The sequence below is a fragment of the Pseudomonas sp. PONIH3 genome (assembly GCF_002934345.1).
Classification (GTDB): Bacteria; Pseudomonadota; Gammaproteobacteria; order Pseudomonadales; family Pseudomonadaceae; genus Aquipseudomonas; species Aquipseudomonas soli.
Window position 1 is genome coordinate 4,741,640 of sequence record NZ_CP026386.1, and the last position, 111,675, is coordinate 4,853,314.

General features: G+C 64.4%; 113 protein-coding genes, 1 tRNA gene and 2 pseudogenes (2 of these 116 only partly in view). 74 read left to right on the top strand and 42 right to left on the bottom strand.

The genetic code is table 11. From position 1 onward, the window contains the following. From C3F42_RS22000 to C3F42_RS22015, 3 genes and pseudogenes are all read left to right on the top strand, one after another. Positions 1-1,543 (top strand): annotated as a pseudogene (locus tag C3F42_RS22000) (ParB N-terminal domain-containing protein) (it extends 542 nt beyond the left edge of the window). 60 nt (positions 1,544-1,603) lie between these two features. Then, on the top strand, positions 1,604-1,813 hold the full coding sequence (locus tag C3F42_RS22005; protein ID WP_003462985.1) for a hypothetical protein: 210 nt from the start codon (positions 1,604-1,606) through the stop codon (positions 1,811-1,813). Between the two features lie 775 nt (positions 1,814-2,588). Then, positions 2,589-2,903 (top strand): DUF736 domain-containing protein, encoded by a 315-nt coding sequence (locus C3F42_RS22015; protein WP_003462980.1) that lies wholly within the window; start codon positions 2,589-2,591, stop codon positions 2,901-2,903. A gap of 33 nt (positions 2,904-2,936) precedes the next feature. Here the strand turns inward: C3F42_RS22015 and C3F42_RS22020 are convergent, their stop codons facing one another. Beyond that, the gene (locus C3F42_RS22020) at positions 2,937-3,227 is read right to left on the bottom strand and encodes a helix-turn-helix domain-containing protein (RefSeq protein WP_003462979.1); all 291 of its coding nucleotides are present in this window, start codon (positions 3,225-3,227) and stop codon (positions 2,937-2,939) included. A 265-nt stretch (positions 3,228-3,492) separates the two neighbouring features. Between C3F42_RS22020 and C3F42_RS22025 the strand changes: the two genes are divergently transcribed. The 4 genes and pseudogenes from C3F42_RS22025 (at position 3,493) to C3F42_RS22040 (ending at position 6,214) form a co-directional block, all read left to right on the top strand. After that, complete coding sequence (locus C3F42_RS22025) at positions 3,493-3,840, top strand: DUF2958 domain-containing protein (RefSeq protein WP_104444906.1); 348 nt, start codon at positions 3,493-3,495, stop codon at positions 3,838-3,840. Positions 3,841-4,162: 322 nt separating this feature from the next. Further along, positions 4,163-4,928: pseudogene (locus C3F42_RS22030) on the top strand (DUF2285 domain-containing protein). Positions 4,929-5,042: 114 nt separating this feature from the next. Further along, positions 5,043-5,327, top strand: a complete 285-nt coding sequence (locus tag C3F42_RS22035; RefSeq protein WP_014859391.1) for an AlpA family transcriptional regulator — start codon at positions 5,043-5,045, stop codon at positions 5,325-5,327. 26 nt (positions 5,328-5,353) lie between these two features. Continuing rightward, positions 5,354-6,214: a replication initiator protein A gene (locus C3F42_RS22040; protein ID WP_104445329.1), complete on the top strand. Its 861-nt coding sequence runs from the start codon at positions 5,354-5,356 to the stop codon at positions 6,212-6,214. A 159-nt stretch (positions 6,215-6,373) separates the two neighbouring features. Here the strand turns inward: C3F42_RS22040 and C3F42_RS29995 are convergent, their stop codons facing one another. Next, positions 6,374-6,505, bottom strand: coding sequence for a hypothetical protein (locus C3F42_RS29995; RefSeq protein ID WP_256586222.1), 132 nt, complete (start codon positions 6,503-6,505; stop codon positions 6,374-6,376). Here C3F42_RS29995 and parA point away from each other — a divergent pair. From parA to C3F42_RS22075, 5 genes are all read left to right on the top strand, one after another. Further along, a complete protein-coding gene (gene parA / locus C3F42_RS22050; RefSeq protein WP_033946851.1) occupies positions 6,504-7,142 on the top strand; it encodes a ParA family partition ATPase in 639 nt (212 codons plus the stop codon). The two genes, C3F42_RS29995 and parA, sit on opposite strands and share 2 nt — an antisense overlap. Further along, on the top strand, positions 7,139-7,426 hold the full coding sequence (locus C3F42_RS22055; RefSeq protein ID WP_028968586.1) for a hypothetical protein: 288 nt from the start codon (positions 7,139-7,141) through the stop codon (positions 7,424-7,426). Before parA ends, C3F42_RS22055 begins: the two co-directional genes overlap by 4 nt. Further along, complete coding sequence (locus tag C3F42_RS22060; protein WP_104444907.1) at positions 7,423-7,968, top strand: DUF2840 domain-containing protein; 546 nt, start codon at positions 7,423-7,425, stop codon at positions 7,966-7,968. The genes C3F42_RS22055 and C3F42_RS22060 overlap by 4 nt, the downstream gene beginning before the upstream one ends. Beyond that, on the top strand, positions 7,965-8,564 hold the full coding sequence (locus C3F42_RS22065; protein ID WP_019439191.1) for a S26 family signal peptidase: 600 nt from the start codon (positions 7,965-7,967) through the stop codon (positions 8,562-8,564). The genes C3F42_RS22060 and C3F42_RS22065 overlap by 4 nt, the downstream gene beginning before the upstream one ends. A gap of 448 nt (positions 8,565-9,012) precedes the next feature. Then, positions 9,013-11,019 (top strand): relaxase/mobilization nuclease and DUF3363 domain-containing protein, encoded by a 2,007-nt coding sequence (locus tag C3F42_RS22075; protein WP_104444909.1) that lies wholly within the window; start codon positions 9,013-9,015, stop codon positions 11,017-11,019. A 13-nt stretch (positions 11,020-11,032) separates the two neighbouring features. Here the strand turns inward: C3F42_RS22075 and C3F42_RS22080 are convergent, their stop codons facing one another. Further along, positions 11,033-11,833, bottom strand: coding sequence for a helix-turn-helix transcriptional regulator (locus C3F42_RS22080; RefSeq protein ID WP_019439189.1), 801 nt, complete (start codon positions 11,831-11,833; stop codon positions 11,033-11,035). A gap of 98 nt (positions 11,834-11,931) precedes the next feature. Between C3F42_RS22080 and C3F42_RS22085 the strand changes: the two genes are divergently transcribed. From C3F42_RS22085 to C3F42_RS22155, 15 genes are all read left to right on the top strand, one after another. Then, positions 11,932-13,386 carry an MFS transporter gene (locus tag C3F42_RS22085; protein WP_104444910.1) on the top strand — a complete coding sequence of 485 codons (1,455 nt, stop codon included), beginning with the start codon at positions 11,932-11,934 and terminating at the stop codon, positions 13,384-13,386. 14 nt (positions 13,387-13,400) lie between these two features. Continuing rightward, positions 13,401-14,345, top strand: coding sequence for a LysR family transcriptional regulator (locus C3F42_RS22090; RefSeq protein ID WP_003462948.1), 945 nt, complete (start codon positions 13,401-13,403; stop codon positions 14,343-14,345). A gap of 2 nt (positions 14,346-14,347) precedes the next feature. Further along, complete coding sequence (locus C3F42_RS22095; protein ID WP_026031985.1) at positions 14,348-14,614, top strand: EexN family lipoprotein; 267 nt, start codon at positions 14,348-14,350, stop codon at positions 14,612-14,614. 235 nt (positions 14,615-14,849) lie between these two features. After that, on the top strand, positions 14,850-16,856 hold the full coding sequence (locus tag C3F42_RS22100; protein WP_003462945.1) for a conjugal transfer protein TraG: 2,007 nt from the start codon (positions 14,850-14,852) through the stop codon (positions 16,854-16,856). After that, positions 16,853-17,341, top strand: a complete 489-nt coding sequence (locus C3F42_RS22105; protein WP_104444911.1) for a CopG family transcriptional regulator — start codon at positions 16,853-16,855, stop codon at positions 17,339-17,341. Before C3F42_RS22100 ends, C3F42_RS22105 begins: the two co-directional genes overlap by 4 nt. Next, the gene (trbB, locus tag C3F42_RS22110; RefSeq protein ID WP_003462920.1) at positions 17,338-18,408 is read left to right on the top strand and encodes a P-type conjugative transfer ATPase TrbB; all 1,071 of its coding nucleotides are present in this window, start codon (positions 17,338-17,340) and stop codon (positions 18,406-18,408) included. The genes C3F42_RS22105 and trbB overlap by 4 nt, the downstream gene beginning before the upstream one ends. Continuing rightward, entirely contained in the window at positions 18,405-18,791 is a 387-nt protein-coding gene (locus C3F42_RS22115) for a TrbC/VirB2 family protein (protein ID WP_003462919.1), read from the top strand. Before trbB ends, C3F42_RS22115 begins: the two co-directional genes overlap by 4 nt. Further along, a complete protein-coding gene (locus C3F42_RS22120; protein WP_003462917.1) occupies positions 18,788-19,057 on the top strand; it encodes a VirB3 family type IV secretion system protein in 270 nt (89 codons plus the stop codon). Before C3F42_RS22115 ends, C3F42_RS22120 begins: the two co-directional genes overlap by 4 nt. 12 nt (positions 19,058-19,069) lie before the next feature. Then, positions 19,070-21,520, top strand: coding sequence for a conjugal transfer protein TrbE (gene trbE / locus C3F42_RS22125; protein WP_003462910.1), 2,451 nt, complete (start codon positions 19,070-19,072; stop codon positions 21,518-21,520). After that, a complete protein-coding gene (gene trbJ, locus C3F42_RS22130; RefSeq protein ID WP_003462908.1) occupies positions 21,517-22,260 on the top strand; it encodes a P-type conjugative transfer protein TrbJ in 744 nt (247 codons plus the stop codon). The genes trbE and trbJ overlap by 4 nt, the downstream gene beginning before the upstream one ends. A gap of 11 nt (positions 22,261-22,271) precedes the next feature. Then, a complete protein-coding gene (gene trbL / locus C3F42_RS22135; protein WP_003462906.1) occupies positions 22,272-23,648 on the top strand; it encodes a P-type conjugative transfer protein TrbL in 1,377 nt (458 codons plus the stop codon). Between the two features lie 29 nt (positions 23,649-23,677). Further along, positions 23,678-24,382 (top strand): conjugal transfer protein TrbF, encoded by a 705-nt coding sequence (gene trbF, locus C3F42_RS22140; RefSeq protein WP_003462903.1) that lies wholly within the window; start codon positions 23,678-23,680, stop codon positions 24,380-24,382. Then, positions 24,379-25,383 (top strand): P-type conjugative transfer protein TrbG, encoded by a 1,005-nt coding sequence (gene trbG / locus C3F42_RS22145; protein ID WP_003462900.1) that lies wholly within the window; start codon positions 24,379-24,381, stop codon positions 25,381-25,383. Before trbF ends, trbG begins: the two co-directional genes overlap by 4 nt. A 2-nt stretch (positions 25,384-25,385) precedes the next feature. Next, positions 25,386-26,663: a TrbI/VirB10 family protein gene (locus C3F42_RS22150; RefSeq protein WP_003462898.1), complete on the top strand. Its 1,278-nt coding sequence runs from the start codon at positions 25,386-25,388 to the stop codon at positions 26,661-26,663. Then, positions 26,660-26,878, top strand: coding sequence for a DUF2274 domain-containing protein (locus C3F42_RS22155; protein ID WP_003462895.1), 219 nt, complete (start codon positions 26,660-26,662; stop codon positions 26,876-26,878). Before C3F42_RS22150 ends, C3F42_RS22155 begins: the two co-directional genes overlap by 4 nt. A gap of 35 nt (positions 26,879-26,913) precedes the next feature. Here C3F42_RS22155 and C3F42_RS22160 read toward each other — a convergent pair whose 3' ends face one another. Continuing rightward, positions 26,914-28,404, bottom strand: a complete 1,491-nt coding sequence (locus C3F42_RS22160; RefSeq protein ID WP_003462893.1) for a multiprotein-bridging factor 1 family protein — start codon at positions 28,402-28,404, stop codon at positions 26,914-26,916. Between the two features lie 457 nt (positions 28,405-28,861). Between C3F42_RS22160 and C3F42_RS29460 the strand changes: the two genes are divergently transcribed. Beyond that, a complete protein-coding gene (locus C3F42_RS29460) occupies positions 28,862-28,999 on the top strand; it encodes a hypothetical protein (protein ID WP_158659584.1) in 138 nt (45 codons plus the stop codon). Next, the gene (locus C3F42_RS22165; protein WP_104444912.1) at positions 28,992-29,222 is read left to right on the top strand and encodes a hypothetical protein; all 231 of its coding nucleotides are present in this window, start codon (positions 28,992-28,994) and stop codon (positions 29,220-29,222) included. Before C3F42_RS29460 ends, C3F42_RS22165 begins: the two co-directional genes overlap by 8 nt. Positions 29,223-29,366: 144 nt before the next feature. Here the strand turns inward: C3F42_RS22165 and C3F42_RS22170 are convergent, their stop codons facing one another. Continuing rightward, entirely contained in the window at positions 29,367-29,963 is a 597-nt protein-coding gene (locus C3F42_RS22170; RefSeq protein WP_038706804.1) for a lipoprotein, read from the bottom strand. A gap of 212 nt (positions 29,964-30,175) precedes the next feature. Here C3F42_RS22170 and C3F42_RS22175 point away from each other — a divergent pair, with 212 nt between their 5' ends. From C3F42_RS22175 to C3F42_RS29465, 5 genes are all read left to right on the top strand, one after another. Further along, positions 30,176-31,243 carry an ImmA/IrrE family metallo-endopeptidase gene (locus tag C3F42_RS22175; RefSeq protein ID WP_104444913.1) on the top strand — a complete coding sequence of 356 codons (1,068 nt, stop codon included), beginning with the start codon at positions 30,176-30,178 and terminating at the stop codon, positions 31,241-31,243. Then, positions 31,224-31,709 (top strand): PIN domain-containing protein, encoded by a 486-nt coding sequence (locus C3F42_RS22180; RefSeq protein WP_104444914.1) that lies wholly within the window; start codon positions 31,224-31,226, stop codon positions 31,707-31,709. The genes C3F42_RS22175 and C3F42_RS22180 overlap by 20 nt, the downstream gene beginning before the upstream one ends. A gap of 346 nt (positions 31,710-32,055) precedes the next feature. Next, positions 32,056-32,868 (top strand): alpha/beta fold hydrolase, encoded by an 813-nt coding sequence (locus tag C3F42_RS22185; RefSeq protein ID WP_104444915.1) that lies wholly within the window; start codon positions 32,056-32,058, stop codon positions 32,866-32,868. Then, positions 32,861-34,069 carry a PAS domain-containing sensor histidine kinase gene (locus C3F42_RS22190; RefSeq protein ID WP_177410841.1) on the top strand — a complete coding sequence of 403 codons (1,209 nt, stop codon included), beginning with the start codon at positions 32,861-32,863 and terminating at the stop codon, positions 34,067-34,069. The genes C3F42_RS22185 and C3F42_RS22190 overlap by 8 nt, the downstream gene beginning before the upstream one ends. Before the next feature lie 54 nt (positions 34,070-34,123). After that, the gene (locus C3F42_RS29465; protein WP_158659585.1) at positions 34,124-34,276 is read left to right on the top strand and encodes a hypothetical protein; all 153 of its coding nucleotides are present in this window, start codon (positions 34,124-34,126) and stop codon (positions 34,274-34,276) included. 26 nt (positions 34,277-34,302) lie between these two features. Here C3F42_RS29465 and C3F42_RS22200 read toward each other — a convergent pair whose 3' ends face one another. The 4 genes from C3F42_RS22200 to C3F42_RS22215 all read right to left on the bottom strand — a co-directional run bounded on the left by C3F42_RS22200 (position 34,303) and on the right by C3F42_RS22215 (position 36,918). Beyond that, complete coding sequence (locus tag C3F42_RS22200) at positions 34,303-34,584, bottom strand: Phd-YefM (RefSeq protein ID WP_023629497.1); 282 nt, start codon at positions 34,582-34,584, stop codon at positions 34,303-34,305. Between the two features lie 235 nt (positions 34,585-34,819). Then, on the bottom strand, positions 34,820-35,110 hold the full coding sequence (locus tag C3F42_RS22205; protein WP_023629498.1) for a type II toxin-antitoxin system RelE/ParE family toxin: 291 nt from the start codon (positions 35,108-35,110) through the stop codon (positions 34,820-34,822). After that, positions 35,100-35,339, bottom strand: a complete 240-nt coding sequence (locus C3F42_RS22210; RefSeq protein WP_023629499.1) for a type II toxin-antitoxin system RelB/DinJ family antitoxin — start codon at positions 35,337-35,339, stop codon at positions 35,100-35,102. Before C3F42_RS22210 ends, C3F42_RS22205 begins: the two co-directional genes overlap by 11 nt. A gap of 91 nt (positions 35,340-35,430) precedes the next feature. Continuing rightward, positions 35,431-36,918, bottom strand: a complete 1,488-nt coding sequence (locus C3F42_RS22215) for a methylenetetrahydrofolate reductase C-terminal domain-containing protein (RefSeq protein ID WP_104444916.1) — start codon at positions 36,916-36,918, stop codon at positions 35,431-35,433. Positions 36,919-37,155: 237 nt separating this feature from the next. Between C3F42_RS22215 and metE the strand changes: the two genes are divergently transcribed. After that, positions 37,156-39,459, top strand: coding sequence for a 5-methyltetrahydropteroyltriglutamate--homocysteine S-methyltransferase (metE, locus tag C3F42_RS22220; RefSeq protein WP_104444917.1), 2,304 nt, complete (start codon positions 37,156-37,158; stop codon positions 39,457-39,459). 64 nt (positions 39,460-39,523) lie between these two features. Next, complete coding sequence (locus tag C3F42_RS22225; RefSeq protein ID WP_104444918.1) at positions 39,524-40,042, top strand: histidine phosphatase family protein; 519 nt, start codon at positions 39,524-39,526, stop codon at positions 40,040-40,042. Here C3F42_RS22225 and C3F42_RS22230 read toward each other — a convergent pair. Next, on the bottom strand, positions 40,039-40,995 hold the full coding sequence (locus C3F42_RS22230) for an arsenic resistance protein (RefSeq protein ID WP_104444919.1): 957 nt from the start codon (positions 40,993-40,995) through the stop codon (positions 40,039-40,041). The two genes, C3F42_RS22225 and C3F42_RS22230, sit on opposite strands and share 4 nt — an antisense overlap. Before the next feature lie 76 nt (positions 40,996-41,071). On the opposite strand from C3F42_RS22230, the gene C3F42_RS22235 reads away from it, so the two are divergent. Beyond that, complete coding sequence (locus C3F42_RS22235; RefSeq protein ID WP_104444920.1) at positions 41,072-41,779, top strand: SDR family oxidoreductase; 708 nt, start codon at positions 41,072-41,074, stop codon at positions 41,777-41,779. Between the two features lie 67 nt (positions 41,780-41,846). On the opposite strand, the gene C3F42_RS22240 is transcribed toward C3F42_RS22235, so the two are convergent. From C3F42_RS22240 to C3F42_RS22255, 4 genes are all read right to left on the bottom strand, one after another. Further along, a complete protein-coding gene (locus C3F42_RS22240; RefSeq protein WP_023631032.1) occupies positions 41,847-42,734 on the bottom strand; it encodes a hypothetical protein in 888 nt (295 codons plus the stop codon). Between the two features lie 445 nt (positions 42,735-43,179). Beyond that, on the bottom strand, positions 43,180-44,358 hold the full coding sequence (locus tag C3F42_RS22245) for an acetyl-CoA C-acetyltransferase (protein ID WP_038706800.1): 1,179 nt from the start codon (positions 44,356-44,358) through the stop codon (positions 43,180-43,182). 189 nt (positions 44,359-44,547) lie between these two features. Then, positions 44,548-46,638: a phosphate acetyltransferase gene (gene pta / locus C3F42_RS22250; RefSeq protein WP_038706799.1), complete on the bottom strand. Its 2,091-nt coding sequence runs from the start codon at positions 46,636-46,638 to the stop codon at positions 44,548-44,550. 32 nt (positions 46,639-46,670) lie between these two features. Then, positions 46,671-46,973, bottom strand: coding sequence for a DUF3565 domain-containing protein (locus tag C3F42_RS22255; protein ID WP_094011780.1), 303 nt, complete (start codon positions 46,971-46,973; stop codon positions 46,671-46,673). Here C3F42_RS22255 and C3F42_RS22260 point away from each other — a divergent pair. The 8 genes from C3F42_RS22260 to C3F42_RS22295 all read left to right on the top strand — a co-directional run bounded on the left by C3F42_RS22260 (position 46,972) and on the right by C3F42_RS22295 (position 54,686). Next, positions 46,972-47,457: a peptidylprolyl isomerase gene (locus tag C3F42_RS22260; protein ID WP_023630340.1), complete on the top strand. Its 486-nt coding sequence runs from the start codon at positions 46,972-46,974 to the stop codon at positions 47,455-47,457. The genes C3F42_RS22255 and C3F42_RS22260 overlap by 2 nt on opposite strands. 145 nt (positions 47,458-47,602) lie before the next feature. Beyond that, positions 47,603-48,085, top strand: a complete 483-nt coding sequence (locus C3F42_RS22265; protein WP_094011746.1) for a glutathione peroxidase — start codon at positions 47,603-47,605, stop codon at positions 48,083-48,085. 278 nt (positions 48,086-48,363) lie between these two features. Further along, positions 48,364-48,669 carry a DUF3649 domain-containing protein gene (locus C3F42_RS22270; RefSeq protein WP_023630342.1) on the top strand — a complete coding sequence of 102 codons (306 nt, stop codon included), beginning with the start codon at positions 48,364-48,366 and terminating at the stop codon, positions 48,667-48,669. Continuing rightward, positions 48,666-50,228, top strand: coding sequence for a PepSY domain-containing protein (locus C3F42_RS22275; protein ID WP_104444921.1), 1,563 nt, complete (start codon positions 48,666-48,668; stop codon positions 50,226-50,228). Before C3F42_RS22270 ends, C3F42_RS22275 begins: the two co-directional genes overlap by 4 nt. Next, complete coding sequence (locus C3F42_RS22280; protein WP_104444922.1) at positions 50,228-50,554, top strand: DUF3325 domain-containing protein; 327 nt, start codon at positions 50,228-50,230, stop codon at positions 50,552-50,554. The genes C3F42_RS22275 and C3F42_RS22280 overlap by 1 nt, the downstream gene beginning before the upstream one ends. A gap of 4 nt (positions 50,555-50,558) precedes the next feature. Continuing rightward, positions 50,559-51,110, top strand: coding sequence for an RNA polymerase sigma factor (locus C3F42_RS22285; protein WP_232887993.1), 552 nt, complete (start codon positions 50,559-50,561; stop codon positions 51,108-51,110). Further along, a complete protein-coding gene (locus C3F42_RS22290) occupies positions 51,107-52,078 on the top strand; it encodes a FecR family protein (protein ID WP_038706795.1) in 972 nt (323 codons plus the stop codon). The genes C3F42_RS22285 and C3F42_RS22290 overlap by 4 nt, the downstream gene beginning before the upstream one ends. Before the next feature lie 205 nt (positions 52,079-52,283). After that, positions 52,284-54,686, top strand: a complete 2,403-nt coding sequence (locus C3F42_RS22295; protein ID WP_104444923.1) for a TonB-dependent receptor — start codon at positions 52,284-52,286, stop codon at positions 54,684-54,686. A gap of 57 nt (positions 54,687-54,743) precedes the next feature. On the opposite strand, the gene C3F42_RS22300 is transcribed toward C3F42_RS22295, so the two are convergent. After that, entirely contained in the window at positions 54,744-55,619 is an 876-nt protein-coding gene (locus tag C3F42_RS22300; protein WP_038706793.1) for a helix-turn-helix domain-containing protein, read from the bottom strand. Positions 55,620-55,847: 228 nt separating this feature from the next. Between C3F42_RS22300 and C3F42_RS22305 the strand changes: the two genes are divergently transcribed. Continuing rightward, a complete protein-coding gene (locus tag C3F42_RS22305; RefSeq protein ID WP_023631099.1) occupies positions 55,848-56,750 on the top strand; it encodes a DMT family transporter in 903 nt (300 codons plus the stop codon). A 66-nt stretch (positions 56,751-56,816) separates the two neighbouring features. Here the strand turns inward: C3F42_RS22305 and C3F42_RS22310 are convergent, their stop codons facing one another. Together C3F42_RS22310 and C3F42_RS22315 are read right to left on the bottom strand one after the other, a co-directional pair. Then, entirely contained in the window at positions 56,817-57,791 is a 975-nt protein-coding gene (locus C3F42_RS22310) for a D-glycerate dehydrogenase (RefSeq protein WP_104444924.1), read from the bottom strand. An 85-nt stretch (positions 57,792-57,876) separates the two neighbouring features. After that, the gene (locus C3F42_RS22315; protein WP_023632830.1) at positions 57,877-58,824 is read right to left on the bottom strand and encodes a LysR family transcriptional regulator; all 948 of its coding nucleotides are present in this window, start codon (positions 58,822-58,824) and stop codon (positions 57,877-57,879) included. 180 nt (positions 58,825-59,004) lie between these two features. On the opposite strand from C3F42_RS22315, the gene C3F42_RS22320 reads away from it, so the two are divergent. Genes C3F42_RS22320 through C3F42_RS22335 form a run of 4 tightly spaced genes read left to right on the top strand, consistent with a single transcriptional unit; the run spans position 59,005 to position 63,781 of the window. After that, positions 59,005-60,531, top strand: coding sequence for an efflux transporter outer membrane subunit (locus tag C3F42_RS22320; protein WP_038706791.1), 1,527 nt, complete (start codon positions 59,005-59,007; stop codon positions 60,529-60,531). Further along, on the top strand, positions 60,528-62,705 hold the full coding sequence (locus C3F42_RS22325; protein ID WP_104444925.1) for an FUSC family protein: 2,178 nt from the start codon (positions 60,528-60,530) through the stop codon (positions 62,703-62,705). The genes C3F42_RS22320 and C3F42_RS22325 overlap by 4 nt, the downstream gene beginning before the upstream one ends. 4 nt (positions 62,706-62,709) lie before the next feature. Next, positions 62,710-62,910 carry a DUF1656 domain-containing protein gene (locus C3F42_RS22330; protein WP_008097766.1) on the top strand — a complete coding sequence of 67 codons (201 nt, stop codon included), beginning with the start codon at positions 62,710-62,712 and terminating at the stop codon, positions 62,908-62,910. A gap of 10 nt (positions 62,911-62,920) precedes the next feature. Then, positions 62,921-63,781 (top strand): HlyD family secretion protein, encoded by an 861-nt coding sequence (locus C3F42_RS22335; protein WP_104444926.1) that lies wholly within the window; start codon positions 62,921-62,923, stop codon positions 63,779-63,781. Positions 63,782-63,821: 40 nt separating this feature from the next. On the opposite strand, the gene C3F42_RS22340 is transcribed toward C3F42_RS22335, so the two are convergent. Next, positions 63,822-64,280: a universal stress protein gene (locus tag C3F42_RS22340; RefSeq protein ID WP_104444927.1), complete on the bottom strand. Its 459-nt coding sequence runs from the start codon at positions 64,278-64,280 to the stop codon at positions 63,822-63,824. A gap of 260 nt (positions 64,281-64,540) precedes the next feature. Here C3F42_RS22340 and C3F42_RS22345 point away from each other — a divergent pair, with 260 nt between their 5' ends. From C3F42_RS22345 to C3F42_RS22360, 4 genes are all read left to right on the top strand, one after another. Continuing rightward, positions 64,541-65,446: a LysR family transcriptional regulator gene (locus C3F42_RS22345; RefSeq protein ID WP_038706789.1), complete on the top strand. Its 906-nt coding sequence runs from the start codon at positions 64,541-64,543 to the stop codon at positions 65,444-65,446. Positions 65,447-65,592: 146 nt separating this feature from the next. Further along, positions 65,593-67,134: an MFS transporter gene (locus tag C3F42_RS22350; RefSeq protein WP_104444928.1), complete on the top strand. Its 1,542-nt coding sequence runs from the start codon at positions 65,593-65,595 to the stop codon at positions 67,132-67,134. Positions 67,135-67,161: 27 nt separating this feature from the next. Then, entirely contained in the window at positions 67,162-68,223 is a 1,062-nt protein-coding gene (locus C3F42_RS22355) for an HlyD family secretion protein (RefSeq protein WP_102682104.1), read from the top strand. Beyond that, positions 68,220-69,647 (top strand): efflux transporter outer membrane subunit, encoded by a 1,428-nt coding sequence (locus tag C3F42_RS22360; RefSeq protein WP_038706786.1) that lies wholly within the window; start codon positions 68,220-68,222, stop codon positions 69,645-69,647. Before C3F42_RS22355 ends, C3F42_RS22360 begins: the two co-directional genes overlap by 4 nt. A gap of 43 nt (positions 69,648-69,690) precedes the next feature. On the opposite strand, the gene C3F42_RS22365 is transcribed toward C3F42_RS22360, so the two are convergent. The 15 genes from C3F42_RS22365 to yaaA form a co-directional block, all read right to left on the bottom strand. Then, a complete protein-coding gene (locus C3F42_RS22365) occupies positions 69,691-70,515 on the bottom strand; it encodes an SDR family oxidoreductase (protein ID WP_094011735.1) in 825 nt (274 codons plus the stop codon). Between the two features lie 132 nt (positions 70,516-70,647). Continuing rightward, the gene (locus C3F42_RS22370; RefSeq protein ID WP_023632535.1) at positions 70,648-71,112 is read right to left on the bottom strand and encodes a hypothetical protein; all 465 of its coding nucleotides are present in this window, start codon (positions 71,110-71,112) and stop codon (positions 70,648-70,650) included. Between the two features lie 142 nt (positions 71,113-71,254). After that, positions 71,255-72,709, bottom strand: coding sequence for a mannose-1-phosphate guanylyltransferase/mannose-6-phosphate isomerase (locus C3F42_RS22375; protein WP_094011734.1), 1,455 nt, complete (start codon positions 72,707-72,709; stop codon positions 71,255-71,257). 35 nt (positions 72,710-72,744) lie between these two features. Continuing rightward, the gene (locus C3F42_RS22380; RefSeq protein ID WP_038706783.1) at positions 72,745-73,392 is read right to left on the bottom strand and encodes an alginate O-acetyltransferase AlgF; all 648 of its coding nucleotides are present in this window, start codon (positions 73,390-73,392) and stop codon (positions 72,745-72,747) included. 20 nt (positions 73,393-73,412) lie between these two features. After that, positions 73,413-74,573 carry an alginate O-acetyltransferase gene (locus tag C3F42_RS22385; RefSeq protein WP_038706782.1) on the bottom strand — a complete coding sequence of 387 codons (1,161 nt, stop codon included), beginning with the start codon at positions 74,571-74,573 and terminating at the stop codon, positions 73,413-73,415. Positions 74,574-74,583: 10 nt separating this feature from the next. Continuing rightward, a complete protein-coding gene (locus tag C3F42_RS22390) occupies positions 74,584-76,044 on the bottom strand; it encodes an MBOAT family protein (RefSeq protein WP_038706781.1) in 1,461 nt (486 codons plus the stop codon). Positions 76,045-76,234: 190 nt separating this feature from the next. Then, positions 76,235-77,338: a mannuronate-specific alginate lyase gene (locus C3F42_RS22395; RefSeq protein WP_038706780.1), complete on the bottom strand. Its 1,104-nt coding sequence runs from the start codon at positions 77,336-77,338 to the stop codon at positions 76,235-76,237. A gap of 7 nt (positions 77,339-77,345) precedes the next feature. Beyond that, positions 77,346-78,788, bottom strand: coding sequence for an alginate O-acetyltransferase (locus tag C3F42_RS22400; RefSeq protein WP_023630479.1), 1,443 nt, complete (start codon positions 78,786-78,788; stop codon positions 77,346-77,348). 13 nt (positions 78,789-78,801) lie between these two features. Next, positions 78,802-80,358 carry a mannuronan 5-epimerase AlgG gene (gene algG, locus C3F42_RS22405; RefSeq protein ID WP_046854234.1) on the bottom strand — a complete coding sequence of 519 codons (1,557 nt, stop codon included), beginning with the start codon at positions 80,356-80,358 and terminating at the stop codon, positions 78,802-78,804. Between the two features lie 18 nt (positions 80,359-80,376). Continuing rightward, positions 80,377-81,855 carry an alginate export family protein gene (locus tag C3F42_RS22410; RefSeq protein ID WP_104444929.1) on the bottom strand — a complete coding sequence of 493 codons (1,479 nt, stop codon included), beginning with the start codon at positions 81,853-81,855 and terminating at the stop codon, positions 80,377-80,379. Next, the gene (gene algK / locus C3F42_RS22415) at positions 81,852-83,294 is read right to left on the bottom strand and encodes an alginate biosynthesis TPR repeat lipoprotein AlgK (protein ID WP_104444930.1); all 1,443 of its coding nucleotides are present in this window, start codon (positions 83,292-83,294) and stop codon (positions 81,852-81,854) included. The genes C3F42_RS22410 and algK overlap by 4 nt, the downstream gene beginning before the upstream one ends. 13 nt (positions 83,295-83,307) lie before the next feature. Next, positions 83,308-84,474, bottom strand: a complete 1,167-nt coding sequence (locus C3F42_RS22420) for an alginate biosynthesis protein Alg44 (RefSeq protein ID WP_038706777.1) — start codon at positions 84,472-84,474, stop codon at positions 83,308-83,310. A 34-nt stretch (positions 84,475-84,508) separates the two neighbouring features. Further along, positions 84,509-85,990 (bottom strand): glycosyltransferase family 2 protein, encoded by a 1,482-nt coding sequence (locus C3F42_RS22425; protein WP_104444931.1) that lies wholly within the window; start codon positions 85,988-85,990, stop codon positions 84,509-84,511. A 71-nt stretch (positions 85,991-86,061) separates the two neighbouring features. Further along, positions 86,062-87,378 (bottom strand): nucleotide sugar dehydrogenase, encoded by a 1,317-nt coding sequence (locus tag C3F42_RS22430; RefSeq protein WP_023629296.1) that lies wholly within the window; start codon positions 87,376-87,378, stop codon positions 86,062-86,064. Between the two features lie 772 nt (positions 87,379-88,150). Continuing rightward, the gene (yaaA, locus tag C3F42_RS22435) at positions 88,151-88,930 is read right to left on the bottom strand and encodes a peroxide stress protein YaaA (RefSeq protein WP_094011730.1); all 780 of its coding nucleotides are present in this window, start codon (positions 88,928-88,930) and stop codon (positions 88,151-88,153) included. A 149-nt stretch (positions 88,931-89,079) separates the two neighbouring features. Between yaaA and C3F42_RS22440 the strand changes: the two genes are divergently transcribed. Continuing rightward, positions 89,080-90,198, top strand: coding sequence for a polysaccharide deacetylase family protein (locus C3F42_RS22440; RefSeq protein ID WP_031314616.1), 1,119 nt, complete (start codon positions 89,080-89,082; stop codon positions 90,196-90,198). Positions 90,199-90,213: 15 nt separating this feature from the next. Here the strand turns inward: C3F42_RS22440 and C3F42_RS22445 are convergent, their stop codons facing one another. From C3F42_RS22445 to istA, 3 genes are all read right to left on the bottom strand, one after another. Then, entirely contained in the window at positions 90,214-91,104 is an 891-nt protein-coding gene (locus tag C3F42_RS22445) for a bestrophin family protein (RefSeq protein ID WP_023629295.1), read from the bottom strand. A gap of 166 nt (positions 91,105-91,270) precedes the next feature. Beyond that, on the bottom strand, positions 91,271-92,011 hold the full coding sequence (gene istB / locus C3F42_RS22450; protein ID WP_064491510.1) for an IS21-like element helper ATPase IstB: 741 nt from the start codon (positions 92,009-92,011) through the stop codon (positions 91,271-91,273). Beyond that, entirely contained in the window at positions 92,008-93,528 is a 1,521-nt protein-coding gene (gene istA / locus C3F42_RS22455) for an IS21 family transposase (RefSeq protein ID WP_081273177.1), read from the bottom strand. Before istA ends, istB begins: the two co-directional genes overlap by 4 nt. Before the next feature lie 225 nt (positions 93,529-93,753). Between istA and C3F42_RS29470 the strand changes: the two genes are divergently transcribed. Next, on the top strand, positions 93,754-93,915 hold the full coding sequence (locus C3F42_RS29470; protein ID WP_158659586.1) for a hypothetical protein: 162 nt from the start codon (positions 93,754-93,756) through the stop codon (positions 93,913-93,915). A gap of 157 nt (positions 93,916-94,072) precedes the next feature. Here the strand turns inward: C3F42_RS29470 and C3F42_RS22460 are convergent, their stop codons facing one another. The 5 genes from C3F42_RS22460 to C3F42_RS22480 form a co-directional block, all read right to left on the bottom strand. Continuing rightward, complete coding sequence (locus tag C3F42_RS22460) at positions 94,073-94,552, bottom strand: GNAT family N-acetyltransferase (RefSeq protein WP_023629293.1); 480 nt, start codon at positions 94,550-94,552, stop codon at positions 94,073-94,075. A 254-nt stretch (positions 94,553-94,806) separates the two neighbouring features. Next, on the bottom strand, positions 94,807-95,067 hold the full coding sequence (locus C3F42_RS22465) for a DUF3077 domain-containing protein (RefSeq protein ID WP_023629292.1): 261 nt from the start codon (positions 95,065-95,067) through the stop codon (positions 94,807-94,809). A 16-nt stretch (positions 95,068-95,083) separates the two neighbouring features. Further along, positions 95,084-95,317 (bottom strand): hypothetical protein, encoded by a 234-nt coding sequence (locus tag C3F42_RS22470; protein ID WP_023629291.1) that lies wholly within the window; start codon positions 95,315-95,317, stop codon positions 95,084-95,086. Between the two features lie 346 nt (positions 95,318-95,663). Further along, the gene (locus tag C3F42_RS22475; RefSeq protein ID WP_104444932.1) at positions 95,664-96,368 is read right to left on the bottom strand and encodes a hypothetical protein; all 705 of its coding nucleotides are present in this window, start codon (positions 96,366-96,368) and stop codon (positions 95,664-95,666) included. A gap of 123 nt (positions 96,369-96,491) precedes the next feature. Then, a tRNA-Leu gene (locus C3F42_RS22480) sits at positions 96,492-96,576 on the bottom strand. 109 nt (positions 96,577-96,685) lie between these two features. Here C3F42_RS22480 and queA point away from each other — a divergent pair. The 6 genes from queA to C3F42_RS22510 all read left to right on the top strand — a co-directional run bounded on the left by queA (position 96,686) and on the right by C3F42_RS22510 (position 102,759). Next, on the top strand, positions 96,686-97,735 hold the full coding sequence (gene queA, locus C3F42_RS22485; RefSeq protein ID WP_046854244.1) for a tRNA preQ1(34) S-adenosylmethionine ribosyltransferase-isomerase QueA: 1,050 nt from the start codon (positions 96,686-96,688) through the stop codon (positions 97,733-97,735). Positions 97,736-97,749: 14 nt separating this feature from the next. After that, entirely contained in the window at positions 97,750-98,865 is a 1,116-nt protein-coding gene (tgt, locus tag C3F42_RS22490) for a tRNA guanosine(34) transglycosylase Tgt (protein ID WP_023629281.1), read from the top strand. Between the two features lie 42 nt (positions 98,866-98,907). After that, on the top strand, positions 98,908-99,243 hold the full coding sequence (gene yajC, locus C3F42_RS22495) for a preprotein translocase subunit YajC (protein ID WP_023629280.1): 336 nt from the start codon (positions 98,908-98,910) through the stop codon (positions 99,241-99,243). Positions 99,244-99,307: 64 nt separating this feature from the next. Beyond that, entirely contained in the window at positions 99,308-101,170 is a 1,863-nt protein-coding gene (gene secD, locus C3F42_RS22500) for a protein translocase subunit SecD (protein ID WP_038706774.1), read from the top strand. Between the two features lie 10 nt (positions 101,171-101,180). Next, the gene (gene secF, locus C3F42_RS22505) at positions 101,181-102,089 is read left to right on the top strand and encodes a protein translocase subunit SecF (protein WP_023629278.1); all 909 of its coding nucleotides are present in this window, start codon (positions 101,181-101,183) and stop codon (positions 102,087-102,089) included. 121 nt (positions 102,090-102,210) lie between these two features. Further along, positions 102,211-102,759 (top strand): glycine zipper 2TM domain-containing protein, encoded by a 549-nt coding sequence (locus tag C3F42_RS22510; protein ID WP_023629277.1) that lies wholly within the window; start codon positions 102,211-102,213, stop codon positions 102,757-102,759. 67 nt (positions 102,760-102,826) lie between these two features. On the opposite strand, the gene suhB is transcribed toward C3F42_RS22510, so the two are convergent. Further along, positions 102,827-103,645 (bottom strand): inositol-phosphate phosphatase, encoded by an 819-nt coding sequence (suhB, locus tag C3F42_RS22515; protein ID WP_038706773.1) that lies wholly within the window; start codon positions 103,643-103,645, stop codon positions 102,827-102,829. A gap of 151 nt (positions 103,646-103,796) precedes the next feature. Between suhB and trmJ the strand changes: the two genes are divergently transcribed. The 12 genes from trmJ to rlmN all read left to right on the top strand — a co-directional run. Next, on the top strand, positions 103,797-104,552 hold the full coding sequence (trmJ, locus tag C3F42_RS22520; RefSeq protein ID WP_038706772.1) for a tRNA (cytosine(32)/uridine(32)-2'-O)-methyltransferase TrmJ: 756 nt from the start codon (positions 103,797-103,799) through the stop codon (positions 104,550-104,552). A gap of 3 nt (positions 104,553-104,555) precedes the next feature. Beyond that, the gene (gene cysE / locus C3F42_RS22525; RefSeq protein WP_023630640.1) at positions 104,556-105,344 is read left to right on the top strand and encodes a serine O-acetyltransferase; all 789 of its coding nucleotides are present in this window, start codon (positions 104,556-104,558) and stop codon (positions 105,342-105,344) included. Positions 105,345-105,512: 168 nt separating this feature from the next. Further along, complete coding sequence (gene iscR, locus C3F42_RS22530; protein ID WP_023630639.1) at positions 105,513-106,004, top strand: Fe-S cluster assembly transcriptional regulator IscR; 492 nt, start codon at positions 105,513-105,515, stop codon at positions 106,002-106,004. A gap of 44 nt (positions 106,005-106,048) precedes the next feature. Then, positions 106,049-107,263, top strand: a complete 1,215-nt coding sequence (locus C3F42_RS22535) for an IscS subfamily cysteine desulfurase (protein ID WP_023630638.1) — start codon at positions 106,049-106,051, stop codon at positions 107,261-107,263. A 46-nt stretch (positions 107,264-107,309) separates the two neighbouring features. Beyond that, a complete protein-coding gene (gene iscU / locus C3F42_RS22540) occupies positions 107,310-107,696 on the top strand; it encodes a Fe-S cluster assembly scaffold IscU (RefSeq protein WP_023630637.1) in 387 nt (128 codons plus the stop codon). Between the two features lie 25 nt (positions 107,697-107,721). Next, positions 107,722-108,045: an iron-sulfur cluster assembly protein IscA gene (gene iscA, locus C3F42_RS22545; RefSeq protein ID WP_023630636.1), complete on the top strand. Its 324-nt coding sequence runs from the start codon at positions 107,722-107,724 to the stop codon at positions 108,043-108,045. Between the two features lie 8 nt (positions 108,046-108,053). Continuing rightward, positions 108,054-108,575, top strand: coding sequence for a co-chaperone HscB (gene hscB, locus C3F42_RS22550; protein WP_104444933.1), 522 nt, complete (start codon positions 108,054-108,056; stop codon positions 108,573-108,575). Positions 108,576-108,618: 43 nt separating this feature from the next. Then, positions 108,619-110,481 carry a Fe-S protein assembly chaperone HscA gene (gene hscA, locus C3F42_RS22555; RefSeq protein WP_038706771.1) on the top strand — a complete coding sequence of 621 codons (1,863 nt, stop codon included), beginning with the start codon at positions 108,619-108,621 and terminating at the stop codon, positions 110,479-110,481. Between the two features lie 3 nt (positions 110,482-110,484). Next, on the top strand, positions 110,485-110,826 hold the full coding sequence (fdx, locus tag C3F42_RS22560) for an ISC system 2Fe-2S type ferredoxin (RefSeq protein WP_094011725.1): 342 nt from the start codon (positions 110,485-110,487) through the stop codon (positions 110,824-110,826). A gap of 10 nt (positions 110,827-110,836) precedes the next feature. Beyond that, entirely contained in the window at positions 110,837-111,037 is a 201-nt protein-coding gene (gene iscX, locus C3F42_RS22565; protein WP_023630071.1) for a Fe-S cluster assembly protein IscX, read from the top strand. 89 nt (positions 111,038-111,126) lie between these two features. Then, complete coding sequence (ndk, locus tag C3F42_RS22570) at positions 111,127-111,552, top strand: nucleoside-diphosphate kinase (RefSeq protein WP_023630072.1); 426 nt, start codon at positions 111,127-111,129, stop codon at positions 111,550-111,552. Positions 111,553-111,580: 28 nt separating this feature from the next. Further along, a protein-coding gene (rlmN, locus tag C3F42_RS22575) for a 23S rRNA (adenine(2503)-C(2))-methyltransferase RlmN (protein ID WP_023630073.1) crosses the window boundary here: on the top strand, positions 111,581-111,675 show its 5' end (the start). Its footprint extends 1,048 nt past the window's final position; 95 of the gene's 1,143 nt are visible here — the first part of the coding sequence; the start codon lies at positions 111,581-111,583; its stop codon lies off the right edge, out of view.

Here is a 111,675-nt window from a genome sequence, read left to right on the forward strand (position 1 = left end):
CCTGCTGGCCGACTATCGAGCCGACGCCGTGAGCCTTGACCAGTTGATGGCACTTGCCATCACCGACGACCACACCGCACAGGAAGCCGCGTTCTACGATGCGCCGACATGGCAGCGCAGCCCGCACAACCTGCGCGACCGCCTGACGGAGCGCGAGATTGATGCCCACCGGCATCCGCTGGTGCGCTTCGTTGGGCTGAATGCTTACGAGGCCGCAGGCGGTGGCACCCGCCGCGATCTGTTCGCGGAAGCCGATAGTGGCGTGTATCTGACCGATGCCACGTTGCTGGAACGGCTGGCGCAGGACAAGCTGGCCAGCCTTGCCGCCGAGGTGAAGGCCGAAGGCTGGGCATGGGTGGATGCCACCCCCGGCGCGACCCATGCCGACCTGCAAGCCTTCCAGCGCGCCCCGAGGCAGCGCCGCAGCCCGAACAAGCGCGAAGCCCAACGCATCGAGAAGCTGCAAACCAAGATGCAGGCGCTGGCCGAGGCCGTGGATGCCGCCCTGGACGCCGAGGACGAAGAAAAGGCCGACGCCTTGCAGGAGGAAGGCGAACATCTGGGCGAACAGTTGCAGGCGCTGGAAGATGGCTTGCAGGACTACGGGGAAGCCGTCAAAGCTGCCGCCGGTGCCATCGTCACCATCGACCGCAACGGCGTGGCCGTGATTCATCGTGGCCTGCTGCGCGAAGCCGAGGCCAAGGCACTGCGCACGCTTGAACGACTGCGGCAGGGTTTCGGCAGCGAAGGCGAAGCCGGGAACGACGACACCGGCGAGGAAGCCGACGACGCCCCCAAGCCCGCCGCCATGTCCGACCGGCTGGCGCAGCGGTTGAGCGCCCACCGCACCGCCGCGCTGCAAATCGAAGTCGCACGGCATCCACAAGTGGCGCTGGCTGCGCTGGTGCATGGCATGGTGCAGACCGTATTGCACGGCAGCTACTACGGCCACGATCTGCCGCTGGGCGTGAAGCTGACCCAGCAAGACCGGCTGGAAGGCATGGCCCCGGACTGGCCGGAATCGCCCGCCGCCGTGGCTCTGCGCGAACTGCAACAGGTAGCGGGTGAAGCCTTGCCGGAGGACAGCGCCGAACTGTTTGCCGCACTGCTGGCGAAGTCGCAGGATGAACTGGTGCGCCTGCTGGCCGTATGCGTGGCATCCACGGTCGATGTGGTGACGCCCCGCGTCACGCAGCACCAGCCGGGTGCCGAACTGGCGCAGGCGGTGGGGCTGGACATGGCGGCATGGTGGCAGCCGACCGCAGACGGCTATTTCCAGCATGTGCCGAAGGCCGCGATTCTGGAAGCCGTGGGCGAATTCGCACCGGAGCACGTCACCCGGCTGGTGAAGTTGAAAAAAGGCGACATTGCCAGCGAAGCCGAACGGCTGGCCGATGGCACCGGCTGGATGCCCGCCATCTTCGCCGCCAAAGCCACGTAGCAGGCCGCGCAGGAGGTGGTGACGGACGAGGCAGCCGAAGTGCAGGAGGAAGCCGCAGCAGCAGCGGATGAGCAGCCGCAGGCCGAGGCACTGGCTGCGTGACCTTGCACCACAGATAGCGCCCCGGTTCCGGCCGGGGCGCTTCATGCCGAGGATTCCCCCATGAGCCACAACACCACGAACCGCCCACGCATGGCCTCGACCTACGCCCCCGGCACGGTACGCGCCCGCCGCTGGCATGGCGATGGCGACGTGCGTGGCTACCGCCCGCCTCGCGGCTGGATAGCCCGCGCCGACCTGACCGACCTACACCCCATCACGGGCCGCGCCTTGCCGCGTGCCGTGTGGTGGATCATCGAAACTAAAGAATAGGAAGCAACCCCGCGCCCAAGCCGTTCCGTCTTGGGCGCGGGAATACCAAAAATCCGGGCGCGGCGGTGGCCGCGCCCGGTTTCAAGGCTCAAAGCCAAAACGCCCCTTTGCCGCCTTCGGTCAGGCGGCAAAGGGGCCGCGCACAAGTCGCCTTGTGCGCAAAAGCCATTGAAGCCATGCAAGTGCAGCGGCGCACGCGCCGCCGACATTCCGACAGCACCTCGCCGCAATGGGCGGCGCTTGTGGGGCTACGCCCCGGCTTGCTGCGGCAGGTTGCACGAAAGCGTGCCGTGCTCGACGCTGGCGGTTCGTTGCCAGTACGTCACGAAGGACGGTTCACCAACACACCACCTGGCCTCGATGTGGAGCTTCCACGCCACGCATCAAGCATGTGGCCGCAAGTTGTGGCAGGAGCGCTCGTACCTTGTTGCTGGGGCATTGACCTGGCCGCGTCAGGGAACAAGCCGGTGAAGTTGTCATGCGAGGATGCCGAGTCGGCCATGTCTCCATTCGGGAGCGGGCGGCCCGTGCGTCCTTGTCTTGTCGTGAATCCTGGCGGTGGCGCGGCTGCGCCTTGGGCTTTATGACCGCAACCTTGCGACGAAAACAATTTCCCCTGCGCTGCGCGCATTCCTCGCGGGACAAATTCCTTTCTCCTCCAGGTTCTCCACGTTGTTGCGACCGCTCCGCGGTGCGGCCAGCCCATCCCCCGCCGGGCGGATCACAACAAGGACGCACTGGCGCGACCTTGTTCAACCCGAAAGGAGAAATCATCATGGCTAACATCGGCACCTTCACCGCAGAGAAAAACGGCTTCACCGGCACACTTCGCACCCTGACGCTCAACGTCAAGGTCAAGCTGGTTCCCAACGACAAGAGTGACAACGAGAGCGCACCCGACTACCGCCTGCAAGCGGCTGGCCACGACATCGGCGCAGCGTGGAAAAAGACCAGCGAGGCCGGACGCCCTTATGTGTCCGTGACCCTTGACGATCCATCGTTCCCTGCTACGGTCTATGCCCGCCTGATCGAAGGCGAGGACGGCGCACACGACCTGATCTGGTCGCGTAGCAAGCCCAAAGCGGCGTAACCGCCGCAGCGCCCCGTCCATCGCGGCGGAGCGCTACGTCTCGGAAGCCGAAAGTCGGTTTTCCGCTTCGGCCATCAGCGCTGCTGTGCTGCACTCCAGCGCACCGGCGATTTTGAAGATGATCGCCAGGGTCGGTGAATGCTCGCCGCGCTCGATCTTGCCCACATGCGAGCGTTCAATGCCGGCCAGGTTGGCCAGCGTTTCCTGGGCGATGCCTCGATCCGTGCGCAGCGCACGCACCGCCGCGCCGAAGGCCTGGGCCAGCTCGGCGTCGAAGGTGGTAGAGCCGGCCGGTCGGCCGCGCTGGACGGTTCGCTTCTGCATAGACAGAAGCGTCGATTCGCAGCACAATTAAAACCACGTTATATTTAACTCATTCATCCAATCTCACCTGTTTTTGTGCCTTTACTGAAATCCGCATTGGCGGCTTTCTTCAAAAGCGGGGAACCTGATTCGTGCCTTTCCTGACTCCCGTACATGTGCCTTCGTACTTCTACGCTTCTGCGGATGCGTGGGGTCGCGCATCTGTGCTTTCGTGGGAAAGCGGGAAAGAGCCTCTGATGCTCTCCACATCCGTGGGCGTACAGCCATGACTCCGCTAATCACCGCCGACGAGCGCACGCGCCTGCTGGCCAACGGCGAGGCTAGCGCCGTCGGGCAGGACACCGACCCGTTGCCCGTGGTGCGCCTGTTCACGCCAGATGCGCAATCCACTTGGCTGCTGGCCTCGCTCGACCCAGCCGATGGCGATACCGCCCACGGCCTGATCGACTTGGGAATTGGCATGCCAGCACTGGGTACGGTGAAGCTGTCTGACCTAGCCGCCATCGTCGGGCCACGCCAACAGCCCGTGATGCGGGATCGCTACTTCCAGCCGTTGCGGCGGCTGTCGGAATACCTTCGGTTGGCCGAAGACAACGGTTCGATCACCGATTGAGGGCCACCGCGAAGCGGTGGCGCACTGTGTCTATTTCGGTCTGGTCTGTGACCCGTTCGGTCTGAATCGACAGTGTTGCACCGAAGCGGTGCGTGCCAGATCGAAACGGTCATGATGCTTGGCGCGGGCTGCGGCAAGCTGACCGACGCGGCATGCCATTGGAGTGCGTTGCCGCCGTCGCACTCGGACGATTTCAGCAACGCATCGGAGTTCATCGGTCTTGACACTGCCAGTTTACGCTTCACCCATGACGTTTTGACGATGGCCTCGTAGCACGCCGTTTCGCCGTGGCGACGCACCCCCAGCACAGGGAGGTTGCCTCATGGCTGATCGCAGTGCCGAGCCGTGGTATGCCACGGCGGCCTATCTCTACGTTCTGCATCTGGATGGCCCGGCGCTGGCCTGGGAGTACCTGCGCCGCCATCCCGACTACCGGCGCGACTGGCTGCGCCGTTGTCGCCAACCTGATGCGGTCGAGCGCTGGGGGCTGCGCCTGCTGGAAGATCCCGCCCTGGATGCGCGGGACGCGCACCCGGCCTGGTTCCCCGATCACGATACCGTGGTGCAGCTCTACCCGGATGCCGACCCGCCGCCTGATGCCCTGTGCTTTGAGTTCTGGAAGCTGCCGGGACACAAACACCTGATCCATGACGGCAAGCGCTTGATGCTGGTGGCGCGCTGGCCCGGCTGCTGCCTGCGCTTCGTGCTCGCGCCCGGCCTGGCCGACGGCATGGCTTACTCCTATGCCATCCGGGTCTGCGCTGTACCGTGTGCTCGATACCACGCACTTGCCGTCGAGTTGGACAGGCGCCGCTGCGGCGGATGCAGCTCCTGCCGCCACTGCGCGGCCCCGGCCTTCGCTAAGCCAGCTTCAGGAAGTGCATACCTTGCAGGCGTTGGACGCGACCCTGGCGGGCGCGTCCTTGCGTGAGGTGGCCGAAGGGCTTTTTGGCGTGGATGCCGTCGTGGCCGACTGGCACAAGGACAGCGCTGTGCGCGCTCGTGTACGTCGGCTGGTGCGGCGTGGCGAGGCGCTGATGCGCGGTGGCTATCGCAGCCTGGCGCAGCTTCCGCCGGTTGCATCGTAGTAAGGGGGACGTTTTGCAGCCCCTGCATTTCGTCCCTTAGCAAGAAGCCCATCTTTCTTGAAAGTGCCTCTATCCGGCCGCGTGGTGTGGCCGGGCTTGATGGAGGACCATCCCATGCGACCCGCTCCCTTGCGGCCTGCCGCCGCTGCTGTCGCTGCGCCCGCGCAGCCCCAACGCTATCTCACCAACGACGAAGCCGCCGACTACCTGCGGCTGTCGCCGCGCACGCTGGAGAAACAGCGCGTGATCGGCGGCGGGCCGAAGTTCCGCAAGTTCGGCCGCCGCGTCATGTACGCTGTAAGCGACCTCGATGCCTGGGCCGATGCACGCAGCTTTGATGCGACTTCCGACCCGGAATATGCCGAGCGGCACGCGGGCGACTACCGTGACGGCCGTTGACCTCTGGCTCGCCGATGGCCATCGCCATGTCCAGCCCATCGCTGCCGCTGCGGCAGCGACCAGCGCAGCAGCGGGAACAGCTCGAACTGTTCCGCGCGCTGCCGGGCGAGGACATGGCACCGCGCGATGCCCAGGACTTGATGGCCTATCCGTTCTTCTCGCTGGCGAAGTCGCGGCGCACAGCGCCGATCGACTTCCGCAGCGGCAACATCACCATCCGCGTGGAAGGCACGCAGGAGCATGGTATTGCCACCATCTGGGATGCCGACATCCTGATCTGGGCCGCCAGCCAGATCGTCGAAGCCAAGGACTCGGGCATCCAGCCGTCCCGGCGGATGCAGGCCACGCCCTACGAGATCCTGCGCTTCATCGGACGCGGCAAGTCGCTGCGCGACTACCAGCGTCTCAAGGCCGCGTTGGATCGGCTGCAATCGACCACGGTGGCCACGTCCATCCGCGAAACCACGGGAAGGCGCTTGCACCGCTTTTCGTGGATCAACGAATGGAAGGAACTGGCCGATGCCAACGGCACGCCGCTGGGCATCGAGCTGATCCTGCCGGACTGGTTCTATGCGGGCGTGTTGGACGCCGCCCTGGTGCTGACCATCGACCCGACGTACTTCCGACTCACGGGAGGCATCGAGCGCTGGTTGTACCGCCTGGTGCGCAAGCATGGCGGCAGGCAGGAATACGGCTGGCAGTTCGACTTCCGGCATCTGCACCGCAAGTCGGGCAGCAGCACGCGGTTTTCGGATTTCGCCTACGACCTGCGGGCGCTGGTCGCCCGGCAATCGCTGCCGGGATACGAGCTGGGCATCGTGCGGATTCCCGAGGACGACATGGAATTGCTGACCTTTCGGCCCGTGCCGCAGACGGCACGGGGATAACAGCGGGACAAGCTGTGGATGGGGTCGTGCTATCAGGAGTAAGGGGTGTCGTGCTATCAGGAGTATGCCTATCGTGCTATCAGGAGTACGAAAACGCCGGAAAGCCAGTAACGGCGCGGGTTTGCGATCCCTCTAACATTACTAACTTAAATTCTCTAACTATTGATAGAGAAACAGCATTGCGGTGGATAACTGCCGCAGGCCGAAAAACCAGCCAGGCAAAGCCGCAAAAATCATCCCGTTCGGCACGGCAAAAACCGCCCGGCCTTCTGTGCTGGAGGGGCATGCCATGATCGTCGCCTTGCTCAACCAGAAAGGCGGCGTCGGTAAGACCACGCTCGCCACGCACATCGCTGGCGAACTGGCGCTGCGCGGCCTGCACGTCGTCCTGCTGGATGCCGACCCGCAGGGTTCCTCACTGGACTGGACGCAGCGCAGAAGCCAGCAGGGCTTGCCCCGGCTGTTCAGCGCCGTGGGCCTGGCACGCGAAACACTGCATCAGGAAGCCCCAGAACTCGCCAGGCGGGCCGATCACGTCATCATCGACGGGCCACCCAGGATCGCAGCCTTGGCGCGCTCTGCGCTGCTGGCGGCCGAACGGGTGCTGATCCCGGTACAGCCCAGCCCCTATGACCTGTGGGCCAGCGCCGAGATGGTGGCGCTGATTCGTGAGGCTCAGGTGTTCCGGCCTGCGCTACGCGCGGCCTTCGTCATCAACCGGCGCGTCAGCACCACGGTGATTGGGCGCGAAGCACGGCAAGCCTTGGCCGAACAACCGTTGCCAGCGCTGCGCAGCGAGGTGCGTCAGCGCATCGTCTTTGCCGACAGCGTGGCTGCGGGGCGATTGGCGCGGGAGACAGCCCCCGATAGCGCTGCAGCGCAGGAAATCACCACGCTGGTCGATGAACTGTTGCGGTGGCCGTCATGAGCGACAACAGCAACCCACCCAACAGCAAACGCCCGGCCAAGCGGGTCGGCATCGGCGCGCGTCCGCCCGCCAATCCGCACGCCGAGGCGTGGATTCGCCAAGGCGACGCGGATGCGCTCAACAAGGGCGACCTCTACACCGCTCGCCTGACCCTCGACATCACGCCTGCCATGCGGGCACGCATCAAGGTGTCGGCCTTCACGCAAGGCGTGACCGTTGCCGACCTGCTACGCGGCTTGCTGGAGCGCGAGTTTCCAGAACACCGCAGGGAGAACACGCCATGACCACATCCGTATTGTCTGCTGCCGCACCTGCCGCCATCGCGGTCACGGCTACCCATGAAGCCTCTTCCAGCCAGCCTGTCAGCACGCCGCTGACGCGCGTGGCTCTGGCTTATATCGAACCTCGCTTCAAGCTCTACCTGCGCTTCGGCGAACCAGCGCGCACGCTCCAGCTTGATCGCTGGCGGCGCTGTGCCATGTTCATGCCGGGTGCAATTCTCTGCCGCGTTCGTTGGCAGGCCAATGACTACGGCACGATCCGCTGGCAGCTCATGGTGATGCAGGCTGCTACACCGCTTGATGCCGTGCAGCGCATCCCTGGCGTGCGGCCGGGCGCACGCCTGCTTCTGCACGCCGAAGGCGATGCCAGCGTGCGCGCCGTGCTGGAACGCATCGACGGCATCGAGGCGCTGGGGATCGCTGCCATCGACGTGTCGCCCGCGTACTGGCGCACGCTCGCAAACCGGCTCGCCGCGCATTCGCCGCTGCCCGAATACACCGCCGAGCGGCACGCTGCTTGGCTGGCCGGGAGGGCGCTGCCATGACAGCCCATCCCACCGCCGCACGCACGCCCGAAGCCGCACCGCTGCCTCGCTCGCGCCTGCGCGCTCGCCTCGTGCTGGCGGGCTTCGCCGCAGCCGGCCTCACTGCGCTGGCCTGGACGGTTTTCGCGCAGCCGCTGCCGCGCCTGATCTACAACCCATCCGACAGCGTTCCGGTCGGCTGGTATCGCGTGCAGCCGCTCGACCATCGAGCCGCCGCGCTGCCACGTCCCTTGTCCGTGGGCAGCATCGTCCTGACCCGATTGCCTGCCGACGCTGGCGTGCTCGCTGCGCAGCGCGGCTACCTGCCGGTACACATTCCGCTGCTCAAACGTGTGGGCGCGGTCGCGCCGCAACACGTCTGCATCGTCGCCGGGCAGGTTCGCATCGACGGCGTGCCGGTGGCCGCCGCGCTGCCTGCCGATCGGCTGGGCCGGCCGCTGCCATCCTGGCAGCATTGCCGGGCGCTGGCCGAGGGCGAGCTGTTCCTGTTGAGCGCGACCAACCCGGCGTCGTTCGACAGCCGCTATTTCGGCCCGGTCAGCGCATCCGCCGTGATCGGCGTCGCGCACCCGGTCTGGCTGGAGATACGCCCATGATGGCCGTCGATTCGCTGCACGTTGCCGTGCATCTCATCGTGCCATCGGGCATGCCGTTCAGGCTGCTATCGCCGTGTCGTCGCGCGTGCAGCGCGAGCGCATCCGCGTCGCACTTCGCGCTGTATCCGGCGCAGCCGTCCAGCGTGCAGGCGTCTTGCCTCGAACGTGCCCGGCCTGTGGCCATCGTCGCGTTCGCCGGCGGGCTGGCTGCTGGTGCAGCAACGCCGCCGGGCCGACAAGGCCCGGAGCGACAGCGAAGGGCAAAGGCGGAAGGCAAGACAAAAGGACGCGGCACCGGGCCGCGTCGAAAGCCAGTCTGCACATGGGGGTGGCGCGGCACGCAGCGGCTTCGCCGCCGTGCCGCGTGGGGCGCGAGACCCGCGCCAATGAAGGCATATCCGCGTGCTTTGTACGACCGGACACGCCAGAGCTTGCAGAGGGCACAACCATGAACGACCGCCGCGACGACGATTTCCGCGTGCGCCCCAGCGCCCCCAAGAACCGGGGCAAGGGCCAGGGGCAGAGCTTCGTTTCCAAGGTGCTCAAGCAAGCGGGCAAAGCCAGCAGCGGCAAGCCGGCCGTGCGCCGTCCTGCCACTGGCGGCAACGGCCAGCGCGCCGGCCAGCGGCCCGGTTCACGCCTGGGGCGCGGCCACACGGCGGCGCGTTTCGCGGGCGCGAAGCTCACGCCCATGTCGCGGCGCGTGACCATCAAGACGCTGCTGGTCAACCAGCGCAACGCCAGCCCGCAGTCGCTCGCCAAGCACCTGCGCTACATCGAGCGCGACGGCGCGGGCCGCGATGGCGAACCGGGCCGGGCCTACGGGCCGCAGACCGACGAAGCCGACCTCGATGCCTTCAAGGAGCGGGCCGCCGACGACCGGCACCATTTCCGCTTCATCGTCTCACCGGAGGACGGCGCCGAGCTGGACGACCTGCGCACCTACACCCGTCATCTGGTGAACCGCATGGAAGCCGACCTGGGCACGCGCCTGGATTGGGTGGCGGTCGATCACTGGAACACCGACAACCCGCATACCCACTTGATCGTGCGCGGGCGCGACGACACCGGCAAAGACCTCATCATCGCCGGCGACTACATCGCCCACGGCTTCCGCCACCGGGCCGCCGAGCTGGCGACGGAATGGCTGGGGCCGCGCACCGAACTGGAGATCCAGCAGACCTTGGGGCGCGAGATGGAACAGGAGCGGTGGACGAGTCTCGACCGGACGCTGCAACGCGAAGCCGGCGACGATGGCAGGGTGCAGATCGAACAGTTCAACGCACCGGCGCTGCAACGCCAGCGCCTGCTGCTGATCGGCCGGCTGCAACGCTTGCAGCGCCTGGGCCTAGCCGACGAGACGCAGCCGGGCACCTGGGCTGTCCATGCCGACGCGGAGAAAACCTTGCGCGCCCTGGGCGAGCGCGGCGACATCATCCGCACCATGCAGCGCGCCATGAGCGGCCAGCCGCGCGAGCTGGCGGTGTTCGAGCCGGGCCAAGATGACAATGAAAGTGGCCGAACCATCGTCGGCCGCGTGGCCACCAAGGGGCTGGCCGACGAGCTGCGCGACCGGGGCTATCTGGTCATCGACGGCGTGGACGGCAAGGCCCACTACGTCGCGCTCAATGCCCGCGATGAGCTGGCGAACTATCCCACCGGAGCCGTGGTTGAGGTGCGCGGTTCCGCCGAAGTACGGGCGGCCGACAAGAACATCGCCGCACTGGCAAGCGATGGCCTGTACCGCACCGATCACCACCTGGCGATCGAGCAAGGCCGCGTCAAGCCCGGACGCAACCCGCAGGAGGTTGTCGCCGCCCACGTTCGGCGGCTGGAAGCCCTGCGCCGGGCGGGCATCGTGGAGCGCGTGGCCGAAGGGCTATGGAAGGTGCCGGACGACCTGGCCGAGCGTGGCCGCCAGTACGACGCGCAGCGCCTGGGTGGCGTGGCCGTGGAAATGAAGTCCCATCTTCCCATCGAGCGGCAGGCCCGCGTGATCGGGGCCACTTGGCTCGACCAGCAACTGATCGGCGGCGGCAAAGGGCTGGGCGATCTGGGCTTTGGCGGCGACGTTAAGCAAGCCATGCAGCAGCGCGCCAACTTCCTAGCCGAACAGGGACTGGCGGAGAAGCGCGGCCAGCGCGTGATCCTGGCCCGCAATCTGCTGGCGACGCTGCGCAATCGGGAACTGACGCAAGCCGCGAAGGACATTGCCGCCGAGACCGGCCTGGAGCATCGCCCGGTCACGGACGGTCAGCGTTTGGCCGGTATCTACCGGCGCTCGGTCATGCTCGCCAGCGGGCGTTACGCCATGCTCGACAACGGCAAGGGGTTCAGCCTCGTGCCGTGGAAGCCGGTGATCGAACAGCGGCTGGGGCAGCAGCTCGCTGCGACAGTACGCGGCGGCGGGGTGTCGTGGGAGATTGGACGGCAGCGTGGGCCAACGATTGGATAACGCTATCGACTCATCATTCACCGTCAGCGGTTTTGAGCTGCTGCGCATACACCACCAACCGTAGGTGCCGGTCTTCGTCAACCGTCAATGATGTGTGCTCAAACGGTTCGGCCTGACCGTTGATGACCATTTTGCGCACGCCGTTGCAGGACGCATGCACATCATGCGTCCGCCACCACGCCTTGAACTCCGGCGACACCCGTTCCAGCTCATCCACCAGTTCATGAATGTCCGCTTCCTGCGTGGCGCGGGCGAAGTCACGGCGGAAGCTGGAGAGCATCAGCGGGGCTTGTGCTTCCCATTCGTGGAAACGGGCATGCAGGGCCGGATCGGTGAACAGCAGCCAGAGCAGATTGCGCCGCTCGGGCGTGTGCTTGCCGAAACCGAAAAGTGCATCAGCCGGTGCATTGAAGCCCAATACGTCCCATCGCAGATTGAGCACGAAGGCCGGGTGCGGTAAATCGTGCATCAGGCGGCGCACCATCGGCGGCAGCACGCACCAGGTCTTGCCCGGTTCGGCGGGCGGCCGTTCGTGGGCCAGCAGGAACAGGTGGCGGCGTTCGGCAGCATCCAGTTTTAGCACCCGCGCCAGGTTATCCAAAAAGGTGGCCGACACGCCAATGTCGCGCCCCTGTTCCAGCCATGTGTACCAGGTCAGACCAACACCGGCGAGCGCGGCGACTTCCTCGCGCCGCAGTCCTGGCGTGCGGCGGCGGCCACCGCTGGGCAAGCCCACGTCGGCAGGCGAAAGGCGTTCGCGGTGCGCCCGCAGGAAAGCCGCCAGATCGGAGCGGGTTCGTTCCAGAGTTCGCATCATTTATCTCGTTGTTTTAAGTAATAGCATAAATAGTTAAATTGTAATTGTTTAAAAAGAGTTTGAGAATGATCGCGTCTTTACCCTGGATACGCAAGATGAACTCGAATTCCTGCCTCTCGACGCCGCCTGCGCGCGCCGTCAGCGGCCCGCCGTGGCTCGGTTTATCCGTGCTGCTGCTGGCCGGTTTCGTCACGATCTTTGACCTGTTCGTGGTCAATGTCGCCATTCCCAGCATGCAGGCCGATCTGGGCGCGAACTTCGCGCAGATCGGCTTCATCGTCGCTGGCTATGAACTGGCCTTCGGCGTGCTGCTGATTACCGGCGGGCGGCTGGGCGACCTGTTCGGGAGACGGCGTCTGTTCGTCACCGGCATGGCCGGCTTCACGCTGGCCTCGGCCTTGTGCGGGCTGGCGCCCAGCGCGGAATTCCTGATCGGTGCGCGGGTGTTGCAAGGGCTGGCTGCCGCCTTGCTGTTCCCACAGGTTTATGCGTCCATCCGCGTCAACTTCGACGGTGACGACAGCCGCCGCGCCTTTGGCCTGCTGGGAATGACGCTGGGCCTGGCGGCCATCGCCGGGCAGGTGCTTGGCGGCTGGCTGGTGCATGCCGATCTGTTCGGCCTGGGCTGGCGCAGTATCTTTCTCATCAACGTGCCCATTGGGCTGTTCGCCATCGCGTCGGCACGCACCATCCCCGAGTCCTGCGCACCGCAGCGCCCGGCGTTGGACTGGATGGGCGTGGCGTTGGTCAGCGCCGGGCTGACGTTGCTGCTGGTGCCGCTGATCGAGGGGCCTGGGCAGGGCTGGCCGGCGTGGAGCCTGTTGTCGCTAGGTGTGGCGGTGCTGCTGCTGGCCCTGTTCCATCGGCAGCAAGAGCAACGGCGTATGGCGGGCGGCTTGCCACTGGTGGACATGCGCCTGTTGGCCCAGCGCCGCTTCGCGCTGGGCGCGGTGCTGGTGCTGCTGGTCTATTCCACGTCCAGTTCCTTCTTCCTGTGCTTCGCCTTGCTGGTGCAGACCGGACTGGGACTTGACCCTTTCATGGCGGGCAGCATCTTCGCGCCGTGCAGCGTGGGCTTCGTGCTGGCATCCCTGGCCGCGCCACGTTTGGTGGCGCGCTGGGGGACGCGGGCCATCGTGGCGGGTGCGATGGTCTATGCGGTGTCCATCGGGCTGCTGATCGCACAGGTGTGGATGGCTGGCGCGGAGCTGGTGCCCGCGCGGCTGATCCCCGTGCTGGTCGTGGTTGGCGCTGGCCAAGGGTTCATCATGACGCCGCTGCTGAATCTGGTGCTGGGCTTTGTCGATGAAGCGCAGGCCGGCATGGCGTCGGGCGTGATCTCGACCGTGCAGCAGGTCGGTGCGGCGCTGGGTGTGGCCGTGGTCGGCATCCTGTTCGCAGCGGCGCTGGCTGCCGATGAAAGTGTTGCCGCACAGGCCGGCGTGTACGCCTCGGCCTTCGTGGCCGGCATGCTCTACAACCTCGGTGCAGCCCTGCTGGTCTGCGTGTTGTTGCTGATGCTGGCGAGAACGCAGCGGTTAGCGGGCTGACGGGAGGGCGCGCGATGGAGCTTCGGCATCTGCGCTGTTTCCTGGCTGTGGCAGAGGAACTCCACTTCGCCCGGGCCGCCGAGCGGCTGCACATCGAGCAGTCGCCGCTGTCGCGCACCATCAAGGAACTGGAAGAAGACCTGGGCGAACAGTTGTTCATCCGCACCAGCCGCAGCACACAGCTGACACGGGCGGGCAAGCTGTTTCTGGAACATGTGCCGCGCATCTTCACGGCCTTGCAGCAAGCCCGCGACAGCGTGCAGGCAGCGGCCAACGGCTTTCATGGGCAATTGCGCATTGCCCTGTCCGACGGCATTACGCCTTCGCGCCTGCCGGCGTTGCTGGCGCTGTGCCGGCAGGAGGAACCCGAAGTAGAGATCCGGCTGTTCGAGGTGCCGTTGTCTCAGCAGATCAAAGGGCTGCATGACGACCTGTACGACGTGGGTTTCGCGCAGGCCGATGAAGTGGGCGATGGCGTCGTGGCTCAAGCAGTCTGGAGTGATCCCCTGATGGTGGCAGTGCCTGCTCGGCATCCGCTGCTCAGGCACAAACGCATCCCGCTGGAAGAGGTGCTGCGCCATCCTCTGGTGCTGTGCGATCCACAAGCATGCGAAGGCCATGCGCGCCAGGTCGAGCGTGTGCTACGCCGGGCGGACACGGAACCGCTGATTGCCGAGCGTGTGTCTTCGTGCGATTTGATGATGGCCCTGGTATCAGCGGGCTTTGCGCTGGGGATCACCGGAGCACCGCACATTGCGGCCAGCCGCGAATCCGGCGTTGTCGCCCGGCCACTCGCGGGGCGTGCGCCCATGCTGACGACCTATGTGCTGCATCGGGAAGGCGAATCCTCGGACGTGTTGGAGCGCTTCATCGAGCGCGTGTTGGCCATCGAATCACCAGAAGGCTACAGATCTACATCACCCGTTGAACCCGACTCCCTGGAGGACAACGATCCATGACCATGAAGCTGATTACCCCGTTCTTGTTGGTTGCTGCACTTACGGCCTGCGGACCGTCCGAGCCGCCGAAACAGCAAGCCAATGTGCCTACCGTCGAAGAACTGGCTGCCGCCCCTGAACGCTTGAAGGAGCTGCGCCGCCAATGCAAGACCGAGCGTCCGACGATGGGCGATGTGCTGTGCAACCGCGTGGCCGAAGCAACGAACAAGCGCTTCTTCGGAGACGGCAAGGTGCCTTACACGCCATCGGAGACGCCGCCGAAGTTCTGACCGTTGGCGGTTTGCCGCATATCCTGACTTTCTTTCTCGACACGCCGCAGCGCGCTCAAGCCTGCGGCGTTTTTACTGGTTTCGTCCCTGCATGAAACCATGCTTTTTGTATCACCTTACTGCCGATAACGGTCTTTGACCGGCACTGAACCGACACCGATCCTGACGCCTGCGGCACGCCTTTGTGCCGCGTTTTCCACGGGGAATCAGCGCAGGAGAAATCGGAGGCCAGGGTATGCAAGCTCAGGGTGTGTTGTTCGGGCAGATCGCCGCCGTGTTCGGCATTGTGATCGCCGGTGTGTGGGGTGCCACGCAATGGACAGCCGCCGCATTGGGCTATCAGCTACGCCTGGGCTCGCCCTGGTTCGACTTGTACTGCACGCCGGTCTATTACCCGTGGAAGCTGTTCGAGTGGTGGTTCTTCTTCGACGCCTACGCGCCGCAGGTCTTCGACACTGGCGGCATGATCGCGGCGGGCAGCGGCCTACTGGCCGTGGCGGTCGCCATCGCCATGTCGGTGTGGCGCTCGCGGCAATCGCGCCTGGTCACGACCTATGGCTCGGCACGTTGGGCCAATGCCGCCGACATTCGCAAGGCCGGGCTCACGCAGCCTGCTGGTGTCTTTCTCGGCCTGCATGCCGGGCAGTACCTGCGCCATGAAGGCCCGGAACACGTCCTGACGTTCGCGCCCACGCGCTCGGGCAAGGGCGTAGGCCTGGTGGTGCCGACGCTGCTGTCCTGGCCCGCGTCCGCAGTCATCCACGACATCAAAGGCGAGAACTGGCAGATCACAGCAGGCTGGCGCTCGCGCTTCTCGCATTGCCTGCTGTTCAACCCTACCGATGCGAAGTCGGCAGCCTATAACCCACTGCTGGAAGTCCGGCGCGGCGCGCATGAAGTGCGCGACGTGCAGAACATCGCGGACATCCTGGTCGATCCCGAAGGCGCGCTGGAGAAGCGCAATCACTGGGAGAAGACTTCGCACGCGCTGCTGGTCGGGGCCATCCTGCACGTGCTCTATGCCGGCGAGGACAAGACGCTGCGCGGCGTTGCTAATTTCCTCTCCGACCCGGCCAGTCCTTTCGAGCTGACCTTGCATCGGATGATGACGACCAAGCACCTGGGTGATGCACCTCACCCGATCGTCGCATCCGCTGCCCGAGAAGTGCTGAACAAGTCGGACAACGAACGCTCGGGCGTGTTGAGCACCGCCATGTCCTTCCTCGGCCTGTACCGCGATCCGACGGTGGCCGAAGTCACCTCGCGCTGTGACTGGCGCATCGCCGACCTGATCGCATCCGAGTATCCGGTGTCGCTGTATCTGGTGGTGCCACCTTCGGACATCAGCCGCACCAAGCCGCTGATCCGGCTGATCCTCAACCAGATCGGGCGACGGCTCACCGAATCGCTGGATGGCTCCGACGGCATCGAGCGCCGCCACAAGCTACTGCTGATGCTCGACGAGTTCCCAGCGCTGGGTCGGCTGGACTTCTTCGAGACGGCGCTGGCCTTCATGGCGGGCTATGGCATCCGTAGCTTCCTGATCGCCCAGTCGCTCAACCAGATCGACAAAGCCTACGGCCAGAACCATTCGATTCTGGACAACTGCCATGTGCGTGTGACCTTCGCCACCAACGACGAACGCACGGCCAAACGCATTTCCGAAACCTTGGGCACGGCCACTGAGTTGCGCGCCCAGCGCAACTACGCAGGCCACCGGCTCGCACCGTGGCTCGGCCATCTAATGGTGTCGCGCCAAGAAACGGCACGTCCGCTGCTGACGCCAGGCGAAGTGATGCAGCTACCGACCGATGAGGCGGTGGTGATGGTGTCCAGCGTCGCGCCGATCAAGGCGAAGAAGTTGCGCTACTTCGCCGACGCCAATTTCAAGCAACGGGTATTACCGCCGCCTGCGGTGGCAGCAGGCCGCTATGCCGATGTGCCGCCGGTACGACCTGACGACTGGAGCGACCTGGCAATACCTGCGGTTCCTGCGGCACCGGCCACGGCATTCGCCGATGACCTGGAGACCCTGGGTTCGACCGATGACGGCGGCCCCCGCCGTCAGCCCGAACTGTCCGAAGCCATCGCCTATGCCCCCGAGATGGATGCCACGACCAGCGATCTGTCGCTGCTCGATGACGACGACATGCCCCAGCTGCTTCCCGGCCAGCTCGATCCCGCTCTGCAACGCACGGCGCGGCTGGCATCTCTCGACCCCAACGACGGAATCGACCTATGAGCCAATACCGATTGAACCTGTTCATCCAGCATGAGCACGCCAAGCGGCTCGATGAACTGGCCACCAAGAAAGGCGTGTCCAAGTCGTCCATCGTCGCGGCGGCGCTGGCGTCCTGGCTGTCGCCAGACGCGGGCGACCAGCGCGAGGCCGCCATCGCCAAACGGCTGGACCGCCTGTCGCGGCAGGCCGAGCGTCTGGAGCGTGATCAGAACATCCAGATAGAAACGCTGGCGTTGTTCATCCGCTACTTCCTGACCGTCAGCACGCCGGTGCCCGAAGCCCATCAGGATGCAGCCCGCGCCCAGGGCAAGGCGCGCTTCGAGCAATTCGTCGAACAGTTGGGCCGCCACCTGCTGCGTGGCCGCAGCTTGGTGCGCGACGTGGTGGAAGAGCTGCACTCCCAAGATCGTGAGTTCGGCATGCGCATGGATGACGCGGCGGCGATGGTAGCCGCCCATGAACGCACAGCGGAGCGTACGCCATGAGTGCCGTTCCTCAAATCCCGCCCGAACCGCGTTCATCCGCTGCGGCGTCCCAGGATCGCCGCATCCAGATGCTGCGCACGGCGATGGGGCCGGTGATTGCCGCCGCGCTGGAAGACCCGGACGTAGTGGAAGTGATGCTCAACCCCGACCGGACATTGTGGGTGGATCGGCTGTCCTCTGGCCGCGCACCGCTGGGCGTCGAACTGCCCGAGGCCGATGGCGAACGCATCATCCGCCTGGTCGCCGCCCATGTCGGCGCGGAGGTGCATCGCGGCCAACCGCTCTTGACCGCCGAACTGCCAGAAACCGGCGAACGCTTCGAGGGCATCCTGCCGCCCGCCGCACCCGGCCCGGCCTTTGCGCTGCGCAAGCGTGCCGTGAGCATCATCGGTCTGGATCGCTATGTGGCCGACGGCATCCTGAGCGCAGGGCAGGCCGAGTTCCTGCGTCATGCCGTGCGTGAGCGGCAGAACATCCTGATCGCCGGAGGCACCAGTACCGGCAAGACCACACTGGCGAATGCCTTGCTGGCCGAGATCGCCGCCACCGGCGACCGCGTACTGGTGCTCGAAGACACCATCGAACTGCAATGCGCGGCCCGTGACCATGTGCCGCTGCGCACCCACGCAGGCGTGGTGTCGATGCAGGAACTGGTGCGCGCCACGATGCGGCTGCGCCCGGATCGCGTGATCGTCGGCGAAGTGCGCGGCGGCGAAGCTCTGGATCTGGTGAAGGTCTGGGGCACGGGCCACCCCGGTGGCATCGCCACCATCCATGCCGGCTCTGCCTTGGGCGCACTGCTGCGCCTAGAGCAACTGATCCTTGAAGTCGCGGTGAATCCGCCCCGCGCCCTGATCGCCGAGGCGGTCAATGTGGTGATCCACATCGCAGGCCGTGGCCGCAAACGCCACGTCGAAACCATTTCTCGCGTCGTCGGTTTCGACGGCGCGGGCTACCGCCTGGCGGATGCACTGGAAGCGCCGCTTCCCGAGTTGCCGCCGGTTCCTCTTGCAGCCGCTGCCGCTGCGCCTTCCCTGACCACTGACCAACCTGGAGAACTGCCATGACGCACGTTGATGCTTTCCGTCTTTCCGTAAATCCGTTTTCTCGCCTGTCCAGCATGGCGCGGTTGCGCCGCCTGGCCCGACCCGCAGGGCAAGGGCTGCTACTCGCCGTGTTGATGTTGTTGCTGGCGGGTACTGCGCAGGCCGCCGGTTCCTCGATGCCGTGGGAAGGTCCCCTGCAATCCATTCTCGAATCCATCCAGGGGCCAGTCGCCCGCATCGTCGCGGTGATCATCATCATCGCCACCGGCCTGGCGTTGGCTTTCGGCGATACCAGTGGCGGCTTTCGCAAGCTGATCCAGATCGTCTTCGGCCTGTCCATCGCCTTCGCGGCTTCGAGCTTCTTCCTGTCGTTCTTCAGCTTCTCAGGTGGGGCCGTCGTATGAGCACGGCCACAGATCTTCCGGGCTTTGAAGTGCCGCTGCATCGCTCGCTGACCGAGCCGATCTTGCTGGGCGGTGCGCCGCGCACCGTGGCAATCGCCAACGGCACGCTGGCCGCCGCCGTCGGGCTGGGCCTGCAGCTTTGGATTCCCGGTGTGGTGCTGTGGATCGCAGGCCATTCGCTGGCGGTCTGGGGTGCGCGTGTCGATCCGCAGTTCATGCAGGTCTTCGCCCGGCACATCAAGCACAAGCCGCTGCTGGACGCATAGGGAGAAACCGACATGCTGAACCTTGCCGAATACCGCCAGCGGCCCGCGCTGCTGGCCGATTGGTTGCCCTGGGCCGGGCTGATCGCGCCGGGCGTGGTGCTGAACAAGGATGGCTCGTTCCAGCGCACGGCCCGCTTTCGTGGGCCGGATCTGGACAGCGCCACGCAAGGCGAGCTGATCGCCACGTCGGCTCGGCTCAACAACGCACTGCGCCGTCTGGGTTCAGGCTGGGCCTTGTTTATCGAGGCCGAGCGCCGCGCAGCGGCGGGCTACCCATGTTCCGAGTTTCCCGAACCGCTGTCTTGGCTGGTGGAAGAAGAACGCCGCGCGGCCTTCGAGGAATCTGGCCATCACTATGAAAGCGCCTATCACCTGACCCTGGCCTACCTGCCACCGGAGGAATCGCGCGCCCGTGCGGCCAAGCTGCTCTACGAGCATGCGCCGGGCGATGGCGTGGACTGGCGGGGCCGACTCGATGCCTTCGTGGCGGAAACCGATCGGGTTTTCGACCTGCTCGATGGCGTGATGCCGGAAATCGCCTGGCTGGATGACGCGCAGACGCTGACCTACCTGCACGCCACGGTCTCGACGCGACGCTACCGGTTGGCCGTGCCCGAAGTGCCTTTCCACCTCGACGCGCTGCTGGCCGATTCGGCGCTGGTCGGTGGTCTGGCTCCCATGTTGGGCGACCAGCACCTGCGCGTGGTGTCGGTGCGGGGCTTCCCGACCTCGACCTGGCCGGGGATTCTCGACGACCTCAACCGCCTGGGCTTTGGCTACCGCTGGAGCACGCGCTTTTTGTGCCTGGACAAAGCCGAGGCAGAAAAAGAACTCGGCCGCCTCCGCCGCCAATGGTTCGCCAAACGGAAGAACGTCGTCGCGCTGCTGCGCGAAACCGTATTCCAGCAGGAAAGCCCGCTGGTTGATACCGACGCCAACAACAAGGCCGCCGATGCCGATGCCGCCTTGCAGGAGCTGGGAAGCGATCAGGTGTCTTTCGGCTACCTGACGGCCACCGTCACCGTCATGGACACGGATGCCGCCGTAGCTGATGAAAAGCTGCGCATGGTGGAGCGCGTCATTCAGGGGCGCGGCTTCGTCACCATCCCTGAAACCTTGAATGCGGTGGATGCCTGGCTGTCGTCCATTCCCGGTAACGCCTACGCGAATGTGCGCCAGCCCATCGTCTCGACGCTGAACCTGGCGCACATGATGCCGCTGTCTGCCGTGTGGGCCGGCCCAGAGAAGAACGCGCATCTGGATGGCCCGCCGCTGATTGTCACCCGCACCGATGGCGCGACGCCGTTTCGGCTGGTGACGCACATCGGCGACGTGGGCCACACGCTGGTCGCGGGGCCGACCGGCATGGGCAAGTCGGTGCTGCTCGCCACGCTGGCGATGCAGTTCCGCCGTTATCCCGGTTCACGCATCTTCGCCTTCGATATGGGCCGCTCGATGCGCGCCACCATCCTGGGACTCGGCGGCGAGCATTACGACCTGGGCAATGACGGGGCGATTGCTTTCCAGCCATTGGCCCGCATCGACCACGAGGGCTACCGCACCTGGGCGACCGAATGGGTGGAAGGCCGCCTGTTGCATGAAGGTGTCGCCATCGGCCCGGACGAGAAGGCCGCGATCTGGTCGGCACTGGGCAGCCTCGCCGGTGCACCGGTGGAGCAGCGCACGCTGACGGGCCTGTCGGTGCTGCTGCAATCGAACGCACTGCGCCAGGCGCTCGCGCCCTATGTGCTGGGCGGTGCCCACGGCAAGCTGCTGGACGCCGATGCCGACCGGCTGGGTTCCGGCAGCGTGCAGGGCTTCGAGATGGAAGAGCTGATGCACAGCAAGGCGGCGGTGCTGGCTGTGCTGGGCTACCTGTTCGCCCGCTTCGATGAACGCTTCGACGGCGCGCCCACGCTGCTGATCCTTGATGAAGCCTGGTTGTTCCTTGATGACCCGGTGTTCGCCGCCCGCATTCGCCAGTGGCTCAAGACGCTGCGCAAGAAGAATGTCAGCGTCATCTTTGCCACCCAGTCGCTGGCCGACATCAAGGATTCGAGCATTGCCCCGGCAGTGATCGAAAGCTGCGCCAGTCGGATCTTTCTCCCAAATCCGCAGGCCACCGAGCCGCAGATCCGCACGATCTACGAAGGCTTCGGGCTGAACTCGCGCCAGATCGAGATCGTGGCGACCGCGCAGCCCAAGCGCGACTACTACTACCAATCACGCCTGGGAAATCGCCTGTTCGACCTCGACCTGGGGCCAGCCACGCTGGCCTTCGCGGGTGCATCCACCCCGCAAGACCAACGTGACATGGATCGCGTGCTGCTGGAGGCAGGCACACCGGGCTTCGCCGGTGCCTGGTTGCGCCATCGCGGCCTCGATTGGGCCGCCGACCTGCTGCCGTCCTCACCGGCAGCAGCGTCCTTCCTCGCTTCTCAACGACCGGAGGTTTCACCATGAAGACCCAACCCCGTTTGCTGTCCGTCTCGCTCGCCGCCGTGCTGTCGGTATCGCTGCTGGCCTCACAGCCTGCATCCGCGCTGACGGTGTTCGACCCGTCCAACTTCGTGCAGAACACGCTGACCGCCGTGCGCACGCTGGAGCAGATCAACAACCAGATCAACCAGCTTCAGAACGAAGCGCAGATGCTGATGAACCAGGCGCGCAATCTGGCGAATCTGGACTTCAACATCGTCAATCGCCTGCGCTCGACGTTGGCGACCACCGAGCGGCTGATCGCCGAGGCTCGCGGCCTGGCCTACGACGTGCAGAGCATGGATGCCACCTTCGCCCGGCTGTACCCGGAGCAGTACGCCGCGACCGTCAGCGGCGACCAGATGCTGCGCGACGCGCAGGAGCGCTGGAAGAACACGCTGAACGGCCTGCACACCGCGATGCGGATGCAGGCGCAGGTGTCGCAGAACTTGGCGCAAGACGAAAGCGCATTGGCCGACCTCGTGAGCCAGAGCCAGTCCGCCACCGGCGCGCTGCAAGCCATGCAGGCGACCAACCAGCTTCTGGCCTTACAGGCCAAGCAGTCGATCCAGGCGCAGCAGCTCCAGATCACGCAGGAACGCGCCGCCGCGCTGGAACTGGCACGCCAAGCAGCGGCTGTCGAGCGCGGCCGTGAAGTAACGCGCCGATTCCTGGGCGATGGCACGCCATACACGCCGCAGCGCGTGGATTTCTACGGCAACTGACAGGGGCTGCCATGAACGACGTGACGGTCATCGACCGCTTCCTCGACACCTTCTCGCGCTACATCGACTCGGGTTTTGGGCTGCTGCAGGGCGAAGTCGCGTTCCTCACCGCCACGCTGATCGTCATCGACATGACCATCGCCGGGCTGTACTGGGCGATGAGCCATGCCACCGGCCAGGGCGATGAAGTGATCGCCAAGCTGCTGCGCAAGGTGCTGTACGTCGGTGCCTTCGCCTACATCATCAATAACTTCAACTGGCTGGCCAGCATCGTCTTCCGCTCGTTCGCGGGCCTGGGCCTGACGGCCAGCGGCTCGACGATGAGCATGGGCGAATTCCTGCAACCGGGACGCCTGGCCAAGACCGGCATCGACGCGGCAGCGCCGATCCTTGAGCAGATCAGTGACATGGCGGGCTTCCCCGAGGTGTTCGTGAACATGACGCCCATCGTGGTCATGTTCCTGGCCTGGGCGGTGGTGATCCTGTGTTTCTTCGTGCTGGCGATCCAGCTTTTCATCACCTTGATCGAGTTCAAGCTGACCACGCTCGCGGGCTTCGTACTGGTGCCGTTCGCGCTGTGGAACAAGACCAGCTTTCTCGCCGAAAAGGTGCTGGGCAACGTAGTGTCCTCGGGCATCAAGGTGCTGGTGCTGGCCGTTATCGTCGGCATTGGCTCGGGCCTGTTTGCCGAGTTCCAGGTACATCCGGCCGAGCCGTCCATCGACCATGCGGTGGTCATCATGCTGGCCTCGCTCACGCTGCTGGCGCTGGGAATCTTCGGGCCGGGTATCGCCACCGGGCTGGTCTCCGGCGCACCGCAGCTTGGCGCAGGCGCGATGGCCGGTGCTGCGATTGGTGCCGCAGGCGCGGCGGTTGCCGTAGGTGCTGCGGCCACCGGCGTGGGCGGTGCGGTGATGGCCGGGGCGCGCATGGCACCGGCTGCCGCCAAGCTCGCCGGGGCTGGCGCGCGGGCCGCAACCTCGGCGGCTGGCAGCGCGAAGTCGGCCTTTCAGGCCGGTTCCGCCGCTGCGGGCGGCGGAGCCAAAGGCGCGATGGCAGGGCTGGGCAATGTCGCCAAGGGCGGCGCACAGACCGCTGGTCAGCGCGCTGGTGCAGGCATCAAAGCGGCGGCAGCCAAGGCGGCCGCGCCATTCAAAGCAGGCTGGCAAGGCTCTGGCGCCGATGGCGGCGCAGGCGGTAGCACTGCCGGTTCCGGGCAAACCGCCGCTGGCGATGCCAACGCGCAGAAGCAGGAACAACCCGGCTGGGCCAAGCGCCTGCAACGTCGCCAACAACTCACCCAGGCCACCACCACGGCCGCGCACACGCTGCGCGGTGGCGACGGCGGCGGTTCGGGCCAAGGCCCGAGCCTGCGCCCCGATGAATGACCCGATAGCTGACTTTCAAGGAGAACTCCATGCGATTCAAACGACCGCAGGTGCGCTATGCCGATACGCCGCAGCCTGCCACTCCGTATCAAGCCGCTGCCCAGGTGTGGGACGAGCGCATCGGCTCGGCCCGCGTGCAGGCCAAGAACTGGCGGCTGATGGCCTTTGGCTGCCTGGTGCTCGCGCTGCTGATGGCCGGTGGCCTGGTGTGGCGCTCAGCACAATCCATCGTCACGCCCTATGTCATCGAGGTCGATCAGTCCGGCCAAGTGCGCACCGTGGGCGAAGCGGCCACGCCGTACCGACCCACCGATGCGCAGACGGCGCACCACATCGCGCGCTTCGTGACGCTGGTGCGCTCGCTGTCCATCGACCCCATCGTCGTGCGCCAGAACTGGCTCGATGCCTACGACTACACCACCGATCGGGGCGCGGCGGTGCTCAACGACTATGCGCGGGTGAATGACCCGTTTGCCCGTATCGGCAAGGAGTCGGTGACGGTGCAGATCACCAGTGTGGTTCGCGCCAGTGAGGCGTCGTTCAACGTGCGCTGGACGGAACGCCGCTACGTCAATGGCGCGGCTGCCGGGCTGGAGCGATGGACGGCGGTGGTGTCCATCGTGCAGCAGACCCCGCGCACCGAAGAACGCCTGCGCCGCAACCCGCTGGGCATCTACGTCAATGGCCTGTCGTGGAGCCGTGAACTGGATTCTTCTGAAGGAGCCAAACCATGAATGCACATTTCCGTAAAGCCGCATTGCCGGTGATCTTGCTGGCATCGACTGTCCTGTTTGCGGGCTGCGCCACGCAGGGCAAGCCGCCGCCGGTGATCTCGCTCGATGAACCGGTGCAAGCGCAGCCATTGCCCGAGCCGCCCAAACCCATCGAAGTGGTGGCCGTGCCCGAACCGTTGGCATTGCCCGCGCAGTTGAAGCCGCTGCCGGACGTGGATGCGGCCCCGGCGGCACTGGAGCCTGCTGACGAGAAGGTGCGCGTCTCCCGCGCCAATGCCGAGGCACGGATCGCGCCGACCCGCGAGGGCTACGTCAATGCGATTCAGGTCTGGCCCTTCACCGATGGCGCGCTGTACCAGGTCTATGCGTCGGTGGGTCGCGTGACGGTGATCGCGCTCCAACCCGGCGAGGAACTGGTGACGGTCGCTGCGGGCGACACGGTGCGCTGGATCGTGGGTGACACCTCCAGCGGCAGCGGGGCCGATTTGCGCGTCAATGTGCTGGTCAAGCCTATTCGTTCCGGCTTGAAGACCAATCTGGTCATCACGACCAGCCGCAGGACGTACCTGCTGGAACTGACCTCGACCGACAAGGCATGGATGGCGTCGGTGTCCTGGGACTATCCCAAGGATCGGATGCTGGCCTTGCAGCGCCAGGCGCAAGCCGCCAACGCGGCCGCGCCGGTCGATGCGGGCCTGTCGTTGGAGAACATCCGATTTCGCTATGCAATCAGCGGCAGCAATCCACCGTGGAAGCCGCTGCGCGCCTTCGATGATGGAGAGAAGGTCTATATCCAGTTCCCGGCAGGCATCGCCCAGGGCGAACTGCCCCCACTGTTCGTCATCGGTGCGCAGGGGGATGGGCAACTGGTGAACTATCGCTTCCGCTCGCCGTACTACATCGTGGATCGCCTGTTCGGTGCGGCCGAACTTCGCCTGGGCGCCGACAAGGGCGACGTGGTGCGCATCGAGCGCACGGATGGCATTGCCGGGAGGAACTGAGTATGAGCCAGGATGACATTCCCGACCTTGCCACGCCTCAGGCGGACAAGGTGGCTCCCGAGGCGGTGGCGCTGCGCGCCCAACCGCGCCCGGTCACGCGCCTGAACCGGCGCACGCTGGCGATCCTCGCCGGCTGCTTGTCGGTTGGCGTGATGGGCGCACTGATCTGGTCGCTGCAGCCGCAGCAACGCGGCGCGGGTGAATCCACCGAGCTGTACAACGTGGATCGCGTGTCCAAGTCGGAGGGACTGGATGCGCTGCCAACGGACTATTCCAAGCTGCCACCGCTGCCGCCCGACGTGCCGGAACTGGGGCCTCCTTTGCCTGGCGACCTGGGGCCAGCCATCGTGAACTCGCAGCAGCCGGTCGCCGCCACCTATGCCGCGCCCGGCTACGACCCCAACGATGCGCTGCGCAAGGAAGAAGAAGCGGCGGCAGCTTCATCGGTGTTCTTTCGCACTGGCTCCCCGCAGGCTGCGCCCGTGGCGCAGTCGCAGGTCGCCGCCGCACCGGGCTTCGCTGCCAATGCCGCTTTCGATCCCCTGGCCGCTGGCCCGGCCTCGACGGCGGCCCAGCCTGCTGATCCGACTGCCGTGCAGAACCGGCAAGACCAGAAAGAGGCGTTCCTGACAGGCGGTTCTACGGAAACCCGTAACTCCGGCAACCTGCAAATACCCACCTCGCCGTATCAAGTGATGGTTGGAACGGTCATTGCTGGGGCACTGGTCACGGGCATCAAGTCCGACCTGCCGGGCGATGTGATCGCCACGGTGACGGAACCGATCTACGACACGGCCACTGGCAAGTTCCTGCTGATCCCGCAGGGTTCGCGCATCTTGGGCAAGTACAACAGCCAGGTCAGCTATGGCCAGAGCCGCGTGCAGGTGGTGTGGAACCGCATCATCCTGCCGGATACGTCTTCGCTCACGCTCGACAACCTGATCGGCACCGACCCGGCAGGTTATGCGGGTCTGGAAGACGATGTGGACTGGCATTGGGATCGGATCTTTGCCGGTGCCGTGCTGACCACGCTGCTGGGCGTCGGTGCCGAACTGGCCGCACCCGAGAACCGCCAGGACGGTGATCGCGTCATCATCGCCGGGCGCGACAGCCTGCAGGACACCGTGAACCAGGTCGGCCAGGAAGTGACCCGGCGCAACCTCAACATCCAGCCCACGCTGACCAGCCGCCCCGGCTTGCCGGTGCGCATCATCGTGAACCGTGATCTGGTGCTGCGGCCCTATCAGCCGCTGTTCTTCATCAAGGGGACTTCACGATGAGCACAACCAGGAAACTACGGCTGGGGCCGCTGCCCAAGATCGAGAGCGTGAAGCTGACCTTCGCCTGCCCGGCCAGCTTGAAAGCCGATCTCGACCGCTACGCCGCACTGCATGCGCAGGCGTATGGCGAGGCGGTTGATGCCACGACGCTGATCCCGCACATGCTGGAGGCGTTCATGGCGGGGGATCGAAACTTCAAGCGGCTCTCAAAGTGAGGGAATGACACGAGAGCAGCTTAGGCAATCAGCGATCAGGATGGTTGCCCATCAATAGGCGCGTTGCTCGGTTGCAGTCTAATACTTTGGAGCACCTGGATTTCCTGGTTTCCGCTGTAGTCCTGTTGACTCCACGAGGGCACCGATGCGTAGTGCCGAAAAGTTTGCTTGAATTCCTCTTCCTCGAAGAATCCCAAAAGGTTTCCATCATCTCTCTCGGAGAAAGGCAGGGCATAGACGTACATGTAGCACCCCAGTCGGAATTCACACAAGACATGGGGCATCTTCGAATGAGGCTCCTTGCGGATGTACAAAGTGATCTGGGCCGATGGGTCGGGAGGGAGCATTACCACTGCAGCGGCTATCTTCGGCAAAGGAGCTTCGGAAGATTCGCCATAGCGTACCCAACGGATCGTTTTCGCCAGTGCAGGAAGTTCTTGTTCTGGAATAACAGATAGGGCGATCTTGCTCAGAGCGCGGTAGAAACTCTGTGGGACTATGGGTTTTCCCGTTCCTAGTTGCGCAGTCAGTACGCCGGAAGCATCCTCAGAGATTTTCTCGGATACAACGACCATCATCTTGTCGTTGTTGCCATCACGGAACAGCCTGCCCCCTGGGAATTTAACAGTAGGCAATGACCCGCGAGCTTCAATGCCGAGAAACACCCGCTGGATATTGAGAAGCTCGACAAGGGTGGGCTCGATCTTGTCTCCGAAATACTGATTGCAATCGTCACATTCGTCAGCGAGCTTGAGGTACTTGTTGCCCAGTGCGGCTGGAATGGCATGGGCCTCCTTATTGAATTGTGCTCCAGTCTTCCTTGAGTTGCCACAAAATCGACAAGTTCTGTCTGCCTTCTTGGCATTGCCGATGTTGAAATGTTTGTCGGTTCGAGGCATGCACAAGTCATATTTCTCAAGCAAGCGCCCGAAGACCTGCAAGTGTTCATCTAGAGGTTGCTCTTGCGGATGATTGAGCTGGTGCAGTACCTGCTCATAGCGAAATTGCTCAGCCGTTGAGGACGGCGGCGTTGGCAGGAGCAGGAAGAACTCCCCGTCAGGCATGTCGTCGAGCATCTTGCGCAAGCGGAACAGATGTGGCGTTTTAGCCGCATGCCGATCGACGTAATCGTGGACCTTGTTCCTGAGTTCTGGCGTTGCGCACTGGATTGTGTCGATCGAAACCTTTGGAGGCTCGACTTTGCCAAAGATTGACGCAAAGTCGATCACTGGCCCGGCCGCTTCGGGGGTAAAAGTGACGATCAAGCCACTCGTCCCGCGCTCAGTCATGAACGTCCAATGAAAGCCATGACTAACGCCTGTCTCGGTAAATAGCACACCCGCCGCTTCCAACGCTTGACGGATGGCAAGCGCGTTGTTTGGTATAGGACTGCGCTGCCCGCGTTCGAAGTCAGCGATCGTGGAGATTGCAACCCCTGCCTTGGCGGCGAGATCTTGCTGCGACCAGCCGAGCAAGCTGCGCGCGGCACGAACTTGCTCCGGTCTTGGAATGGTTTCTGATGCCATAAAACACGATGTCAGTTAAAAAATATGACATCAATTATTCTATGAAAGAGTTTGGGAGTCAAGCCATGGGTCAAGCTGGGATGTGAAGAACTGGGCTATGCTGACAACCTGCTGTTCGCAATGTCCATCGGTTTTCGATACCGATGCAACGCGACATGGCTTGCCACTGCGACGCTCCTATGTGGCTCCTAGACCACGAAGTCGCACCTCTGCAAAGCAGCCTAAGAACGAGCTAACCTGCTGTCTCATATACAGTTTCAAGTTTTGCGTGAGCCGCATAAAAGACTTGACACCGGCCCTTTTTTGTGCCCGCGATGTCGCGTCATGGCGGTGGTGCGCGGGACACCTTCGGGTGTGCCGGGCCCCTTTCGTCCCGGTCGGCCAACCCGCGTACTGCTGCCACCTAAACTTGCTTGGCCGCGAGCGGTGGCAGTTCCACAACGAAAGGAACTCATGCATGACCACCAAGATACTGAGGATCCTCGCATCCGCTCTCCGCCGGCCAACCCGTGCGGCCACCCCATCCCCAACCTTCTACCCGATCGACAGCCAATCCCTCGCCGAGCGCGCCAACCGGGAGACGCCCCATGACTGACCACGAACGCATGTCTACCCTGCAAAGCTACATCTGGACCCTCGAACTGCTAGGCGAGGCGCTGGTCCAGCATGACGAGGTGCTCGAGTGCGAACACAACCCGCAACTGAGCTTTCGCAACACCGCGGGCATTCACCAGGCGATCCGGATCATCAGCCGCTTGGCCAGCGAGCAGTTCGGCAAGCTGGAGGTGATGAAAGAAGAGGGTGTTTCTACAGGCTGATGCTGCACATCATCGGGGCCGCTTTGCGGCCCTATTGCGGGGTGTGTCCTGAGCGGACTCCACTTGATCCATCGCGTCGTGCAAGAGCGTGCCCGGTCGGCAACGCATCGCTCGCCCGGTGTTTCATCACCCCCGAAACAGCGCCTACCAGAACCACCCACCCCGAGCCAGCTCCTGCTCACAACTCCGATACTGCGCCCCAAACACCGAAGCCCGCGCCTGCACCTTCTGCGACACGTTCTTCAGCCACGGCTTGGCGTCGTAACTACGGTTGCGGTAGCCGCCCCAGCCTTCGTGGTAATTCAGGTACTGGCCGTAGGCGTCCCACTTGGACGTGCCGTTTACCCGCTGGCTCTTCTGCATGTACCAGCCCATGAAGTCGAGGGCGTCGGCGAAGTCGTCGCGGGCGGCGCCCCAGCCGCCGGCTTCGCGCTTGTAGTCGGCCCAGGTCTCGTCCTTGGCCTGGGCGTAGCCGTAGGCGGTGCTGACCCGGCCCCAGGGGATGAAGCCGAGGAAGTAATAACGCGGCGGCAGGGCGTCGTGCTTGAACGACGACTCCTGGTACATCATCGCCATCGGCACCTGCACCGGGGCGCCCCAGCGCGCCTGCATCTTCAACGCCGCCTCGTGCCACTTCGGCTTCTCGCGGAAGATCTCGCAAAGGTTCTCGGGGTTGGCGGGAGGCTTGGTGGCACAGCCGGCTACAGCCAGGAGCAGGGCCGGCATGGTGAGCCGAAGCATGGAGGGGTTTCCTTGTGCGGACGTCGGGGTCGCAGGGCGCTGACGCTTTATACATTCTTTTGAGACGCAGATGAATCAGCGGGCGAGCGTGACTGGTCCAGTTCTTGGCACGGCCTCGCTAGCACGGTCGTAACCCAAGCCTCGACGGGTAGTGCTATCAGGTTTATATTTACTGGTAATTTATTTTTTTCGTAAACCGAGGGAGGTCGCCGATGATCGGCGAGCGGCTCAAACGTGCCCGCGCTGCTGCTGGCCTGTCGATGCAGGCGCTAGGTGAGCAGGTGGGCGTGAGCGCCAACATGATCAAGAAGTACGAACATGATCAAAGCATGCCCAGTTCTGGCGTGCTCGTGCGTTTGTGCAAGGCGCTGTCGGTGCGCGCCGAGTATTTCTTCCGTCCGCCCAAGGTCGAGCTGGCGGGGGTCGAATATCGCAAGCGTTGCAGCACGCCCAAGGCGATCCTCAAGCGCATCGAGGCCGATGTGCTGGATCAGGCGGAGCGCTGGCAAGAGCTGATCAACCTATGGCCGGACTATCCCGTGCAGGCGTTCAGCGCGCCGGCGGGGCTGCCTGCGCAGTTGGAATCGTTACAGGCGGTCGACAACCTGGCAGACCAGGTGCGGCAGCTGTGGGGGCTGGGGTCTAGCCCGATTCCCGATTTGATCGACGTGCTGGAGACGCATGGGATTCTGGTGATCATCACCCAGGTCGATGCGCAGGCGAAGTTCGATGGCCTGCAGGCCAGCGTGGCGGGGCAGCCGGTCATCGTGGTGTCGGCTGACTGGCCGGGGGACCGGCAGCGTTTCACCCTGGCCCACGAGCTCGGCCACCTGCTGATGCACGGTCGCTTGGCCGAAGGCCTGGACGAGGAAAAGGCCTGTAACCGTTTCGCTTCGGCATTGCTGGTGCCGGCCAGCGCCATGCGGCAGCATCTGGGCAACAAGCGTCACATGCTGGAGGTGCGCGAGTTGTATCTGCTCAAGGCGGAATTTGGCCTCAGCATGCAGGGCTGCCTGTATCGCGCTGGCGACCTGGAGATCATCCCGCAGGCTGTGCGTGAGCGGCTGTTCATGGTGTTCGTCAAACAGGGCTGGCGCAAGCAGGAGCCAGGGTCGGCGTATCGGCAGGAAACCACGCGGTTGTTCCAGCAACTGGTCTATCGCGCCTTGGGGGAGGGGATCCTCAGTGAGTCCAAGGCGGCGGAGTTGCTGGGCATGACGATCTATCAGTTCCACCAGGCGCGCAAACTGGAGTTACTGGATGCAGCTGCTCATCAGTGATGCAAACATCCTGATCGACCTTGAAGAGGGCGAGCTGCTGGCTCAACTCTTCACGCTGCCTTACCAGTTTACTGTGCCAGATATCCTCTACTTCGATGAGCTCGAAGCCCAGCATGGGCATCTGCTGGGCCTAGGGCTCAAGTTGGCTGAACTCAACGCTGCCACCATGCTTTACGCCGTGGAATTGGTTGGCCGGGTCAGGGGGCCTAGTCGTAATGATTGCTTCGCCCTGGCGCTGGCCAGGCAGGAGAAATGCCCGCTGCTGTCCGGTGATGAGGCGCTGCGCAAAGCGGCATTGCTGGAAAACGTCGAGGTGAAGGGGACGCTCTGGGTGGTTGAGGAGCTTGTTCGAGAGGGGGTGATCACTGTTGATCAGGCCCATGATGCCTACATGCGGATGCAGGCAAATGCGCGGCGCCTGCCATGGGTAGTTGCTCATCAACGGCTGGATGATTTTTATCGATAGTGATGACTTTTTGAACTCGCGCGTATTGGTTTTCGTCGACCCAATCGTGGGGCAAGTCCTCTTCCACGATCCTGCTCCCGAGCCGTTAATGCTGAACTCGCTGTTCGCCCGGCTATTTACCGCATAATCTGCCCTCTTTCTCCCCATATCGCGTATGGTGTCCACCAGTTCAACCCCGATCCACCCGGTGCGCCCGTGACGTCGAGCCCCGCGCACTGCTGCTTCATTGGCCGCCCCAACCCGCCGGTTAATCCAAGCCACCCGCCCCACGCCTCGACTATTCTCACCAGCAGCATGGACCGCTCGGCACTGCTCAGCACAACGTTGCACGACATCGGGATAGGTAATGACCCTGCAAAAGCGTAACAACGTGCACGTCGCTGGGAACGGCAGTGCCACCTTGATCCTGTCTCACGGCTTCGGCTGCGATCAGTCGATGTGGCGCTGCCTGCTGCCTCATCTGGTCACGCGCTTTCGCGTGGTCAGCTACGACCTGGTTGGCGCCGGTCAGTCCGACCTTGCGGCCTACACGGCGGAAAAATATGCGTCGCTCTGGGGCTATGCCACGGACCTCAACGAGCTGATCGACGCTTATGCCGAGGGGCCGGTGATCGTGGTCGGGCACTCGGTAAGCGCAATGATCGGCGTGCTGGCCGAGCGTCAGCGGCCCGGGCGGATTGCCGGGCTGGTGATGATCGGCGGCTCGCCCTGCTACATCGATTCGGCGGGGTACTCCGGTGGCTTTGCGCCGGATGAAATCCAGGCGCTGCTCACCACCCTCGAAGACAACTACCTCGGCTGGTCCAGTTCCATGGCCCCGACGCTGATGGGCACGCCCGGGCAACCATTGCTGGAGGCGGAGCTGACCAGCAGTTTTTGCCGCACCGACGCGCAGATCGCCCGGCACTTTGCCCGGGTCATCTTCCTCTCCGATCACCGCCAGGAGGTCAGCGGCCTGCCGGTACCGACGCTGATCGTGCAATGCACGGGCGACCCGGTGGTGCCGGTGGGCGTAGGCGAGTACCTGCACCGCGTGCTCCCCGACAGCCAGATGAGCCTTATCGACAACATGGGCCATTACCCGCAGTTGAGTGCCCCGGGTGCCTGCGCGGCGGCGATGGATGCGTTCTTCGCCGGGCATGGATTCGGCCATGAATGACGCCGCCTTGTTGTTCGATGAGTCGTTGTTCGAGCATGCGCCGTGCGGGCTGGTCGTCATGGCCGCGGATGGCACCGTGCTGCGCTGCAACCAGACCTTCAGCCAGTGGCTGGGACATGACCCGGCGGCGTTGCAGGCGCGCAGTTTCGATCAGTTGCTGACGGCTGCGGGGCGGGCGTTCCAGCTCACGCACTGGGGGCCGTTGATGAACCTGCAGGGCTCGGTGTCGGAGGTGAAGCTCGAACTGCGCCATCGCGATGGGCACCTGCTGGCCATGCTGCTCAACGGGGTGCGGCGTGAAACCGCCGAGGGGGTGCGCTACCACCTGGCGCTGCTCGGCACCGGCGAGCGGGACCGCAACGAACGGGCGGCGCTGGTGGCCATGCAGCGCGCCGAAGAGCTGCTGGCGCAGAAGGTCAGCGCCGAGGCCGCCCTGCAACGGGCACAGGCCGAACTTGCCGCTGCCTATGAAAACGCCGAGCGCCGCGCCATCCTCGCCGAGCAGATGGTCGCGGTCGCCAGCCATGACCTGAAGAACCCGATGACGGCCATCAAGATGGCGACCGAACTGCTCGAACGCGATGCCGACAGCGACCGGGCCCGGCGCTTGCTGGGCAGCATCGGCAGTGCCGCCGACCGGGCGCAGCGGATGATCGTCGACCTGCTGGACTTCGCCTCGATCAGGCTAGGGCAGGGCATCCGCGTGACGCGTCAGCAGGTCGATTTGCGCCAGGCGGTGGACCAGTGCGTGAGCGAGCTCAGGGTGGCCTTCGCCCAGGCCGGTATTCGCCATTATTCGCGCGGGCATGGCACCTTCGAAGTGGACCAGGACCGCTTGCAGCAGATGCTCGGCAACCTGGTCGCCAACAGCGTGGCCTATGGCGACCCGGGCTTGCCGATCACCGTGACCACCGACTTGAAGGATGAAGGCGCGACCTTGAGCGTTCACAATCACGGGCCGGCCATTGCTGATGCGTTGATCCCGACGCTGTTCGAGCCGATGACGCGAGGCAGCGAGCGCGAGGATCCGCTGCGTTCGGTGGGCCTGGGCTTGTTCATCGTCAAGCAGATTGTCGAGGCGCATGGCGGCAGGATCGGCATGCGTTCGGATGCGATCTATGGCACTACCTTCACCGTGTGGTTGCCGGCCAGGGGGGCTTTACCTGGCACTGTTGCTGCCGTTGATGGACGGGAACAGTAATCTGCCACGTTCTTCCTGCTCTTGCAGGGCTCATATACGGCGATTGGCAGCGGCATGCACCTCGTCATCGCGCCTGGCGCCAATACAGAGCACCAGCACACCGAGCTTATCGGGTTCACCTTGAGCGATGCGCTCGCGTACGACTTTAAGGACCCGCTGAGCTTCGGCGCGGCCAAGTTACAGAAGATTGTCTTCCTGTTGGGATGAAACCTGACAGTCCAGATCATGTGCTTCTACCTGAAGCGAGTCTCCATCTCCTCCAGGCTCACGGTGTGTTTATCATTGAGGCTGGGCAGGCGCTCGGTGGTGAGACGTTCGGCACGCAGGTCGGCGAGCTCGTCCAGCATGGCCTGGTAGGCTTGCACGCCCATCAGGACCGCAGCGGGTTCGTTGTCCTTGAATATGACCAGATGAGTGGCGTCTGTGCTGGTCACTTGTTTCAAGCGTGCGCCAAACTCCCGGGCCATGGTGGTGGTGGACACTGCCTGTTCAGCTCGGGTCAGTAGGCCGGTCATTTGGAGTTCCTCGGAGTCACATACGCTCAATTTGCATTTATCAATGCGCATATCTGTACGTATGACAAACAGCTGGTACGGATGGTGAAGACAGCTATGTGGACTTGCAGACTATTGTCCCGGTTTGGGCAGTGCTTGGCCTCATCGGGACGTTTGCGAGATGTATCTCGCGCCCTCATAGCACCTTCATAGTGTCCTTGAGAGCGCCAGCGCTTTCGCCTCTGGAAGGCTTGATTTACTCGGTCAATCGTTCGGCCGCCTTGCGGTAAACCTGATCTCGCTCACGTTTATCCACGGCGACCACAAACACCACGATTTGATGATCGATGACCTGATAGACCAATCGATATCCGCTGCTGCGCAGCTTGATCTTGTAGCAGTCCGGGAAACCGTGCAGACGGTTCGCTTCGACCCTCGGGTTGAGCAACACGGTTGCCAGCTTCTTCTTTAGCTGTTGGCGAATGGTGTCGCCGAGCTTCTGCCATTCCTTGAGTGCGCGCGCATCGAAATCGAGGTTATAGGTCATCCAGCGTTACCCTCACCCTCTGCGGCGAGGCCAGGCGTTCGCGTACCGTGGCGAGCAGTGCTTCGTCCTCTTCGGTCAGTAACACGGGTTTAAAAGGCAGTTGCCCGCGCTCAGCAACATATTGCAGCGCTTGGCGCATCAGCTCGGAGGGGGTTACACCCAGCTTTTCCAGCTCACGGTAGGCGCGCACCTTGAGGTCGTCGTCGATACGTACATTGATGGACGCCATGTTTGCAGCCTCTTTGTAATGACATTGGTCTGTACAATGAGGCAAAGCAGTTTGTTGGGCAAGGGTAGTAACGAGATTACCGACAAGCGTGTTACTCGTTGAACTCCGGAGCGACGTCAGGCTGCAGGGAGGGCGATCTCGAGGTGCCCCCTTCGAACCACCCCGGCCACGAACTACGCTGCCGGTTCTCCACCTGCACACAGGGAATCAGCCGCTCACGCAATACCTCGGTCCTGCCCACGCTCACCGCCAGCCGGTACTTGGCGCTGTGCACGCATTCCCGATCGCCGAACTCGCAACGATCCAGGCTGGTGCCGCCGCACGGCCCGTTTGCCAGCCCCTTGGGGCAGGTCTCGGGGCAGATATACAGCGTGTCCTCCAGCCGGCAACTGCCACAGGTATCGCAGCCCACCATCGGCCGTTTGATACGCCGTTCCAGCTGGTGCAGCCACTGCGCTGCCGTGGGGTTGGCCCATAGCGGCCGGGTCACGGCCCAGCCGAAGGCCTTGCTCAAGGCGGTGGTGCGGCTGAACAACTGGTGGTGCATCGCCGACAGCAGGTGATAGCGAACCTTTTCCTTGTTGGACGCGGTGATCTGCCGCTGCCCGAGGCGCCAGGCGTGCCCGGGTGGATGGAAGGTGACCGGCGTCAGGCCAGGTGCCTGCCAGGCTGCTTCCCAGGCCGGGGCCCAGTCCCGCAGTGAGCTGAACTGCGGTTGCAGCACCTCGATGGTCTGCTCAAGTGCCTCGAACTGCGCCACCTCGTGGATGCCGGACAGGTGCACGCCTGCATAGCCCATCAATTTCAGGCCGATCACCTGCAAGGCCAGGCGCTGGTTGGCGCGTTCCTTGGCGTAGGTCTTGGAAACCGCTGCTTCGGCGGCCAGCAGTGCGCGCATCGACGGCGTGACGGTCACCCCGGCGACATGCCCGAGCATCCCGGCACGGCCCTCGGTCAGCGCCATGATGCAGGCCATCAGCGGCTTGGGCCGGGGCTGGCGCTGCATCCAGTCGAAGGCTTCCTGATGCTTATCGATATCGAAACCGAGCTGCAGGATGAACAGGTCGGCCCCGGCGGTGAGTTTCTTCTCGGCCTTGCTGTACTGCGCGCCGCCTTCGGCCTCCTGGTACTTGAACGGGTTGAGCGCGGCGGCCAGCAGCCAGTGCGGGCGGGCCTGGCGGACGATCTGCAGGGCAGCGACGGATTCGAGGTAGCGCACCGGGCGCTCGCCCGGGACGTGGCCGGGCAGGCGGTCGCCGGTGAGCAGCAGCAGTTGGTCGAGGCCGGCGGCGTCCATGCACTGCAATTGCGCCAGGAGTTCATGGCGCTCGCGGTCCTTGCCTGAGAAGTGCAGCAGGGCGGGGACGGGCTCGGCCAGGCTGTTGAAGGCGTCCAGCGGCGACATGTCCAGGGCGCTGCCGACGCGGTCGCCGATGGCCACGGTCAGCGGCCAGCCGCACAGCTGGGTGCGGGCCATGAGGGTGTCGAGGGTGGCGAAACGCTCGGCGCTGGGCTTGGGCACGAACTCCAGGATGCAGGCGAAGGCGTTGGCGTCCAGGGTCGTTTTCAACAGGCTCATGGGGTGTGGGCTACCGGGTTGGGGCAGGGTGGCAGTGTGCGACAGGTGGGTGGCTGGGGCATGTCTGATTGCGCGGGGGAGTATGTTGATTGAGACATTTGCGATGCCTGGCCGACGGCATGGCTAAGGCACTATGAGAAAATCTTGAGTTCATCTCAAATTTAATGAGTTTGTCTCACATTAAACCGCAGCCCAGAATCTCCCTCATTCATTTTAAGAAGATCGAGGGACCACGACATGGCACTGGCACACAACCTGGGTTTCCCACGCATCGGCCGCGACCGTGAGTTGAAGAAAGCCCAGGAAGCGTTCTGGAGGGGCGAGCTGAACGAAGCTGGCCTGCGCGCTGTGGGCCGTGAGCTGCGTGCGGCCCACTGGCAGGTGCAGAAGGACGCCGGCATCGACCTGCTGCCGGTCGGCGACTTCGCCTGGTACGACCAGGTGCTGACCCACTCGCTGACCTTTGGCGTGATCCCCGAACGCTTCCGTGCCAAGGACGCTGCCAAGCCGACCCTGCAGACCCTGTTCGCCATGGCCCGAGGCGCCGTGGCGACGGACCGAAGCGACAGCTGCTGCGGTGGTGCCCACGCCCAGGAGATGACCAAGTGGTTCGACACCAACTACCACTACCTGGTCCCCGAGTTCAGCGCCGACCAGCAATTCGCCCTGAGCTGGGAGCAGTTGTTCGAGGAGGTCGAGGAGGCCAGGGCCCTGGGCCATGCGGTCAAGCCGGTGGTGATCGGCCCGTTGACCTATTTGTGGCTGGGCAAGGCCAAGGGCGCCGACTTCGACAAGCTCGACCTGCTCGACCGCCTGCTGCCGCTGTATGACCAGATCTTCAACCGCCTGGCGGTGCAGGGCGTGGAGTGGGTGCAGATCGACGAGCCGATCATCGCCCTCGACCTGCCGCAGGACTGGAAGAACGCCTACGAGCGGGTCTACAACATCCTCCAGCGCGCGCCGCTGAAAAAACTGATCGCCACCTACTTCGGCGGCCTCGAAGACAACCTCGGCCTGGCCGCCAACCTGCCGGTCGATGGCCTGCACATCGACCTGGTGCGTGCCCCGGACCAGTACCCGACCATCCTCGATCGTCTGCCGGCCTACAAGGTGCTGTCGCTGGGCGTGGTCAACGGCCGCAATGTCTGGCGCTGCGACCTGGACAAGGCGCTGGAGGTGCTGCGCCATGCCCATGAGCGCCTGGGCGATCGCCTTTGGGTGGCGCCGTCGTGCTCGCTGCTGCACAGCCCGGTGGACCTGGCCCGTGAAGACCAGCTCGATGACGAGCTGAAAAGCTGGCTGGCGTTCGCCGTGCAGAAGTGCCAGGAAGTGGCGGTGCTGGCCAAGGCACTGAACCAGCCCGAGGCCGACGAGGTGCTGGCGGCGCTGGCGCAGAGCCGCGCCGTGCAGCACAGCCGCGCCACCTCGCCACGGATTCACAAGCCGGCGGTGCAGGCCCGTGTCGCCGCGATCAAGCCAACCGACAGCCAGCGCGCCACCGCTTTCGAGCAGCGCATCGCCAAGCAGCGCGCCGGGCTGAACCTGCCGGCGTTTCCGACCACCACCATCGGTTCGTTCCCGCAGACCGCGGCCATCCGCCTGGCGCGCCAGGCGTTCAAGCAGGGCACGCTGACCGAGGCCGACTATATCGAGGCCATGCACAGCGAGATTCGCCATGCGGTTGAGATCCAGGAAAACCTCGGTCTGGATGTGCTGGTGCACGGCGAGGCCGAGCGCAACGATATGGTCGAGTACTTCGCCGAACAGCTGGACGGCTACATGTTCACCCGTTTCGGCTGGGTGCAGAGCTACGGTTCGCGTTGCGTGAAGCCGGCGGTGATCTTCGGTGACCTGAGTCGCCCGAAGGCGATGACCGTGGCCTGGATCACCTACGCCCAGGGCCTTACCCGCAAGGTGATGAAGGGCATGCTGACCGGCCCGGTGACCATGCTGATGTGGTCGTTCCCTCGCGAGGACGTGAGCCGCGAGGTGCAGGCACAGCAGCTGGCGCTGGCGCTGCGTGACGAGGTGTTGGACCTGGAGGCCGCCGGCATCAAGATCGTGCAGATCGACGAAGCCGCTTTCCGCGAGGGCCTGCCGCTGCGCCGCAGCGCCTGGCCGCGCTACCTGGAGTGGGCCACCGAGGCGTTTCGCCTGTGTGCCTCGGGTGTGCGGGACGAGACGCAGATCCACACCCACATGTGCTACAGCGAGTTCAACGATGTGATCGAGTCGATCGCTGCCATGGATGCGGATGTGATCACCATCGAGACTTCGCGTTCGGACATGGAACTGCTGGAGGCGTTCGAGCAGTTCGCTTACCCGAACGAGATCGGCCCGGGCGTGTACGACATCCACTCACCGCGGGTGCCCGCCAGGGAAGAGATGGTCAAGCTACTGCGCAAGGCTGCCCAGCGGATTCCGGCCGAGCGGTTGTGGGTGAACCCGGATTGCGGCCTGAAGACCCGTGGCTGGCCGGAAACCGAGGCGGCGTTGGTGAACATGGTCGCCGCTGCCCGCGAGTTGCGCGCTTCGGCCTGACCTCATCGCGCATGTTCCCCGGACTTCGGCTAGAGTGCCCGGACATTCCTGCCGAAGCCCTGCCATGAAGCCCATCCACCTCACCCTGATCTGCCACGCCCGCACCGAGGCGCAAAGGGTGGGGCGCTTCGCCCAGGATGGCGAGCCTTTGCTGGAATTGCCCTCGCTTGTGCCTGAACCGGCGGTCCGCTACCTCAGCGCACCTGAGCTGCGTGCCCGGCAAACAGCCGAGGGCCTGAGGGCGACGGTTGATGAGGGGCTGCGCGATTGCGACCTGGGCACCTGGAAAGGTCAGCTGCTCAAGCATCTGGATGAGGCCGCGTTGCAGGCATGGCTGAGTGACCCCCATGCCACACCTCACGGCGGCGAATCGCTGGCCGCCCTGTGCGGGCGTGTTGCTCACTGGATGGACAGCGCCCTGGGCGAGGGCGAATGGATCGCCGTCACCCACCCCTTCGTCATCCGCGCCGCAATGCTGCATGCGCTGGGCGCGCCTGTGCAATCCTTCCACCGCATAGATGTGCAGCCCCTGGCCAATGTGCGGTTCAGCCATTACGGTCAGTGGCGGGTGCGACTGGCCTAGCGGCGCACCAACGCCGGCACGACGCGAACGTAGACCAGCTCGCTGACCAGCTCGACCAGCGTCTGGGTAATCACGGCCGCCGCTGCCAATGCCCGGATCGACTCAGGCAGCGCCAACGCCAACGGCAGCACCACCAGCGAGTTGCGCGTGGCGGCGCTGAAGGTCACCGCCCGGGCCTCGCCTGTGGACAACCTGAACAGGCGCGCCACAAACCACCCAAGCAGCGGCGCCAGCACAGCGAAGCCGACATACACCGGCACCACCGGCAGCAGGTCGTCCAGCCGGCTGGCGACCACGCCGATCTGCGAGCCGATCACCGCGATCAGCACCAGGGCCATGGCCGGCACCGGCAGCCAGGCCCAGGCATCGTTCCACTTCGAAACCACTGCAGAGCGCCGCGCCCCGGCGCTGGTGGCGACGGCCAGCAGCAGTGGCAGCGCGATCAGCAGCACGAAGGCCTCGACAAATGGCGCCACGGAAATCTCCACATGGCCGACGCCGCCGAGCATCAACGCCAGGTACAGCGGCAGCATCGCCAGTTGCACCAGCAACAGTACGGGCGTGGCGGCCAGGGTCAGGCGCGCGTCGCCCTTGCCGAGGTGGGTGAACACCACCACATAGTCGATACACGGCGTCAGCAGCACCAGCAGGGCGCCGACCAGCACGGCGGGTTGCTCGACCAGCCCCCGGGTTCCAGCCCAGACCAGCAGCGGCACCAGCACGAAGTTGGCCAGCAGCAGCGCGCCCATGAAGCGCCGGTTGCCAAGCCCTGTGCGCAGGTCGAGGAAGGGGATCTGCAGGAACATCGCGTACATCAGCACGGCGATGGCCGGAGTCACCAGCGCTTCGAGCGCCCCGGCGGCGCTGGGTACGAGCAGGCCGAGCACGGCGGCCAGCGCCACGGCGACGAAATAAAGGGGGATCTGGTTTTGCTCGAGTTGCTCTCTGTTCACGGGCGGCCTGGCATTTCCGACTGGATTACTGGGGCAGGCAGGGTACTATCCGGCGCAGTCCATAGGGAGTGATTCGATGCGAATTCTAGTGGTCGGTGCAAGCAAGGGATTGGGCCAGGCGCTGGTGCAGGGCCTGGGTGGGCAAGGCGATACGCTGATAGGTGTGTCGCGCAGCAGGCCGGCAGCGTTGCCGGGCGCGGCGCAGTGGATCGAGGCCGACCTCGGCCAGCCGCGCCAGGCCGCAGCGATCATCCAGGAGGCGGTGTCCGACGCTGGACTGGACGTGCTGGTGTACAACGTCGGCATCTGGGAGGCGCGGGCCTTCGAGGAGAACTACAGCTTTCTTGAGGATGACGAAGGGCAGATCGAGCGCATGGTCGACACCAACATCACCGCGCCGCTGCTGCTGATCAAGCGCCTGCTGCCGCTGCTGCTGCAGAGTGCCCGACCACGAATCATCCTCACCGGCTCCACCTCCGGCCTGCCGGGTAGTGGTCGCCCGGAGGTGACCTTTGGTGCCAGCAAGTTCGGCTTGCGCGGCATCGCCGAAAGCCTGCGTGAAGGCTTTCGCGAGCAAGGCCTGGGGGTGAGTTGCCTGAACCTGGGCTACCTGAACACCGAGGATGGCCTGGACGTGCCGCTGGCCGAGGCCGAACGACGGGGCGAGGGCTCGCTGATACCGTTGCACGATGTGGTGCAGGTGTGCCGGATGATGCTCAGCCTGTCCTCGGCCAGCTATGTGCGCGACATCACCTTGCCGGCGCTGCGCGACGAGCGCTTTTGAGCTGCGAGGGCGCGCGCCGATGCTGAAAAGGCCCGACAGGAGAACCCGTCGGGCCCGGGCAAGGGCCTCAGCTGACTAGGCAGATCGCCCGCAGTTTGGAGCCTTCGCGCACTTGCGTGGTGGTATCGCCGAGCCATTGCTGGGTATCGGTCTTCTGCTGTTTGGAGAACACGTCCTTGACGTTGTTCCAGCTTTCCACCGACAGCTGGTAGATCGCCTGGGACAAGGTGTACGACGATTGGAAGGTAATGGTGCCCTTATGGCTGGATGCCTTGATGGTGAACTCGCTGGCGTACAGCATGAAGTTTACCGAGCCGCTGTCGCCGGTTTGCAGGATGTTCTGGTTGAAGTTCGACTGGCGCTCGGTCTGCTCAGAATAGGACAGTGCCGCATTCACCAGGCTGCTCAGGGACTGTTTGATCTGCTCGACATCCTGGTTCTTCAGGCCGATGAAGCCTTTGACGAATGAGTCGACCAGCGCGTTGGCGTCATGGCTTTTTTGCTGGATCTGCGTGACTTGCGCTGCCAGCAGGGAAAGGAAGGGGATTTCCGCGATCTGCTGGGTGAAGGCGATGAAGTGCTCACGGTCACCGGCGGACTTTGGCTTTTGGTCGGTCGGCTGGTCCAGTGGGTTGTAGCCGGAGCGTCGGCGGGCAATGTCGATGGCCGTCTGCAGGCCTTCGTAGATGCTCACTGGTGCGCTGCCGGGGCTGACATTGGCGTCCGCATCCTTGGCATAGCTGCCGGTCGCCGTGCCCTTGGCCGGGCTGAAGAAGGGGTTGATGGCATCCGCGCCGCTGCGCATGGATTGGCCAGTCGCCGTGAGCAGTTGGCGGTTATAGTCCTGCGCGAAAATGTTGCCGCGCAGCGCCGTGGATTTTGCATTCGCCTTGGTTTCCGTCAGCCAGGCGTGGGCGCTTTCTTTTTCCGATGGAATTGCTCCTGGAGCGTGCATGTCAAATCCCTTTAGCAGATTTAATTATAGGTTCGATTGCACTTGAACTTAAGCAGTTCATGGAGTGCCTGACATAGGCTAGAGGGCACCTTGAAAGTGTCAAAGTGTCGTTTTGGTAACAGTCGGAAAGTAGTGTGCGCTGGTGAGCGTATTCGAATTAATGGCGCAGCTGCTTATCGTGAGCCGTTAAGTTGATGAGACTTTAAGTGCTCATTTGAAGATATTTTTTTATTTTATGAGTTCTTTCGAGCTGCACTATTAATTGCAACTAGTGCTTCTGGATGGCGATTGTTCATGGTGGGCAACAGATCTTCGGGGCCGCTTCTGCGGTCCATCGCCAGCGGGCCGGCTCCCACCGCAACAGCGCACGACTATCGGGCAGTGTGGCCGGGGTGGGAGTTGGCTTGCCGACGATGGGCTGCAAGGCAGCCCCAAGAGCCGTCGGTCAGCGCTCGATTGCCAGAGCTACACCTTGGCCGCCGCCGATGCATAGCGTCGCCAACCCTTTCTTGGCATCGCGCTTGATCATCTCGTGCAGCAGGGTCACCAGCACCCGGCAGCCCGACGCGCCGATCGGGTGGCCCAGGGCAATGGCGCCGCCATTGACGTTGACCTTCGCCGCATCCCATTCCAGCTGCTTGCCCACCGCCAGGGCCTGGGCGGCGAAGGCTTCGTTGGCTTCGATCAGGTCCAGGTCGGCGAGCTGCCAGCCGGCCTTGTCCAGGCAGCGCCGGGTTGCCGACACCGGGCCGATGCCCATGATCGCCGGGTCCACCCCGGCGCTGGCGTAGGCGGCGACCTTGGCCAGAACCGGCAGGCCCAGGGTCTTGGCCTTGGCGGCGCTCATCAGCAGCACGGCGGCGGCGCCGTCGTTGAGGCTCGAGGCGTTGCCAGCGGTGACGCTGCCGTCTTTCTTGAACGCGGCGCGCAGTTTGCCCAGGGACTCGGCGCTGGTGCCAGGGCGTGGCTGCTCGTCGGTGTCGAACACCAGCGGCTCGCCTTTTTTCTGCGGGATGTGGATCGGGGTGATCTCGTCCTTGAAGCGGCCGGCCTCGATGGCGGTCACGGCCTTGCGCTGCGACTCGGCGGCGAAGGCGTCCTGCTGCTCGCGGCTCAGGCCGTACTTGTCCACCAGATTCTCGGCAGTAATGCCCATGTGGTAATCGTTGAAGGCGTCCCACAGGCCGTCGCTGATCATGCTGTCGACCAGCTGGCCGTGGCCCATGCGCTGGCCGGTGCGTGCCGAGGGCATTACATAAGGCGCCAGGCTCATGCTCTCCTGGCCACCGGCGATCACCACCTCGGCGTCGCCGCAGCGGATGGCCTGGGCGGCCAGGTGCAGGGCCTTGAGGCCCGAGCCGCAGACCTTGTTCAGGGTCAGGGCCGGTACTTCATAAGGCAGGCCAGCCTTGACGGCGGCCTGGCGGGCGGGGTTTTGCCCGGCACCGGCGGTGAGCACCTGGCCGAGGATCACTTCGTCGACCTGCGCCGGGTCCAGCTGGGTCTGGGCCAGCAGCTGGCGGATCACCGCGGCGCCCAGTTCCACGGCGGACACGTTGGCCAGGGCCCCCTGGAAACTGCCGATGGCAGTGCGGGTGGCGGCGACGATGACGACTTCGTTCATTGTTGTTCTCCAGGATACGAGCGTGATCGTCACAGCATCCGCGCCCGGGGCTTATTTGAGAAGTTTGTTTTTCTTTGCCATTGATCTGAAATTCAAATGAATGATCGGCGTGCCGGCATGCCCTCATTCGGACTCGCCAAGGCTTGGCCACTCCGATGAGCGTGGGGCCGCATGACGGCCCTTTGCCGTTCAGCGCACGGTGCTGGCCTGGATCGCGGTCAAGGCGATGGTGTGCACGATATCGTCCACCTGCGCTCCGCGCGGCAGGTCGTTGACCGGCTTGCGCAGCCCTTGCAGCATCGGCCCGAGGCTGACGCAGTCGGCGCTGCGCTGCACCGCCTTGTGCGTGGTGTTGCCGGTGTTCAGGTCGGGGAACACGAACACCGTGGCGCGCCCGGCTACCGGACTCGACGGCGCCAGCTGTCGGGCAATCTCGGGGTTGGCGGCGGCGTCGTACTGCAACGGGCCGTCGATCAGCAGGTCGTGCTCGGCCTGCTGCGCCAGGCGCGTGGCCTCGCGGACCTTCTCCACTTCTTCGTCGCTGGCCGCCGAGTCGCTGGAGTAGCTGAGCATCGCCACCCGTGGCGCGATGCCGAACGATTCGGCCGACTCGGCGCTCTGCCGGGCGATCTCGGCCAGTTCGGCTGCGCTGGGGTGCGGGTTCATCACGCAGTCGCCATAGACCAGCACCTGGTCGGGGAACAGCATGAAGAACACCGAGGACACCAGGCTGCTGCCCGGTGCGGTCTTGATCAGTTGCAAGGCCGGCCGGATGGTGTTGGCGGTGGAGTGCACCAGACCGGAGACCAGGCCGTCCACTTCGCCGAGGGCCAGCATCATGGTGCCGATCACCACCGGGTCTTCCAGCTGCTGCTCGGCCATCGGCGCGTTGAGGTTCTTGCTCTTGCGCAGGTTCACCATGGGTTCGACATAGCGGCCACGGATCACCTCGGGGTCGAGTACCTCCAGGTCCGGCGGCAGGCTGATGCCCTGGGCGCGGGCCACGGCCTGCACTTCCTCGGGTTTGGCCAGCAGCACGCAACGGGCGATGCCCCGGGCCTGGCACAAGGCCGCGGCCTGCACCAGCAAGGGCTCGGCGCCCTCGGGCAGGACGATGCGCTTGTTGGCCTGCTGGGCGCGCTGGATCAACTGGTAGCGGAACACCGCCGGTGACAGGCGCAGCTCGCGTGGCGTGCCGCAGCGCTGGTGCAGCCAGGCGGCGTCCAGGTGGCTGGCGACGAAGTCGGTGATGAACTCGGCGCGCTCGCGGTCGTCCACCGGGATCTCGCGGTTCAGCGAGTTGAGCTGGTTGGCGGTGTCGTAGGAGCCGGTGCTCACCGACAGGATCGGCAGGCCGGCCTGCAGGGCGCCGCGGCACAGCTCGAGGATGCGCGGGTCGGGCTTGCTGTCGCTGGTCAGCAGCAGGCCGGCCAGGGGCACGCCGTTGATCGCCGCCATGCACACGGCGAGGATGATGTCGTCGCGGTCGCCCGGCGTCACCACCAGGGTGCCGGAGGTCAGCAGCGGCACGGTGTTGGCCACGGTGCGGGCGCAGATGATGATCTTGCTCATGCGCCGCTGGTCATAGTCGCCGGGGTTGAGCACCTGGGCGCCGAGCAGCTCGGCCACGTCGCGGGTGCGCGGGGCGTTGAGCTCGGCCTGGTAGGGGATGCAGCCGAGCAGGCGAAAGTCGTTGCCGCGCAGCAGCGGCGAGTGCTCGCGCAGGCGGGTGGCGAAATCGGCCATGCTTTCGTCGGTGCGCACCTTGTTGAGGATCACCCCCAGCACTTTCGGGTCGCGCGGACCGCCGAACAGCTGGGCCTGCAGCTCGACGCGGCCGGACAGCTCGCTGAGTACCTCGTTTTCCGGCGCCGATACCAGGATCACCTCGGCGTCCAGGCTCTTGGCCAGGTGCAGGTTGACCCGGGCGGCATAGCTGGCGTGACGGGTCGGCACCATGCCTTCGACCACCACCACGTCCTTGCCGACGCAGGCCTGCTGGTACAGGCGGATGATCTGTTCGAGCAGTTCGTCGAGCTGGCCGTCACCGAGCATGCGCTCGACATGGCCCAGGCTCAGGGGCGTCGGCGGCTTGATGCCATGGGTGCGGGCGACCAGTTCGCTGGAGCGCTCCGGGCCGGTGTCGCCGGGGTGCGGCTGCGCAATCGGCTTGAAGAAGCCGACCTTGAGCCCGGCGCGCTCCAGGGTGCGCACCAGGCCCAGGCTGATGGAGGTCAGGCCGACGCCGAAGTCGGTCGGCGCGATGAAAAATGTCTGCATGCGTGCTTCTCGGAATAAGCGGTGCAAGGAATTCAGCGGCCAAGGGTAGCGCTAACGGCACCCTGAGCGCACCAGCCGCAGGGGAATACCTGGCCGATGCGCCGGGCGCGTTCGTCGGCATCGAGCACCCAGGGCCGTGCCTGCCACGGCGGCTGGTGGCGCAGATGCTGGGTGTGGCCGCAGGACAGCTCGACCACCCAGTGCCGCTCTTCGTCGAGGTGGAAGCCGGTGATCCGACTGATGGGCTGCTGTTGGTCCGCGCCGGGTTCGCAATCGGCCGATGCGTTGGTTACACTTGTTCGTTCTATATTCTTTTGCAAAAGGTCTTGCCCCATGCTGATCGCCGCCAACAAGGCTGTCTCCATCGACTATACCCTCACCAACGACGCTGGTGAGGTCATCGACAGCTCCGCCGGTGGTGCGCCGCTGGTCTACCTGCACGGTGCCGGCAACATCATCCCGGGCCTGGAAAAAGCCCTGGAAGGCAAGCAGGCCGGTGACGAACTGACCGTTGCCATCGAGCCCGAAGAAGCCTACGGCGAATACTCCGCCGAGCTGGTCAGCACCCTGAGCAGCAAGATGTTCGAAGGCGTCGACCAACTCGAAGTCGGCATGCAGTTCCACGCCTCGGCGCCGGACGGCCAGATGCAGATCGTCACCATCCGCGACATCGACGGCGACGACGTGACCGTCGACGGCAACCACCCGCTGGCTGGCCAGCGCCTGAACTTCAAGGTCAAGGTTGTCGACGTGCGTGACGCCAGCGAAGAAGAAATCGCTCACCGTCACATCCACGGTGAAGGTGGCCATCACCACTGATTTTCTGCGCTAAGCTCAGAGAGTCGCCAGGCGCTCGGGCAAGCCGGACTTGCCCTCCTCGGGAGGGTGGACGGTTTGGCCGCGCGCCTTTTTCGTGGGCGGGATTCGCCCCTGCGGCAATCGGAACCTGAGAGGGGATTTCATCATGAGTGCATTTCACGACCTGACGTTGAAGGCGCTGAACGGCGAGGACCTGCCCCTCGCTCCGTTCAAGGGCCAGGTGGTGCTGGTGGTCAATGTCGCCTCCAAGTGCGGGCTGACGCCGCAATACGCTTCGCTGGAAAAACTGCACCAGCAATTCAAGGGCAAGGGCTTCAACGTGCTCGGCCTGCCGTGCAACCAGTTCGCAGGCCAGGAGCCTGGCAGCGAGAAGGAAATCCAGGACTTCTGCAGCCTCAACTACGGCGTGAGCTTCCCGCTGGGGGCCAAGCTCGAGGTGAACGGCCCGCAACGTCATTCGCTGTATCGCCTGTTGGCGGGCGAAGGCGCTGAGTTCCCTGGCGACATCAGCTGGAATTTCGAGAAGTTCCTGGTCGGTAAGGATGGCCGGGTGCTGGCACGCTTCGCCCCACGTACCGCACCAGATGATCCGACCGTGGTGCAGGCCATCGAGAAAGCGCTGGCTTGAAGGCAGCGCCAACAGGGGGCGCTTGTCCAGAGGGCTGTCGCGCGGTGGGTGTGGTTCTGGAGGCTCTCGAGCGGGTTGTCGAAATTGACCAGAGCGCGCCGGCATCGGCCTGCAGGTCCCCGTTGGCGGTGCCGCTTTCCAAGGTGCGCACCTTCTTGGGTTTCAACTCGTAACGACTGACCCGTTGGGCAGCTGGCTCGCCATCGCGCGTGTCGGCATGCTTTGCTTATGAGAATTGAAATCATTAGTATTGCAGCCCCCATTCCCGGATCCTCGTCATGAAGAGCAAAGCCGCCGGCCTTCCCCTGAGCTACCGCCTGGCCGTGACTTCCCGCAGCTTGGCAGCGCTGCTGGGCGGCTATCTGCTGGCGTCGATGGCCAGTGTCTGCATCACCCTGCTTGCGCCGATGACCCAGGCCGACGCGACGATGACCGGAATGATGCTGTCATTCGTCGTCTACCTCATCGCCTTCATCTGGTGCTTCGCCTGTCGGAGCGCCTGGCGTGCCTGGCTGGGCATGCTGTTGCCAAGCCTGGTGCTGGGGCTGATCAACGTACTGGCCTACTGGATGAACCTGTCATGAAAGAAGGCTTCCGCCAGGCCATGGCCTGGCTGCATACCTGGACCGGCCTGATCTTCGGCTGGTTGCTGTTTGCCATCTTCCTCACCGGGACGCTGTCGTACTTCAAGGAAGAGATCAGCCACTGGACCCGGCCCGAGGTGCAGAGCCATCCGCTCGACCCAGTGGCCAGCCTTGGCCTGGCCCAGCGTTACCTCGAAACCCATGCGGGGCATGCCAGCACCTGGTTCATCCGTTTGCCCAGCGAGCGCCAGGCGGCGCTGAGCGTCAGCTGGCGCGACCCTAACGGCGATGGACGTCGTGGCTTCACCGACAAGAACCTCGACGCGCGCACCGGTGAGGCAGTCCAGGCCCGCGACAGCCGGGGCGGCGAGTTCTTTTACCGCTTCCACTTTCAATTGCAGATGCCCCACCCTTGGGGGCGCTGGCTGTCGACCTTCTGCGCCTTCATCATGCTTTTGGGGCTGGTCACCGGGATCATCACCCACAAGAAGATCTTCAAGGAGTTCTTCACCTTCCGCCCGGGCAAGGGCCAGAGGTCCTGGCTCGACGGCCACAACGCCATCGGTGTGCTGGTGCTGCCGTTCCACCTGATGATCAGCTACAGCAGCCTGGTGATCTTCATGTACATGGTCATGCCGGCCAGCATCCTGGCCAGCTATGGTGACAGCAGCGGCTACTTCAACGATGTGTTCGGCCGCGACGAAGTGCCCGAGGCGGTTGCCCAGGCCGCGCCGCTGGCGCCGTTGACCGACCTGTATGCCAAGGTCCAGGAACAGGCGCCGGGGGCGCGCATGGGCTACATCCAGGTGCATAACCCCGGTGACCGCAACGCCCGCGTCACCTTCACCCGCGCCTCGGCTGACAGTGTCGCCTACCAGCGCAGCGCCATCTGGACCTTCGATGGCGTCAGTGGCGAGCTGCTGCGCCGCGGGGCGCCGGAAAGCGCGGCGATGACCACTTCGTTCACCTTCGTCGGCCTGCACATGGGCAACTTCGCCGGGCCTTGGCTGCGCTGGCTCTACTTTGCCTTCGGCGTGGCCGGCACGGCGGTGATCGGCACGGGCCTGGTGATGTGGTTGGGCAAGCGCCAACTCAAGCACGCCAAGAATGAGCGCATGCCCGGCGAACTGCGCCTGGTCGAAGTGCTGAACATCGCCAGCATGAGCGGCCTGTTGCTGGGTGTGGCGGCGTTCTTCTGGGCCAATCGCCTGCTGCCGGCAACGCTGGAAGGGCGGGCTGACTGGGAGATCAACGGCTTCTTCCTGGCCTGGGGCGCGTCATTGCTCCACGCCATGCTCAGGAGCGGGCGCCGCGCCTGGGGCGAGCAACTGACGCTGGGCGCGCTGGCGTTCGCCTTGCTGCCGTTGCTCAACGCGCTGACCTCCGACCAGGGCCTGGATCACTCCATCGCCGCGGGTGACTGGGCCATGGCCGGTTTCGACCTGACGGCCCTGGCCACCGGCCTGTTCCTGGCCTGGGCCGCCGGCAAGATGCTGCGCGCGCCCAAGCCGGTCGCCAAGCATGCGCCACGCGCCGCCAAGACCGTGGAGGCGAGCTGATGCTGGGGGTTGCGCTGATGGGCTTCGCCGGTTTTGCCGGCCTGTGCCTGGCCATGGAAAAACACTTCAACGACCTGCTCGGGCACAAGCCCACGGGGCGGCAGCTGCGAGCCTTGAAAATCACGGGCTGGGCGTTGCTGCTGCTGTCGTTGATCCTCGCCGTGCATGGGCGCGGCTGGGCCCTGGGCCTGGTGGAGTGGATCGCCGTGCTGATGGCCGGGGTGACCCTGTGGGTGTTCGGCCTGCCCTACCAGCCGCGGCTGTTGCTCGGCGCGGCGCTTGCCAGCCTGGTGCTCGGGCCGCTGCTGGCCGTGCTGGCGGTCTAGGCCCTTGAGCGACTCCGAGGCCGGCGGCGGGCGGGCACGCTTCCTCCAGGTGTTCCTCGCCCAGCGTGCGCGCATGGAGGCGCTGGTCAGCCGCCGCGTCGGCTGCCGCGCCACGGCGTCGGACCTGGTGCAGGACTTGTTCCTGCGCTTCTGGCGGCGCCCCGAGGTGCAGGTCGAGGCGCTCGATACCTACCTGCTGCGCAGCGCCAGCAACCTGGCTATCGACTACCTGCGCAGCGAAGGCAGCCGCGACCGGGTCGCTGAAGGCCTGCATGATCCTGACAGCGTGTCGGACAGCCAGGCCCCCGACCAGGCCCTGGAGGTCGATCACGACCTGCAACGCATCGAGGCGGCCCTGCGGGCGCTGCCCGAACGCACCCGTCAGATCTTCCTGCTCAGCCGCATCCATGGCTGCACCTACGGCGAGATCGCCAAGGCCATGCAGTTGTCCCAGAGCGCAGTGGAAAAGCATATGATGCGCGCCCTCGAAGCGTGCAAGGCGAGTGTCGCCGACCCCGCGTCCCCACTGCGCCGGCCAGGGAGCGCCCGTCGATGAGTGTTGAACAGCCGATCACTGCCGCCCAGTCCCAGGCCGCCCTGCGCTGGCTGGGGCGCATCCAGCAGCAGCCGGCGCAGGCCGAGGGCGCGGCGTTCAAGCGTTGGTTGCTGGAGAGCCCCGCCCATCGCCAGGCCTATGCCGAGGCCCAGGCGCTTTGGCGCCTGAGCGAGGCGCCGGCGGCGCGGCTGGCGGCCGAGGAACACCAAGGTCTGCAAACATACCTGGAGGCCATGCGCCGGCCCGAGCGCAAGCGACCGTGGCGCGGCCTGGCAGTGGCGGCGAGCCTGGTCCTGGCGCTGGGATTCGCGGCAGGCTGGCAGCCGCAGTTCTGGCTGCAGGACCTACGCGCCGACTACACCAGCGGGGCGCAGGTGCGGCAGGTGACCCTGGCCGATCGTTCGCAACTGACCCTGGATGCCGGCACTGCCGTGGCAGTGGATTTCGCCCAGGGCGAGCGGCGTGTGCGGTTGCTGCGCGGCGCCGCGTTCTTCGAGGTGACCCATACCGGCGAGCCGTTCCTGGTGGATGCCCAGGGCGGCGAAGTGCGGGTGCTGGGGACCCAGTTCGAGGTGCGCGGGCAGGGTGACGGCGCGCAGGTCACGGTACGCAGCGGGCGGGTGGCGGTGACGGCAGCCGAAGGGCAGCCTGCCCGCGAACTGACAGCCAACCAGCAACTGGCCTATGCCGGTGGTGTGGCCGGTGGGGTCGAGGCGGTGGACAGCGACAGCCGCCTGGCCTGGCGCCAGGGCTGGCTGAACTACTACCAGGTGCCGTTGGCGCAGGTGCTCGAGGACCTGGGGCGTTACTACCCGGGGCGGATCCTGCTGCTCGACGGTGAGCTGGCGCAGCGCAGGGTCAGTGGCAGTTTCCCGGTTGAGGAACCGCTGGCCGCGCTGGATTCGCTGGGCAAGGTGCTGGGGTTCGAGCGGCAGACGCTGTTGGGCCGGTTGACCGTTTTGCGTTGACCTGAGCCGACGTCAGCGCGGGGCAAGCCCGCTCCCACGATCTTGGACCCTGCAAGCCACCGCGTGGGAGCGAGCTTGCCCCGCGATAGGGTCGGAACAGCAAAATATTTCCATCAGGTGATGAGGTACCCCACGCCGGCATCCGTGTAGTAAGTGGAAGTGCGATTCATTCGCATACGATCATCCCGCCCACAGGTCCGCGTCCATGAAGTTCACCCCGCGTTGCGTCTCGCTCTGGTTCGGCCTCTGCAGCTTTTCCGCCGTGGCCGTCGTGCCCCAGGCCGTGGCCGCCCAGCAGAGCCAGGTCTATGCCTTCGCCCAGCCCAGCCAGCCGTTGGCCCAGGCGCTCAACGCCTTCAGCCGTACCACCGGGCAGAGCGTGGTCTATACCCTGACGCTACCGGACCTGCGAGCCCCGGCGCTGAACGGCACCTTCGACGCCGAGCAGGCTCTGCAGCAGTTGCTCGGCAATTCAGGCCTGGCCTGGCGCCGCCTCGACGCCCGCACGCTGACCCTGGAGCCGGTCGACACTTCCGGCGCGGTGAACCTGCAAGCCACCACCATCAACTCGCAACTGGACGACTACAGCTACCAGCCGCCGGCCAGCGCCTCGATCATGCGCGGCCAGGGCGCGACCCTGGATATCCCGCAGGCCGTGAACGTGGTCCCGGCCCAGGTGATCCGCGACCAGGCGCCGCGCAATCTGGACGATGCCCTGTACAACGTCAGCGGCATCACCCAGGGCAACAACTTCGGCGGTACCGCCGACACCGTGATGAAGCGTGGCTTCGGCGACAACCGCGACGGTTCGATCATGCGCGACGGCATGCCGATCGTGCAGGGCCGCGCGCTCAATGCCAGCACCGAGCGGGTCGAAGTGCTCAAGGGCCCGGCCTCGCTGCTTTACGGCATCCAGGACCCGGGCGGGGTGATCAATGTGGTCAGCAAGCGCCCGCAACTTGCGCAGTACAACGCCCTGACCCTGCGCGGCTCGACCTACGGCAACGGCAAGAACGGCAGCGGTGGCGGCCTGGACAGCACCGGTGCGCTGGGGGAGAGCAACCTGGCCTATCGCCTGATCGTCGATCACGAGGATGAAGACTACTGGCGCAACTTCGGCGTGCACCGCGAATCGCTGGTGGCGCCGTCGCTGGCCTGGTACGGCGAGGACACCCAGGTGGTGCTGGCCTATGAGCACCGCGAGTTTCGCTATCCGTTCGACCGCGGGACCGCCTTCGGCAGCGATGGCCACCCGTTGAACATACCCGCTACTCGCCGCCTGGACGAGCCGTTCAACGACATGGAGGGCCGCTCCGACCTGTACCGCCTGGAAATCGACCATCAGCTGGACGACGCGTGGAAGCTGCACGTCGGCTACAGCTTCAACCGCGAAACCTACGATGCCAGCCAGGTGCGCGTGACCGGCGTGGATGAAAGCAAGGGCACGCTGTCGCGCAGTATCGACGGCACCCGGGGCGCCCTGAGCCGTGACCAGTTCGTCACCTTCAGCCTCAACGGCAGTGTCGAGCTGGCCGGCATGCGTCATGATCTGGTGCTGGGTGCCGATCACGAGGACCGCAAGGTCTACCGCGCCGACCTGATCCGCCAGAACAGCCGCTCGACCTTCAGCTATCTGCACCCGGTCTATGGCCGCGAAGTGGAAGGCACCAATGTGCGCGCCAGCGACAGCGACCAGACCGACAAGCTGCGCACCGATTCGCTGTTCCTGCAGGACGCCTGGCACCTGGACGAGCACTGGATCCTGGTGGCAGGCGGGCGTTTCCAGCAGTACGACCAGTACGCCGGCCGCGGCCGACCGTTCAACGTCAACACCGACACCAGTGACCAGACCTGGGTGCCCCATGCGGGCGTCGTCTACAAGGTCGATGAGCAGCTGTCGTTCTATGGCAGCTACAGCGAGTCGTTCAAGCCCAACTCGACCATCGCCCCGCTGAGCATCGGTGGTGGCCGCACCCTGACCCTGGACTCTGGGATCGCGCCGGAGGAGGGCAAGTCCTGGGAGCTGGGGGCCAAGCTCGACGTGCCGGGCGCGGTGACCGGTACCCTGGCGCTGTTCGACATCACCAAGCGCAACGTGCTGGTGGCCGATGGCGACACCCAGCCGGGGACCATTCTCTACAGCAACGCGGGGGAAGTTCGTTCACGGGGCGTCGAGCTGGACCTGACTGGCCAGCTCAGCGAGCGCTGGAGCCTGATCGGGGCCTATGCCTTTACCGACGCCGAGGTCACCAAGGACCCGCAGCTCAAGGGCAACCGCCTGCAGAACGTCGCCCGCCACAGTGGTTCGCTGTCGGCAGTATACGACTACGGCAGCCTGTTCGGCGGTGATCGCCTGCGCCTGGGAGCCGGTGCGCGCTACGTGGGTGAGCGTGCGGGCAATGCGACAAACGACTTCGACCTGCCGGCCTACACCGTGGCCGATGCCTTCGCCAGCTACGAAACCAAGCTGGACGAGCACAAGGTGCGCCTGCAGTTGAACGTGAAGAACCTGTTCGACAAGGTGTACTACAGCTCCGCGGTGAACCGCTATTTCGTTGCGGTGGGGGATGCGCGGCAAGTCAGCCTGTCGAGCACCTTCGAGTTCTGACGCCAACCGATGATGGGCGGCGAGGGAGCGGTCTGGCCCCGCTATAGAGCCCGGCAGTCAGGCGCGGAACGCTGCCCTGTACTCCCCAGGCGTCGCCCCCAATGCCTGGCGAAACCTGTTGCTGAAATGGCTGGCACTGGCGAACCCGCACGCCAGCGCCACCTCGCCCAGGGCTGGCGTGCCCAGGCGCAGTAAGCGACAGGCCCTGTGCAGCCGCCGGGCAAGCAGATACTGATGCGGCGGCAGGCCGAAACTTGCCCGGAACATCCGTGCAAAGTGGTACTCGGACAGGTTGCAGCGCAGCGCCAGCTCGCCCAGCGTCAGCGGCTGGTCCAGGTGGGCCTCGATATAGTCCACCAACTGCCGACGCTGGTGCGGCGCCAAGCCACCCCTGAGTTTGAGCCCATGGCGCAGGCCGACCTGGTTGAGCACGGCGTGGTCGATGATGTCGTGGGCAAGGCTGCTGGCCAGCAGGCGTTCGCCGGGCTCGGACCAGTCCATGTCGATCAGCTGGCGAAAGCGTGCGGCCTGTTGCGGATCGTCGAGGAAGGTCGCCTCGCGCAGCTGCATTTCACGCGGTTCGCGGTCCAGCAGGCGGGTGCAGCCAAGGGCGAACTGTTCCTCGCTGATGTACAGGTGGGCAAGGCGGATCGAGCCATTGATTACCCAGTTCGATTCGTGGCCGGCGGGCATCACGCACAGTTTGTCCGGTGCGCCGCGGTCGGCCGGGCGCTGGCGGCGGAAAGTACCGGTGCCGTCGGCGATGTAGCACGACAGGGTGTGATGGCTGGGCGCCTGGTAATCGCGGGCATCGTCGCGGTTGCTCCACAATGCCGCCGCCAGGCCGTCGCCCAGGTGCGCGCTCAGCTCCAACCGGGCGTTGGGTGAGGCGTTGAGGGCGTTGAAGACTTGCAGGTGGTCGAGTGCGGGCATCGGAGACTCCTCTGAAGGCCATCGTACTGCGGCGTGGGCGGGAAGGCAGCTGGCGGAGGAGGAAAAGCGCAAGTTTATGCAAGCGCAGGTGTGAAGCCCGGGAAGACACTGTTTGCCTGTGACGGCCATCGCGGGGCAAGCCCGCTCCCACGCCAGCCCGCCAGGGTGGCCCAATGTGGGAGCGGGCTTGCCCTGCGATGGGCCGAAAGCCTGTTCGAGGAAGCCGCCATGAACCTGTCGCTCTACCTGCTTACCGTCCTGATCTGGGGCACCACCTGGATCGCCCTGAAGCTGCAACTGGGTGTGGTCGCCATCCCGGTGTCGATTGTCTACCGCTTCGCCCTGGCCGGGTTGATCCTGTTTGTCTTGCTGCTGCTCACCCGCCGCTTGCAGCCGATGAACCGACGTGGTCACCTGGTGTGCCTGGCCCAGGGCTTGTGCCTGTTCTGCGTCAACTTCATGTGCTTTCTCACCGCCAGCCAGTGGGTCGCGACCGGCCTGATCGCCGTGGTGTTTTCCACTGCCACCCTGTGGAACGCGATCAATGCGCGGGTGTTCTTCGGCCAGAAGATCGCTGCCAATGTGCTTGGCGGCGGAGCCATGGGGCTGCTGGGGTTGGGGCTGCTGTTCTGGCCGGAGCTTTCTCATCATGCCGCCAGCCGCGAAACCCTTTATGGCCTGGGCTTGGCACTGCTTGGCACGCTGTGTTTCTCCGCCGGCAACATGCTCTCCAGTGTGCAGCAGAAGGCCGGGCTCAAACCCATGACCACGAATGCCTGGGGCATGGTTTATGGCGCGTCGATGCTGGCAGGGTATTGCCTGTTCAGGGGGATCCCCTTCGATATGGAGTGGAACACGCGTTACATAGGCTCGCTGCTGTATCTGGTGATCCCGGGCTCGGTGATCGGCTTTACCGCCTACCTCACGCTGGTCGGGCGCATGGGGCCGGAACGGGCAGCCTACTGCACCGTGCTGTTCCCGCTGGTGGCGTTGAATGTGTCGGCGTTTGCCGAGGGGTATCAATGGACAGCGCCGGCATTGTTGGGGCTGGTGGCGGTGATGGCGGGGAACGTGCTGGTGTTTCGCAAGCCCAAGCCCAGGCCTGTGGAAGGGGAGCTGGCAGTCAAGTAATGGCGCCTTGTCGCAGTCTGCGGTGGAAACAGACTGCGACGGGGCCAGGCGCTCGGGCTGAACGACTCAGCCTTTCCACACTTGTGGATTCACCAGGTCCTGCGGCCGCTCGCCCAGCAACGCCGAGCGCAGGTTGTCGATGGCCCGGTTGGCCATGGCTTCGCGGGTTTCGGCAGTGGCCGAGCCGATGTGCGGCAAGGTCAGGGCGTTGGGCAGCTTGAACAGCGGCGAATCGGCCAACGGCTCCTTTTCGTACACGTCCAGGCCGGCGCCGCGAATGGTACCTTCCTGCAGCGCCTCGACCAGTGCCACTTCGTCAACCACCGGGCCACGGGCGATGTTGACCAGGAACGCGCTGGGCTTCATCAGCTTCAGCTCGCGGGCGCCGATCAGCTTGCGGGTGGCGTCCGACAGCGGCACCACCAGGCAGACGAAATCGGCTTCTGCCAGCAGCTCATCCAGGCTACGGAACTGCGCGCCCAGCTCTTGCTCAAGCGCGGCCTTGCGGCTGTTGCCGGTGTACAGCACCTGCATGTTGAAACCGAAACGGCCACGCCGGGCGATAGCCGCGCCGATGTTGCCCAGGCCGACGATACCCAGTTTCTTGCCGTGCACATCGCAGCCGAACTGCGCCGGGCCGACGGTGGCCTGCCAGTGGCCGGCCTTGGTCCAGGCGTCCAGCTCGGCGGTGCGCCGGGCGCAACCCATGATCAGGGCGAAGCCCAGGTCGGCGGTGCTTTCGGTGAGCACGTCGGGGGTGTTGGTCAGGGCGATGCCGCGCTCGTTGAAGTAGTCCAGGTCGTAGTTGTCGTAGCCGACCGAGACGCTGGACACCACCTCCAGCTTGCCCGCGCCTTCGAGCTGCGCCCGGCCCAGCTTGCGGCCGACGCCGATCAGGCCGTGGGCCTCGGGCAGCGCTTCGTTGAACTGGGCGGCGATGTCGCCCAGCTTGGGGTTGGGCACGATCACGTTGAAGTCGTGTTGCAGGCGCTCGGCCATGGCCGGGGTGATGCGGCTGAAGGCCAGGACGGTCTTTTTCATCGGGCTGCTTCTCTGCAAGGCGGGTAGGGGCGGTGTCGTTGCTTAGCAACCTACCATTGTCCCCCGCCCGAATGCACCGGCTTTTTCAGTTGGCGATCAGCAGCTCGTGGGTTTTCAGGTCGGCCTCGTGGGCGGCGAGAATCTCCGGCAGCGAGTTGCGCAGGTACTCGACCCAGGTCTTGATCTTCGCATCCAGGTACTGGCGCGACGGGTAGATCGCATACAGGTTCAGCTCCTGCAGGCGGTACTGCGGCAGGATCCGCACCAGGCTGCCGTCGCGCAGGCCATCGATGGCGGTGTAGATCGGCAGCACACCCACGCCCATGCCGCTGCGGATCGCGGTCTTCATCGCATCGGCGGAGTTCACCTGGAACGGCGAGCTGGTGATGTTGACCACCTCCTGCCCCTCGGGGCCGTCGAACAGCCATTTCTCCAGCGGGATCACCGGGCTGACCATGCGCAGGCAGGCATGCTTGAGCAGGTCGGCGGGCTTGTGCGCGAAGCCATGGCGCGCCACATAGTCGGGCGCGGCGCAGACGATGCTGTAGGTGATGCCCAGGCGCTGGGAGACGAACCCCGAGTCCGGCAGCTCGCTGGCCAGCACGATCGACACGTCATAGCCCTCGTCGAGCAGGTCGGGCACGCGGTTGGCCATGGTCAGGTCGAAGGTCACGTCCGGGTGCGATTCGCGGTAGCGGGCGATGGCGTCGACCACGAAGTGCTGGCCGACGCCGGTCATCGAATGCACCTTCAACTGCCCGGCGGGGCGGGCATGGGCATCGCTGGCCTCGGCCTCGGCTTCTTCGACGTAGGTAAGAATCTGTTCGCAGCGCATCAAGTAGCGCTTGCCGGCCTCGGTCAGCGCGATGCGCCGGGTGGTGCGGTTGAGCAGGCGGGTTTGCAGATGGGCTTCCAGGTTGGAGACCGCCCGCGACACGTTCGCGGTGGTCGTATCCAGTTGCGCCGCGGCAGCGGTGAAGCTGCCGAGCTGGGCCACGCAACTGAAAGCACGCATGTTTTGCAGGGTGTCCATGGGTCACTCTCGGTTTAGAGGACAAAATTGTGACATGAAGTAACGCTGTTTCGCTTCCGACTAAAGCCGGATTATCGCTGTTTTGGTAACAAAGATTCGCAGGAATATACGCTTATCGCCAATGAAACCCGCCCCTAGAATTGCCCGGCCCCTCCACCTCTTCCTCGGGAAATCGCAGCTGTGCCGCGTCGCAACATCAGAGCGCTTAGCGCGCTCAGTGCCTGTGCCCTTAGTCTCACCTTGAGCGGCTGTATCGGAACCTGGGGTATCGCCCCGCAGAGCAAGACCCTCCAAGCCAACCAACTGACCACCGACGACGCCATCCGTGAGGCTGCGCGCGACGCCCACTGGCCGGCCCAGCAATGGTGGCGCGCCTATGGCGACGCGCAGTTGAACGACTGGGTCGCACTGGCATTGGCCGGCAGCCCGAGCATGGCCATGGCCGCCGCGCGGGTGCGCGAAGCCAAGGCCATGGCGGGCGTGGTCGAGTCGGCGGAAAAGCTGCAGGCCAACGGCAACGCCACCCTCAAGCGCCACAACTGGCCGGAGGATCAGTTCTACGGCCCCGGCGCGCTGTCCGGCGCCAACACCTGGGACAACAACGCCGCCATCGGCTTGAGCTACGCCCTGGACCTGTGGGGCCGCGAGCGCAATGCCAGCGAGCAGGCCGTGGACCAGGCGCACATGAGCGCCGCCGAGGCGCGCCAGGCCCAGCTGGAGCTGGAGAACAACGTGGTGCGCGCCTACATCCAGCTCAGTCTGCATTACGCCCGGCGCGATATCGTGCGGGCGGAGCTTGCGCAGCAGGAGCAGATCGTCGCCCTGGCCAAGCGTCGCCTCGACGGTGGCATCGGTACCCATTTCGAAGTCAGCCAGGCCGAGGCGCCGCTGCCGGAAACCCACCGCCAGATCGATAGCCTCGACGAAGAGATCGCCCTGACTCGCAACCAGCTGGCGGCCCTGGCCGGCAAGGGGCCGGGGGAGGGCGCGAAACTGCAACGCCCGACCCTGACCCTCGCTGCGCCGCTGAAACTGCCCTCGAACCTGCCCGCCGAACTGGTCGGCCAGCGTCCCGACGTGGTCGCCAGCCGCTGGCAGGTGGCGGCCCAGGCCCGTGGCATCGACGTGGCCCATGCCGGGTTCTTCCCCAATGTCGACCTGGTCGGTGGCCTCGGCTTCATGGCCACCGGGGGCGGCCCGCTGGAGTTCCTCACCGGGCGCAAGTTCAACTACAACGTCGGGCCGGCCATCAGCCTGCCGATCTTCGATGGTGGCCGCCTGCGCTCGCAACTGGGCGTGGCCTCGGCGGGCTATGACGTGGCCGTGGCGCGCTACAACCAGACGGTGATCGGCGCGTTGCAGAACATCTCCGACCAACTGATCCGCCGCGAGTCGATGAAGGAGCAGGCGCACTTCGCCGCCGAATCCGTGGCCGCCGCGCAGAAGACCTACGATATCGCCACCGTCGCCTTCCAGCGCGGGCTCACCGATTACCTCAACGTGCTGAATGCCCAGACCTTGCTGTTCCGCCAGCAGCAGGTGCAGCAGCAAGTGCAGGCCGCGCGCCTGGTGGCCCATGCCGAACTGGTCACTGCCCTGGGCGGCGGCCTGGAGGCGGGCAAGGATGTGCCCGATCAACAGCGCCAGGCCGCACCGAAAACACCAGCCACCCTGGCCATCTTCGACACGCCGGACCACGCCGAATGAGCACATCGAGCTTGCCCTTGCGCTGGCTGCAGAGCCTGGAGTGGCGCCGGGGGTTCTTTGCCTGGGCGCGTACCGACGGCGTCACCTGGGTCTATATCTTCAAAGTCCTGGCCGCCGCCTTCATCACCCTGTGGCTGGCCATGCGCCTGGAGCTGCCGCAGCCGCGCACGGCGATGATCACCGTGTTCATCGTCATGCAGCCGCAGAGCGGCCATGTGTTCGCCAAGAGTTTCTACCGGGTGCTCGGCACCCTGGCCGGCTCGGCGATGATGGTCGCGCTGATCGCGATCTTCCCGCAGAACACCGAGCTGTTCCTGCCCAGCCTGGCCCTGTGGGTCGGCCTGTGCTCGGCGGGCGCCATGCGCTACCGGACCTTCCGCGCCTATGGTTTCGTGCTGGCCGGTTACACCGCGGCGATGATCGGCCTGCCGGTGCTGCAGCACCCCGACCAGGCGTTCATGGCGGCGGTGTGGCGGGTGCTGGAGATCGCCCTGGGGATTCTCGTTTCGACCTTCGTCAGCGCCGCGATCCTGCCGCAGTCGGCCAGTGCCGCCATGCGCAACGCCCTGTACCAGCGCTTTGGCGTGTTCGCCGGGGTGGTGGTCGAGGCCCTGCGCGGCGACAGCCAGCGCGACCGTTTCGAGACCAGCAACGTGCGCTTCGTTGCCGAGGCGGTGGGCCTGGAGAGCCTGCGTAACGTCACCGCCTTCGAAGACCCGCACATGCGCCGCCGCTCCGGCCGGCTGGTGCGGATGAACAGCGAATTCATGGCCATCACCACGCGTTTCAACGCCCTGCACCGGTTGCTCGAGCGCCTGCGCGCCCGTGGCCCGCTGCAGATCGTCGGCGCCATCGAGCCCGGGCTGGCCACCCTGGCCGAGCTGCTGCAGCCCTATGTCGGCCGGGCGCTGACCGACGCCGACGCCTTGCGCCTGGCCTTGGAGCTGGGCACCTACAAGGAAGGCCTGCAGGCCCAGGTGCGTGGTCTGCGCGCCGAGTATCTGCAGACCAACCCCAGCGAGTCTGACCTGCTCGATTTTCATACCGCCTTCGAGCTGCTGTACCGCTTCGTCGACGAGATGTACAGCTACGCCGAGACCCACGCCTCGCTGGCCGTGCACAAGCACGAACGCGAACAGTGGGACGAACCTTATGTGGCCCAGACCAGCTGGCTGGTATCGCTCGCCGCTGGGGTGCGCGCCTCGGCGGTGCTGTTGCTGCTGGGCAGCTACTGGCTGCTCAGCGACTGGCCCAGTGGCGGCATGATGACCCTGATCGCCACGGTCACCGTGGGCCTTTCGGCGGCATCGCCGAACCCCAAGCGCATGGCGTTCCAAATGGCCTGCGGCACGGCGATCGGTGCCTTCGTCGGTTTCTTCGAGACGTTCTTCGTGTTCCCCTGGATCGACGGTTTCGCGTTGCTGTGTATGGTCCTGGCGCCGGTGTTCGTGCTCGGCGCATTCCTCGCCTCGCGCCCGGCCTATGCCGGTTACGGCCTGGGCCTGCTGGTGTTCTTTGCCATCGGCTCGGTGCCGAACAACCTGACGATCTACGACCCCTACACCTTCATCAACGACTACATCGGCATGGTCATCGGCATGTTCGTCTGCGCCGCAGCCGGGGCGATCATCCTGCCGCCCAACAGCCGCTGGCTGTGGAGCCGCCTGGAGCAGGAGCTGCGTGAGCAGGTGCTGTTCGCCATCGGCGGGCGCCTGCGCGGCCTGGGCTCGGCCTTCGAAAGCCGTACCCGCGACCTGCTGCACCAGGCCTACGGCCTGGCCGCCGGCAAGCCGCAGGTGCAGAGCCAGCTGATGGGCTGGATGTTCACGGTGCTGGAGATCGGCCACGCCATCATCGAGCTGCGCAAGGAGCAGGCCCGCGCCCCGGTGCACCCGGCCTACGCCGAGTCGCAGCCGTGGCGCCAGGCCATCCGCGTCATGGGCCGGGCCCTGGCGCGGTTGTTCCTGCAACCCAGCGCCAGCAACCACGAACGCGCCCTGGTGGCGGTGGACCATGCCATCAGCCGCGTGCAGGCTACCGACGAACCTTTCGCCCGGCACTTCGACACCTCGGTGTTGCGTCGGGCGCAGAGCTACCTGCACTTCATCCGTTCCTCCCTGCTCGACCCACAGTCGCCGCTGGCTCCGGCGAAAGGATCGCACGATGCTCCCTGAAACCATGCCCCGCGAGATCGCCTTCCATGGCGTGTACATGCCCACCATGACCTTGATGTTCCTGTTCGCCCTGGGCCTGGCCTGGGGCCTGGACCGGTTCATCGCCAGCCATGATGGCTATCGCTTCTTCTGGCACCCGGCGCTGCTGCGCCTGAGCCTGTTCGTTTGCCTTTTCGGCGCCCTGGCGCTGTCGCTCTACTGGTGAGAATCCTGCAATGAAAAAGTTCTTCAGCCTGATCGCCACCCTCCTGGTGCTGACCGCTGCCGTGGTGATCGGTCGCCAGTTGTGGCTGCACTACATGACCACGCCGTGGACCCGCGACGGCCGGGTGCGCGCCGATATCATCAACGTTGCCGCCGATGTGCCAGGCTATGTGGTGGACGTACCGGTCAAGGACAACCAGCGGGTGAAGAAGGGCGACGTGCTGATCCGCATCGACCCCGAGCACTACCAGTTGGCGGTGGAGCAGGCCAAGGCGCTGGTGGCCTCGCGCAAGGCCACCTGGGAAATGCGCAAGGTCAACGCCAGGCGCCGCGCCGACATGGACAACCTGGTGATCTCGAAAGAGAACCGCGATGACGCCAGCAATATCGCCAGCTCCGCCCTGGCCGACTACCAGCACGCCCAGGCCCAGCTGGCCGCCGCCGAACTGGACCTCAAGCGCACGCAGATCGTTGCCACCGTCGATGGCTATGTGACCAACCTGAACATCCACAAGGGCGATTACGCCCGCACTGGCGAGGCAGTGATGGCGGTGGTGGATGAGCAGTCGTTCTGGGTATACGGCTTCTTCGAGGAAACCAAGCTGCCCCACGTCAAGGTAGGCGATGTGGCCGAACTGCAGATGATGAGCGGCGAGCGCATCAAAGGGCATGTGGAGAGCATCGCCCGGGGGATCTACGACCGCGACAACCCGCAGAGCCGCGAGCTGATCGCCGATGTGAACCCGACCTTCAACTGGGTGCGCCTGGCGCAGCGGGTGCCGGTGCGGATCCATATCGATGAAGTGCCGGAAGGGTTCCTGCTGGCGGCGGGGACGACCTGTACGGTAGTGGTCAAGCCGAGCGAGGGCTGATCCGAGTACGTCAGCGCGGGGCTAAGTCTATCGCGGGGCTTCAGCCAACTTCAGTCGGCACGCCTACCAGAACCGGTATCTGTATCCGATCGATCACCTTGGCGCTGATCGACGGATCGAGCAGCCTGCCTAGCCGTGACAGGTGGCGGTGGCCGATGATGACCAGTTCGCACTCCAGCTCCCGGGCCTTGGCGATGATCGCCTCCACCGGCTGGCCGGCGACCATGCAGCCCAGGCTGTCGAAGCCGGCGTCGCGCAGCATGCTCACGGCGGTGTTCACGGCGTGCTCGGCCTGTTGCTGTTCGTCGCAGGCGGCGGGGTATTCCTCCAACTCATCTTCGGTGTAGACCGTGCGGTGGTCGTGCACGGCGAAGGTCGAGTCGATGGCCAGCAGCACATGCAGGGTGTGCTCGCCGGGGCGGCAGTAGCGCTGGGCGAGGGTGAGCAGGCTGGCGGCTGCCGGGGAGGCGTCGATGGCGATCAGAACCGGATGGGGCATGGGCAATCCTTTGGAGAATGGATGGCAGTGCTGCGCTCATCGCCGGCAAGTCGCAACGGCGAACCGCGGTGCCCGCAGGGAGATGCGCTGCCTGCAGGCACTGCGGTTCGCCGCCGCGGCTTGCCAACGGTGAGGCCACACCATTGTCGATTCATTGACCTCTACGGATAAATGGTCCCCCACGCACGGCGCCATTGCGTCAGACGCAATCGGCCAACCTGTTACCATCGCGTTTCCCACAGCTGTCACGGAAAACGGCCATGCAACTCCCGGACATGAACCTGCTCGTCGCCCTCGATGTGCTGCTCGACGAAGGCAGCGTGGTCGGTGCCGCCCAGCGCATGAACCTGAGCCCGGCGGCGATGAGCCGGACCCTCGGGCGAATCCGCGAGGCCATGGGCGATCCGATCCTGGTGCGTGCCGGCCGTGGCCTGGTGCCGACACCGCGAGCGTTGGCCCTGCGCGAACAGGTGCATGGCTTGGTGGAGCAGGCTGGCCTGGTGTTTCGCAGCCGCGATGCCGTGGACCTGGCCAACCTCGACCGCGCTTTCAACATCCGCACCAACGACCTGTTCATTGCCCTGTATGGCGCACAGTTGCTGCGCATGATGCTGGCCCAGGCGCCGCGCACGGTGCTGCGTTTCGTGCCCGAGGGCAGTGGCGATGACGATGCGGTGCTGCGCAACGGACAGATCGACCTGATCATCAGCTCGGCCATCGAACTGGGGCCGGAGATCAAGGTGCAGAGCCTGTTCAACACCTACTTCGTCGGCCTGGCCCGTGAGGATCACCCGATCTTCGATGCTCCGATCACCCCCGAGCGTTTTGCTGCCTACCCGCAGATCAGCGTGTCCCGGCGGGGGCGGGCCAACGGGCCGATCGACGTGTCGCTGGCCAACTGCAAGGTGGAGCGGCGAGTGGCGCTGATCACCACCAGCTTCCATTCGGCGATGTTCTCGCTGCCGGATTCGGACCTGATCCTGCCGATACCGGCCAACATCCTCAACAGTGTGCAGCGCTTGAAGCTGCCGTTGCGTTCGTTCGAGATCCCGGTGCCGCTGGAAAAGGTCAACGTGATGCAGGCCTGGCATCCGCGCTTCGACAATGACCCGGCGCACCGCTGGTTGCGGCAGACGCTGAAGGCTTGCGGCAGCATCGATCCTTGATGGGCAATGTTTTGCGTTCCATAGCCGGCAAATCAATCTGGATTGCGTCTGACGCAACATAAAGCTGCCAACAAGTCAGTTTTCGTCAGTATTCGACCTTCTTAGACTTCACCCAGCCCTTAAAATGTTGCTGGAGATGTCTATCCATGAGTTCCCTGACCGCGCCTTCCGCCGCGCTGGCGGCCGCCCCTGCGCCGGCCGCCCCCGCGCAGACGGCGTTCGGCCTGCGGGTGGTGGTCGGGCTGTTCGGCGTATTGCTGGCGGTGCTGTGCGCCGGGCTCAACGAGGCGGTGACCAAGATTTCCCTGAGCGACATCCGTGGCGCCATGGGCATCGGTGCCGACGAAGGCGCCTGGCTGCTGGCGGTTTACAGCGCCGCTTCGGTCTCGGCCATGGCCTTCGCGCCGTGGCTGGCCACCACCTTCTCGCTGCGCCGCTTCACCATGACCGCCGTTGGCGTCTTTGCCGTGCTCGGCCTGATCCAACCCTTCGCCCCCAACCTGCACAGCCTGATGTTGCTGCGTGTGCTGCAGGGCTTCGCCTCGGGCGCCTTGCCGCCGATGCTGATGAGCGTGGCGCTGCGCTTCCTGCCGCCGGGCATCAAGGTCTATGGCTTGGCCTGCTATGCCCTGACCGCCACCTTCGGGCCGAACCTCGGCACGCCGCTGGCTGGCCTGTGGACCGAGTACGTCGGCTGGCAGTGGGCGTTCTGGCAGATCATCCTGCCGTCGCTGCTGGCAATCGCCTGCGTCGGCTGGGGCCTGCCCCAGGATCCGCTGCGCCTGGAGCGCTTCAGGCAACTGGACTGGCGTGGGGTGTTGCTTGGCTTGCCGGCGATCAGTTGCATCGTCCTCGGCCTGTCGCTGGGCGACCGCTGGGGATGGTTTGATTCGCCGCTGATCTGCTGGCTGCTCGGTGGCGGTGTGCTGTTACTGGTGCTGTTCATGTACAACGAGTGGTCCGAGCCATTGCCGTTCTTCCAGTTGCGCATGCTCTCGCGGCGCAACCTGAGCTTCGCCCTGGTGACCCTGGCCGGTGTACTGGTTGTGTTCTCCGGTGTGGGCAGCATTCCTTCGGCGTACCTGGCGCAGATCCAGGGCTACCGCCCGGCGCAGACCAGCCCGCTGATGATGCTGGTGGCCATGCCGCAGCTGCTCGCCCTGCCGCTCACCGCAGCGCTGTGCAACATCCGCGCGGTGGACTGCCGTTGGGTGCTGGCGGCGGGTCTGGCGATGCTGGCGGCATCGTGCGTGGGTAGCAGCCTGCTGACCTCGCAGTGGATTCGCGGCGACTTCTATCCCTTCTACCTGCTGCAGGTGTTCGGCCAGCCGATGGCGGTGCTGCCCCTGCTGATGCTCTCCACCAATGGCATGACCCCGCAGGAAGGCCCGTTCGCCTCCGCCTGGTTCAACACGATCAAAGGGCTGTCGGCGGTGATCGCCGGCGGCCTGCTCGATGCCCTTGGCACCCTGCGCCGGCATTTTCATTCCAACCACCTGGTCGACAGCCTGGGCAACGCGCCGCTGATCGACGACAACGCCGCTGGCCTGGCCAAGCGCATCCATGAACAGGCCCTGGTGCTGACCTCGGCCGACCTGTACCTGGTGATGGCGGGTATCGCCGTCGCCATGATCTGCCTGATCCCCTTCGTGCCTACCCGGATCTTCCCACCGCGTGCGGTGGCCTGAAGCCGGGGCTGAATTCGAGATAGAAAGATGACCAACAACCGCAAGACGCTCTTCATCGGCTCGGCACTCGCCGTGGCCGTGCTCGCCGCCCTGGTCGGCCCCTGGATGTTCGGCAGCGATCATCGCCAGCGCACCAACGACGCCTACGTGACTGCCGACTACACAGTGGTGGCGCCCAAGGTGGCGGGCTTCATCAAGGAGGTGCTGGTGGAGGACAACCAGCAGGTGAGTGCCGGCCAGTTGCTGGCGACCATCGATCCGCGCGACTACCAGGCCGCGCTCGACGCCGCCCAGGCGCAACTGTTGGTGGCCAGGGCGCAGAGCCTGGATGCCCGCGCCACGCTCGAGCGCCAGGCCTCGTTGATCGCCCAGGCCGAGGCGGCGGTAAAGGCAGCCCAGGCCGAGGCGGCCTTCGCCGACCACGAGGTGACCCGCTACAGCCGCCTGGCCGAGCAGGGCGCCGGCACCGTGCAGAATGCCCAGCAGGCGCGCAGCGGCGTCGACCAGGCCCGTGCGCGGTTGGCCAACAGCCAGGCGGCGCTGCTGGCCACGCGCAAGCAGGTGGACATCCTCAGCGCCCAGGTGGCCAGCGCCGATGGCCAGCTCAAGCGTGCCGAAGCCGGGCTGGAAAAAGCCCGCCTGGACCTGTCCTACACCCGTATCACCGCGCCGGTCGACGGCATGGTCGGCGAGCGCGCCCTGCGCATCGGCGCCTACGTCAATCCGGGGGCGCGGCTGCTGTCGGTGGTGCCGCTGGAGCGCGCCTATATCGTCGGCAACTTCCAGGAGACCCAACTGACCCATGTGCAACCGGGGCAACCGGTCAGTATCAGTGTCGATACCTTCTCCGGCGAACAACTCCACGGCCGTGTCGAGAGCATCGCCCCGGCCACTGGGGTGACCTTCGCCGCCGTGAAACCGGACAATGCCACCGGCAACTTCACCAAGGTGGTGCAGCGTATTCCGGTGAAGATCGTCTTCGATGACGGCCAGCCGCTGTTGGCGCGCCTGCGCGTGGGCATGTCGGTGGAAGCGACCATTGATACCCACGGCGACACGCTCGCCGGCAAAGAGGTGACTGCGCGATGAGACGCCTGAGCCCTCTGTTGCTGGCCATGCTGCTGGCCGGCTGCACCCTCGGCCCGGACTTCCACCGTCCGGACAGCGAGGCGCCCAAGGACTGGGCCGAGCTGCAAGGCGCTGCCGCGTCCAGCCAGCCGGTGGCCGAACCGCTGGAACTGCGTTGGTGGGACAGCTTCCACGACCCGCGCCTGAGCGCGCTGATCCAGAAGGTCACAGAGCGCAACCTCGACCTGCGCATGGCCAGTGCCCGCCTGCTGCAAAGCCGCGCCCTGCGCAGCAGCGTGGCGGCGGACGAGCTGCCGGCGGTGGACGTGAACGCCGGGTACAGCCGTGCGCGCAACAGCGCCGAGGGGCTGAACGACCCGTCCGGCAAGTCTGGCAAGTCGGCGTACAACCTCTGGCAAGGCGACCTGGTGGCCGGCTGGGAACTGGACCTGTGGGGGCGTGTACGCCGCCAGGTCGAGGCCGCCGACGCGAGCGTCGAGGTGGCGGAGAACGATCGCCGGGGCGTGCTGCTGGCCTTGCTTGCGGAAACCGCCGGCAACTACATCCAGTTGCGTGCCGTGCAGCACACCCTGGACATTACCCAGGACAACCTCAAGGTTGCCCGCCACAGCCTGAAGTTGTCCGAAGGCCGCCAGGCGGAAGGGGTAGCCACCCGCCTCGACGTGGCCCAAGCCAGCGCCCAGGTGGCCTCGATCGAGGCGCGCCTGCCGACCTTGGAAGCCCGTCGCGACGACCTGATCAACGCCCTCGGCCTGCTCGCCGCCGAACCGCCACGCAGCCTGCAGCGTGAGCTGCTGCAAGGCGGCGAGCTGCCCGCGCCCCAGCAGCGTTTCGCCATCGGCGTGCCTTCGGAGCTGGCCGAGCGCCGGCCGGACATTCGCCAGGCCGAGGCCCGCCTGCATGCCGCCACCGCCAGCATCGGCGTGGCCAAGGCGGACTTCTACCCGAGCATCCGCTTGTCCGGGAGTGTCGGTTTCCAGGCCATGCAACTGTCCGATTTCGGTGGTTGGGATTCGCGCCGGTTCGCCTTCGGCCCGCAACTGTCGCTGCCGATCTTCGAGGGCGGGCGGCTCAAGGGCACCCTGGAGCTGCGCGAGGCGCAGCAGCAGGAGGCGGCGCTGAACTACCGCAAGGTGGTGCTCGGTGCCTGGCACGAGATCGACGACGTGCTGCGCCTGTACAACGCCAGCCAGCTGCGCCGTGATCACCTGGCCGAGGCGGTGCGGCAGAACCGCATCGCCCTGGAGACCGCGCAGCGCCAGTATGTGGAAGGGGCGGTGGACTTTCTCAACGTGCTGACGGTGCAGGGTGCGCTGCTGGCCAGCGAAGAGCAGTGGATCGACAGCTCGGCGGCGGTGTCGCAGGCGTTGGTCGGGCTATACAAGGCGCTGGGCGGCGGCTGGCAGGCGTTCGATCAGGTTTGAAAGGCATCGCGGGGCAAGCCAGCTCCCACGATGCCTTGTGTCGTCAGAGCGGTCGCAACAGACCGAAGCGTTTGCGCAGTACCCAATCCAGCAACCTCTGTGGCAGCACCCGGGCCATCAACGGCAGCGCCGTGCTGCCATTGCCGATACGCACCAGCGCCGGCACTGGCGACTTGCGCGTGGCGGCCAGCAGGCGTTGGGCAAACACCGCCGCCGAGGTCGGCCGGTCCTGCGACGCCCGCGCTCGGGCCTGTACCTGTTCGCGCAACGGCCACCATGGGGAATCGCTCGCCAATACCTGCTCGGCCTGTTGCTGGGCGTTGCTGGCGAACTGCGAGGCGATCGCCCCCGGCTGCACTTCCATCACCCGGATACCGAACGGCGCCAATTCCAGGCGCAAGGCATCGGTGAGACCGTGCACGGCGGCCTTCGACGCGCAGTACGCGCCGGCGAACGGGGTGACCAGCACGCCCGAGACGCTGCCGATGTTCACCACCAGCCCACGGGAGCGGCGCAGCAGCGGGAACAGCGCGCGGGTTACGCCGACCAGGGCGAAGACGTTGGTTTCGAACTGTTGGCGCATGGCCTCGACACCGCCGTCGAGCAGCGGGCCCATGGCACCGTAGCCGGCGTTGTTGATGAGGATATCGAGGCCGCCGTGGCGGTCTTCCAGCTCGTCGGCAAGGCGGGTCAGTGCCTCGCCGTCATTCACATCCAGTTGCCGTGCGGCAAAGCCGGCGGCGAGCAGGGCGTCGACGTCGTCGGGCTTGCGGGCGGTGGCCCAGACTTCGTGGCCGGCATCGCGAAAGGCGTCGGCCAGGGCGCGGCCGATGCCGCTGGAACAACCGGTGATGAGGACGGTGGGCATGGGGTAGGCCTTAGGTCTGGGAGGGTCGTAATACCTGCCCGGCCCTATCGCTGGCAAGCCAGCTCCCACAGGGATCACCGAAGCCCCTGTGGGAGCTGGCTTGCCAGCGATAGGGCCGGTACAGGCAATGAATCAATTGGCGAATGTACCTTGCAGATGCTCGGCACGAAACTCCAGGGTCTGCGGCCGATACCCCGAGCGCAGCGGCGGCAAGGGCAGGCAGTCGCTCCACTCGACGCCCGGCTGCAATTCGCCGGGACCACGGTAGCGGGGTGCTGCATAGGTATTCTCGGCAAGGTTCACGGTATCGCCGGGGGCATAGGCGGCCACGCGCCAGCGCAGCTCGGTGAGCGGCACCTTGTTGCCGTTCTTCATCCGTACTTGCAGGGCGCGGTCGGCGGGGCACTGGTCGGGGGCATAGCTCAGGCGAATGTCCAGGCGGGCCAGCTGCGAGGCCTCTCGAGTGTCCTGCCAGACCACGCCTAGTGCTACCAGACCCAGGCCGCACACGGCGGCCAGGGAAATCGGCAAGGCCTTGGCGGGATAGCGCAGCAGCAGGACCAGCCAGGTGAGGATGAGCAGGGCGCCGATGATCATGGGAGTGCAGGCCTTGGTGGCGGGGGTTCGACCATCCTAGCCGCAAATTGGGCAGGCCTCCAAAACGCAATCGCGGGGCAAGCCCGCTCCCACGCCGGAAAACTGCGTGGAAGCGAGCTTGCCCCGCGAAGGTGCCCCAGGCTTATTGCGCGATGGTCTTCACCGAAACCCCACGCTCCACCGGCGTGGAAGTTCGCCCATACACATCCTCGAAGCGCTCGATGTCATCCTCGCCCAGGTAGCTGCCGGACTGCACCTCGATGATCTCCAGCGGGATCTTGCCCGGGTTGCGCAGGCGGTGCACCGAGGCGATGGGAATATAGGTGGACTGGTTCTCGGTCAGCAGGAACACGTTCTCGTCGCAGGTCACCTCGGCGGTGCCGGACACCACGATCCAGTGCTCGGCGCGGTGGTGGTGCATCTGCAGCGACAGGCTGGCGCCGGGCTTGACGGTGATGTGCTTGACCTGGAAGCGCCCGCCCATGTCCACCGAGTCGTACGAGCCCCACGGGCGGTAGACCTCGAGGTGATTCTGGGTCTCGGTCCGGCCCTGGGCGTCGAGGGTGTTGACCAGCTGCTTGACGCCTTGGACCTTGTCCTTGTGGGCGATCATCATGGCGTCCTTGGTCTCGACCACCACGATGTTCTCAAGGCCAATCACCGACACCAGCTTGCCATTGCCGTGGATCATGCAGTTGTGGCTGTCCTGCACCACCACGTCGCCCTTGGTGACGTTGCCGTTGTCGTCCTTCTCGTGCACGTCCCACAGCGACGACCAGCAGCCCACGTCGCTCCAGCCGGCCGACAGCGGCACCACGCAGGCGCGCTGGGTCTTCTCCATCACCGCGTAGTCGATGGAGTTGTCCGGGCAGCAGGCGAAGGTGGCTTCGTCGATGCTCAGCACATCGGCGTCTTCGTCGCTGCGCTCCAGGGCCAGCAGGCAGGTGTCGTAGATGTCCGGATCGTGCTTTTTCAGCTCTTCCAGGAAACGGCTGGCGCGGAACAGGAACATGCCGCTGTTCCAGAAGTAGCCGCCGGCGCGGACGAACTCGTTGGCGCGTTTCTCGTCGGGTTTCTCGACGAACTGGGCGACCCGCGCCACGCCCTCGGGCAGCAGCGAATCCTGGCTGGAACGGATGTAGCCGTAGCCAGTCTCGGGCTTGGTCGCCGGCACCCCGAACAGCACCATCTCGCCGCGCTCGGCGGCCACGGTGGCCAGTGCCAGGGCGCGCTGCAGGGCCTTCTGGTCCTCGATCACGTGGTCGGCCGGGAGCACCAGCATCAGCTCGTCACGGCCTTCGTTGACCAGTTTCATCGCGGTCATGGCCACCGCCGGCGCGGTGTTGCGGCCGAACGGCTCCATGAGGATGGCCTGGGTTTCCAGCTTCAGCGCTGCCAACTGCTCCTGGACGATGAACTTGTGGTCCTTGTTGCAGACCACGATCGGGGTGTCCATGCCATCGAACACCAGGCGTTCGATGGTCTGCTGGAACAGGGTGTGTTCGCCGGTCAGCGCCAGGAACTGCTTGGGGAACTGCTTGCGCGACAGAGGCCACAGACGCGAACCGCTACCACCAGAAAGAATTACCGGGATCATCATGTTTCTCCAATAGTCGTTTAGAGGCAGGGGGATCAGTTGCTAGCCACGGGGCGAGTTACCCACACCGGCGACAGGCTGTTGCCGGAACCGGTGACATACAGCACGGCCGCTTCGCCGCGCTCCAGGGCGACGGGCTTGACGTCGCCGACTTTCTTGTCGCCTGCATACAGGGCAAGGTTGACCTTGACCGGGTTGATTTCACGTTCGCCACGGCCCTTGGCCGCCACTGGCTGGACCACCTCGGTCTTGCCGTCGGCGGTCTTCAGGCTCAGCGACTGGTCGCTGAGGTTCTGCACCCGCACCAGGGCCTTCTGCTTGTTCTTGAATGGTGGCTCCTCGATCAGCTGCGGGTTGCCGCCATTGTTGTTGACCAGGGTGTAGTACTTGTCGGCGGCCAGCTTGACCGGCACGCTCTTGCCGCCGACCTGGGCGGTGTAGTCGCCGCCGGGCAGGAAGCTGAAGTCGCTGCTGGCCTGGGCGCCGACCTGCTTGATCTGGGTGTTGCCGACGCTGGCGGCGGTGGGGCTGCTGGCGGCGTTGTACAGGCGCACGAAGGTCGAGCCCTTCGGCGCGCTCGGGCCATAGAGGGCGGCATCGGCGCCAGCGAAGGCCTGCATCGAGGCCAGGGACAGGCCGGCGGCGAGGGTTAGGGCTTTGGCAATGGAAGTCTTGGTGGTCATGTGCGTGTTCCTCTCTATCTTCAGTGGTCCGTCCGGTTGGACGACAGGGCCAGGTTTTCTTCGGATTTGCGGGAGTTCTTCAGCTGTGCGATCCACTGCGGATCGAAGGCGCTGAGGTCGTTCTTCATTGGCAGATACCGTTCAGGGAATTCCCACACCACGACCTGTGGCGGGGCATTTTTGAAAGCGTCGCTTTGCAGGTACTTGAGCATCGGCAGCAACGGCCCGTGGCCGTCTTCGGCGTAGTTGGCGACGTCGCTGCGCAGGGCCTGCTGCAGGGCGCCGAGGAAGTTCCAGTGCGGGTTGGCGCTGTAGCTGGTGCCTACCAGCGCCACCGGGATGCGGCTGTCGTCGAACAGCGCGTCGCCACCCTCGGCGCCCTCGGCCTGCACCGGATGGGTCTTGCGTTGTTGCAGGGTGTCGGGGCTGGGCAGCAGGTTGCTGAACAGCGGATCCAGCGGCAGGAAGTTGGTCAGGTCGCCCTTGTACGGCGCGCTGGCGCCGGCCTCGGTGATGTACGCCTGTGGCTCGCCGGTGAGCAGGTGCTGGCGGTCGACGGCTTCGGCCAGCGATTGCGCGACCACTTCGGCGCCCATCGGCGTCCAATGGGTGTCGGTACGCAGGAACACCTGGCCGCGGGCCTTGGCCTGCTCCAGCGGCGCCAGCAGGTCAGGGGCGAACACATTGGCCTGGCGCGCCTGGGCGTGGAACTGGTTGAACAGGTCGTCGTGCAGGCTGGCCGGTGTCTCTTTGCCGATGTATTCGGAATATAGGCGGGCCTTGGCCGGGACGATCGCCAGCACCAGTTGCACGCCCTGGCGTTGCAGTGTGTCACGCACCCCGCGCACCAGCGCCAGGTTGTCCTGCATTTGTTGCTGCGCGCCGACGGTGGGGTTGAATTCCTCGTCGGTGAACAGCCACTGGTCGCGGCCCAGCACCACGCCAGGGCGGCCTTCGTTGAACAGCTTGAAGTCCAGCGCGGCCCACAGGTTGGTGCCGACGCGCTTGATCGGGAACTGCTCGTCGTAGTGGGTTTCGGCGGCCTTGGCCAGCTTGCCGTCGAGCAGGGTCATCTGCCCGGTGCGGTTGAAGCTTTCCAGCCCGCCGACCGACCATGCGCCCAGCCCGACGAGCAGGCCCATGAACGTCAATGAATAGGTGATGCGAAGTGTCCGGTTCATGATTCAGGCCTCAGAACTGGAAGTACAGGAACGGGGAGTAGCTCTGCGCCGAGAGCTTGAGTACCGAGGCGGCGAACAGCAGCAGGACCAGGGCGCGGGTCATGACCCGGGTCCAGTCCAGGCCCAGGGAACCATCGGCATTGACCTGCACCGGGGTGCGCGGAGCTTGTTTCGGCGCGGCATTGCGGTAGAAGTCGCGCAGGCCGAAGAACGCCAGGGTGAGGTAGGCGACGACCAGCGTCGCGACCTGCAGGCCTGTTAGCTGGGCGCTGTTGATTTCCGACAGCTGCCAGTCGCCGAAGCTGAACATGGCGCCGTACATGCGGGCGGCCACGTGCAGGTTCTCGGCGCGGAAGATTACCCAGCCGACCACCACCAGCAGGAAGGTGAAGGCCCATTTCACCGGGTTGAACCGCTGCGGGTTGGTGTCCAGCCCCAGCGCGCGCTCGATGGCCAGCCACAGGCCGTGCCAGGCGCCCCAGATGATGTAGGTGAAGTTGGCGCCGTGCCACAGCCCGCCCAGCAGCATGGTCAGGAACAGGTTGCGGTAGGTGTTGAAGGTGCCTTTGCGGTTGCCGCCCAGGGTGATGTACAGGTAGTCGCGCAGCCAGGTCGACAGGCTGATGTGCCAGCGCCGCCAGAACTCGGTGATCGACTGGCTGATGTAGGGCTGCTTGAAGTTTTCCATGAAGCGGAAGCCCATCATCAGGCCCAGGCCGATGGCCATGTCGCTATAGCCGGAGAAGTCGAAGTACAGCTGCGCGGTGTAGGCCAGGGCGCCGAGCCAGGCATCACCTGTGGTGGGGTTCTGCAGGGCGAAGCAGTGGTCGGCGACCACCGCCAGGGTGTCGGCGATGAACACCTTCTTGATGAAGCCCTGCATGAAGCGGGTGCAGCCTTCAGAGAACTTGTCCAGGGTATGGGTGCGGTTGTTGAACTGGTCGACCAGGTCCTTGAAGCGCAGCACGGGGCCGGCGATAAGGTGCGGGAAGATCGCCACGAAGGCCGCGAAGTCGATCAGGTTGCGCGTGGCCGGGGTGTCGCCGCGGTACACGTCGATGATGTAGCTGATCGACTCGAAGATGTAGAACGAGATGCCGATCGGCAGCAGCACATGGGTGAGGATGAATGGCTCCAGCCCCATCGAGGTCATGATCGCATTGAGGCTGTCGACGCCGAAGTTGGCGTACTTGAAGTAGCCGAGGATGCACAGGTCGACGCCCACGCCGAGCAACAGCCAGCGCTGCGCGGGCTTGGTGCGCACGCCGGCGGCGCCGACTTTCAGGCCGATCCAGTAGTTCCACAGGGTGACCCCGGCGAACAGGGCGAGGAAGTCCACCCGCCACCAGGCGTAGAAGATGTAGCTGGCAACCAGCAACAGCAGGTTGCGATAGCGATTCCCGCTCACGTAGTACAAGCCGAGGAAAACCGGCAGGAACAGGAACAGGAACACGTTGGACGAGAAGACCATCCCGGTTCTCCTAGTTATGCACAGCACCTGGGGCACAGCGCCCCCCAAACCCCCCACGAAAATGCAGGGGAAACCTATACCTCTGTGGGAGCGGCGGTTCGCCGATGCGACTTGCCCCGCGATGGCGTCAGCAGGGCCAACACCATTGCCCATTCGGGCCTCATCGCGGGGCAAGCCCGCTCCCAACGACTTACTGCTTCATTTCGGCTTTTGGGTCATAGACTCGCGTCACATCGCCACCCAGCCGGAAGCTGTTGAACGGCTGCATGTCATGCTTGCGCTCTAGGGTGTCGCCGACGCACTGGTACAGCGCGCACCACGGCTCGAGCCAGGCGTACTTGCTGTCGATCTTCAGGTCCTTGAGGTCCTGCTTCACGCCGGCGCGGGTGTTGAAATGAACAGGGTCGCGGGCGCCGGCCAGCACGCCTTCGCCAAGCCGTTGCAAGGCGAAGTTGTTTTCCTTGCGCAGGTCCACGCCGTTGGCCTGGGCGAAGCTGGCGATCATCGCCAGCGGCGGCAGGGCGTAGTTGTGGTAGGCCAGGGCGCGTTGCTTGCGCTTGACCTCGTTGGGCAGGAAGCCCTGCTCGTCGACCTGGTTGACGCCGACCTTGTATTCCTTCACCGCCCAGTCGAACAGCTCTTGCTGGTCGGTGGCCACGGCGGTGGCCATCACCGACCAGGCCGCCCAGTAGCTGTGGTTGTTGATCTTCTCCAGCGGCAGGTCGCTCCAGTCGCGCACGGTCTGGCGCGCCAGGCGCACGAACCATTTCTCGATCTGCTCGGCTTCGGCGCGGTGCGCCGCCAGTGGCTGCGAGTTGGAGAACTTCAGGCGCAGCCACGAGCCGCTCATGCTGCCCAGGGCCCATTTGCGCATGGATTTGCCGGTATGGTTGTAATCGGTGGACATCAATGCATCGGCGCGTGCCCAGGTGTCGAGCCAGGTCAGGGCGCAGTCCAGTTGCGCCGGGCGGCCATCGCGCATGTACTGGCCGACCATCTTGCTGACGCCTTTCTCGAGGGTGGTGATGTCCTCGGTGGATTTGCGGAAGGCTTTTTCCGAGGCGACATTGAGCGTCGCCCGGGCCTTGTCCGAACCTTCGTACTTGCTGCGGAACTGCAGCGCGCCGGTATAAGGCTTGGGCGCGGCTTCGCAGCGGAAATTGCCGTCGCCGGTCTTGAGCTTGTCGATGCCCTCGTAGTAACCCTGGGGCGGCACCAGCGCGGCCTGCGCCGCGCCGCCGAACAGGGCGAGGGCGAGCAGGGCGGGTGCGGTCTTGCTGCTTATGGTGGTCATGGTCGCCTCACTGGCCAGCTTGCGCGGTGTGCTGCGCGGGGCTGGCGAAGTTGTTGCGTTTGCAGAGTTTGGCTTCGACTTTCTGCGTACCGCTTTCTGGCCCTTGGACCTCCAGGGCGAGCAGGTTCTGGCCTGCCCAGTCTTCGTCCTCGCGCATCTGGAAGACGAAGCGCCCGTCGGTGTCGGAGGTCTCGGGCTTCTCGATCTTGATGTCCTCGTGGCGGCCGTTGAGGTACCACAGGGTGGCCTGCAGCACCTTCACCGAGGTGTCCTCGAACTTGATGTCGAGCTGGTGGTTGCGGTTGACCAGGTCCTTGATCACGCCGTTCTTGCCGTTGACCATCAGCTCGTTCTTGCCGGGCTTGAGGGTGGCGCTGGCGCTCATCTGTGCCGGGCGGTCGTCACAGCCGTCGTCGAGCAGGCCGAGGATCTGCCGCCAGATGGTTTCCTGGTCGAGGCGGTACAGCGGCGAGAACTCCCACACCAGGATCTTCGGCGGGTTGTTCTGGAACTCCTCGCTGCCCAGGTACTGGATCATCGAGCCTTCCAGGCCGCCGCCGGGGAAGGCGACATTGAGCACATCGGCGCCGATGTACTGCTCGAGGAAGCCCGAGAAGTTGTAGTTCTTGCCGCTGTGGCTGGTGCCCACCAGGGTGATCTGCGCGTTGCCCGAATCGCCGAACAGGTCGTCGCCGCCGGCGGCGCCCTTCGGTTCGGTGGCGAACTGGTCCATGTACTGCACCGCATAGCTCGTGCCGCACAGCTGGCCGGCGACGTTGTGCAGGGTGCCGGTCTTGCCCATGCGCCCGGATTTTTTGGTCTCGAATTCCTTGCGCGGGATGCCTTCGAAAGCCGGCATCTTGTGCACGGTGTCGGCCACGATCTTCGCCGCGCGCTCGGCGCCGTAGGGCGTCCAGTGCTGGTCGCCGCGGAAGTAGAAGTCCTTGCCCTGGTCGGCGGCGGCCAGTTGCTCGTTGGTCAGCGGCGACAGGTCGGGCACGTTGTAGCCCATTTTGCTGAAGCGCTGGAGCATGGCCTGGTAGTTGCGCAGGGCCTTCTGGTAGTCGAAGGCGGCCTTCTCTTCGGGGTTGAGCATGTTGCGGTTCACCAGGCCACGGGTCGGCTGGTACACCACCACCAGCTCGACGCCACGCTTCTTGAACGCGTCGTGCACCTGCTGCAGGCGCTTGTAGCCACCCGGGGTGGTGTCGAACTCGGTGCGCAGGTCCTCACGGGTACGGAACAGCCAGTCGCCCTGGGCTTGCACCAGGGTGGTGAAGTTCTGCTGGTAGCGCGTGGTGTAGCGGCTGGCATCGTGGGCCTCGGGGCACAGCTGGCAGCAAGGTTCGGCGCTGAAGGTCGGTGCCTGGACGTCTTCGGCGCGCACGCCCTGGCTGATGGCCAGGAGGGCGGCGGACAGGCCCAGCAGTTTCATCAGGTGTGGAGTCATGGTCTGGGCTTCCTTAGTCGATCATTTCGGTCTGGCGTTCGACCGGGTCGATCAGCACGGCCTTCTGCTGGCGCACCAGCAGGTCGAGGATTTCGTCCTGGCGCTCGCCCAGCACGCCGTTGAAGCTGATGCCGTTGGCCTTGCGCGGCATCAGCATCGACACCTTGTACAGCTCCACCGACAGCGGCGAATCGATCGACAGCGGACCTGAACCGTTGGCCGCCAGCTCGCCGCCGACCACGATCAGCGACACCTTGGTATCGAACGGGTCGAGGGCAATGTCGCGGTCGGTGTCGGACAGGTCCTTGATGTGGCCGTATACGCCCACCAGGCCGTTGGCCATGGCGACGTTCTCGTACAGGCGGATGTTCACGCTGTTGCGCACGCGGATGCCGTGGCGGCGATTGTTGATCAGCTTGTTGCCCCAGATCAGGTTGTCGCCGCTCTCGTACAGGGTGATGCCGTCGGTGTGGTTGCGGTAGATCTCGTTGTAGGCGATCAGGTTGTTGACGCTGTTACGGTCGATCACCACCCCCGAGAGCTTGTTGTCGTAGCTCTTGTTGTTGATGATCCAGCTGTCGTTGACCTCACGGGAGACGATGATCCCGTGCTTTTTCTTGGTGCCGTACACGGTGTTGCCGGCGATGATCAGGCGGTGCGAGCGGTCGTGGGGGTCGATGCCGTAGACGATGTTGTCGCGGTAGGTGCTGTCCTTGACCACGAAGTCGCTGGTCTCATAGCAGTAGAAGCCGTACCACATGTCGCTGAACTCGGAGCCGATGATCCAGCCGGTGGGTTCCGGGCGGCCCATCTGCTTGGCCATGTTCGGCGTGTACTGCGAGATGCTCACGCCATAGGACTTGGATTTGGCGTAGCCGAAGCTAGCCATCTTGCTGTTGACGATATAGGTCTCGGTGCCGCCCCAGCTGAGCAGGAACGGGCGGAATTCATCGGGCTTGCGGAAGGTCGCCGGGCCATTGGCCTGCTCGCGCCATCCGGTGACCTGGGTGTCGCTGACAAACAGCTTGCCGTCGTTGACGATGAACGAGCCGCCTTCCTCGGACAGGCGCAGCTCCTTGACCTTGCCGTCGATCTCCAGCACGCCCTTGCGCCCGACCACGATCGGCAGGCGCGCCAGGTACACGCCAGGTGCGGTTTCACGCAGGTACTGGCTGGGCACTTTCTTGCTCAGCTCCACCAGGTCGACGTGGCCGTCATCGACGAAGATCGCCTGGGGGATGCCGTGCTGGCGGCGGACCCACTCGGCGCCCTTGTTGTCGCCGCCGATGAACTCCTTGAGGGTGTCCTCCTGGAGCATGCGGCGGACGCTGACCTTGCCCTTGTGCTGGCGGTCGATCTTCTGCTGCACGGCCTGGGCGGTGTAGCCGGACAGGTCGGGCAGCTTGGGCGGGTCCATCTTCAGCGGCTCGATCGGCGCGCTGGAGACGGTATAGGTCTTGGCCTGTTGCAGCCCTTTGGCCATCTCGGGCTCGGCGGCCTGGGCAAGGCCGCCGGCCAGCAGCAGGGCGCTGGCGAGCAGGCTGTGGCGAAGGTTCGGGTGCAGGTTCATGGCTATCCTCTCCCGGCCTCAGTAGCGCCAGATCACGTCGACGAAGGCGCGGTGCATGTACGAGTCGGCCTCTTTGCCGTAGGCGTCTCCCGGCTTGAACACACCGGCGCGCAGGCGCACCAGGGCCGACGGTTCGTTGATCGACTGGCTGATCGAGGCCGGCAGCAGGCCCTGCTTGAAGTACTTGGTCACGACCACGTCCATTTCCTGGCCGAGGTCTTTCTCGCCCTGCACCAGCGGACGGTTGATACCGCCGTCGTCGACCACGGCGTTGATGCCGCTGGACCCGATGTTCTGCTTGCCGTCGACACGCCAGAACTTGTGGTAGATGAAGCTGGCGTCGTAGTCGTCGCGCAGCTGCCAGGAGGCGAACAGGGTGGCCGCCTGCAGGTTGCCCAGTTCGCCGCGGAAGGCTTCACCGAAGCGATGTACGCGCGAGCGGGTGCCAGTGAAGTTGGAGCGGTTGCTCTCAAGGCCGGTCTGCTCGAAGTTGTTCGAGCCGTTGCTGCCACCGCCGCCGCTGCCCCGGGCGTAGGCTGCACCGACCTGCCACTGCGGATCGAGGCGCAGGCGGATGCCAAGATCGGTTGCCCAGGCGTTGACGTCACCGCTTTGCTTGCCGGTGGCGATCTGGTCGTTGCCCACCACCTGGCTGCTGAGCGTATCGCGATCGCCGGTCAGCCAGGTGACGCTGCCCCAGTAGTTGACAGTGTGGTCGTTGCGCCAGTTGTAGGCGTCGCTGTTGGCTTCCAGGCCCAGCCAGGTGAGGTCGCCGGTGCGCGTCTTGTCGAGGGCATCGACGGTTTCGCCGGGGCTCTTCAGGCTGCCGCCGTCATGGCTGTGGTGGGCGCGCAGGCCAACCCAGTGGCCGGGTGTCCATTGCGTGGCGACGTTGCCGTAGACATGGGTGCGGTCCTTGTCTTCGGGGGCCAGTTCGGTGAGGTCGGTGCGGTACTCGCTGAAGCGCTGGGCAACGCCCAGGTCGGCCTTGAGCAGAGTGGTATCGAAGGTCCAGTTCAGCGCTTCGATGTTGGTGTCGCGCCACATGCCATCGTCGCTGCGCAGACGCTGGCGGCCGAAGCGCAGCTGCTCACCTGGGTAGGGGGTCAGGCCGCTGTAGCCGACCCAGAATTCGCGCATGGCCAGGTAGCTCTTGTCCGGCTTGCGGCTGTCGTCGCCGTTGTCGCTGGTGGTGCCGTCGTCGTTCTGGCGCAGGGTGTCGGTTTCGATGATGTCGGTGGCGGCAACTGCCTGGCCCATGGCGAAGGCACTCCAGTTGCCGCGTTCGCCGTACACCCAGGGGCGCAGGTCCAGGCCCAGGCCGTTGACGTCGCCGCCGGAGCGGGTGCCGAGGTCGCGGTCGTCCTCGGACTGGCCGGTGATCTTCACGTCGAGGCCGAAGTTCTTCTGCGCGGTTTCCGCCGCCAGGGTCGGCATCGACCACAGCAGGGCGAAGCCCAGGCCGATGCCGGCTTTCACGAAGGGGTTGAGCGTCATAGCGAATCCTCGGCGTCTACGTCTTCTTTCTCGTCCTGCAGCGCTTCGATGGCCAGTGTGCTGTTGGCGCCTTGGGCCATGCTGCCGCGTGCCTGCTTCTCCTGCGCCAGCAGTTGCTGGGCCTGGTTGCGCTGGTCGGGCGTGAGCTGCTTGTCGAGCTGTTGCAGCAGTTCGCTCGACTGTGGAGTCGGGTTGACCTGGGAGAGCTGCGCGAACACCCAGGCATTGGTCGGCGCCGGGCGGATGCCGTGGCCCTCGCTGAACAGCTGGGCCAGGGCGTAGTCGGCGCTGTTCTGGCCACCACGGGCGGCGGCCAGCAGGTGGTCCACGGCCTTTTGCGGCTCGACCTGGCCCAGGTAGCCACGGCGGTACAACTGGCCGAGGTAGTAGTCGGCGCTGACTTCGCCGGCATCGGCGGCAGCCTGCAGGTGTTCCTGGGCCTTCTGCGCATCGGCGGGCACAGTCTTGCCTTCGTAGTAGAGCCGGCCCAGCAGCAATTCGGCGCGGGGCTGTTCTGTCTCGCGGCCTTTGTCGATATAGGTCATCAGCTGGTCGGTGTCGCCCAGTTCGGGGAAGTCATAGAGCAGCTGCGCCAGGCTCACCCAGGACGCCGGGTTGGCCGGTGCGACCTGCTCGAGCAGGTCCTTGGCGGTCTTCTCGTCGGTCTGGCCGAGGCTGCGGTCGGCCAGCACGCGGGCGACGCTGTCGACCCGGGTGGCGGGCACGGCGCCGCGGGCATGGGCGGCCTTGAGCTGCTCCACCAGGGCGGCCTGTTGGTCGGGCTGGGCACGTTTCTGATAGATGGTGGCCAGTTCCACATAGCAGATATCGGTCGTGGTCAGTGCGGCCTTGCAGATCTTTTCCACCTCGCCCAGGTGCTGGTCGTAGGTGCCTTGGGTGCGATACAGCAGCACCTGGGCCAGGCCGGCTTCAGGGTTGCCGGCGGCGCGCCACTGGTCGATCTGCTGCTGGGCGTTGACCTTGGGGAAGCTCTGCGGGTGTTGCAGGTAGAGCATCGCCAGCGGGATCAGGGTATTCGTCTCACCTCGTTGCGCCGCGAGCTTGAGCAGGGTTTCGGCCTCCTCGCGCTCGGCCTGGGTGCTGTCGGGCTTGGCCACCAGCAGGCGGCCGAGGCGCGCCTGGGCACGGGGCGAGGTGGCAGCGGCGGCGCGGTAGGTGGCCTCGGCTTGCTTGAGCTTGGCCGGGTCGCGGGTGCTGACCTGGATGTCCGCGAGGCCGACCTGGGCGTCGCTGTAGCCGAGGTCGGCGAGGGCCTTGTAATTGCGCTCGGCGGTGGCGGTGTCGCCGCGCTTGAGCGCTTCGTTGGCCAGGCGCTGGTCGGGCAGGCCTGCGCAGCCGGCCAGGGTGATGGCGGCGGCCAGGGCGCATGCCCCCAGGCGCAAGCTGTCCCTGTGGGAGCCGGGGTGTCTGCTGGTCATCGGCATGATCCTCTTACAGCCCGCGGGCCACGGCTTTGTCGATCAGCCAGTTCAGCGACGGGCCACGGTCGCTGTTGACCGAGGCCGGGCGGCCGGCGAGTTCGGCCGGCAGGCCGCCGTCGGGCTTGATCTGCACGCGGATGTCGGAGGCCAGGTTGTCGGTGTCCAGGCTCGAGCTGCCGGTGATCCGGCCACTGCGTACTTCATCCTCGCCGGCGATCTGGAAGTTGACCCGGGTGCCCGGCTTCACTTCATCGAACTGGCGGTAGCTGAAGCGCGCCTCGATGGTCGGGGTGCTGGTACGCGGGATCAGCGCGAACACCGGCTGGCCCTTGCTGGCGTACTGGCCGTCATCCACTAGCTGGCGCGAGACCACGCAGTCACACGGGCTGGTGAGGGTGCCGGAGAGTTGCTTGCCGAACAGCTCCTCGACCTTGGCCGGCTCCAGTTGCGAGTCGTCCAGGTGGCCTTTGAGCAGGTCGAGCATGCTGGTATTGAATGTCGCCAGTGGCGCGCCTTTGGCTACGCTGGCACCGTTTTCCACCAGGCTCTGCACGCTGCCATCGCGGGGCATGGTGACATTGGTGGTGGGTACCGCGACCACGCCGGCTTCGGCATGGCTGACGAAGTACAGGCCATACAGCGATTTGGCGACGAAGCCGAACGCCACCAGGCCGACCACGAACACCCCGGCGGTGACGGTGACCGCGCGCAGGCGGCCGAAGGCCGTCAGGCCGGAGCCACCGTCCTTCTGCTTGCGCGCCTTGGTAAAGTTGTCGCGCTGCAGGGTACTGAGTACGTCGCCGGCGCTGATCAACTCGCCGGACAGATGGCTGGTGATGATATGGCGCAGGGTGGCGATGTCGCGCGGCTCCAGGTTCTGGAACTCGGCGCCGGTACGGCCGGTGTCGCGGCTGTTGGTACGTACCAGCAGCTCCACGTCCATCGACAGGCCGAGGTTGTCGACCACGAACTGCAGGCGGCCGCGCAGCACTTCGCCTTCGGCCAGGGGCTTTGGCGCATGGAAGGACAGGCCCCCGGCGGACAGGTCGTCAACCTTCACCTCGTGTGGCTCGCGGTTGCCGTCCAGGTAGCGCAGTTTGGCGGGGATGCGCACCCGGGCATGCTGGCGCTGCGCTTCGGATTCATGCACGACGTTGACGTTCACGGCGGTATTCATGGCGATATTCGTTCCTGTTATCCGATCCGGGGGCTCACACGACCATGAACAGCACGGCGACGAAGACGCTCGCGGCCGAGAAGGTCATGGTCCGCGAGGACCAGGTGTTGAACCATTGTTGAAAACTTGCGAGGTCGCGCTTGAGGGCAGTGGGCTGGCGGGTCCAGGACTGCTTGTCGAGACGGAAGAACACGTAGATCTTCATCACCGCGCCGACGATCTGGTTGTAATAGAGGATCAGCGGGTAGGCGGGGCCGACGTTGTGGCCCGAGCACAGCAGCATGATGGTGAGGATCAGGCGGGTGATGCCGATCCACAGCAGGTACACCAGCAGGAACTGCAGGCCGAACTTGAAGCTGGCGATCACCGCCACGGTCAGGCCCAGCAGGCTGGTCCACATCGACACGCGCTGGTCGAGCAGGACAATGCTGGTGAACAGCCCCAGGCGCTTGAGGCCCAGGCCCAGAGCACGGGAGTTCTGCCGCAGGTTGTTGCCGTACCAGCGGTACATCAGTTTGCGGCTGGCCTTGACGAAGCTCTTTTCCGGCGGGTGCTCGACCGTGTTGATCGCCGCATCCGGCACGTAGAAGGTGTCGTAGCCCAGGCGCATCAGGCTGAACCAGCTGGACTTGTCGTCGCCGGTGAGGAACTTGAAGCGGCCGAGGCGCCAATGCATCAGCGAGTCGCTCTCGACGTCGGCAATGAACTCGGGGTTGGTCACTACGCTGGCGCGGAACATCGACATGCGCCCGGTCATGGTCAGCACGCGCTTGCTCAGGGCCATCGAGCACATGTTGATGTGGCGCTGGGCGAAGCGCAGCTTGTGCCACTCGCTCATGATGTAGCCGCCGCGCACTTCGCAGAACTCGTTGGTGGTCAGGCCACCGACGTTGGGGTAGAGCTTGAACCACGGCACGGTCTTGCGCACCACGCCTTCGGCCAGCACGGTGTCGCCGTCGATCACCGCGACCACGGCGTTTTCGTCCGGGAGCATCCGCGAGATGGCGCGGAAGCCATAGGCCAGGCCGTCGCGCTTGCCGGTGCCGGCGATGCGCACGATGTCCAGGGTGACGTGTCCGGGCGGGTTGTACTTGGCCCACAGGCTCTTGACCAGCAACTCGTCGGACTTCTCCACCAGCGAGCAGACCACCGTGGTGGGGAAGCCACAGTCGATCGCCTCGCGGATCACCGAGCTGTAGACCTGGGCGGTGGTCAGCGCATCGATGCGGAAGCTGGTGACCATCAGGTACACATGCGACGGGTCGGCGGCCTGGCCGAGCTTCTGCACCTTGCGGCGCAGGTACGGGTAGACCAGGTACAGGAAGATCATGCCGCGGATGAAATGGGTGGCGCCCATGGAGTAGCGCCAGATGCCGACTGCGCCGACCAGGAAGATGAAGTGCTTCGACTGCGAATCGAAGATATCGCTGGGCAGGGCCAGGGCGATCAGCATGAGCAGGCTCATGTAGAGCAGCCAGCCGGCGCACTGCAACAGCACTGTCTGGAACTTTTGCATGTTCGGCATCCGTCGAGAATTCGGGGTGGGAAGGGCGGCGCGCTGGGGAGGGACGCGCCGCCCGACCGGGTTTACCAGCAGATGCCTTCGGTGCGGCTGGTGGTGCAGGTCGGCTTGTTCATGAAACCGACCAGGTCGATCACTTGCTTGCCGGCCGGCGCCTGTTGGGCCAGGGCTCGGAATTTCTCGTCACGGTTGCCCAGCACGATGATGTCGGCGTCGTTCACCACCTGCTCGAAGTTGGCGTTGAGCAAGGAGGACACATGCGGAATCTTCGATTCGATGTATTCCTTGTTGGCGCCGTGCACCCGGGCGTATTCGACGTTCTGGTCGTAGATGTCCAGCTGGTAGCCCTTGCCGATCAGGCGCTCGGCCAACTCCACCAGCGGGCTTTCGCGAAGATCGTCGGTACCGGCCTTGAACGACAGACCCAGCAAGGCGACCTTGCGCTTGTCGTGGCTTTCGATAATGTCGAAGGCGTTCTGCACCTGGGATTCGTTGCTGCGCATCAGCGAGTCGAGCAGCGGCGCCTTCACGTCCAGGCTCGAGGCGCGATACGTGAGGGCACGTACGTCCTTGGGCAGGCACGAGCCACCGAAGGCGAAGCCGGGGCGCATGTAGTACTGCGACAGGTTGAGCACCTTGTCCTGGCAGACCACGTCCATCACGTCGCGCCCATCGACCCCGACCGCCTTGGCGATGTTGCCGATCTCGTTGGCGAAGGTGACCTTGGTCGCGTGCCAGACGTTGCAGGTGTACTTGATCATCTCGGCCACTTCGATCGGCTTGCGGATCACCGGGGCATCGAGTTCTTCGTACAGGGCTTGCAGGACGTCGCCGCTGGCGCTGTCCAGCTCGCCGATGACGGTCATCGGTGGGTGGTCGTAGTCCTTGATCGCGGTGCTTTCGCGCAGGAACTCGGGGTTGACCGCCACGCCGAAATCGACACCGGCCTTCTTGCCCGAGCAGTCTTCGAGGATCGGGATTACCACGTTCTTGACGGTACCCGGCAGCACGGTGCTGCGCACCACGATGGTGTGACGGCGGGTGGTGTCGCGCAGCACGTAGCCGATCTCGCGGCACACCGACTCGATGTATTCCAGGCCCAGGTCGCCGTTCTTCTTGCTCGGTGTGCCGACGCAGATCATCGACACGTCGCTGGCGCGGATGGCTTCGGCGAAGTCCGTGGTGCCGCGCAGACGGCCATTGGCGATGCCTTGCTGCAGCAACTCTTCCAGGCCCGGTTCAACGATGGGCGACTTGCCCTGGTTGATCAGGTCGATCTTGGTGCTGGACACGTCCACCCCAATCACGTCATGGCCTCGTGCCGACAGGCAACCGGCACAGACTGCACCCACATAACCCAAACCAAAGATGCTGATACGCATCGCATTCACCTCATGTGTTTATCACGCCAGCCCTTCAGCGAAGAGCCGACCGGGTTGATTGACCAGCAGTTTTCGGGCGCACGGTTCCATGGCGAATTGACACTTCACCGAACGCAGGCATGAATAAATCCGGAGCGCAAAAAGTTCTGCACTCAAAGTTGGCAGTCAAAGGCCAATATTTAAAAGGCGTGCCCTGAAATGCAGCCGTCTTTATTGCAAATCGCCGTTCGCGAATTGCTGTGCTTGTTTTTTCAAGTGGATAAATCCTTTGAAATCAACCACTAGGACGAATTTTAGGGGCGCTTGTCTCCTGCATGGATAATGGCTTCAGGCACTTCCTGTACCGCCGTTGAAGTTCTCGGGCCGGTTAGGGATGGCGGCCCTTTGTCATCTGTAAGTCATTTCTCACGTTCAGCGCTTGAAACTCGTTACGGGTGCTATGAGCCATTGGGCGTAGTAGAAGTTCCTGGGGTGGTTGCCCCACGGTGAAAGATTTCTAAATATTTTTTCAGAGGGAAATACTTTCAATCTGATAGCACGGCGCAGTTTCGTCCCCGTATATAAAGGGTGAAAACGAAGCGCGATGGTTATATGCCAGCATGCGAAAATTTTTTTCAAAATCCGTCAAAAAACTACGAACGGTCTTATGGCGTTTTGCGATAAGGATAATGGGGATGGTTTTTTGGCGTCTGTTATTTGGCGATTTTCAGGCGCAAGCGTGCCCTATTGCGGGGCAGGGGTGGGATGGGGGCGCAAAGCGCCCCCGGGGCCATCAGCCCTCAGCGTGATCGCGCAGGAACACCAGGTGATCTGGCTTCGACTGCTCGGCACTATAGTAGTAGCCCTGCGCATCGAAGCGCTTGAGCTGCTCGGGGTCGTTGACCCGCTCCTGGATCACGAAGCGGCTCATCATCCCGCGGGCTTTCTTGGCATAGAAACTGATGATCTTGTACTGGCCGTTCTTCAGGTCCTTGAAGTCGACGTCGATCACCCGCGCCTTCAGGGCGCTTTTCTTCACCGCGCTGAAGTACTCGTTGCTGGCCAGGTTCAGCAGCACGTCGTCGCCCTGGTCGGCCAGGGCCTGGTTCAGCCACTCGCTGATGCGCGTGCCCCAGAAGGCATACAGGTCCTTGCCGCGGCCGTTGGCCAGCTTTGTGCCCATTTCCAGGCGGTAGGGCTGCATCAGGTCCAGCGGACGCAGCAGGCCGTACAGGCCCGAGAGCATGCGCAGGTGATCCTGGGCATAGCTGAAATCGTCCTCGCCCAGACTTTCGGCATCGAGCCCGGTGTAGACGTCGCCCTTGAACGCCAGTAGCGCCTGCTTGGCGTTGGCCGGGGTGAAATCCGGGGTCCAACTGCCGAAACGCGCGGCATTGAGGCCGGCGAGCTTGTCGGAGAGGTGCATTAGCTCGGCGATTTGCGCCGGCGACAGCTCGCGCAGTTGCACGATCAGCTCCTGGGAATCGTCCAGGTACTGGGGCAAGGTATGGCGTTGGGTCACCGGCGGGGTGTCGTAGTCGAGGGTCTTGGCGGGGGAAATCACCGTCAGCATCGGGTCGGCTCCTGGAATCGTCGGGCGAATTCTACGGGGCTGCTGGCGCAACGCCAAACTATGGCGACGATAGTCATCGAACATCGCCACAGGCAACCGGCGGCTGTCGCGTTATAGTGCGCGCCAAGTCTTCTAGGAGAATGCACATCGTGCGTATCGCGTTTGCCCTGCTAGCCGGGCTCCTGAGCCTTGGCGCGCAGGCGGCCCCGGCCGACTTCGTCAGTTTCGACCGTGAGCGCTGGCCGGAGCAGTTGAACAGCCCGGCTCTGTTCGACGTGGCGTCGCGGGCGGAGATCCTGTCGTTCGCCCGCGTGCTGCACGAAAGCGAGATGCTTGACGAGCCGGCGCTGAAGGCCCGGCTGGGCCTGCGCCAGATCAACCTGACCGTGGTGCGGGCAGTGCGGGCGCGCCTGTGGCAGCGTCTGTGGACAAGCTATCAGCAGGCGCAGCGCAGTTGCGAGCAGGATGCCTCGTTCTGCTACCCGGTGGAATCCATGGCCGATTTGCGTACACAGGCCGCTGTGTTCGCCGAAGATGTCGGCTCGTTCTATACCGAGTGGGTCGAACCCAGCCACCAGTTCCATACCCGTTACCTGGATGAGCAGCTGCGCAAGGCTGCGCTGTTTCCGCAGACCACCAGTGAGGTGGCCAAGCTCTCCGATCGTGAACGCAACGGCGAGGAACTCAATGACCGGATGTTCCTGCTGACCTTCGTCAGCGGTCCCGCTCCCCAGGGCGGTAGCACCGATGCGCTGGCTGACTACCTGCGCCGGCAGAAGCTCGACGGGATTTTCTTCGTGCTTGGCAATCGCCTGCAGCAACGGCGCGACGCCGGCCCGCTGGGCGAGCTGTACGCCGGCCAGTGCGTGGGTATCCAGGGCTGGGAATACCGCTCCCATGCCCAGTGGCAGGATTGGCAGGACTCGCTGCGGCGCAGCCAGGCGCGGGTGCAGGCCGACTTGGCCGAGCAGTATGTACCGCTGTTCCGTCCGCCCTATGGGCAGCGCCGCGCCGATGGCGAAGCGTTCCTGGACAGCCAGCAACTGCGGGTTTCACTGTGGGACATCGACGCCCAGGATGACGGCCCGCTGAGCGCCGAGGCCTCGGCGCAGCGGGTGCTGACGCTGATGCTTTTGTGGCGCAAGGGGGTTATCCAGTTCCGTGACGGCTTGCCCAAGGCCCAGCCGGCGCTGGAGTGGTTGTTGCAGCACACGGCCCAGAGCGGGATCGGTTGGGAAGGCTGTCGGGAGTACGCACGGCTGGAGTAAGCAGGGGCCGAGGGCTCAAGGCACGCGGGCCGCACACTGCGCCTCACGCTGCATCGACTCCAGGTTGCGTTCGATGGTCTCGCAGATCGTGTCCATCGGGATCTGATGCTCGCTGATGCGGAACGGGCTCTGCAGGTCCGTGCCGATCCGCTCGATCGCCAGCAACATGAAGCCGACGACCGTCGAAGCCAGCGGCGTGAACCAGCCCAGCGATTCCACCAGTCCCACCGGCACTATCAGGCAGAACAGCGTGATGAACAGCCGTGGGAAGTACACATAAGGGTAGGGCAGCGGCGTATTGGCGATCCGCTCCATCCCGCCCTGGGCGTTGGACATGTCCACCAGCGTCGATTCCAGACGCGCCAGGCGGATGCTGTCCAGTCGCCCGGCCTGGTATTCCTGGGCCAGCAGCGCCGCCGAACCGCTGAGGATGTCGTTGGCGAAATTGTTGGAGCGATTGCGCCGTTCGAACTCCCCGGGCGGTATGAAGGCCATCAGCTCATCCGGGCATTTCTCGTTCTTGAGGTGGGCGGCCAGGCAGTTCACATAGGCGATATGCCGACGCAGCAAGGTCGCCTTCACCGGGTTCGGCCCCTCAGCCGGGTCGTCGACCAGCGTCAGCACCTGTCGGGCGAAACTGCGTGAACTGTTCACCAGCGCCCCCCACAAGGTGCGCGCCTCCCACCAGCGGTTGTAGGCACTGCTGTTGCGAAAGCTCACCAGCACCACCAGCGCCGAGCCCAGCAGGGTGAGCGGGATCAGCGGCAGGCTGAACTTGCTGTTGAAGAACAGCATGAAGTCGATGGTGACCAGCACGTCCCAGATCAGCAGCCAGAACAGCGACCAGCCGATGTAGCCGAAGGTCTTGACCACCAGGCGGTACTTGCGGGCGAGGAGGGCTTTCACGTTGGGGGAACCTCGAAGCGGGGGATGCAGGTTCCGACGTCGCGGGAGGGGTCAAGGTTCGCTGGGATTCGTCGCAGGGTGTAACGTGGTTTTTCTGATCGGCAGTGTCAATGGCCATTAATTTTGACCCACTTTTGGCCAATAGAATTGACCCACTTGCTCACCGCTAACCGCCGGTTTTCTGCTTCAAACGATAGCTCTCACCTCCCAGCATAAAGATGTGTGAATGGTGGATCACGCGGTCGATGATGGGCACGGCCACGTTGTCGTCATGGAAGAACTCGCCCCAGCTGGTGAAGTCCTTGTTGGTGGTCAGGATGACCGAGCGGTACTCGTACAGGTTGTTGATTAACTGGAACAGGTTGTACCGGGCTTGGCGCGTCATCGGCAGGTAGCCCAGCTCATCGATGATCAGCACGTCGTATTTGCTCAGCTGATTAAGGCGCTTCTTCAGCTCGCCCTTCATTTCCGCCAGCTCCAGATCCTCGACCAACGCCAGAGCCGTGCGGAACAGCACCTTGTAGCCCGCCTGAACCGCCTTGTGGCCAATCCCAATGGCCAAGTGGGTCTTGCCCACACCCGGTGGTCCGATGAACACCAGGTTGTCGCGGTTGTCGATAAAGCTGAAGTCCAGCAAGGTGCTGACCTGGCGCTTGGTGATGGTGGTCTGGTGCCGGTAATCGAAGGCCTCCAGATGCTTCTCCGAGGGGAACTGCGCCTGCTTGAGGTTGCGGCTTACGCGGCTACTGGAGCGGGCGTTAAGCTCATGCTCGACCAGTGACTGGGCGAAGCTCAGGTAGGACAGTTCATTGGCTTCGGCTCTGGCCAGCAGGGTGGCCAGCTCACCCGCGGTCGCGCTGAGGCGCAGGCTTCGGTACTGCGCGATAGTGCTGTCGAGCAGGCTCATTGGGTCACCCCGTGGCCAGTCGACTGGCCAATGCGGGCATAAGCGTTCAGGTCGGCGTGACTAACCTGGCTACCGGCCTCTGGCGCATAGTCATGGTCGCCGATGATCCGGCCCCGCGCCTTGGCTTGCTGCCATGCTTCGAGGTAGCGCTTGAGCCCGGTGGCGGTCAGTTCACTGCGCTCGCACAACTCGCCGAGCAACGCCGTATCAACCGGCGCATGGGCCATGAGCAGGTCGCGTGCAGCAACCAGCTGATCCTTGTAGATACGCGGCGAAGTACGCTTGAGCAGTTGGCACAGGGTTGCCCCAAGGGCATCGGGCAGGATCGAGTCGATGCCGCGCTCCAGGTCGGTAATGCGCTGGGCATGGTCTCGGTAATGGTTGTTGTTCTTGATCATCCGGCCCTTGGCCTTGCACAGGTCATGGGTGGCTATGAGTTCACCGCTCTCCAGGTCATGGATCAGCAACTGGTTGTCCTGTGCGCTGACACCGACACGGGCTTGCTGCCAGGCCATGGGTACCGAGTACTTGTTGGCCTGCCATGAGATCAAGCCGGTCTTGTCGACCTTGCGGGTCTCCCTTGTCGGCGCCACGTGCAGCAGGTTCTGCGGGACGAGATAGGGCTTGAGCTGACTACGCTCCAGTGCCTCGAAATGCGCTCTTGGATGCTGCCCCGTCGTGCCGTGCACGCGTGCGTTGGCGACAGTCTCGAGCCAATCATTCAGGTGCTGTCGGACGGCGGCCTCGTCCTGGAAGTGCTCGCCGTAGAAGCAGTCACGCTTGACGTACTTGACCCCGGCCTCCACCTTGCCCTTGCTCTCCGGGTCATAGCCCTCGCAGGCATGGATGCGGTACCCGACGGTAGTCGCATACTGGTGGAAGCGCTGGTTCAGCGTCAGCTCACGGTACTGCTCGTTGATCACCACCATCTTGGTCTGATCGTAGATGCACTCCTCGGTGACGCCGCCGAAGTAGCGGAAGGCCTCGTCGTGCATCTGGATAAACCGTTCGGTATCCAGCGGCCGGAAGTTCAGACCGACATACATCAGCCGTGAACAGGACAGCACAAACACCACAAAATGAACGACACGCTCCAGGCCGCCAATCATGACGCCTCGCAGCTCACCGGGGTCGACCTGACACTGCACGCCAGGCACTGACTCAACGACCGGCTCGTAATAGCGCAACTGGCCACTGGCAACCTGCTGCTTGAGCGCTTGCACATAGCGGCGAATGCTCCGGTCTGACACCGCCAGCTCGGTGGTGCGCTCCCTCAGGCGACGGGCCAGCTTGACTGCGCTCAGGGCTGGAAACTGACCCAACTGATTAATCAGATAATCGCGGTGCTCGTCGAGCACCTTGGTGCGTGAAGGGTCAGCAATGGTAGCGCTGATCTGCATCTCATCCAGGTGGAGATACTTGCGTACGGTGTTCCGGGAAATCCCCAGCTCACGACTGATGGCACGGACCGACAGGCCTCGGCCCTGGTCATACAACCCCTTGATCTTGTGAATCACAACCCACTCCTTCAATGATCTGTCCCCGGCCTGTGCATAAGGCGGGTGACGCTACATGGTCGGTGGCCAATGCCACTATGGGTGGGTCAAAATTGTTGGCCAGAGGTGGGTCAGTTTAATTGGCCATTAACAGGCAGTAAAGAAGAGGCCTACAACAAGCGGTAAAGCTTCCCTCAGGACGATGGTTTAGGCTCGTGACACATTCATCTTGCGAGGTGGTGGAACATGGCCAGTGAACTGACGCCATTCAAGATTGCGGATCTGCTGGATTCCGAGGCAGCGAGTCAGGAGTACCTTTCACAGATACTGGCCGAAGGTGACGCTGATGAAATCATTCGAGCCCAGTCCCATGTCCAGGCCGCGCGTTTGCGCAATACAGAAGGCTAGTTTAGCGAGATCCCCTGTCACTCAGCGCTTAGTGCTGCGCTGTCGCGCAGAGAGCAGAGTCGCAAGCATCGCCAGCGTGGGAACGGGCTTGCCCCGCGATGGGCTGCAAAACAGTCCCAATCAGGGCTGCACCGCACACTCGTAAACCACCTCAACCTCAGCTCAACACCTGCTTCATCTGTACCAGTGCTACCCGGCTTCCATCCGGTGCCTGTCGCTCCTCGATCCCGAACGGCACAAAGCCCAACTGTGGATAAAGCAGCAACCCTGCGGTGTTGTGATTGAAACACGACACCCAGACCTCCCGCGCAGCGAACTCTTCGCGAGCCAAGTCGATCATGCGCTCCACTAGGTAACGTGCCACGCCCTGACCCCGCGCAGTCGTCGCCACGACCACATTACCCAGCGCGCAGACACCGCCCTTTTCGGCTTTGTAGAAATTGGCGAAGCCAACGATCACGTCATCGGCCTCGATCACTGTCGAACCGCTGCGCTGCTCAATAGCTTCGCTTAGTTGTGTGGGGGTAAGCGGGTAAGTGGCTTTGGGGAACATATAGAAGAGTTCGTCCGCGCTTTGAGGGAAGCTACAGAGCGTGGCGATGTCGGCAGGTTGGACGGGGCGATGGATAAGTGGCACGGGGAATGTTCCGATGGGACCAGAAGCTATTTACCCTGTGCGGCCGGTAACGTGAAGTCAATGCTGTGGCTCTACAGTAAATTGCACTAACTGTGATTTTCTGTGCAGTCAGGAGTGTCGCAAAGGCTTGGCTAGAGGCGGTAATGCAGCTCGAAAGTCATTAACGCGTAGACGGGCGAGCCCACTCCCATAGGGCTTTATCGAGCGTGTGGGAGCGGGCGCAGCCGATTTAGACGGTAGACGTTGGGTCAGGGCTATTCAGTCGAGCCCCATTGGCGACCCAGCTCAACATCATCCATCACCGCCTTGGCCATATCGCTCATCAAGTGCGCACCCCAGCCAAGGTTGGCCTCACCATCAGTGGCTGCGAGCAAAGTCATGCGCTTCACGCAGGCCATGATCGCGGAGGCTTGTTCCATGGCTGACTTTCCGTCCTGCCCCGGTTCGACCCGGAACAGCGGTTGCTCGCCATCGCCATAGCCGAATCCGGTCACGCCGGCAGTCTTGTCGTTCATCGTGTTTTCTCCCTGTTCAGTGCTTGATCTGCAGCTTGCTCAGTGCCAGTTCCACCAGCCCGCGTGCGGCCTCGATTTCGTGCATCGTTGCCATGGACATACCGCGCGCTGTGCTGGTGACCTGGGTAAGGGCGTTCTGGTGGGTGACGGAGAGGGCGCAGAACAGACGTTCCGAGATCTGGATGAGCAGGTCTTCGAGCGAGTGGGCTGTTTCGGGAGAAAGCGGTGGGTCGGGGACAATCTTCAACATGGTGTGATCCTTACTGAAGGGCCGTCACCATTGCTGTCAAACAAGAGGGTGGCAGCGGTACGTGGGTTGACAGACCGGTCAGTAAGGAAACCCGGCGCACCCGAAGGTGCCCCACGTACAGCCGCCATAGATGGCAAAACTGTGCGAGTTAATTACTGGAGCGGCCTGTCAAAGCCGGTCGCTGATTTGGCAGCGACGGGTCGAGACTAGAGGCCGGTCCAGACCATCGCAATGGCTTGAAAGGGGTTAGGAGTATGTTTGGGAAATGGACTACAGGGAATGGGGAAAGTCTTAAAAGACTGGGCGTGAAACGAGCTCGAAGTCGCCAGGCGACGCCTACTCTCATTCAAAGTTCGGCAGAGGATCCACGGTCGCGGAAGCAGGGCGTTGATTTCTTGAGGTCATGACTCGCCAACTCGATGTATCTGATGATTCGCTGGTTGAAATGAGCGTGGTCACTTAGCAGTGCCTTGACGAGCAGGACGATAAGGATAAGCAACACGAGGACTAGGATAGAAATCTTGCCAGCGCCAGAGTTCCAGGATTCGCTTGCCTTGAGTACTTCGATCGAGAGCGGAGCGAGAAAGGTTACAAGTGCGATCAGTACCAGGCTTTGGGACAGGTTCAGGGACTTGGGCGGTGGCGTGCAGATTTTTGCGAACTCTGCCAGCCGAGCGGCTTGAGTGGCGGTCATGCCACTGTCCTGGAGGCGTTGCAGAAAGAGCGCATAGCGAAGAGTGAAGCTGCTTTTCAATGAGGATTGCGATGCGATGGCATGTAGGCGGTACAAGTCCTGATAGTAAGACAGACTGAAGATTTCCCGCGAGAGCCAGAGGGCAGTCATGCACAGTGCAACGCAAACCGCCAAGCCCAGTAGGAGGACGGGGCGGCCATGAAAGTCCGGCGCCTGTGTAAGCAGGACTGTCAGTAGGATGGCGCAAAGCCAGATGGGTAGCTTCTCGAGTCGGAGCGGCTGGGTGAAAAGTGCCTGGAAGTAGCGGGGCCTACTGGCTCGATACGCTTTGAGTACTTCATTCCATTCTTCGAACACTGTGGACTCCTGTCTGTTGATCCATCCTTTGCGTGCTGTCCACCCTCAAGGCGTCAGGCTGGGTGACCACTAAAATCCGGCCATAAAAAAAGCCGACCATTTGGTCGACTTCTTTCTGGATCTTGGTGCCCCGAGGGAGACTCGAACTCCCACTCCTTTCGAAAACGGATTTTGAATCCGCCGCGTCTACCAATTCCGCCATCAGGGCTTGTGGCGCCGCAGTATAGAGAGGTCGCCCAAGGTGGTCAATCGGCTTTCATGGTCAATTTTCACGCATTGGGCTAAACTTCCCGGCCCTGTCGAACCCGAACATCATCATGCGCGTCGCCGATTTTTCCTTCGAACTCCCCGATTCCCTGATCGCCCGCCATCCACTGGCCGAGCGTCATGGCAGCCGCCTGCTGGTGCTCGATGGCCCCAGCGGCGAGCTGGCCCACAAGCAGTTCACCGACCTGCTCGACTACCTGCGCCCCGGCGACCTGATGGTGTTCAACAACACCCGGGTGATCCCGGCGCGGCTGTTCGGCCAGAAAGCCTCCGGCGGCAAGCTGGAAGTGCTGGTCGAGCGCGTGCTCGACAGCCACCGCGTGCTGGCCCATGTGCGTGCCAGCAAGGCGCCTAAGGAAGGCGCGCAGATCCTCATCGACGGTGGCGGCGAGGCCGAGATGGTCGCCCGCCACGATACCTTGTTCGAGCTGCGTTTCAGCGAAGAGGTGCTGCCACTGCTCGAGCGCGTCGGCCATATGCCGCTGCCGCCGTATATCGACCGCCCCGACGAGGGCGCCGACCGCGAGCGCTACCAGACCGTCTACGCTCAGCGCGCCGGCGCCGTGGCCGCACCCACCGCCGGCCTGCACTTCGACGAGGCGCTGCTGGAAAAGATCGCCGCCAAGGGCGTCGAGCGCGCCTTCGTCACCCTGCACGTAGGGGCGGGTACCTTCCAGCCGGTGCGGGTCGACAAGATCGAAGACCACACCATGCATAAAGAGTGGCTCGAAGTGAGCCAGGATGTGGTCGATGCCGTGCAGGCCTGCCGCGCCCGTGGCGGGCGGGTGGTCGCCGTGGGCACCACCAGCGTGCGTTCGCTGGAAAGCGCGGCGCGCGATGGCGAGCTCAAGGCGTTCAGTGGCGACACCGACATCTTCATTTTCCCGGGCCGGCCGTTCCATGTGGTCGATTGCCTGGTCACCAACTTCCACCTGCCGGAGTCCACGCTGCTGATGCTGGTCTCGGCCTTCGCCGGTTACCCCGAGACCATGGCCGCCTATGCGGCGGCGGTCGCGAACGGTTACCGCTTCTTCAGTTACGGTGATGCCATGTTCATCACCCGCAATCCGGCGCCACGCGGCCCAGAGGATCAAGCATGAGTCGCACCTGTCGAATGTCGTTCGAACTGCTGGCCACCGACGGCAAGGCCCGTCGCGGCCGGCTGACCTTCCCCCGTGGCACGGTCGAGACCCCGGCCTTTATGCCGGTGGGCACCTATGGCACGGTCAAGGGCATGCTGCCGCGTGATATCGAGGCCATCGGCGCCGAGATCATCCTTGGCAACACCTTCCACCTGTGGCTGCGCCCGGGTACCGAAGTCATCAAGAAACACAACGGCCTGCACGATTTCATGCAATGGAAGGGCCCTATCCTCACTGATTCCGGTGGCTTCCAGGTGTTCAGCCTGGGCGCCATGCGCAAGATCAAGGAGGAAGGCGTGACCTTCGCATCGCCAGTGGACGGCTCCAAGGTGTTCATGGGGCCGGAAGAGTCCATGCAGGTCCAGCGCGACCTGGGCTCGGACATCGTGATGATCTTTGACGAGTGCACCCCGTACCCGGCCGAGCACGACGTGGCGCGCACCTCGATGGAGCTGTCGCTGCGCTGGGCCCAGCGCTCGAAGAACGCCCATGGCGACAACACCGCGGCGCTGTTCGGCATCGTCCAGGGCGGCATGTACCAGGACCTGCGCATGCGCTCGCTGGAAGCGCTGGTCAACATCGACTTCGATGGCCTGGCCATCGGTGGCCTGTCGGTGGGCGAACCCAAGCACGAGATGATCAAGGTGCTGGACTACCTGCCCGCGCAGATGCCGGCTGACAAACCTCGTTACCTTATGGGGGTAGGCAAGCCGGAAGATCTTGTAGAGGGTGTGCGCCGCGGCGTCGACATGTTCGACTGCGTGATGCCCACGCGCAACGCGCGCAACGGCCATCTGTTCGTCGATACCGGGGTGATCAAGATCCGCAACGCGTTCCATCGCCACGATGAATCGCCGCTGGATCCGACCTGCGATTGCTACACCTGCACCAACTTCTCCCGCGCCTACCTGCACCACCTGGACAAGTGCGGCGAAATGTTGAGCAGCATGCTGAATACCATCCACAACTTGCGCCATTACCAGCGCTTGATGGCCGGTTTACGCGAGGCTATTCAACAGGGTAAATTGGCCGCCTTTGTCGACGCCTTCTACGCCAAGCGCGGGCTTCCCGTTCCGCCTTTGGACTGACTGTTCGCAATCATTATTAGAAAATTCCATTAGGAGAGCCCAATGAGCTTCTTTATCCCCGCCGCCTACGCGGACGCAGCAGCACCCGCCGCCGGCCCAGCCGGTACCGGCTTCGAGTGGATCTTCCTGGTCGGCTTCCTGGTCATCTTCTACCTGATGATCTGGCGCCCGCAGGCCAAGCGTGCCAAAGAGCAGAAGAACCTGCTGAGCAACTTGCAAAAAGGTGACGAAGTTGTCACCAACGGCGGCATCGCCGGCAAGATCGTCAAGGTTGCCGATGACTTCGTGGTCTTGGAAGTGTCCGACAATGTCGAGCTGAAGTTCCAGAAGGGCGCCATTGCCGCGACCCTGCCAAAAGGTACGCTCAAGGCTATCTGAGTTACCGGTTTCATTTTTCCAGTCGGGGCGCGCAAAGCGCCCCGCGTCTTGAACGGGCGGCGTGATGCTGAACAAATACCCTCTGTGGAAATACCTGCTGATCGTGGCTGTACTGGCGGTCGGCTTCATTTATTCCGCACCCAACCTCTATCCGGATGATCCGGCGGTGCAGATCAGCGGCGCCAGTTCCGCCCTGCATGTCAGCCAGGCCGATCTCGATCGCGTCACCAAGGCGCTGACCGATGCCGGCATCACCGTCAAAGGCGGCAACCTGGGCGAGAAGGGCAGTGCGCTGGTGCGCCTGACCAACCAGGAAGACCAGCTGCCGGCCAAGGATGTGGCGCGCAAGGCCCTCGGTGACGACTATGTCGTGGCCCTGAACCTGGCCCAGACCACTCCGCAGTGGCTGCGCAACCTGGGTGCCAGCCCGATGAAGCTCGGCCTGGACCTGTCCGGTGGTGTGCACTTCCTGCTGGAAGTGGACATGGACAAGGCCATGACCGCGCGCATGAAAGTCTACGAAGGCGAGGTCAAGACCTTGCTGCGCAAAGAGCGCGTCCGCTACCGCAGCCTGCCGCAGCAGGACGGCGGGATCATGCTGGGCTTCGCCGACGATGCCACCCGCGAACAGGCGCGCAGCCTGATCCGCAAGAATTTCAGTGATTTCGACCTGACCACCACCGAGCGCAACGAGCTCGCCGTGCTGCGCCTGGCACTGACCCAGGCCAAGATCGCCGAGATCCGCGAATACTCCATCAAGCAGAACCTGACCACCGTTCGCAACCGTGTGAACGAGCTGGGCGTGGCCGAGCCGCTGGTGCAGCGCCAGGGCGCCAACCGCATCGTGGTCGAGCTGCCGGGCGTGCAGGACACTGCCGAAGCCAAGCGTATCCTCGGCAAGACCGCCAACCTGGAGTTCCGCTTCGGTGCCGAGCCAGGCGCGTCCAAGGCCACCACCGAGGTGTTCGAGTTCCGCGAAGGCGGCCGCTCCGCTCCGGTCGAGCGCGGCCTGATCATCACCGGTGACCAGGTCACCGACGCCCAGGCCAGCTTCGACGAGCACGGTCGCCCGCAGGTGAACATTCGCCTCGACGGCCATGGCGGCGAGCTGATGAGCCGCGCCACGCGCAGCAACGTCGGTCGCAGCATGGCGGTGATCTTCATCGAGCAGAAGCCGGTCACCCGCTACCAGAAGCAGGTGGTCGACGGCGTCGAGAAAGAAGTCGCGGTGCAGACCTTCCAGGAAGAGAAGAAAATCATCAGCCTGGCGACCATCCAGTCGCCGCTGGGCAGCCAGTTCCGCATCACCGGCCTGAACGGCCAGGGCGAGTCGTCCGAACTGGCCCTGCTGCTGCGTGCCGGTGGTCTGGCCGCGCCGATGTACTTCGCCGAAGAACGTACCATTGGCCCGAGCCTGGGCGCCGACAACATCACCAAGGGTATCGACGCCTCGCTGTGGGGCATGCTCTTCGTGTCGCTGTTCATCATCGCCATCTATCGTGCCTTCGGCGTGCTGGCGACCATTGCCCTCGCGGGCAACATGGTCCTGCTGCTGGCGTTGATGTCGCTGCTGGGCGCCACCCTGACCCTGCCGGGCATCGCGGGTATCGTGCTGACCATGGGTATGGCGGTGGACGCCAACGTGCTGATCTTCTCGCGTATACGTGAAGAGATCGCCGCCGGCATGTCGGTGCAGCGCGCCATCCACGAAGGCTTCAACCGGGCCTACTCGGCGATCGTCGACGCCAACCTGACCACCTTGCTGGTCGGCGGCATCCTGTTCGCCATGGGTACCGGCCCGGTCAAGGGCTTCGCGGTCACCATGTCCCTCGGGATTTTCACCTCGATGTTCACCGCCGTCATGGTGACCCGCGCACTGGTCAACCTGACCTGCGGCGGGCGTGACATCAAGAAGCTGTGGGTTTGAGGGAGCTGCGATGAAAACCATCAACTTCATGGGCGTGCGCAATGTCGCGTTCGCCATTACCGTGCTCCTTACCGTGCTGGCGCTGTTCAGCTGGTGGCACAAGGGCCTGAACTTCGGCCTGGACTTCACTGGCGGCACGCTGATCGAGCTCACCTATGAGCGCCCGGCGGACCTGGAGAAGGTGCGTACCGAACTGGTCGGCTCTGGCTTCCACGATGCCGTGGTGCAGAGCTTCGGCGCCACCACCGACCTGCTGGTGCGCATGCCGGGCGATGACCCGCAACTGGGCAACCGCGTGGCCGAGGCGCTGCAGAAGATCGGCGGCGACAACCCGGCCACGGTCAAGCGCGTCGAGTTCGTCGGCCCGCAGGTGGGTGAAGAGCTGCGTGACCAGGGCGGCCTCGGCATGCTTCTGGCCCTGGGCGGCATCCTCATCTACCTGGCGTTCCGCTTCCAGTGGAAGTTCGCTGTGGGCGCGATCATTTCGCTGATCCACGACGTGGTGGTAACCCTGGGTATCCTGTCGTTCTTCCAGATCACCTTTGACCTGACGGTGCTGGCGGCGGTGCTGGCGATCATCGGCTACTCGCTCAACGACACCATCGTCGTGTTCGACCGGGTGCGCGAGAACTTCCGTGTGCTGCGCAAGGCCTCGCTGATCGAGAACATCAACATCTCGACCACCCAGACCCTGCTGCGGACCGTCGCCACCTCGGTGTCGACCTTGCTGGCCATCGCCGCGCTGCTGTTCTTCGGCGGCGACAACCTGTTCGGCTTCTCCCTGGCGCTGTTCATCGGCGTCATGGCGGGTACCTACTCGTCGATCTACATCGCCAACGTGGTGCTGATCTGGCTGAACCTGAGCAGTGAAGACCTGATTCCGCCAGTCAAGAACGAGGGTGTGGACGAACGCCCGTAAGGCTTGGCCCTGCGCCGCCTGGCGTAAAGAAAGGCGCGAGTGTTGAACTCGCGCCTTTTTTTTTGCTCCAAGGCAAGGAGAAGGCGGGCCATATCCCCGCAGGTACGATCAGGAGGTTCACGTGAACAAATCAATGCTGGTGGGTGCGGTTCTGGGTGCTGTCGGTGTGACTGCCGGAGGTGCTGTGGCGACCTACAGCTTGGTGAACAAGGGGCCTGAGTACGCCCAGGTCACCGACGTGCAGCCGATCAAGCAGCAGGTGAAGACGCCGCGTGAAGTCTGCAAGGATGTTACCGTGACGCGTCAGGCGCCGGTCAAGGATCAGCACCAGATCGCCGGCACGGTGGTCGGTGCGCTCGCCGGTGGCCTGCTGGGTAACCAGATCGGCGGCGGTACCGGCAAGAAGATTGCCACCGTGGCCGGCGCGGTTGGTGGTGGCTATGCCGGCAACAAGGTGCAGGAGGGCATGCAGGAGCGTGACACCTACACCACCACGCAAACCCGGTGCAACACGGTCAATGACATCAGTGACAAGGTCGTGGGCTACAACGTGACCTATTCCATTGGTGATCAGGTCGGCAAGGTGAAGATGGATCACGAGCCGGGCTCGACCATCCCGCTGGACAAGAACGGCAAGCTGATCCTGAGTCAGAATCAGCCGGGGCAGTGAAGCTGCGTCAGTGCCAAAACGAAAAAAGCACCTCGAGAGGTGCTTTTTTTGTGCTCGCTGTCGGCGCTTAGCGCTTCATGTGTTCCGGCAGGTGCGGCTGGATGGCAGTCAGCACGGCCTTGAAGCACTTGATGTTGCCCGCGACGATGTGGCCTTTTTCGAGGAATTCGTGGCCACCGTTGAAGTCGCTGACCAGGCCGCCCGCTTCCTGGATCAGCAGCACGCCTGCGGCCATGTCCCACTCGGACAGGCCCGACTCCCAGAAGGCGTCGAAGCGGCCGGCAGCCACGTAGGCCAGGTCCAGGCTGGCGGAGCCGGCGCGGCGGATGCCGGCGGTCTGGCCGGTCAGGGCGCGGAACATGCCCAGGTAGTTGTCCAGGTCGGCCATCTGGTTGTCACGGAACGGGAAGCCGGTACCCAGCAGGGCGCCTTCCAGGCTGGTGCGCGAGCTGACGCGCAGTCGACGGCCATTGATCTGGGCGCCACGGCCGCGGCTGGCGGTGAATTCTTCCTGGCGAACCGGGTCGACGATCACGGCGTGCTCGAGGCGGCCACGGTATTTGCAGGCGATGCTGACAGCGAAGTGCGGCACGCCACGCAGGAAGTTGGTGGTGCCGTCCAGCGGATCGATGATCCACAGGTAGTCCTTGCCTTCTTCGCCGGTGCCGGCGTGCAGGCCAGTTTCTTCGCCCTGGATGGAGTGGTTCGGGTAGGCCTTGCGCAGGGCCTCGACGATGACCTTCTCGGCGGCGCGATCAACCTCGGACACGTAGTCCTTGGCCTGCTTTTCGTCGACTTTGATGCTGTCCAGGCGTTCGATGGAGCGGAAAATCAGTTCACTGGCGCTGCGAGCGGCGCGCAGGGCGATATTCAGCATAGGCTGCATGGGAAGGTCACCTGGAGATGTTAAAGAGGAAAGCCGGCCATTCTAGCAGAAATCTTTGACGACAGAAGTGTCACATTTGCTTTCATGGCGTTACGCTGGTCGGTTCTGTAAGATCGAACGCTCCTTTTTCTGCATCCGAGAGCACGACACCTTGCTGCAAAATATTCGTGTTGTCCTGGTCAATACCAGCCACCCCGGCAACATCGGCGGCGCTGCGCGTGCCATGAAGAACATGGGCTTGTCGCGCCTGGTGCTGGTGCAACCGAAAGAATTCCCGGCCGCCGATGCCTCGGCGCGCGCCTCGGGTGCCGACGATGTGCTGGCCGGCGCCCAGGTGGTCGACAGCCTCGAGCAGGCACTGGTCGGCTGCAGCCTGGTCATGGGCACCAGCGCCCGCGAGCGCAGCATCCCCTGGCCGCTGATCGGCCCCCGTGAGTGCGGCACCAAGGCGGTGGAGCACGCCCTGGGCGGTGAGGAAATCGCCCTGGTGTTCGGTCGCGAGCACGCCGGCCTGACCAACGAAGAACTGCAGCGATGTCACTTCCACGTGCACATTCCCTCCAATCCCGACTTCAGCTCGCTGAATCTGGCCGCCGCAGTCCAGGTGCTCGCCTACGAGGTGCGCATGGCCTCGTTGGCGGTGCAGGACACGGCGCCAAAGGTCGAGAAGGCGGACGCCAATGAGTTGGCGACCATGGACGAAATGGAGCTGTTCTATGACCACCTGGAAAAGACCCTGGTGGACATCGGCTTCCTCGACCCTGCCAAGCCCAAGCACCTGATGCCGCGCATGCGCCGGCTGTATGGGCGCAGCTCGGTCGAGCGTACGGAAATGAGCATTTTGCGCGGCATCCTCACCGAGACCCAGAAAGTCGTCCGGGGCGAGCCGCATAAACGGAAGGACTGAACGATGTTCGAGCGTCTGCGTGAAGATATTCAAAGTGTTTTCCATCGTGACCCGGCGGCGCGCAATGCCTTCGAGGTGCTGACCTGCTACCCGGGCATGCACGCCATCTGGCTGCACCGCCTGGGCAATGCCCTGTGGAAGCGCGATTTCAAATGGCTGGCGCGCCTGGTGTCGAACTTCGGCCGCTGGCTGACCGGCATCGAGATCCACCCGGGTGCGACCATCGGCCGGCGCTTCTTCATCGACCACGGCATGGGCATCGTCATTGGCGAAACCGCCGAGATCGGCGACGACGTGACCCTCTACCAGGGTGTCACCCTTGGCGGCACCAGCTGGAACAAGGGCAAGCGCCACCCGACCCTGGAAAACGGCGTCGTGGTCGGTGCCGGGGCCAAGGTCCTGGGCCCGTTCACCGTTGGTGCCGGGGCCAAGATCGGCTCCAACGCCGTGGTCACCAAGGCGGTGCCCGCCGGCGCCACGGCGGTGGGCATCCCGGGACGGATCATCGTCAAGACCGAGGATGACGCCGTCGAGGCCAAGCGCAAGGCCATGGCCGAGAAGATCGGCTTCGACGCCTATGGCGTCAGTGGCGACATGCCGGACCCGGTGGCGCGCGCCATCGGCCAGATGCTCGACCATCTGCAGGCCGTCGACGAGCGCCTGGAGGGCATGTGTGGCGCGTTGACCCGGATGGGCAGTGACTACTGCGCCAAGGAGCTGCCGGCGCTGCCCGACGACGACTTCGCCGAAGCCTGCGTCGAGCTGAAGCAGGGCGACACTCGGTCGCATTGATTGCGCCGGCCCGATACAAGGGGCGTGTGCTTGCGCCCCTTGTCTGCTACACTCGCGGCCGCCTCCCGCATGCATACCCGACTAAAGCACTAGGTCTTATAGTTGACTTAAATGCTCGGGAATCGCATACTCGCACACATCCTGTAACTCCCGTGGTACCCATACGCCATGCGACTGACTACCAAAGGCCGATACGCCGTGACCGCCATGCTTGACCTGGCGTTGCACGCGCAGCAGGGGCCGGTGTCTTTGGCCGATATTTCCGAGCGCCAGGGCATTTCCCTCTCTTATCTGGAACAGCTGTTCGCCAAGCTGCGCCGCAGCAGCCTGGTATCCAGCGTTCGCGGCCCAGGCGGCGGCTACCAGCTGTCGCGAGGCATGGAAACCATCCAGGTGGCCCAGGTCATCGACGCGGTCAACGAATCGGTCGATGCCACCCGTTGCCAGGGCCTGGGGGATTGCCACGCCGGTGATACCTGCCTGACTCACCACCTGTGGTGTGACCTGAGCCAGCAGATCCATGAATTCCTCAGTGGCATCAGCCTGGCCGACCTCGTCATGCGCCGTGAGGTGCAGGAAGTCGCCCAGCGCCAGGACCTGCGCCGCGTCGCGGGCCGAACCGCCCAGCTGGACAAGATTGAGACGTCCGCCGTCGACTGAAAATTCAGCGACGAGCGACGCCACCGCCTGATAGGAGATACTCAATGAAGTTGCCGATCTACCTCGATTACTCCGCGACCACGCCGGTCGATCCCCGTGTCGCCCAGAAGATGGCCGAGTGCCTGCTGGTTGACGGGAACTTCGGTAACCCGGCCTCGCGCTCCCACGTGTTCGGCTGGAAGGCTGAGGAAGCAGTCGAGAACGGCCGCCGCCAGGTCGCCGAGCTGATCAACGCCGACCCGCGCGAGATCGTCTGGACCAGCGGTGCCACCGAGTCCGACAACCTCGCTCTCAAAGGCGTGGCGCACTTCTATCAGACCAAGGGCAAGCACATCATCACCTCCAAGATCGAGCACAAGGCGGTCCTGGATACCGCTCGCCAGCTCGAGCGCGAAGGTTTCGAGGTTACCTACCTCGAGCCAGGTGAAGACGGCATCGTCACCCCGGCGATGGTCGAAGCTGTCCTGCGCGACGACACCATCTTGGTCTCGCTGATGCACGTGAACAACGAAGTCGGCTCGATCAACGACATCGCCGCCATCGGTGAACTGACCCGTTCGCGCGGCGTGCTGTTCCACGTCGACGCTGCACAGTCGGCCGGCAAGGTCGAGATCGACGTGCAAAAGCTGAAAGTCGACCTGATGTCGTTCTCGGCGCACAAGGTCTACGGCCCGAAAGGCATCGGCGCGCTGTACGTCAGCCGCAAGCCGCGTGTGCGCCTGGAAGCCATCATCCACGGTGGTGGGCATGAGCGCGGCATGCGTTCGGGCACCCTGCCGACCCACCAGATCGTCGGCATGGGCGAAGCCTTCGCCATCGCCAAGCAGGAAATGGCCGCTGAAAACGTGCGCATCAAGGCCCTGAGCGACCGCTTCTTCAAGCAGGTCTCGGACCTCGAAGAGCTGTACGTGAACGGCAGCCAGACCCAGCGCGTGCCGCACAACCTGAACCTGAGCTTCAACTACGTCGAAGGCGAGTCGCTGCTGATGTCGCTCAAGGACATCGCTGTTTCGTCCGGTTCGGCCTGCACCTCCGCTTCGCTCGAGCCGTCCTACGTCCTGCGCGCCCTGGGCCGCAACGACGAGCTGGCGCACAGCTCGATCCGCTTCTCCTTCGGTCGCTTCACCACCGAGGAAGAAGTCGACTACGCCGCGCAGAAAGTCTGCGAAGCCGTCAACAAACTGCGTGAGCTGTCGCCCCTTTGGGATATGTACAAAGACGGCGTCGACATCTCCAAGATCGAGTGGGCCGCCCACTAAGCAGTCGCCGGCAAGAGCGGCTCCCTGATGAGGAAGGAATTGCACCATGGCATACAGTGAAAAGGTCATCGACCACTACGAAAACCCGCGCAACGTCGGCAAGATGAACGCCGACGATCCGGATGTCGGTACCGGCATGGTCGGCGCCCCGGCCTGCGGTGACGTGATGCGCCTGCAGATCAAGGTCAACGAGCAGGGCGTCATCGAAGACGCCAAGTTCAAGACCTACGGTTGCGGTTCGGCCATCGCCTCCAGCTCCCTCGCCACCGAGTGGATGAAGGGCAAGACCCTGGACGAGGCCGAGACCATCAAGAACACCCAGCTGGCTGAAGAGCTGGCATTGCCGCCGGTCAAGATCCACTGCTCCGTGCTCGCCGAAGATGCCATCAAGGCCGCTGTTCGCGACTACAAGCAGAAGAAAGGCTTGGTCTGAGTCGACTGCGAGGTAAGGAGTTCCGATGGCTATCAGCATGACAGAAGCCGCCGCCAACCACATTCGCCGCTCCCTCGACGGGCGCGGCAAGGGTGAGGGCATTCGCCTGGGCGTGCGCACCACCGGCTGCTCGGGCCTGGCCTACGTGCTGGAGTTCGTCGACGAGCTCGCCGCCGAAGACCAGGTGTTCGAGAACCACGGCGTGAAGGTCATCATCGACCCGAAAAGCCTGGTGTACCTCGACGGCACCGAGCTGGACTTCGTCAAGGAAGGGTTGAACGAAGGTTTCAAGTTCAACAACCCCAACGTGCGCGGTGAGTGTGGCTGCGGCGAAAGCTTCAACGTTTGAGGCTGGCCGTGGGTACTCTTTGCCATTTCGCCCTGTTCGACCTGCAACCGGCTTTCCGCCTGGACCTCGACAAACTGGCCGTTCGCTATCGCGAGTTGGCCCGTGAGGTCCACCCCGACCGCTTCGCCGACGCTTCCGAGCGTGAGCAGCGTGTCGCCCTGGAAAAGTCCGCGGCGCTGAACGACGCCTACCAGACCTTGCGCAGCGCGCCGCGTCGCGCCCGTTACCTGCTGGCCATCGGTGGCCACGAAGTGCCCCAGGAAGTCACGGTGCATGACCCGGACTTCCTGCTGCAGCAGATGCAGTGGCGCGAAGAGCTCGAAGAGTTGCGGGACGAAGCCGACCTTGACGGTGTCGGTGTGTTCAAGAAGCGCCTCAAGGGTGCCCAGGACGCACTGAACAATGACTTCGCCGACTGTTGGGACGATGCAGCCCAGCGCGACAAGGCCGAGCGCCTGATGCGCCGCATGCAGTTCCTCGACAAGCTCGCCCAAGAAGTGCGCCAACTCGAAGAGCGCCTCGACGATTAACCCCGGCGTCACCCGTGATGACGCCTAAGGTACTCAGATAAGCATGGCCCTACTGCAGATCGCCGAACCCGGTCAGAGCCCTCAACCGCACCAGCGCCGCCTGGCGGTGGGCATCGACCTGGGCACCACCAACTCTCTCGTCGCCGCCGTGCGCAGCGGGCGCAGCGAGCCGCTGCCCGATGATCAGGGCCAGGTGATCCTGCCCTCGGCCGTGCGTTATCTCGAAGGCCGCAGCGAAGTAGGCCAGGCTGCCCGTGATGCCGCCTCCAGCGATCCGCTGAACACCATCCTGTCGGTCAAGCGCCTGATGGGGCGCGGCCTGGCCGACGTCAAACAATTGGGCGAGCAACTGCCGTACCGCTTCGTCGGTGGCGAGTCGCACATGCCGTTCATCGACACCGTCCAGGGCCCGAAGAGCCCGGTGGAAGTGTCGGCCGATATTCTCAAGGTACTGCGCCATCGCGCCGAGCAAACCCTCGGCGGCGAACTGGTGGGTGCGGTGATCACCGTGCCGGCATACTTCGACGATGCCCAGCGCCAGGCAACCAAGGATGCCGCCAAACTGGCCGGCCTCAACGTCCTGCGCCTGCTCAACGAGCCTACCGCGGCGGCCGTGGCCTATGGCCTGGACCAGAATGCCGAAGGCCTGGTGGCGATCTACGACCTGGGCGGCGGTACCTTCGATATTTCCATCCTGCGCCTGACCGGCGGTGTCTTCGAGGTGCTGGCCACCGGTGGCGATACCGCCCTGGGCGGCGATGACTTCGACCACGCCATCGCTGGCTGGATCATCGAGCAGGCGGGGCTGTCCTCCGACCTCGACCCAGCCACTCAGCGCCAGCTGCTGCAGGCTGCCTGCGCAGCCAAGGAAGCCCTGACCGACGCCGACGTGGTCGGTGTCAGCCACGGCGCCTGGCAGGGCGAGCTGAGCCGGGCGGCTTTCGACGCCATGATCGAGCCATTGGTCGCCCGCAGCCTCAAGGCCTGCCGTCGTGCCGTGCGTGACAGCGGCGTCGAGCTCGAAGAAGTCGGCGCGGTGGTCATGGTCGGCGGTTCGACCCGAGTGCCACGCGTGCGCGAGGCGGTCGGCGCACTGTTTGGCCGTACCCCGCTGACCTCGATCGACCCCGACCAGGTGGTGGCCATCGGAGCCGCGATCCAGGCCGACACCCTGGCCGGCAATCGTCGCGAAGGTGGCGAGCTGTTGCTGCTGGACGTCATTCCGCTGTCGCTCGGCCTCGAGACCATGGGCGGGCTGATGGAGAAGGTGATCCCGCGCAACACCACCATCCCGGTGGCCCGCGCCCAGGAGTTCACCACTTACAAGGATGGCCAGTCGGCCATGATGATCCACGTCCTGCAGGGTGAGCGCGAGCTGATCAGCGATTGCCGCTCGCTGGCACGCTTCGAGCTGCGCGGCATCCCGGCGATGGTGGCCGGTGCGGCGAAGATCCGCGTGACCTTCCAGGTCGACGCCGACGGCCTGCTCAGCGTCGCGGCCCGCGAGCTGGGCTCGGGCGTGGAATCGAGCATCCAGGTCAAGCCATCCTATGGCCTGACCGACGGCGAGATCGCCCGCATGCTCAAGGATTCGTTCGAGCATGCCGGCTCCGACAAGCACGCGCGCCAGTTGCGCGAGCACCAGGTCGACGCCGAGCGCCTGCTCGAAGCGGTGCAGGGCGCCCTGGACGCCGATGGCGAACGCCTGCTCAGCAGTGACGAGCGCGAAGCGATCGAATTCCAGATGCAGGAACTACGTGATTTGCTGAGCGGCACCGATGGCGCCGCCATCGAGCAACAGACCAAGCGTCTGTCGCAGGTGACCGATGCATTTGCCGCCCGTCGCCTTGATTCGACGGTCAAAGCCGCACTGGCCGGGCGCAACCTGAATGAGATCGAGGAGTAATCGATGCCGCTGGTGACATTCCTGCCGCATGAGAAGTTCTGCCCCGAAGGGCTGACCGTGGAAGTGCCGTCCGGGACCAATATCCTGGAGCTGGCCCACGACCATCACATCGAGATGGAAAGCGCCTGCGGTGGCGTCAAGGCCTGCACCACCTGCCATTGCATCATCCGCAAGGGCTTCGACTCCCTTGAGGAGGCCGATGAGCTGGAGGAAGACATGCTGGACAAGGCCTGGGGCCTGGAGGCGCAGTCGCGCCTGGGTTGCCAGGTGGTCGTCGGCGAAGAGGACCTCACCATCGAGATCCCCAAATACTCGCTCAACCACGCCGCAGAAGCGCCGCACTGAGGTTTTGTACATGAGTCTGAAATGGGTTGATGTACTTGAGATCGCCATCCAGCTTGCGGAAAGCAAGCCTGAGGTCGATCCTCATTACGTGAATTTCGTCGATCTGCGCGCCTGGGTGATGGCGCTGCCTGAATTCGATGACGATCCGTCGCGTTGCGGTGAGAAGGTTCTCGAGGCCATCCAGGCGGCCTGGATCGACGAAGCCGACTGAACGCACGCTGCAGGTTAGGCAATCCCCTGGAACCCGCGTATAATTCGCGGGTTTAATTTTTCGCAACACTCAATATTCTGGAGTTTTCCATGGCTGTTCAACGTACTTTCTCCATCATCAAGCCTGACGCAGTTGCCAAGAACGTCATTGGCGAGATCACCACTCGCTTCGAGAAAGCCGGCCTGCGCGTCGTCGCTTCGAAAATGAAGCAGCTGTCCAAAGCCGAAGCCGAAGGCTTCTACGCTGAGCACAAAGAGCGCGGCTTCTTCGGTGACCTGGTTGCCTTCATGACTTCGGGCCCTGTTGTTGTGCAGGTTCTGGAAGGCGAAAACGCCATTCTGGCCAACCGTGAGCTGATGGGCGCCACCAACCCTAAAGAAGCTGCTGCCGGCACCATCCGTGCTGACTTCGCCGAGTCGATCGACGCCAACGCCGTTCACGGTTCGGACTCCGAAGCTGCCGCTGCTCGCGAAATCGCTTACTTCTTCGCTGCTACCGAGGTAACCACTCGCTAAGCGAAGGCTTACGAGTGAGGGTGAATCCATGACGACATCGACTGACAAGATCAACCTGCTGGGGCTGACCCTGGCGGAAATGGAACAGTTCTTCGACTCAATCGGGGAGAAGCGCTTCCGTGC

Coding starts and splice junctions, on each gene's coding strand:
- C3F42_RS22005 (WP_003462985.1), top strand. CDS start 1,604: ATGAGCCACAACACCACGAACCGCCCACGCATGGCCTCGACCTACGCC.
- C3F42_RS22015 (WP_003462980.1), top strand. CDS start 2,589: ATGGCTAACATCGGCACCTTCACCGCAGAGAAAAACGGCTTCACCGGC.
- C3F42_RS22020 (WP_003462979.1), bottom strand. CDS start 3,227: ATGCAGAAGCGAACCGTCCAGCGCGGCCGACCGGCCGGCTCTACCACC.
- C3F42_RS22025 (WP_104444906.1), top strand. CDS start 3,493: ATGACTCCGCTAATCACCGCCGACGAGCGCACGCGCCTGCTGGCCAAC.
- C3F42_RS22035 (WP_014859391.1), top strand. CDS start 5,043: ATGCGACCCGCTCCCTTGCGGCCTGCCGCCGCTGCTGTCGCTGCGCCC.
- C3F42_RS22040 (WP_104445329.1), top strand. CDS start 5,354: ATGTCCAGCCCATCGCTGCCGCTGCGGCAGCGACCAGCGCAGCAGCGG.
- parA (WP_033946851.1), top strand. CDS start 6,504: ATGATCGTCGCCTTGCTCAACCAGAAAGGCGGCGTCGGTAAGACCACG.
- C3F42_RS29995 (WP_256586222.1), bottom strand. CDS start 6,505: ATGGCATGCCCCTCCAGCACAGAAGGCCGGGCGGTTTTTGCCGTGCCG.
- C3F42_RS22055 (WP_028968586.1), top strand. CDS start 7,139: ATGAGCGACAACAGCAACCCACCCAACAGCAAACGCCCGGCCAAGCGG.
- C3F42_RS22060 (WP_104444907.1), top strand. CDS start 7,423: ATGACCACATCCGTATTGTCTGCTGCCGCACCTGCCGCCATCGCGGTC.
- C3F42_RS22065 (WP_019439191.1), top strand. CDS start 7,965: ATGACAGCCCATCCCACCGCCGCACGCACGCCCGAAGCCGCACCGCTG.
- C3F42_RS22075 (WP_104444909.1), top strand. CDS start 9,013: ATGAACGACCGCCGCGACGACGATTTCCGCGTGCGCCCCAGCGCCCCC.
- C3F42_RS22080 (WP_019439189.1), bottom strand. CDS start 11,833: ATGCGAACTCTGGAACGAACCCGCTCCGATCTGGCGGCTTTCCTGCGG.
- C3F42_RS22085 (WP_104444910.1), top strand. CDS start 11,932: ATGAACTCGAATTCCTGCCTCTCGACGCCGCCTGCGCGCGCCGTCAGC.
- C3F42_RS22090 (WP_003462948.1), top strand. CDS start 13,401: ATGGAGCTTCGGCATCTGCGCTGTTTCCTGGCTGTGGCAGAGGAACTC.
- C3F42_RS22095 (WP_026031985.1), top strand. CDS start 14,348: ATGAAGCTGATTACCCCGTTCTTGTTGGTTGCTGCACTTACGGCCTGC.
- C3F42_RS22100 (WP_003462945.1), top strand. CDS start 14,850: ATGCAAGCTCAGGGTGTGTTGTTCGGGCAGATCGCCGCCGTGTTCGGC.
- C3F42_RS22105 (WP_104444911.1), top strand. CDS start 16,853: ATGAGCCAATACCGATTGAACCTGTTCATCCAGCATGAGCACGCCAAG.
- trbB (WP_003462920.1), top strand. CDS start 17,338: ATGAGTGCCGTTCCTCAAATCCCGCCCGAACCGCGTTCATCCGCTGCG.
- C3F42_RS22115 (WP_003462919.1), top strand. CDS start 18,405: ATGACGCACGTTGATGCTTTCCGTCTTTCCGTAAATCCGTTTTCTCGC.
- C3F42_RS22120 (WP_003462917.1), top strand. CDS start 18,788: ATGAGCACGGCCACAGATCTTCCGGGCTTTGAAGTGCCGCTGCATCGC.
- trbE (WP_003462910.1), top strand. CDS start 19,070: ATGCTGAACCTTGCCGAATACCGCCAGCGGCCCGCGCTGCTGGCCGAT.
- trbJ (WP_003462908.1), top strand. CDS start 21,517: ATGAAGACCCAACCCCGTTTGCTGTCCGTCTCGCTCGCCGCCGTGCTG.
- trbL (WP_003462906.1), top strand. CDS start 22,272: ATGAACGACGTGACGGTCATCGACCGCTTCCTCGACACCTTCTCGCGC.
- trbF (WP_003462903.1), top strand. CDS start 23,678: ATGCGATTCAAACGACCGCAGGTGCGCTATGCCGATACGCCGCAGCCT.
- trbG (WP_003462900.1), top strand. CDS start 24,379: ATGAATGCACATTTCCGTAAAGCCGCATTGCCGGTGATCTTGCTGGCA.
- C3F42_RS22150 (WP_003462898.1), top strand. CDS start 25,386: ATGAGCCAGGATGACATTCCCGACCTTGCCACGCCTCAGGCGGACAAG.
- C3F42_RS22155 (WP_003462895.1), top strand. CDS start 26,660: ATGAGCACAACCAGGAAACTACGGCTGGGGCCGCTGCCCAAGATCGAG.
- C3F42_RS22160 (WP_003462893.1), bottom strand. CDS start 28,404: ATGGCATCAGAAACCATTCCAAGACCGGAGCAAGTTCGTGCCGCGCGC.
- C3F42_RS29460 (WP_158659584.1), top strand. CDS start 28,862: ATGACCACCAAGATACTGAGGATCCTCGCATCCGCTCTCCGCCGGCCA.
- C3F42_RS22165 (WP_104444912.1), top strand. CDS start 28,992: ATGACTGACCACGAACGCATGTCTACCCTGCAAAGCTACATCTGGACC.
- C3F42_RS22170 (WP_038706804.1), bottom strand. CDS start 29,963: ATGCTTCGGCTCACCATGCCGGCCCTGCTCCTGGCTGTAGCCGGCTGT.
- C3F42_RS22175 (WP_104444913.1), top strand. CDS start 30,176: ATGATCGGCGAGCGGCTCAAACGTGCCCGCGCTGCTGCTGGCCTGTCG.
- C3F42_RS22180 (WP_104444914.1), top strand. CDS start 31,224: ATGCAGCTGCTCATCAGTGATGCAAACATCCTGATCGACCTTGAAGAG.
- C3F42_RS22185 (WP_104444915.1), top strand. CDS start 32,056: ATGACCCTGCAAAAGCGTAACAACGTGCACGTCGCTGGGAACGGCAGT.
- C3F42_RS22190 (WP_177410841.1), top strand. CDS start 32,861: ATGAATGACGCCGCCTTGTTGTTCGATGAGTCGTTGTTCGAGCATGCG.
- C3F42_RS29465 (WP_158659585.1), top strand. CDS start 34,124: ATGCACCTCGTCATCGCGCCTGGCGCCAATACAGAGCACCAGCACACC.
- C3F42_RS22200 (WP_023629497.1), bottom strand. CDS start 34,584: ATGACCGGCCTACTGACCCGAGCTGAACAGGCAGTGTCCACCACCACC.
- C3F42_RS22205 (WP_023629498.1), bottom strand. CDS start 35,110: ATGACCTATAACCTCGATTTCGATGCGCGCGCACTCAAGGAATGGCAG.
- C3F42_RS22210 (WP_023629499.1), bottom strand. CDS start 35,339: ATGGCGTCCATCAATGTACGTATCGACGACGACCTCAAGGTGCGCGCC.
- C3F42_RS22215 (WP_104444916.1), bottom strand. CDS start 36,918: ATGAGCCTGTTGAAAACGACCCTGGACGCCAACGCCTTCGCCTGCATC.
- metE (WP_104444917.1), top strand. CDS start 37,156: ATGGCACTGGCACACAACCTGGGTTTCCCACGCATCGGCCGCGACCGT.
- C3F42_RS22225 (WP_104444918.1), top strand. CDS start 39,524: ATGAAGCCCATCCACCTCACCCTGATCTGCCACGCCCGCACCGAGGCG.
- C3F42_RS22235 (WP_104444920.1), top strand. CDS start 41,072: ATGCGAATTCTAGTGGTCGGTGCAAGCAAGGGATTGGGCCAGGCGCTG.
- C3F42_RS22240 (WP_023631032.1), bottom strand. CDS start 42,734: ATGCACGCTCCAGGAGCAATTCCATCGGAAAAAGAAAGCGCCCACGCC.
- C3F42_RS22245 (WP_038706800.1), bottom strand. CDS start 44,358: ATGAACGAAGTCGTCATCGTCGCCGCCACCCGCACTGCCATCGGCAGT.
- pta (WP_038706799.1), bottom strand. CDS start 46,638: ATGCAGACATTTTTCATCGCGCCGACCGACTTCGGCGTCGGCCTGACC.
- C3F42_RS22260 (WP_023630340.1), top strand. CDS start 46,972: ATGCTGATCGCCGCCAACAAGGCTGTCTCCATCGACTATACCCTCACC.
- C3F42_RS22255 (WP_094011780.1), bottom strand. CDS start 46,973: ATGGGGCAAGACCTTTTGCAAAAGAATATAGAACGAACAAGTGTAACC.
- C3F42_RS22265 (WP_094011746.1), top strand. CDS start 47,603: ATGAGTGCATTTCACGACCTGACGTTGAAGGCGCTGAACGGCGAGGAC.
- C3F42_RS22270 (WP_023630342.1), top strand. CDS start 48,364: ATGAAGAGCAAAGCCGCCGGCCTTCCCCTGAGCTACCGCCTGGCCGTG.
- C3F42_RS22275 (WP_104444921.1), top strand. CDS start 48,666: ATGAAAGAAGGCTTCCGCCAGGCCATGGCCTGGCTGCATACCTGGACC.
- C3F42_RS22280 (WP_104444922.1), top strand. CDS start 50,228: ATGCTGGGGGTTGCGCTGATGGGCTTCGCCGGTTTTGCCGGCCTGTGC.
- C3F42_RS22290 (WP_038706795.1), top strand. CDS start 51,107: ATGAGTGTTGAACAGCCGATCACTGCCGCCCAGTCCCAGGCCGCCCTG.
- C3F42_RS22295 (WP_104444923.1), top strand. CDS start 52,284: ATGAAGTTCACCCCGCGTTGCGTCTCGCTCTGGTTCGGCCTCTGCAGC.
- C3F42_RS22300 (WP_038706793.1), bottom strand. CDS start 55,619: ATGCCCGCACTCGACCACCTGCAAGTCTTCAACGCCCTCAACGCCTCA.
- C3F42_RS22305 (WP_023631099.1), top strand. CDS start 55,848: ATGAACCTGTCGCTCTACCTGCTTACCGTCCTGATCTGGGGCACCACC.
- C3F42_RS22310 (WP_104444924.1), bottom strand. CDS start 57,791: ATGAAAAAGACCGTCCTGGCCTTCAGCCGCATCACCCCGGCCATGGCC.
- C3F42_RS22315 (WP_023632830.1), bottom strand. CDS start 58,824: ATGGACACCCTGCAAAACATGCGTGCTTTCAGTTGCGTGGCCCAGCTC.
- C3F42_RS22325 (WP_104444925.1), top strand. CDS start 60,528: ATGAGCACATCGAGCTTGCCCTTGCGCTGGCTGCAGAGCCTGGAGTGG.
- C3F42_RS22330 (WP_008097766.1), top strand. CDS start 62,710: ATGCCCCGCGAGATCGCCTTCCATGGCGTGTACATGCCCACCATGACC.
- C3F42_RS22335 (WP_104444926.1), top strand. CDS start 62,921: ATGAAAAAGTTCTTCAGCCTGATCGCCACCCTCCTGGTGCTGACCGCT.
- C3F42_RS22340 (WP_104444927.1), bottom strand. CDS start 64,280: ATGCCCCATCCGGTTCTGATCGCCATCGACGCCTCCCCGGCAGCCGCC.
- C3F42_RS22345 (WP_038706789.1), top strand. CDS start 64,541: ATGCAACTCCCGGACATGAACCTGCTCGTCGCCCTCGATGTGCTGCTC.
- C3F42_RS22350 (WP_104444928.1), top strand. CDS start 65,593: ATGAGTTCCCTGACCGCGCCTTCCGCCGCGCTGGCGGCCGCCCCTGCG.
- C3F42_RS22355 (WP_102682104.1), top strand. CDS start 67,162: ATGACCAACAACCGCAAGACGCTCTTCATCGGCTCGGCACTCGCCGTG.
- C3F42_RS22360 (WP_038706786.1), top strand. CDS start 68,220: ATGAGACGCCTGAGCCCTCTGTTGCTGGCCATGCTGCTGGCCGGCTGC.
- C3F42_RS22365 (WP_094011735.1), bottom strand. CDS start 70,515: ATGCCCACCGTCCTCATCACCGGTTGTTCCAGCGGCATCGGCCGCGCC.
- C3F42_RS22370 (WP_023632535.1), bottom strand. CDS start 71,112: ATGATCATCGGCGCCCTGCTCATCCTCACCTGGCTGGTCCTGCTGCTG.
- C3F42_RS22375 (WP_094011734.1), bottom strand. CDS start 72,709: ATGATCCCGGTAATTCTTTCTGGTGGTAGCGGTTCGCGTCTGTGGCCT.
- C3F42_RS22380 (WP_038706783.1), bottom strand. CDS start 73,392: ATGACCACCAAGACTTCCATTGCCAAAGCCCTAACCCTCGCCGCCGGC.
- C3F42_RS22385 (WP_038706782.1), bottom strand. CDS start 74,573: ATGAACCGGACACTTCGCATCACCTATTCATTGACGTTCATGGGCCTG.
- C3F42_RS22390 (WP_038706781.1), bottom strand. CDS start 76,044: ATGGTCTTCTCGTCCAACGTGTTCCTGTTCCTGTTCCTGCCGGTTTTC.
- C3F42_RS22395 (WP_038706780.1), bottom strand. CDS start 77,338: ATGACCACCATAAGCAGCAAGACCGCACCCGCCCTGCTCGCCCTCGCC.
- C3F42_RS22400 (WP_023630479.1), bottom strand. CDS start 78,788: ATGACTCCACACCTGATGAAACTGCTGGGCCTGTCCGCCGCCCTCCTG.
- algG (WP_046854234.1), bottom strand. CDS start 80,358: ATGAACCTGCACCCGAACCTTCGCCACAGCCTGCTCGCCAGCGCCCTG.
- C3F42_RS22410 (WP_104444929.1), bottom strand. CDS start 81,855: ATGACGCTCAACCCCTTCGTGAAAGCCGGCATCGGCCTGGGCTTCGCC.
- algK (WP_104444930.1), bottom strand. CDS start 83,294: ATGACCAGCAGACACCCCGGCTCCCACAGGGACAGCTTGCGCCTGGGG.
- C3F42_RS22420 (WP_038706777.1), bottom strand. CDS start 84,474: ATGAATACCGCCGTGAACGTCAACGTCGTGCATGAATCCGAAGCGCAG.
- C3F42_RS22425 (WP_104444931.1), bottom strand. CDS start 85,990: ATGCAAAAGTTCCAGACAGTGCTGTTGCAGTGCGCCGGCTGGCTGCTC.
- C3F42_RS22430 (WP_023629296.1), bottom strand. CDS start 87,378: ATGCGTATCAGCATCTTTGGTTTGGGTTATGTGGGTGCAGTCTGTGCC.
- yaaA (WP_094011730.1), bottom strand. CDS start 88,930: ATGCTGACGGTGATTTCCCCCGCCAAGACCCTCGACTACGACACCCCG.
- istB (WP_064491510.1), bottom strand. CDS start 92,011: ATGAGCCTGCTCGACAGCACTATCGCGCAGTACCGAAGCCTGCGCCTC.
- C3F42_RS29470 (WP_158659586.1), top strand. CDS start 93,754: ATGGCCAGTGAACTGACGCCATTCAAGATTGCGGATCTGCTGGATTCC.
- C3F42_RS22465 (WP_023629292.1), bottom strand. CDS start 95,067: ATGAACGACAAGACTGCCGGCGTGACCGGATTCGGCTATGGCGATGGC.
- C3F42_RS22470 (WP_023629291.1), bottom strand. CDS start 95,317: ATGTTGAAGATTGTCCCCGACCCACCGCTTTCTCCCGAAACAGCCCAC.
- queA (WP_046854244.1), top strand. CDS start 96,686: ATGCGCGTCGCCGATTTTTCCTTCGAACTCCCCGATTCCCTGATCGCC.
- tgt (WP_023629281.1), top strand. CDS start 97,750: ATGTCGTTCGAACTGCTGGCCACCGACGGCAAGGCCCGTCGCGGCCGG.
- yajC (WP_023629280.1), top strand. CDS start 98,908: ATGAGCTTCTTTATCCCCGCCGCCTACGCGGACGCAGCAGCACCCGCC.
- secD (WP_038706774.1), top strand. CDS start 99,308: ATGCTGAACAAATACCCTCTGTGGAAATACCTGCTGATCGTGGCTGTA.
- secF (WP_023629278.1), top strand. CDS start 101,181: ATGAAAACCATCAACTTCATGGGCGTGCGCAATGTCGCGTTCGCCATT.
- suhB (WP_038706773.1), bottom strand. CDS start 103,645: ATGCAGCCTATGCTGAATATCGCCCTGCGCGCCGCTCGCAGCGCCAGT.
- cysE (WP_023630640.1), top strand. CDS start 104,556: ATGTTCGAGCGTCTGCGTGAAGATATTCAAAGTGTTTTCCATCGTGAC.
- iscR (WP_023630639.1), top strand. CDS start 105,513: ATGCGACTGACTACCAAAGGCCGATACGCCGTGACCGCCATGCTTGAC.
- C3F42_RS22535 (WP_023630638.1), top strand. CDS start 106,049: ATGAAGTTGCCGATCTACCTCGATTACTCCGCGACCACGCCGGTCGAT.
- iscU (WP_023630637.1), top strand. CDS start 107,310: ATGGCATACAGTGAAAAGGTCATCGACCACTACGAAAACCCGCGCAAC.
- iscA (WP_023630636.1), top strand. CDS start 107,722: ATGGCTATCAGCATGACAGAAGCCGCCGCCAACCACATTCGCCGCTCC.
- hscA (WP_038706771.1), top strand. CDS start 108,619: ATGGCCCTACTGCAGATCGCCGAACCCGGTCAGAGCCCTCAACCGCAC.
- fdx (WP_094011725.1), top strand. CDS start 110,485: ATGCCGCTGGTGACATTCCTGCCGCATGAGAAGTTCTGCCCCGAAGGG.
- iscX (WP_023630071.1), top strand. CDS start 110,837: ATGAGTCTGAAATGGGTTGATGTACTTGAGATCGCCATCCAGCTTGCG.
- ndk (WP_023630072.1), top strand. CDS start 111,127: ATGGCTGTTCAACGTACTTTCTCCATCATCAAGCCTGACGCAGTTGCC.